Origin of the sequence: Pasteuria penetrans (assembly GCF_900538055.1) — a bacterium.
In the GTDB taxonomy this organism is placed as follows: Bacteria; Bacillota; Bacilli; order Thermoactinomycetales; family Thermoactinomycetaceae; genus Pasteuria; species Pasteuria penetrans.
This window is the reverse complement of the sequence record NZ_UZAC03000001.1, coordinates 1,557,123-1,672,465: the sequence shown is the minus strand read 5'-3', so window position 1 is coordinate 1,672,465 and position 115,343 is coordinate 1,557,123. Positions and strand designations below refer to the sequence as shown.

92 protein-coding genes, 14 tRNA genes and 2 pseudogenes (1 of these 108 only partly in view) are annotated in these 115,343 nt (G+C 45.5%); 79 read left to right on the top strand and 29 right to left on the bottom strand.

Annotated features, from left to right (window positions below; genetic code table 11):
• Positions 1-8: 8 nt before the first annotated feature.
• The 4 genes from PPRES148_RS11575 to PPRES148_RS06840 all read left to right on the top strand — a co-directional run bounded on the left by PPRES148_RS11575 (position 9) and on the right by PPRES148_RS06840 (position 2,502).
• On the top strand, positions 9-182 hold the full coding sequence (locus PPRES148_RS11575; protein ID WP_187820525.1) for a hypothetical protein: 174 nt from the start codon (positions 9-11) through the stop codon (positions 180-182).
• Positions 183-934: 752 nt separating this feature from the next.
• Entirely contained in the window at positions 935-1,111 is a 177-nt protein-coding gene (locus PPRES148_RS11570) for a hypothetical protein (RefSeq protein WP_187820775.1), read from the top strand.
• 179 nt (positions 1,112-1,290) lie between these two features.
• Positions 1,291-1,419 carry a hypothetical protein gene (locus tag PPRES148_RS12940; protein ID WP_281289939.1) on the top strand — a complete coding sequence of 43 codons (129 nt, stop codon included), beginning with the start codon at positions 1,291-1,293 and terminating at the stop codon, positions 1,417-1,419.
• A 183-nt stretch (positions 1,420-1,602) separates the two neighbouring features.
• The gene (locus PPRES148_RS06840) at positions 1,603-2,502 is read left to right on the top strand and encodes a hypothetical protein (RefSeq protein ID WP_149453805.1); all 900 of its coding nucleotides are present in this window, start codon (positions 1,603-1,605) and stop codon (positions 2,500-2,502) included.
• Positions 2,503-2,840: 338 nt separating this feature from the next.
• Here the strand turns inward: PPRES148_RS06840 and PPRES148_RS06835 are convergent, their stop codons facing one another.
• From PPRES148_RS06835 to PPRES148_RS06825, 3 genes are all read right to left on the bottom strand, one after another.
• Positions 2,841-3,026 (bottom strand): hypothetical protein, encoded by a 186-nt coding sequence (locus PPRES148_RS06835; RefSeq protein WP_149453804.1) that lies wholly within the window; start codon positions 3,024-3,026, stop codon positions 2,841-2,843.
• 91 nt (positions 3,027-3,117) lie between these two features.
• Positions 3,118-5,304, bottom strand: a complete 2,187-nt coding sequence (locus PPRES148_RS06830) for a transposase (protein WP_149453803.1) — start codon at positions 5,302-5,304, stop codon at positions 3,118-3,120.
• A gap of 66 nt (positions 5,305-5,370) precedes the next feature.
• Positions 5,371-5,832, bottom strand: coding sequence for a hypothetical protein (locus PPRES148_RS06825; protein ID WP_149453802.1), 462 nt, complete (start codon positions 5,830-5,832; stop codon positions 5,371-5,373).
• A gap of 197 nt (positions 5,833-6,029) precedes the next feature.
• Here PPRES148_RS06825 and PPRES148_RS06820 point away from each other — a divergent pair, with 197 nt between their 5' ends.
• Entirely contained in the window at positions 6,030-6,632 is a 603-nt protein-coding gene (locus PPRES148_RS06820; RefSeq protein WP_149453801.1) for a gluzincin family metallopeptidase, read from the top strand.
• 169 nt (positions 6,633-6,801) lie between these two features.
• Positions 6,802-6,999 carry a hypothetical protein gene (locus PPRES148_RS06815; protein ID WP_149452698.1) on the top strand — a complete coding sequence of 66 codons (198 nt, stop codon included), beginning with the start codon at positions 6,802-6,804 and terminating at the stop codon, positions 6,997-6,999.
• Here PPRES148_RS06815 and PPRES148_RS06810 read toward each other — a convergent pair.
• The gene (locus tag PPRES148_RS06810; RefSeq protein WP_149453800.1) at positions 6,996-9,071 is read right to left on the bottom strand and encodes an IS256 family transposase; all 2,076 of its coding nucleotides are present in this window, start codon (positions 9,069-9,071) and stop codon (positions 6,996-6,998) included. The two genes, PPRES148_RS06815 and PPRES148_RS06810, sit on opposite strands and share 4 nt — an antisense overlap.
• A gap of 574 nt (positions 9,072-9,645) precedes the next feature.
• On the opposite strand from PPRES148_RS06810, the gene PPRES148_RS06805 reads away from it, so the two are divergent.
• Together PPRES148_RS06805 and PPRES148_RS06800 are read left to right on the top strand one after the other, a co-directional pair.
• A complete protein-coding gene (locus PPRES148_RS06805) occupies positions 9,646-10,734 on the top strand; it encodes a hypothetical protein (RefSeq protein ID WP_187820774.1) in 1,089 nt (362 codons plus the stop codon).
• 485 nt (positions 10,735-11,219) lie between these two features.
• Positions 11,220-12,227, top strand: coding sequence for a hypothetical protein (locus PPRES148_RS06800; protein WP_149453798.1), 1,008 nt, complete (start codon positions 11,220-11,222; stop codon positions 12,225-12,227).
• Positions 12,228-12,302: 75 nt separating this feature from the next.
• On the opposite strand, the gene PPRES148_RS12345 is transcribed toward PPRES148_RS06800, so the two are convergent.
• Positions 12,303-12,608 carry a hypothetical protein gene (locus tag PPRES148_RS12345; RefSeq protein WP_149453797.1) on the bottom strand — a complete coding sequence of 102 codons (306 nt, stop codon included), beginning with the start codon at positions 12,606-12,608 and terminating at the stop codon, positions 12,303-12,305.
• Positions 12,609-12,935: 327 nt separating this feature from the next.
• Between PPRES148_RS12345 and PPRES148_RS06790 the strand changes: the two genes are divergently transcribed.
• Together PPRES148_RS06790 and PPRES148_RS06785 are read left to right on the top strand one after the other, a co-directional pair.
• Positions 12,936-13,940, top strand: coding sequence for a hypothetical protein (locus tag PPRES148_RS06790; RefSeq protein ID WP_149453796.1), 1,005 nt, complete (start codon positions 12,936-12,938; stop codon positions 13,938-13,940).
• Complete coding sequence (locus tag PPRES148_RS06785) at positions 13,933-14,187, top strand: hypothetical protein (RefSeq protein ID WP_149453795.1); 255 nt, start codon at positions 13,933-13,935, stop codon at positions 14,185-14,187. The genes PPRES148_RS06790 and PPRES148_RS06785 overlap by 8 nt, the downstream gene beginning before the upstream one ends.
• A 966-nt stretch (positions 14,188-15,153) precedes the next feature.
• On the opposite strand, the gene PPRES148_RS06780 is transcribed toward PPRES148_RS06785, so the two are convergent.
• Positions 15,154-16,410 (bottom strand): IS256 family transposase, encoded by a 1,257-nt coding sequence (locus tag PPRES148_RS06780; RefSeq protein WP_246142962.1) that lies wholly within the window; start codon positions 16,408-16,410, stop codon positions 15,154-15,156.
• A 1,747-nt stretch (positions 16,411-18,157) separates the two neighbouring features.
• Between PPRES148_RS06780 and PPRES148_RS06775 the strand changes: the two genes are divergently transcribed.
• Positions 18,158-19,834 (top strand): transposase, encoded by a 1,677-nt coding sequence (locus PPRES148_RS06775; protein WP_149453793.1) that lies wholly within the window; start codon positions 18,158-18,160, stop codon positions 19,832-19,834.
• Between the two features lie 414 nt (positions 19,835-20,248).
• The gene (locus PPRES148_RS06770) at positions 20,249-21,124 is read left to right on the top strand and encodes a transposase (RefSeq protein ID WP_149453792.1); all 876 of its coding nucleotides are present in this window, start codon (positions 20,249-20,251) and stop codon (positions 21,122-21,124) included.
• A 749-nt stretch (positions 21,125-21,873) separates the two neighbouring features.
• Here PPRES148_RS06770 and PPRES148_RS06765 read toward each other — a convergent pair.
• On the bottom strand, positions 21,874-22,971 hold the full coding sequence (locus tag PPRES148_RS06765; RefSeq protein ID WP_149453791.1) for a transposase: 1,098 nt from the start codon (positions 22,969-22,971) through the stop codon (positions 21,874-21,876).
• A 1,504-nt stretch (positions 22,972-24,475) separates the two neighbouring features.
• On the opposite strand from PPRES148_RS06765, the gene PPRES148_RS06760 reads away from it, so the two are divergent.
• The 10 genes from PPRES148_RS06760 to PPRES148_RS06715 all read left to right on the top strand — a co-directional run bounded on the left by PPRES148_RS06760 (position 24,476) and on the right by PPRES148_RS06715 (position 28,940).
• The gene (locus PPRES148_RS06760; RefSeq protein ID WP_149453790.1) at positions 24,476-24,907 is read left to right on the top strand and encodes a hypothetical protein; all 432 of its coding nucleotides are present in this window, start codon (positions 24,476-24,478) and stop codon (positions 24,905-24,907) included.
• Positions 24,908-26,495: 1,588 nt separating this feature from the next.
• Positions 26,496-26,589 (top strand) — tRNA-Ser (locus PPRES148_RS06755).
• A 50-nt stretch (positions 26,590-26,639) separates the two neighbouring features.
• Positions 26,640-26,712, top strand: a tRNA-Phe gene (locus PPRES148_RS06750).
• A 14-nt stretch (positions 26,713-26,726) separates the two neighbouring features.
• Positions 26,727-26,799, top strand: a tRNA-Thr gene (locus PPRES148_RS06745).
• A 7-nt stretch (positions 26,800-26,806) separates the two neighbouring features.
• A tRNA-Trp gene (locus PPRES148_RS06740) sits at positions 26,807-26,877 on the top strand.
• 95 nt (positions 26,878-26,972) lie between these two features.
• A tRNA-Cys gene (locus PPRES148_RS06735) sits at positions 26,973-27,044 on the top strand.
• Between the two features lie 18 nt (positions 27,045-27,062).
• Positions 27,063-27,148 (top strand) — tRNA-Leu (locus tag PPRES148_RS06730).
• A 23-nt stretch (positions 27,149-27,171) separates the two neighbouring features.
• Positions 27,172-27,245: transfer RNA gene (locus tag PPRES148_RS06725), tRNA-Arg, on the top strand.
• Positions 27,246-27,340: 95 nt separating this feature from the next.
• Entirely contained in the window at positions 27,341-28,315 is a 975-nt protein-coding gene (locus PPRES148_RS06720) for an FAD-dependent thymidylate synthase (RefSeq protein ID WP_187820769.1), read from the top strand.
• 94 nt (positions 28,316-28,409) lie between these two features.
• Positions 28,410-28,940 (top strand): FAD-dependent thymidylate synthase, encoded by a 531-nt coding sequence (locus PPRES148_RS06715; protein WP_223127990.1) that lies wholly within the window; start codon positions 28,410-28,412, stop codon positions 28,938-28,940.
• Between the two features lie 28 nt (positions 28,941-28,968).
• Here PPRES148_RS06715 and PPRES148_RS13330 read toward each other — a convergent pair whose 3' ends face one another.
• The 5 genes from PPRES148_RS13330 to yunB all read right to left on the bottom strand — a co-directional run bounded on the left by PPRES148_RS13330 (position 28,969) and on the right by yunB (position 32,368).
• A complete protein-coding gene (locus tag PPRES148_RS13330) occupies positions 28,969-29,280 on the bottom strand; it encodes a spore coat protein GerQ (protein ID WP_187820767.1) in 312 nt (103 codons plus the stop codon).
• A 109-nt stretch (positions 29,281-29,389) separates the two neighbouring features.
• A complete protein-coding gene (locus tag PPRES148_RS06705; protein ID WP_149453786.1) occupies positions 29,390-29,818 on the bottom strand; it encodes a cell wall hydrolase in 429 nt (142 codons plus the stop codon).
• A 499-nt stretch (positions 29,819-30,317) separates the two neighbouring features.
• Positions 30,318-30,533 carry a hypothetical protein gene (locus PPRES148_RS12555; RefSeq protein WP_246142927.1) on the bottom strand — a complete coding sequence of 72 codons (216 nt, stop codon included), beginning with the start codon at positions 30,531-30,533 and terminating at the stop codon, positions 30,318-30,320.
• A gap of 372 nt (positions 30,534-30,905) precedes the next feature.
• The gene (locus PPRES148_RS13325) at positions 30,906-31,283 is read right to left on the bottom strand and encodes a spore coat protein GerQ (RefSeq protein ID WP_425468245.1); all 378 of its coding nucleotides are present in this window, start codon (positions 31,281-31,283) and stop codon (positions 30,906-30,908) included.
• A gap of 335 nt (positions 31,284-31,618) precedes the next feature.
• Positions 31,619-32,368 carry a sporulation protein YunB gene (gene yunB / locus PPRES148_RS06690; protein WP_187820765.1) on the bottom strand — a complete coding sequence of 250 codons (750 nt, stop codon included), beginning with the start codon at positions 32,366-32,368 and terminating at the stop codon, positions 31,619-31,621.
• A 288-nt stretch (positions 32,369-32,656) separates the two neighbouring features.
• Here yunB and mnmA point away from each other — a divergent pair, with 288 nt between their 5' ends.
• A complete protein-coding gene (mnmA, locus tag PPRES148_RS06685) occupies positions 32,657-33,754 on the top strand; it encodes a tRNA 2-thiouridine(34) synthase MnmA (RefSeq protein WP_149453783.1) in 1,098 nt (365 codons plus the stop codon).
• A 417-nt stretch (positions 33,755-34,171) separates the two neighbouring features.
• Here mnmA and PPRES148_RS11550 read toward each other — a convergent pair whose 3' ends face one another.
• On the bottom strand, positions 34,172-34,720 hold the full coding sequence (locus tag PPRES148_RS11550; RefSeq protein ID WP_187820764.1) for a hypothetical protein: 549 nt from the start codon (positions 34,718-34,720) through the stop codon (positions 34,172-34,174).
• A gap of 578 nt (positions 34,721-35,298) precedes the next feature.
• A pseudogene (locus PPRES148_RS06670) lies at positions 35,299-35,876 on the bottom strand (transposase); the annotation flags it as partial.
• Between the two features lie 485 nt (positions 35,877-36,361).
• Here PPRES148_RS06670 and PPRES148_RS06665 point away from each other — a divergent pair.
• Entirely contained in the window at positions 36,362-36,655 is a 294-nt protein-coding gene (locus PPRES148_RS06665; RefSeq protein WP_149453781.1) for a hypothetical protein, read from the top strand.
• A gap of 419 nt (positions 36,656-37,074) precedes the next feature.
• Positions 37,075-37,239, top strand: coding sequence for a hypothetical protein (locus PPRES148_RS11545; protein ID WP_187820763.1), 165 nt, complete (start codon positions 37,075-37,077; stop codon positions 37,237-37,239).
• Between the two features lie 1,377 nt (positions 37,240-38,616).
• Here PPRES148_RS11545 and PPRES148_RS06660 read toward each other — a convergent pair.
• Positions 38,617-39,762 (bottom strand): cysteine desulfurase family protein, encoded by a 1,146-nt coding sequence (locus PPRES148_RS06660; protein WP_149453780.1) that lies wholly within the window; start codon positions 39,760-39,762, stop codon positions 38,617-38,619.
• A 207-nt stretch (positions 39,763-39,969) separates the two neighbouring features.
• Here PPRES148_RS06660 and nadB point away from each other — a divergent pair, with 207 nt between their 5' ends.
• The 9 genes and pseudogenes from nadB to PPRES148_RS06620 all read left to right on the top strand — a co-directional run bounded on the left by nadB (position 39,970) and on the right by PPRES148_RS06620 (position 53,346).
• The gene (gene nadB / locus PPRES148_RS06655) at positions 39,970-41,502 is read left to right on the top strand and encodes an L-aspartate oxidase (RefSeq protein WP_149453779.1); all 1,533 of its coding nucleotides are present in this window, start codon (positions 39,970-39,972) and stop codon (positions 41,500-41,502) included.
• Positions 41,414-42,319: a carboxylating nicotinate-nucleotide diphosphorylase gene (nadC, locus tag PPRES148_RS06650; RefSeq protein ID WP_149453778.1), complete on the top strand. Its 906-nt coding sequence runs from the start codon at positions 41,414-41,416 to the stop codon at positions 42,317-42,319. Before nadB ends, nadC begins: the two co-directional genes overlap by 89 nt.
• Positions 42,320-42,345: 26 nt before the next feature.
• Positions 42,346-43,455: a quinolinate synthase NadA gene (gene nadA / locus PPRES148_RS06645; protein WP_149453777.1), complete on the top strand. Its 1,110-nt coding sequence runs from the start codon at positions 42,346-42,348 to the stop codon at positions 43,453-43,455.
• 461 nt (positions 43,456-43,916) lie between these two features.
• Entirely contained in the window at positions 43,917-44,528 is a 612-nt protein-coding gene (locus PPRES148_RS06640; protein WP_149453776.1) for a L,D-transpeptidase, read from the top strand.
• Positions 44,529-45,783: 1,255 nt separating this feature from the next.
• Positions 45,784-46,247, top strand: a pseudogene (locus tag PPRES148_RS13320) (IS256 family transposase); the annotation flags it as partial.
• Positions 46,248-47,465: 1,218 nt separating this feature from the next.
• Entirely contained in the window at positions 47,466-49,142 is a 1,677-nt protein-coding gene (locus PPRES148_RS06635) for a transposase (protein ID WP_149453487.1), read from the top strand.
• A 528-nt stretch (positions 49,143-49,670) separates the two neighbouring features.
• Positions 49,671-50,405, top strand: coding sequence for a cytochrome c biogenesis CcdA family protein (locus PPRES148_RS06630; RefSeq protein ID WP_149453775.1), 735 nt, complete (start codon positions 49,671-49,673; stop codon positions 50,403-50,405).
• Between the two features lie 477 nt (positions 50,406-50,882).
• Positions 50,883-51,542: a peroxiredoxin family protein gene (locus tag PPRES148_RS06625; protein ID WP_149453774.1), complete on the top strand. Its 660-nt coding sequence runs from the start codon at positions 50,883-50,885 to the stop codon at positions 51,540-51,542.
• Between the two features lie 790 nt (positions 51,543-52,332).
• A complete protein-coding gene (locus PPRES148_RS06620; RefSeq protein WP_149453773.1) occupies positions 52,333-53,346 on the top strand; it encodes a CPBP family intramembrane glutamic endopeptidase in 1,014 nt (337 codons plus the stop codon).
• 1,257 nt (positions 53,347-54,603) lie between these two features.
• Here PPRES148_RS06620 and mqnE (PPRES148_RS06615) read toward each other — a convergent pair.
• Both mqnE (PPRES148_RS06615) and mqnE (PPRES148_RS06610) read right to left on the bottom strand, forming a co-directional pair.
• The gene (mqnE, locus tag PPRES148_RS06615; RefSeq protein WP_149453772.1) at positions 54,604-55,701 is read right to left on the bottom strand and encodes an aminofutalosine synthase MqnE; all 1,098 of its coding nucleotides are present in this window, start codon (positions 55,699-55,701) and stop codon (positions 54,604-54,606) included.
• A 30-nt stretch (positions 55,702-55,731) separates the two neighbouring features.
• The gene (mqnE, locus tag PPRES148_RS06610) at positions 55,732-56,880 is read right to left on the bottom strand and encodes an aminofutalosine synthase MqnE (RefSeq protein ID WP_149453771.1); all 1,149 of its coding nucleotides are present in this window, start codon (positions 56,878-56,880) and stop codon (positions 55,732-55,734) included.
• A 340-nt stretch (positions 56,881-57,220) separates the two neighbouring features.
• Between mqnE (PPRES148_RS06610) and PPRES148_RS06605 the strand changes: the two genes are divergently transcribed.
• The 4 genes from PPRES148_RS06605 (at position 57,221) to PPRES148_RS06595 (ending at position 59,560) form a co-directional block, all read left to right on the top strand.
• Positions 57,221-57,454, top strand: a complete 234-nt coding sequence (locus PPRES148_RS06605) for a hypothetical protein (protein ID WP_149453770.1) — start codon at positions 57,221-57,223, stop codon at positions 57,452-57,454.
• A gap of 1,131 nt (positions 57,455-58,585) precedes the next feature.
• Entirely contained in the window at positions 58,586-58,876 is a 291-nt protein-coding gene (locus tag PPRES148_RS11530; protein WP_187820759.1) for a hypothetical protein, read from the top strand.
• Positions 58,852-59,175: a Spo0E family sporulation regulatory protein-aspartic acid phosphatase gene (locus PPRES148_RS06600; RefSeq protein ID WP_187820758.1), complete on the top strand. Its 324-nt coding sequence runs from the start codon at positions 58,852-58,854 to the stop codon at positions 59,173-59,175. The genes PPRES148_RS11530 and PPRES148_RS06600 overlap by 25 nt, the downstream gene beginning before the upstream one ends.
• 31 nt (positions 59,176-59,206) lie before the next feature.
• A complete protein-coding gene (locus PPRES148_RS06595) occupies positions 59,207-59,560 on the top strand; it encodes a HesB/IscA family protein (RefSeq protein ID WP_149454275.1) in 354 nt (117 codons plus the stop codon).
• A gap of 274 nt (positions 59,561-59,834) precedes the next feature.
• Here PPRES148_RS06595 and PPRES148_RS06590 read toward each other — a convergent pair whose 3' ends face one another.
• Positions 59,835-60,842: an NAD(P)/FAD-dependent oxidoreductase gene (locus PPRES148_RS06590; RefSeq protein ID WP_281289938.1), complete on the bottom strand. Its 1,008-nt coding sequence runs from the start codon at positions 60,840-60,842 to the stop codon at positions 59,835-59,837.
• A 391-nt stretch (positions 60,843-61,233) separates the two neighbouring features.
• On the opposite strand from PPRES148_RS06590, the gene PPRES148_RS06585 reads away from it, so the two are divergent.
• From PPRES148_RS06585 to PPRES148_RS06580, 4 genes are all read left to right on the top strand, one after another.
• Positions 61,234-62,520 (top strand): NAD(P)/FAD-dependent oxidoreductase, encoded by a 1,287-nt coding sequence (locus PPRES148_RS06585; RefSeq protein ID WP_149453768.1) that lies wholly within the window; start codon positions 61,234-61,236, stop codon positions 62,518-62,520.
• A gap of 120 nt (positions 62,521-62,640) precedes the next feature.
• A complete protein-coding gene (locus PPRES148_RS11525; protein WP_187820757.1) occupies positions 62,641-62,805 on the top strand; it encodes a hypothetical protein in 165 nt (54 codons plus the stop codon).
• Between the two features lie 621 nt (positions 62,806-63,426).
• Positions 63,427-63,561, top strand: a complete 135-nt coding sequence (locus PPRES148_RS12935) for a hypothetical protein (protein ID WP_281289937.1) — start codon at positions 63,427-63,429, stop codon at positions 63,559-63,561.
• Between the two features lie 5 nt (positions 63,562-63,566).
• Positions 63,567-63,764 (top strand): hypothetical protein, encoded by a 198-nt coding sequence (locus PPRES148_RS06580; protein WP_149453767.1) that lies wholly within the window; start codon positions 63,567-63,569, stop codon positions 63,762-63,764.
• 396 nt (positions 63,765-64,160) lie between these two features.
• Here the strand turns inward: PPRES148_RS06580 and PPRES148_RS06575 are convergent, their stop codons facing one another.
• The 3 genes from PPRES148_RS06575 to PPRES148_RS06565 form a co-directional block, all read right to left on the bottom strand.
• Positions 64,161-64,967, bottom strand: coding sequence for a hypothetical protein (locus PPRES148_RS06575; protein WP_149453766.1), 807 nt, complete (start codon positions 64,965-64,967; stop codon positions 64,161-64,163).
• A gap of 171 nt (positions 64,968-65,138) precedes the next feature.
• The gene (locus PPRES148_RS06570; protein ID WP_149453765.1) at positions 65,139-65,399 is read right to left on the bottom strand and encodes a YuiB family protein; all 261 of its coding nucleotides are present in this window, start codon (positions 65,397-65,399) and stop codon (positions 65,139-65,141) included.
• Between the two features lie 27 nt (positions 65,400-65,426).
• A complete protein-coding gene (locus tag PPRES148_RS06565) occupies positions 65,427-65,921 on the bottom strand; it encodes a divergent PAP2 family protein (protein WP_149453764.1) in 495 nt (164 codons plus the stop codon).
• A gap of 533 nt (positions 65,922-66,454) precedes the next feature.
• Here PPRES148_RS06565 and PPRES148_RS06560 point away from each other — a divergent pair.
• Positions 66,455-66,919, top strand: a complete 465-nt coding sequence (locus tag PPRES148_RS06560; protein ID WP_149453763.1) for a hypothetical protein — start codon at positions 66,455-66,457, stop codon at positions 66,917-66,919.
• Positions 66,920-68,667: 1,748 nt separating this feature from the next.
• Positions 68,668-70,005 (top strand): IS256 family transposase, encoded by a 1,338-nt coding sequence (locus tag PPRES148_RS06555; protein WP_149453046.1) that lies wholly within the window; start codon positions 68,668-68,670, stop codon positions 70,003-70,005.
• A gap of 781 nt (positions 70,006-70,786) precedes the next feature.
• On the opposite strand, the gene PPRES148_RS06550 is transcribed toward PPRES148_RS06555, so the two are convergent.
• From PPRES148_RS06550 to PPRES148_RS06540, 3 genes are all read right to left on the bottom strand, one after another.
• Positions 70,787-71,302, bottom strand: a complete 516-nt coding sequence (locus PPRES148_RS06550) for a hypothetical protein (protein WP_149453762.1) — start codon at positions 71,300-71,302, stop codon at positions 70,787-70,789.
• 1,137 nt (positions 71,303-72,439) lie between these two features.
• A complete protein-coding gene (locus PPRES148_RS06545) occupies positions 72,440-73,117 on the bottom strand; it encodes a hypothetical protein (protein ID WP_149453761.1) in 678 nt (225 codons plus the stop codon).
• A 598-nt stretch (positions 73,118-73,715) separates the two neighbouring features.
• On the bottom strand, positions 73,716-74,219 hold the full coding sequence (locus PPRES148_RS06540; RefSeq protein WP_149453760.1) for a hypothetical protein: 504 nt from the start codon (positions 74,217-74,219) through the stop codon (positions 73,716-73,718).
• Between the two features lie 2,222 nt (positions 74,220-76,441).
• Between PPRES148_RS06540 and PPRES148_RS11515 the strand changes: the two genes are divergently transcribed.
• The 14 genes from PPRES148_RS11515 (at position 76,442) to PPRES148_RS06490 (ending at position 91,807) form a co-directional block, all read left to right on the top strand.
• On the top strand, positions 76,442-76,837 hold the full coding sequence (locus PPRES148_RS11515; RefSeq protein WP_187820755.1) for a hypothetical protein: 396 nt from the start codon (positions 76,442-76,444) through the stop codon (positions 76,835-76,837).
• Positions 76,838-78,247: 1,410 nt separating this feature from the next.
• Positions 78,248-79,366: a pyruvate dehydrogenase (acetyl-transferring) E1 component subunit alpha gene (gene pdhA / locus PPRES148_RS06535; protein WP_149453759.1), complete on the top strand. Its 1,119-nt coding sequence runs from the start codon at positions 78,248-78,250 to the stop codon at positions 79,364-79,366.
• A gap of 1 nt (position 79,367) precedes the next feature.
• Positions 79,368-80,342: an alpha-ketoacid dehydrogenase subunit beta gene (locus tag PPRES148_RS06530; protein ID WP_149453758.1), complete on the top strand. Its 975-nt coding sequence runs from the start codon at positions 79,368-79,370 to the stop codon at positions 80,340-80,342.
• 65 nt (positions 80,343-80,407) lie between these two features.
• Positions 80,408-81,745 carry a dihydrolipoamide acetyltransferase family protein gene (locus PPRES148_RS06525; protein WP_149453757.1) on the top strand — a complete coding sequence of 446 codons (1,338 nt, stop codon included), beginning with the start codon at positions 80,408-80,410 and terminating at the stop codon, positions 81,743-81,745.
• 2 nt (positions 81,746-81,747) lie between these two features.
• Positions 81,748-83,175, top strand: a complete 1,428-nt coding sequence (gene lpdA / locus PPRES148_RS06520) for a dihydrolipoyl dehydrogenase (protein WP_149453756.1) — start codon at positions 81,748-81,750, stop codon at positions 83,173-83,175.
• A 418-nt stretch (positions 83,176-83,593) separates the two neighbouring features.
• Entirely contained in the window at positions 83,594-83,821 is a 228-nt protein-coding gene (locus PPRES148_RS12340; protein WP_223127988.1) for a hypothetical protein, read from the top strand.
• Positions 83,822-83,869: 48 nt separating this feature from the next.
• Complete coding sequence (locus PPRES148_RS06515; protein ID WP_149453755.1) at positions 83,870-85,336, top strand: M50 family metallopeptidase; 1,467 nt, start codon at positions 83,870-83,872, stop codon at positions 85,334-85,336.
• Positions 85,321-85,752 (top strand): hypothetical protein, encoded by a 432-nt coding sequence (locus PPRES148_RS11505; RefSeq protein WP_187820753.1) that lies wholly within the window; start codon positions 85,321-85,323, stop codon positions 85,750-85,752. The genes PPRES148_RS06515 and PPRES148_RS11505 overlap by 16 nt, the downstream gene beginning before the upstream one ends.
• Before the next feature lie 29 nt (positions 85,753-85,781).
• Positions 85,782-86,177, top strand: a complete 396-nt coding sequence (locus tag PPRES148_RS06510; protein ID WP_187820752.1) for an acyl-CoA thioesterase — start codon at positions 85,782-85,784, stop codon at positions 86,175-86,177.
• Positions 86,178-86,314: 137 nt separating this feature from the next.
• Entirely contained in the window at positions 86,315-86,713 is a 399-nt protein-coding gene (locus tag PPRES148_RS06505; RefSeq protein ID WP_149453753.1) for a DUF309 domain-containing protein, read from the top strand.
• A gap of 476 nt (positions 86,714-87,189) precedes the next feature.
• Positions 87,190-88,047, top strand: coding sequence for a hypothetical protein (locus PPRES148_RS06500; RefSeq protein WP_149453752.1), 858 nt, complete (start codon positions 87,190-87,192; stop codon positions 88,045-88,047).
• Between the two features lie 282 nt (positions 88,048-88,329).
• Positions 88,330-91,032 carry an aconitate hydratase AcnA gene (acnA, locus tag PPRES148_RS06495; RefSeq protein WP_149453751.1) on the top strand — a complete coding sequence of 901 codons (2,703 nt, stop codon included), beginning with the start codon at positions 88,330-88,332 and terminating at the stop codon, positions 91,030-91,032.
• Positions 91,029-91,160, top strand: a complete 132-nt coding sequence (locus tag PPRES148_RS12930) for a hypothetical protein (protein WP_281289936.1) — start codon at positions 91,029-91,031, stop codon at positions 91,158-91,160. The genes acnA and PPRES148_RS12930 overlap by 4 nt, the downstream gene beginning before the upstream one ends.
• Entirely contained in the window at positions 91,157-91,807 is a 651-nt protein-coding gene (locus PPRES148_RS06490; protein ID WP_149453750.1) for a site-2 protease family protein, read from the top strand. The genes PPRES148_RS12930 and PPRES148_RS06490 overlap by 4 nt, the downstream gene beginning before the upstream one ends.
• A gap of 2,385 nt (positions 91,808-94,192) precedes the next feature.
• Here the strand turns inward: PPRES148_RS06490 and PPRES148_RS06485 are convergent.
• The gene (locus PPRES148_RS06485; RefSeq protein ID WP_187820750.1) at positions 94,193-94,945 is read right to left on the bottom strand and encodes an ATP-binding cassette domain-containing protein; all 753 of its coding nucleotides are present in this window, start codon (positions 94,943-94,945) and stop codon (positions 94,193-94,195) included.
• Positions 94,946-96,105: 1,160 nt separating this feature from the next.
• On the opposite strand from PPRES148_RS06485, the gene PPRES148_RS06480 reads away from it, so the two are divergent.
• The 3 genes from PPRES148_RS06480 to PPRES148_RS06470 all read left to right on the top strand — a co-directional run bounded on the left by PPRES148_RS06480 (position 96,106) and on the right by PPRES148_RS06470 (position 99,287).
• The gene (locus tag PPRES148_RS06480) at positions 96,106-96,402 is read left to right on the top strand and encodes a hypothetical protein (protein WP_149453748.1); all 297 of its coding nucleotides are present in this window, start codon (positions 96,106-96,108) and stop codon (positions 96,400-96,402) included.
• Positions 96,403-96,985: 583 nt separating this feature from the next.
• A complete protein-coding gene (spoVT, locus tag PPRES148_RS06475; RefSeq protein ID WP_149453747.1) occupies positions 96,986-97,528 on the top strand; it encodes a stage V sporulation protein T in 543 nt (180 codons plus the stop codon).
• An 85-nt stretch (positions 97,529-97,613) separates the two neighbouring features.
• Positions 97,614-99,287, top strand: a complete 1,674-nt coding sequence (locus PPRES148_RS06470) for a putative polysaccharide biosynthesis protein (RefSeq protein WP_149453746.1) — start codon at positions 97,614-97,616, stop codon at positions 99,285-99,287.
• 3 nt (positions 99,288-99,290) lie between these two features.
• Here the strand turns inward: PPRES148_RS06470 and PPRES148_RS11495 are convergent, their stop codons facing one another.
• Positions 99,291-100,334 carry an amidase domain-containing protein gene (locus PPRES148_RS11495; RefSeq protein WP_187820748.1) on the bottom strand — a complete coding sequence of 348 codons (1,044 nt, stop codon included), beginning with the start codon at positions 100,332-100,334 and terminating at the stop codon, positions 99,291-99,293.
• Between the two features lie 322 nt (positions 100,335-100,656).
• On the opposite strand from PPRES148_RS11495, the gene PPRES148_RS11490 reads away from it, so the two are divergent.
• From PPRES148_RS11490 to PPRES148_RS06445, 5 genes are all read left to right on the top strand, one after another.
• Positions 100,657-100,896: a hypothetical protein gene (locus PPRES148_RS11490; protein ID WP_187820747.1), complete on the top strand. Its 240-nt coding sequence runs from the start codon at positions 100,657-100,659 to the stop codon at positions 100,894-100,896.
• 70 nt (positions 100,897-100,966) lie between these two features.
• Positions 100,967-101,314 (top strand): S4 domain-containing protein, encoded by a 348-nt coding sequence (locus PPRES148_RS06460; RefSeq protein WP_149453744.1) that lies wholly within the window; start codon positions 100,967-100,969, stop codon positions 101,312-101,314.
• Positions 101,315-101,418: 104 nt separating this feature from the next.
• Positions 101,419-101,751: a YabP/YqfC family sporulation protein gene (locus tag PPRES148_RS06455; RefSeq protein WP_246142925.1), complete on the top strand. Its 333-nt coding sequence runs from the start codon at positions 101,419-101,421 to the stop codon at positions 101,749-101,751.
• A complete protein-coding gene (gene yabQ / locus PPRES148_RS06450) occupies positions 101,748-102,281 on the top strand; it encodes a spore cortex biosynthesis protein YabQ (protein WP_149453743.1) in 534 nt (177 codons plus the stop codon). The genes PPRES148_RS06455 and yabQ overlap by 4 nt, the downstream gene beginning before the upstream one ends.
• Positions 102,282-102,363: 82 nt before the next feature.
• A complete protein-coding gene (locus PPRES148_RS06445; RefSeq protein ID WP_149453742.1) occupies positions 102,364-102,669 on the top strand; it encodes a hypothetical protein in 306 nt (101 codons plus the stop codon).
• 1,738 nt (positions 102,670-104,407) lie between these two features.
• Here PPRES148_RS06445 and PPRES148_RS06440 read toward each other — a convergent pair.
• From PPRES148_RS06440 to PPRES148_RS06430, 3 genes are all read right to left on the bottom strand, one after another.
• Positions 104,408-104,761, bottom strand: a complete 354-nt coding sequence (locus PPRES148_RS06440; protein ID WP_149453741.1) for a hypothetical protein — start codon at positions 104,759-104,761, stop codon at positions 104,408-104,410.
• Entirely contained in the window at positions 104,742-105,419 is a 678-nt protein-coding gene (locus PPRES148_RS06435) for a transposase (RefSeq protein ID WP_281289979.1), read from the bottom strand. Before PPRES148_RS06435 ends, PPRES148_RS06440 begins: the two co-directional genes overlap by 20 nt.
• A 136-nt stretch (positions 105,420-105,555) precedes the next feature.
• A complete protein-coding gene (locus tag PPRES148_RS06430) occupies positions 105,556-105,756 on the bottom strand; it encodes a hypothetical protein (protein WP_149453739.1) in 201 nt (66 codons plus the stop codon).
• Between the two features lie 1,026 nt (positions 105,757-106,782).
• Here PPRES148_RS06430 and PPRES148_RS06425 point away from each other — a divergent pair.
• The 13 genes from PPRES148_RS06425 to tilS form a co-directional block, all read left to right on the top strand.
• Positions 106,783-107,022 carry a hypothetical protein gene (locus PPRES148_RS06425; protein ID WP_149453738.1) on the top strand — a complete coding sequence of 80 codons (240 nt, stop codon included), beginning with the start codon at positions 106,783-106,785 and terminating at the stop codon, positions 107,020-107,022.
• A gap of 2,168 nt (positions 107,023-109,190) precedes the next feature.
• Positions 109,191-109,433: a transposase gene (locus PPRES148_RS06420; protein WP_149453737.1), complete on the top strand. Its 243-nt coding sequence runs from the start codon at positions 109,191-109,193 to the stop codon at positions 109,431-109,433.
• Positions 109,434-110,206: 773 nt separating this feature from the next.
• Positions 110,207-110,404: a hypothetical protein gene (locus tag PPRES148_RS06415; protein WP_149453736.1), complete on the top strand. Its 198-nt coding sequence runs from the start codon at positions 110,207-110,209 to the stop codon at positions 110,402-110,404.
• Positions 110,382-110,458 (top strand) — tRNA-Met (locus PPRES148_RS06410). Before PPRES148_RS06415 ends, PPRES148_RS06410 begins: the two co-directional genes overlap by 23 nt.
• A 40-nt stretch (positions 110,459-110,498) precedes the next feature.
• Positions 110,499-110,575 (top strand) — tRNA-Met (locus PPRES148_RS06405).
• 40 nt (positions 110,576-110,615) lie between these two features.
• A tRNA-Met gene (locus tag PPRES148_RS06400) sits at positions 110,616-110,692 on the top strand.
• Between the two features lie 40 nt (positions 110,693-110,732).
• Positions 110,733-110,809: transfer RNA gene (locus tag PPRES148_RS06395), tRNA-Met, on the top strand.
• Between the two features lie 40 nt (positions 110,810-110,849).
• Positions 110,850-110,926: transfer RNA gene (locus PPRES148_RS06390), tRNA-Met, on the top strand.
• A gap of 40 nt (positions 110,927-110,966) precedes the next feature.
• Positions 110,967-111,043: transfer RNA gene (locus PPRES148_RS06385), tRNA-Met, on the top strand.
• A 21-nt stretch (positions 111,044-111,064) separates the two neighbouring features.
• Positions 111,065-111,139, top strand: a tRNA-Met gene (locus PPRES148_RS06380).
• A 113-nt stretch (positions 111,140-111,252) separates the two neighbouring features.
• Positions 111,253-111,510, top strand: a complete 258-nt coding sequence (locus tag PPRES148_RS06375; RefSeq protein WP_149453735.1) for a hypothetical protein — start codon at positions 111,253-111,255, stop codon at positions 111,508-111,510.
• 44 nt (positions 111,511-111,554) lie between these two features.
• Positions 111,555-113,954 carry a SpoIIE family protein phosphatase gene (locus tag PPRES148_RS06370; protein ID WP_187820743.1) on the top strand — a complete coding sequence of 800 codons (2,400 nt, stop codon included), beginning with the start codon at positions 111,555-111,557 and terminating at the stop codon, positions 113,952-113,954.
• 23 nt (positions 113,955-113,977) lie between these two features.
• A protein-coding gene (tilS, locus tag PPRES148_RS06365) for a tRNA lysidine(34) synthetase TilS (RefSeq protein WP_223127987.1) crosses the window boundary here: on the top strand, positions 113,978-115,343 show its 5' portion. The gene runs 104 nt beyond the window's last position; 1,366 of the gene's 1,470 nt are visible here — the first part of the coding sequence; its start codon is at positions 113,978-113,980; the stop codon falls past the right edge of the window.

The window sequence follows — 115,343 nt, the reverse complement described above, 5'->3', positions numbered from 1 at the left end:
CCTGTCAGGTGGGAATCGGGGAGATCAGCGAAAGCGAACCAGCCGAAGACGCATCGAAAGGTATAGTCCATGTCAAAACCGATGTGGGTCCCGAACGTCGGGATGAACCGTGGGGGATGACCTATCTACTGCCCCGGTGGCATGCGGTGTTCAGGCGGGATGAACCCGATGTAGGCTCTTGATCGGAACTTGAGAGATCGTCGTACGGCGTCTGGCTGTCGCCAGATGTATAAAGACCGAGGACAAACCGAGGTCCCGTGCACGAAGTCGGATCAGCTCATAGTAGTGAGGAAGCTTCTGTAATGGAAGTGGAGCGAAGGGGCTGACTCATCCTGCGGAGGACAGTTAGAAGAGAACTTTAGCGGGAGATCCGCTGGAGGAGATCAAACGACAACTTTAGTGGAGATCCACTATAGGAGGTCACTGGAACCTCGGAGCAACATCCCCATAATCGAAGTAGGACCTAAAGGGTCTGAAGATTGGGATGGGATGAGAAGAGCCGGATGATGGGAGAGTATCATGTCCGGATCTGTGAGGGACTCGGCTGAAATGCCAGGTCTACTCGACGAACCCGATTTAGGCTCTTGATCGGAACTTGAGAGATCGTCGTACGGCGTCTGGCTCCCGCCAGATGGAAAGACCGAGGACAACTGAGGTTCCGTGCACGAAGTCGGATCAGCTCATAGTAGTGAGGAAGCTTCTGTAATGGAAGTGGAGCGAAGGGGCTGACTCATCCTGCGGAGGACAGTTAGATGAGAACTTTAGCGGGAGATCCGCTGGAGGAGATCAAACGACAACTTTAGTGGAAATCCACTGGAGGAGATCACTGGAACTTCGGAGCAACATCCCCATAATCGAAGTAGGACCCAAAGGGTCTGAAGATTGGGATGGGATGGGAAGAGCTGGATGATGCGAGAGTATCACGTCCAGTTCTGTGAGGGACTCGGCTGAAATGCCGGGTCTACTCGACAAACAAGGGCAACGACAGTACGGAGGGCCCACAACCTCCTCCCCAGAGAGGAAGGAGGGAGAAGGGATAAAGGAAGGCCATGCAACAGCGGCCATTCTGGAGCCCCTCACGGTGGGGAAGCCAGGCGCCATTATACAGTAGTGTGGCACAATGGATCAGGCCAACACAAACACAACAGCAATGAGTTGGGTAAGGAGGAAGAGGTCCGAAAAAGGGCCCCCGCGAGGCCCTGACATCAAATTTGGGATGCAACCTAGTTGGTATAGGGATTCCCGGGGGTTATGAATCCATTGCCCTGAAATTTGTGAAAACTATGCGAAGTGGTCTACGTAATCGTACTGCCGATTCTGGCGGCGGCTCACCCATCGGGATTTGAAAATTGGTGGGGGGTAGCACTAATGTTCCCACGTATTACGACGGATGAAGCCCGTCGTTATCCTGACGACTGAGCTATTTGGTTCTTCCTTGTTTTCGTTAGTGTTAGAGATGAATCGGAAATGGACGCGTGAGGGATGAGGAATGAGAACGAATTTCCTATTCAGTAGATTGATAGAAATGTGGAGAGATGTTTTCCCAATGGTTTTAAAGGTAGGACTATGAATTCTCTCTAGAGGAGGGTTAATTTAAAGGTAATGGGAAATCATATGAAAAGACCTGGGATCAGAAACTCAAAATGGGTAGTTTTTTCTTCTTTTGTAATTGCAGGATTATTTTTTCAAATTCTCATGATGTTCCCCATTCATTTATATAGTTGGTTTTCTGCTGGAATGACATTCCATGTATTGTCTTTTTCTGTTCTTTATCTTTGTTTTTCAATAAGATCAACGATTATGCCTCTTCGGGAAGGGCAAACATATCGATGGCATGATCTCTATAACCAACTCCTGAGGATGCAAACTTATAGGCAAGAATGTCGTCGTTTGTATCAAATGCAGGGCTTCTCAAAATGGCGATGGTATTTTCTTTTTTGTGCTGGTCCTTTATGGATGCTCTTGTTTATATTGATATTTATGCGTGTGAACATACAAGAAGGATCCTTTTGGGTATTAGTAGTGGGAATGGCGGGTTGGTGTGGGCTTTTTCGATTACAAATAAGGCGGGAATGTCGGTGGTGTCTTCAAGCGGGTTCTATTGATTTGAGATTTGTCAATACGAGGATATTGCAAGTTTTGACTTTATATACCATAGCTTTATATGTTTTTCATACTTATGGGAACCGTGTTCCTGTTGGGGTACAAGCGATATCTATGATTCCTTTTGTCTTTTTCTATACATCTGTTTTTGTTTTGTGGATGCATCTTTGTTTGGGACAACGTAAAACATCACAAAAAATGACTTTTTGGGATTTATTGTTAAGGGAGGAACCATACGGAAGTTTTGGTGAATTGCTCCCTGTTCCCTCCTTCCCATCCCTATCTGTTTCTCAAAAAAGGTGGTCTGCTTTATTTCGTGTATTATTTATATCTATAGTAATAGTTTTATATATATCATTAATATATTACTATTATTATAAAGAAGGATGGTTAACTTAAATATAAATATTTTTTTCATTCTTTGATCTAGAAGTAATGCTTAATTCGGATAGTGCCTGGGGACCGTGCAATTTCTTGTGGGGAATGCCCTATCTATGAATCTAGTCTCATCTTTTGGTAAAGCAATTGAGTAACATAATAACATTTTGTTATGACACTGTTCCTGTTTTTGTATCCCAGGGGTATTTGGGTCTCCGCTGTTCATAGCGGGTGGATGAACAGAGGCTTTAGGGTATGAAATTATTGCATGAATCAGGCAGGCAGTATTATGGAGTAGCATATGAAGAACGGATGGTAGGCAAACAGATCGTTTGAGTTCACCGGGCTGCCCTATAACCCTAGTTGATAGGCTCTCCCCCCTTTTCATTATGGACAACAGCAGCTGCGACTAAGTACACACCAAATCTAAGGGGTATGGTACCTCGGGAAAAGTCGCGAAAGGAGAGAACCAACAACAGACCTGTCCTATACGTTCGAGCAGCATGCACAGTGTACAAGGGGGATGGGCCCAATGGGACGCTCACTGTGCAACATAGCACCTTAGTTTGGAATGCCGAAACAAACGGGATATCCCCCTCTCCCAACTACCCATGTAGTTCTATATGTAAAAAATGATTATGAGGCCCAGGATCTAACACGGGAATATCGAGGTTTGTACTCGGTTTGGGTGCGAGGACGGTTGGATAACACAATCACTAGATTTTTGTAATTTTTATCATTCTTAATCCCGAAATATCGGCGCATGATGGACTTGACGAAACAATTTCTACCCTCTGCAACGCCATTGGTCATTCTACAGAGGTGGTAATTGGCGATATAATCCTCGCCGGATTCTAAGCTTTTTGCCGCGTTTTGAATGCCCACACACCGGGATTGTAGTCCTGCTTCAATCAGGGCACGCAGGGCGTCCCGAGCCTCCTGGATCGTATGGAACTCATTGTCATACCAATGCCCCAGTGCAGTTACAAACCCATAAGCTTTCTCCAAATGGGACCAAGAGGAAGTATACTCAAAAACCCTTTTTATGAAGGCTCTCACCTGTGAATCCATGGTTTCCCAATAACGGTTCTTCAAGGCCCCGCGGATTGCCTGCTTTATTTTTAAAAAACAATTCTTTTTCTTGTTTTTAGGCATATTTTTGTATTCTGATATTAGGTTTTCATACATATCGATAATATATGATATGCATTCATCAACATCATCCCTAGATAGCTTAGATTGTTCATACTGTTTCCGAAAACGGGAGCGGGTTTTCTCTATTTTCTCGTATTGGAGTTTGAGGTCAGGAAAGTATTTGAGTAGCTCCTGCAGTGCCAGTTCATCCTGGGGTGTAAGTTGCTTATAAAGGCTTTTTTGAAGCAAATCCAGAAGCATTTGATCAACAGAATCAACGAATTTTTTATTTTTGAAAAAGCCCGTTACCATTGGATGCAGGGCATGATCCCTTATGTTCATAACAATATGGAATCTGTCATGGATGATCACCGCATCACAATAGTTTTTTTCTATGAAATTACGATAGGACCTAGCGCGATCAATAATAACGGCAGCTGGTTTCAGCTCAAGCAATTCCGGGTGGAACTCCTTGATATTCTTTTCGAGTTCTTCTTGACTTCTCCCCTTGATCACGGCCAATACAGTCTTATGAATTGGATCATGAAAGAGGGTTACATACTCATTTCCTTTACGTACGGCGGTATCATCGATGCAAACGATACCATATGTACACAGGGCACGGAGCCGTTTCAGTTCCTGAGGGGATAACACTACACCCCTTCCTTCTCCATCGTACATAATGGTATTTTTCTGACTTGGATCCATCAGCGGGAGTTCGTCCGAACAGCGGGAGTTCGTCCGAACAGCGGGAGTTCGTCCGAACAGCGGGAGTTCGTCCGAACTATCAATTTTATCAAGATCTGTTGATTTTACTATATTTTTGTTCCATGTCTCGATAATCCAATGCAAAATCTCCTGCATCTTTTCTGGACTGACCTCCCGGTTTTTGTATCTTTTCAAGGCCTCCGCTTCTAGCTCCTGTCCTTGTTTAGGAAGGGCCCCCTCAAATAACATACCATAAGCCGTCTTCTCTGGAATCCCATGATACCCTGCGGAAGCTTTTGCTGTCGAAACGCTTGCCATATCAGCAACTGATTTTTTACATGCCTTTGTGTACGTGTTCTTAGGTTCAATTATGGAATACACATGGGTAACGTCTTTCCCGCACAACGGGCACTCCCATCTCTGTGTACGCATAATCGATAAACAAACCCAGTCATTGATGATTCCGTGTTTTATAATTCGGGGTTTATCCTGAAAACCGGCTTTGTTTACCCAGTATCCCGTTTTTACCAAGCAACACCCGCAGGCAGCACATTTTGTTTCAGGTGAGGGTTGTTTTGCGCGAGATTCAAGTATGGTCAGCGACACCCTCTCCCCAACAGGTCCGTACTTTTCTGGGAGATGTGCTGCCACCAAGCCTACCACCTTTACTTCGGGTATCCCATGAGCGGGGGGTGAAAGGACGGGTTTTGGCATATTGTGATTGAACTCCCTTATTGCTACCGCATCCTTCAAATTTTTCACATGATCCGGATCTAGAAAAATAGATACAGTAGTCTTTTCCGTTTCTTCGATAGATTGATCCTTAGGCATAGTTATACCATCCAGTACGTCCTGATAACCCTCCGTTTTCAACCAGGCATAGGCGCTTGTCAAGGGCAGATTGTATTGACTGGGGATCCTTTGTATTTTTAGGACAACGACACGGACTGCTTCTGTACAAGGTATTCCCCATAGCTGCATGAGGGACAAGCTTTGTTTCAGATAGTCGATAAAGCCCTCCTCTGTCTTAGGAAGATACCCAAACTGTTATGGAATCCACATCCGGTCCATCAACCACAGGTAGTAGTTCCCAATGACACATCCTTGTGAAGGTTCTGCCTCCTCTAGAGCCTCCTTGAGTGTTCTGGCTATCCACTCAAAAATATCTATATCATTAAAGCCAAGGTTCCGTAACTTCCCAATCACCGCTTCAAGCAATATCTTTGTGGTTATAAAATCCTTGGCCCAATAGGTGGTTTGTAATTTATTTTTGTTAGCAGACAAAAATTGAATGCTCTCTACGACAGACTCGGGATCCAAATCCTTGTTGGGGTTCATGTTCAGAAGAACCTCGGAAAGGTCCCGAACCCTACTCTGGAAAATGCGTCCACAGTGTTTGGGTACGTCCGATAAACCGACTTCAACATAAGATATTACGCTGTCTATACTGCCAAGGGGATTTGTGATAGAGTGGGGGTAGGTCATTAGCTCTAACACCTGCTTTTCCATAGGAATTTGAGGGTTCTCTATGGAGCATTATAGCAGAAGAGGGGCTAATGACCTAATTTTTTTGTTGTTTTCTTAATAACTATCAAACTAGGGGACCATGATCCTTAATTTTACAGTCATCGGATAGGTGCTCCCTAGCAAGCATCTTATTCGTTTTCTAATACGTCACCGCCCACCCGATTCCTATAAAAAAATCCATGCTAAAGAGTCGCCATTCATCTACCCGCTATGAACAGCGGAGACCCGGTATTCTGTTAGATCCCGGATGTTATTTTGATTCCCATGCCTACACAAGTAGGGTTTTTGAAAATAGGGGGGATCATTCTTCTCGTCCGGTGTATCAAATTTCGGCCACTTATTCTCCACAGCAACGTGATGTAACCGGACATATGCGGGTTGAAATCCCGTCGGATCTTCCCGAGGCTAAGGGTGAGGAAGTTTTTTTTCGACTTTATCCTAATGCTTTCCATCACAATTGGGCGGTCGATAAGGAATCACATCCTGAAAAACCGGGTTTTTTGAGCGTCCAAAACGTAAAAGTAAATGGTCAAGAGGTCTCAGCAAAATTGTGGCGAGATGAAACCGTGATGAAGGTGGATTTACCACGGCGTGCCGTGGGTACAGCGCTGACTTTGGACATGGATTACCATCTTCGTATTCCGCAGGGTGGATTGCAGCAGTTGAAGCAGAATGGGAATACAGCTCTGTTAGCTCAATGGTATCCTATGTTGGCGCGACGGGACCGTGCAATTTCTTGTGGGGAATGCCCTATCTATGAATCTAGTCTCACCTTTTCGTAAAGCAATTGAGTAACATAATAACATTTTGTTATGACACTGTTCCTGTTTTGATATCCACGGCGGATTTATCTTATATTTATAAGGTGTTTCCTTTAATCACTAATTTATTGTAAATTCAGAAAATGATGGGCTGGACAGACCGTTGCGAGATTTAGGGGTATAATGGATATTGAGATGGGCGGCGGATACCCAGTCTGATGCTGGAAGGATTGTACCACATAGGTTACCCCCAGAACTAGGCGGTGGGATTCTTGAGAAGGAATATGGTACCTCCGTTCCGTGGAAGAACTCGTCGGATGGAGGGAGTTTCCCGGGGAAAAACCGTCGTGGCGCCTTAGACGGATTTTCCCCGAAAGGTGCTAGCTAGAAATCAAGGGTATGGACATCGTCCATACAACCCTGCCCTTGTTCCGTGCATAAGAGGGGATGAAAGTCATAAGCCGTGGTGGGGAGAGGTTCTCCGTTCGAAATTTCGGACTCGTAGTCAGCAGGGATCGAAAGAAGATCCTCGACAGGCAATGGGTTGGGGTTTTCTTTTTGTTTCCCCACCCAATAGAAAGCGGTAAGCATCAATTCCTTCATCGCTACCTCAAGACCAACGAATCCACCTTTTTTGCTATTCGTTCTCTCACGAAACAAAGCATTCAGAGATTCCGTGTAGTTCGTGGACAGTATATAGGGCAGAAGTATGGGATTTTGGGTTATGGATGCCGCTTGTAAGCTCAGGGAGATTTTTTTAGGACTGAGCCTTTCCCATGCTTCGCACGTCGCCTTATTTCCAAACCGATACTTCCCTGCACACTCAGACCACCGTTCTAGTGCCTGTCCCATATCCCCAGACCGTAAGACGTAAGAAGCATCCTTAGCCATTTCCTTCTTCATACTTTTAGGAGCTGCATTCATGATGTTACGAATCGCGTGAACGTAACATCGTTGGTGAACCGTATGGTGAGGAAAATGCTTGCGTACAACTAAGGGAAAAGCCCTATGCCCATCTGTGGTAACGATACGTATATCGTTGACATTCAGGCCCCGTTCCTTTAGTTTCCCTATATGCTGATCATAGGATTCCACATTCTCATCAGGCGAGGGGGTGATCCCTATTATATCCCGCCTCCCCTCCGCCGTGATACCCGTGCTGACTGCGATCGCCTTCGAAACATAACGACCCTCCTCCCGAATGGGAACAAAGAGGGTATCCATACCTATGGCTGTATATACTGTCGTGCTCAGATCCCTTTCGAAATATTGTATAGCATCGTTGTAATAAGGTTGCAACCACTGCGAAAGCGTTTCAGGGGGCGTCCGAAGGTTGAATCCTTCCTCCAATAGTTTACTAATTTTTCGCAAGGAGAGGCCCGGAAGATAAAGACGATAAACGAAATCTTTGAGGGTATTCTTTGCACTCTGATAACGTGGTAACGAGTACGGTGAAAATTCCCATCTTGTCCTAGGAACCTCTAGATCTAGTTCCCCAAACAGTGTGCTATATCCGCGATGATAGACCCCATTCCCCTCATCCTGGGGATATTTCAGACAATGGAGGGTTCGATCTACACGCATGCGTAAGTTACATAGGTCCTCGACAACGGGTTTCCAATTCTTTGGGTCGGTTAGAGGGTCTATCTCTGGGATCCATGCGTTTTTTAACAATCCAATCAGCGCCCGCACCAAAATACTACCACCGTCGTGATGGAACATGAGGCTAGTAATATCGTCCAGGGGAAGGGAATCCTTCGTCTTTTCCTTGTGGTTCGATGGACAACACAATAATAGCAGTTTCTCAATCAGATGCCTAGATTCCTCCCACTCCTTGGGACCCCATGAGGTAATTCCCTCCTTGAGATCATCGAAAAAACGTTGAGCACGTAAGAATCGATCCCGAGTTTTTGGATCGTGCAATTGATGATATCCATCCCCTTCGGATCGTGCATTCCCTGGACCTTTATCTTTTCCGTCACGCAAAGTTATGGATGGAGAATCCCCGATCAGTGGGTTGGGTTCCGTTTCTTGGGGGGCAGGGGACGGATTCGTACTATGTAATTTCCCAATCTCACCGGCTACCGCAGACCATTTTGTGTCCTTATTCCCTGCTTCCATTGCCGTTGCCTTGTTGGCTAGGGCCAGCTTCTCGTTTGCCATTGCCATTGTCTCGTTGGCTAGGGCCAGCTTCTCGTTTGCCATTGCCATTGTCTCGTTGGCTAGGGCCAGCTTTTCGTTTGCTATTGCCATTATGGTCCTATCGGTTAGAATCAGTTTCTCATCTAGTAAGACATTATGGCTATGACAGAAGGGACACGTACTTTTCAGTGTTTTTCCACAATACGGGGAGTCAATGGACCGGTCGCCTATCTTCATCGAATTTCTAGCTATCCATGACTCTTCTTTTTGGATATTGATTTTTCCTGATAATGTTGTATTATGGGTGTGGATGCTCATGTTTTCCCTCCTCTGAGTTTATTGTTTGTTGATGATCAATATTCTATCAGAGGTAGGGGGCATGAGTCATCCCCTTTTTACATAATAACGCTTCATTCTTTTTCACTGCAGATCGTGCGATCGTGCCCTATTTGTTGATCAGATCGCTTTGTCCATGGTAATGGAACCTTGTTCCATCTTATCCGTAATGTTGACAACATTACGGATTTTTTGTTGTTTTTGTACGTACCATAAACAGGATGGATCTTACTACAACACAATGTTCGTCTTCCGCGCAAGGACCTAGTAAAAATTTTATAAAAATTCATATGAAATAAGATAAATCCGCCGTGGATATCAAAACAGGAACAGTGTCATAACAAAATGTTATTATGTTACTCAATTGCTTTACGAAAAGGTGAGACTAGATTCATAGATAGGGCATTCCCCACAAGAAATTGCACGGTCCCGGAGAAAATGACAGCATATGTTATGTTGCTACTTGTTCCAGATGTTTTCGTTTTTAGTTATCCCAAAAATAATATAAAAAAATCAAAGTAGGAGTTGTTTTAATAATATGGGAAAATTCAAAAAAATGACGAAGTCAGCTATCTACCTGATGTTATCCGGGGTCGTTGTTGCATCACTCCCAGTCCACTCTTCAACAGCGGAAGAGGGGAAAATTAAGAAGGCAGGCTTCTCTAGTGTTGGCGATTCAGAAGGGGGGATAAAATCAGGGGGTATGCTCCCTGAGGAAGTAGGAAAGCAGGTTTCTGGTGTGGGTGATTCAGGGGAGGAAGGAAAATCAGGGGGTATGCTCCCTGGGGAAGTGGGAAAGCAGGCTTCTGGTGTGGGTGATTCAGGGGAGGAAGGAAAATCAGAGGGTATGCTCCCTGGGGAAGTGGGAAAGCAGGCTCCTCTTGGTGCGGGTGATTCAGAGGAGGAAGGAAAATCGGGGGGTGTGCTTCCTGAGGAAGTAGGAAAGCAGGCTTCTGGTGTGGGTAATTCAGGGGAGGAAGGAAAATCAGGGAGTGTGCCATCCACGAACAAAGAGCGGGGATTGTTAAATGAGGCAACGCATCGCAGTAACGACTCATGGGAAGAAAAACTAACGAAATTACAACAGGAGTTGGAGGTGAAGGCGGTAACCCCTGAGGAATTACCATCGCGTTCAGTTGGTTCTTGGGAGGAAAAAGTCGGACGTGAGCCAATGTTAAAGTTAAATGAATTCCTGACTGATAAAGGGATGAAACTAAATAAGAAGAACACACGTTTGCTTCGCTTTCAGATTAAGGAAGGGGCTTCAGCAGAACTATTGAGAAAAATGCCTGGAGATGTTACTTTTGTTTCTGAAACTGAGATCGTGGATACGGGTACAGGTGAGAGGAAGGGGTTACTCTTTACCTCAATGGATTCTTCGGCGCCCCCAATGGTTGAGTTGGAGAAAGGGGGTACTGACGATTTGCACAAATACTCTAGTAAGATTAGTGGGGGACGGTTTAAGCGCTTGGGTGTTTGTGAATATGCCTGCGGCTTTACCACGGGTGCAGGCGGTTACGGGATTGGCGTTCTGGTCTCTCGGATCCATCCCGTGACGAGGCCCTTTGGTCATTTAGTTGGTGTGGGTGTAGCGGGACTTACTGGTGTAGGTAGCACTTATATTTGTGATCGATTTTGTTCGTGAATGATATCCGTAAATAACAATTGTCGAGCTGGGTTGGCTGAAATGCCAATCCAGCTCATGTAACTATAAATAAATACCGTCACATTATGTGACCCCCACTGCCCCATAGGATTTTTCCCTATTCGGGTGCCAGTCTGATGTTGTGGCCTTGCGGCGCAGTACCCCTTTTTGCTGTATCTGTCCGAGTTTCGATCTAATGTTTGGTTCATTTTACGATGATTCTCCGCAATTTGGATTGTGCGTTGGCTGCTGGATCAAGCCGGGTAATTCAAATCCCCTGCTACATCCCTATTACGGGGGTTTCATCACTATTGTGAGTTTGATATTCCTAAATGGATTTTCTCCCTAGTGTTGTGATTTACTTAAAAGCAAATGTCGAAGTAGTCGATCGTGGTGGATAGAAACTGGGAATTGAATGGGAATGGAACCGATTTTGGTCTAAGGGATTTAGGAGCAAGTATTTCTATAGTTTAGGGGGGGCGGGAATGGAGAAATGGCTGTATACTTCAATGCATGGGCCGCCGCCTAGGGATACAGATCTTTGTTACCCTATACGATTCGTTGTGGCGCGTTGGGGTTGGATTAGCTTTCTCTTTCATTTTTTACTCTTCTTCTCTGTGTCACTCTACATGGTAGAAGGGGTACAGGCGTTGCCAAAGTATGGAATGCCATTGATGATAGGTTCCATTGGTTATATATGTTTTTCTATTATGGTTATTTTTTTGTTAAAAAAGGAAATAAAAAAAGAAAAAAATAATGAATTCCTTTCCCGGGCCCAGGTAGCTGCTAGACAGATGATTCAGTGGTCCACAAACCGTAAAAATTATCGGCGTGCTATAGTACAACATAGTTTATGGAGAAGGGGGGCTTGGTACTTGGTTTCATGGGGAGGAGGGGTATGGTTTTTGGTTATGACATGTGTATCCCTATGGACCTTTCCTTCCGTATGGTTGGTGACACTAGGCACAGTAGGATGGATGGCGGCTTTACGAGGGAGAATTTGGCAAGAAGAACACTGGTTGAGGGTGCAAGGCATTCATGTGGGTTTTGTCAATAGACGGATCATTATGTGTCTATTAGGGTATTTGTTATTCCTACATTTGCTTCATTTCGTTTCTCATTTTGGCGCTGGTTCAAACCCTTCTCTTCATTCGGATATGATATTTCGCGCCGGTAGTTCTTTTTCTTGTTTTTCGCTTTACCCTGTTTTACCTTCCTGGGCTCATCTCCTCTTAGGCCAGCGCCGTGCTTTCTTTAGGCCCTTCCTTAGCATTCGTTCTACTTCTGGTTTTTTCAGGCATTTAATTTTCTCACCTCCCTGCAATTATCTAGAAATATTTGATTATTATAATAATACACAGAGGAAGAGAGTGTTACAGTCCCGTAGTGGTACCAAAAATTGCTTACTTTGGGTTATTCTCGGTGTTTTAACGTTGTTTTCACTTTGTGGTCTTATCTGTGAAATTGTTAATATCAAATTGATTCTCTTCTGATCCCCTCTCCTGACTCACCCGAGCTAAAAAATTGTCGTTTGGAATCACGAGAGGCTGTTGCATGGACACCTAGACTTAGCCAGGTGAAAGGGCTAAGACTATACCGAAGCTGCGGTTGTGAACGGAGTCGGATCGCACGCTTTGCAAAGTTGCATGGAAGATGAGGGAGGACCCCGATTGGGGTCTTGTGTCCTTTTCAGAATCGGTCTGGTAGGGGGAAGATTCTAAACCACCTTGCGCTGCTGGTGTAAGAAGCATTGGTAGTGAGTTGGTCAAGGAAAAGGCGGGGAGGCCTGTTGGGTGTGGTGGGTTGTGGAGATCAAGCGTGTGGTTTTGTGAGAGGGTTGGCTGAGATGCTAGCCTTACTGGTGGTATTCCCAAAATGGATTTGCTCCCCTAGTGGTTGTGATTTACCCGCACACTGCCAAGGTCCCATAGCCCCAATTGGAGAATCGGGATGGAGAAGGAAAGTTAGGGGGTTGTTGTCGCTAGGATAGGATCGGAGGGACGAGTTATGGACTACGAATGTGGGAATTATGACACGGAAAATGGAGATTGATCCTACTTCGTGTCACCATAGGGGCAAATGTCGAAATAGTCGACCGTGGTGGATCAGAAACTGGGAGTTGAACGGGAATGGAACCGGTTGTGGTCTAAGGTAAGGGATTGAGAAGGTAGGTATTTCTATAGTTTCAGGGGGAAAAAGGAATGGGGAAACGATTGTGGACTTCAATGATTGGGTCGCCCGGAGATAAAGATCCTTGTTACCCTATACGATTTGTTGTGGCGCGTTGGGGTTGGATTAGTTTTTTCTTTCATTTTTTACTTTTTCTTCATATGTCACTTTACATGGTAGAAAAGGGACGGATCGTGTCAAAGTATGGAACACCATTGATGTTGAGTTCCTTTTGTTATATATATTTCTCTATTATGGTGGTTCTTTGGTTGAAAAAGGAAAGAAAAAAGAATGGTGGATTCCTCCTCCAGGTAGCGGCTAGACAGATGATTCAGTGGTCCACAGCCCGAGAAAATTGTCAGCGTGCTATAGTACAACATAGTTTATGGAGAAGGGGGGGGTGGTACTTGGTTTCATGGGGAGGTGCGTTATGTTTTTTGGTTATGACATGTGTATTCCTATGGATCTTTCCTTCCGTATGGTTGTTGACACTAGGCACAATAGGATGGATGGCGGCCTTACGCGGGAGAATTTGGCAAGAGGAACACTGGTTGGGGGTGCAGGGCATCGATGTGAATTTTGTCAATAGACAAATCATTATGTGCCTATCAGGGTATTTGTCACCCCTGCATTTGTTTCATTTCGTTCCCTATTTTGTTTCTGGTATCAATCCTCTTCACTTGGATATGATACTTCAATGTATTTTTATGTATACCTGGGCTCGATTTTCCCGTGTCCTACCTTCCTGGGCCCATCTTCTTTTAGGTCAGCGCCGTGCTTTCTTGAGACCCTTCCCCAGAATTCATTCTATTTCCGATCTTTTAAAAGATTTATTTTGCGCATCTCCTTGCAATTATCTAGGAATATTCAATTATGATCATGATACGCAGGGGGGGTGTGTGTTACAGTCCCATAGCGATATCAAAAATGGCTTACTTTGGGCTATCCTCTGTGTTTCAACGCTATTGTCGCTTTGTTGTCTTACCTATGATTGGTCCATATCAAACTTTGGATTTTTCGGCACCCCCAATGGTTGAATTGGAGGAAGGGGGTACTGACGATTTTTACAAATACTCTAGTGAGATTAATGGGGGACGGTTTAGACGCGAGGGTTTTTGTGATTATGCCTGCGCCGGTGCCACGGGTGCAGGCAGTTACTGGGTTGACTATGGGGTCTCTCAGATCCATCCCGTGACGAAGCCCTTTGCTTATTACGTTGGTATGGGTGTAGGGGGACTTACTGGTGTAGGTAGCACTTATGTTTGTAATCGATTTTGTTCGTGAATGGTATCCGTAGATAACAATCGTCGGGATGGGTCGGCTGAAATGCCAATCCAGCTCATGGGATTATATATAAATACCCTTGCATTATATGACTCTTACTGCCCTATAGGATTCTTCCTTATTCGGGTGCTAGTTCGATTTAATGTTTGGGGCTCTTGGCCAAACTTCGGACCTGGGGGTTCAGTCTCAGGAGTGAGGGCTGAACCATGGTTCGATAGATCAAATGCATCGTGGTAGGTTTCTGTGTTTATATCTGCCTAGATTCGGATTCTCTCCCACTGTATTCCAAGGTATTCTTGTGGGAACACAGTGGTACATATGCGTTATTTTTATAAAATTTAAGTTTTATATGTTATAATAATTGGCAACTCACCCTCTATCAGGGGGTCTCCGCTGTTCATAGCGGGTAGATGAATGGCGACTCTTTAGCATGGATTTTTTTATAGGAATCGGGTGGGCGGTGACGTATTAGAAAACGAATAAGATGCTTGCTAGGGAGCACCTATCCGATGACTGTAAAATTAAGGATCATGGTCCCCTAGTTTGATAGTTATTAAGAAAACAACAAAAAAATTAGGTCATTAGCCCCTCTTCTGCTATAATGCTCCATAGAGAACCCTCAAATTCCTATGGAAAAGCAGGTGTTAGAGCTAATGACCTACCCCCACTCTATCACAAATCCGGCAGCATCCGGACGGGTGTGTGCATTTTTCGGAGGGGATTTTTAGTCCCACTTTTTTGCCTCTTTGGGTGACCTTTTCTTGTATTTTTTTAAGCATAATTGTCTTATTAATTTGTATAGATAGAAAATTCGTTCCTGTCTTCCAACCTCCTCTCGTCCATTCTTATTATGAATCCTATAGGGATTGGGAAAAAAGACGATTCTTACTTTACCAAATTTTCGATCTAAATCGCAAAAAACACATGATTCCATACTATTTCTGCTTTCTTCCCAATCCCTATGATTCATGCTATCCTCTGGTCCGTTGTTTCCTGCCGTTTTTGGTGATCACGGAGACGGAAGAGGGTGGATATCCGATAAGCAGCCCTGTCATCAGGATAGCAGCGAGCTTTGTTCGTAATGCGTTTTAAATTCCCGTTTAAATTCTCCAGGATGTTTGTACTCCGATTCGACTTCTGATGGGTAAGGTCGTGTCCAAGGTGGATGGTGATATCTCGCAGGCCCTTTCGCAATACTTTTACCGTTTTCGGGGCCACGTCTTTATAATCCTCGCAGATCCTCATGCCAACTGCATAGGCCGTTTCACAATCCGGGGATTCCAGAACCTCTTTGCGCATCCTATCAAAGAGTATCTCTGGGGGAAAAGAGTCCTCCTCAGCGGCATCCCGCAGGTTTCTAAAGAAATGGGCAATACATCGTTGCCAATCCGATGCGGGGTAATGGACACGAACAGCCGTTTTGAGGCCAGGGTGAGCATCGGTAACGATCAAAGGAACCGATGATAAACCCCGCGAACGGAGATTTTTGAAAACCTGGTTCCAGGTGTCCAACGTTTCAGGTGGACCGTATCCAACGTAAAGAATTTCCCATACACCGTCCCACCTACGTCCCATTACTATGTAAATGGCTATTTTTTTCCCTTTGCCCCCCCGGATCCTGAGATAAGTAGCATCGGCCTGAAGAGCGGAATACTGGTTCTGTAGGGAACGGAGATTCCACGCGTCTAGGTGGCTATCATACTGGGAAATAAGACGTTGGGAGAGGGTGGAACGGGGAATCCTCTTGCCGAAGATCCACTTTGTTTGCCCCGCGATGACCTCCAGGGACATACCGCTGATTCGAAGGGAAACGATCTTTTCCAGCAAGTAGGGATCATAACGGAAATAGGGATCGGCTAGAACGGACTGGAACTTGACGTCTCGTAATCGTGGAATGAAAAAGGTAATGGGACCCCTATGGGTATCTAAAACATGTTTTCTATATCCATTTCTGATGATTGTACAGCGTCCTCCGTTGTCTCTTTGATACTTTTTTCGCCCCAGATATTGATCTCTTTCATAGTTGGCCAACCATGTCCAAGCTTTTCCAATGGTGGAATTTCCCCAGTTTTTATCATGCAGAATAGAATGCCCGACAGTTTGAACGGCTTTCTCGTATGATAATCCTGATTTTTGCAAATATTGTACCCGCTCTAGGAGATCGTTCTCCATTTTTTTATCACAAATAGGGGCCGGTAAGGCGGTATAAGTAGTGTGGTTCATCAATCTATATCCCCCTCTATTCCATAAAATTTTCAATTTTTACGGAACAGTATAACAGAAAGATAAACAAAAAGAAAATGGAAATTAATTACCATTTTTAACGAATTAGGATGGGTCAAGTACTATAGTGACATAGGTAAAAAAGGGGGGGAAGAGCTAGAAAACCAAAATATACGTTTTATATTTTAATATAGTAAATTTATTTTATATAGTAGTCCATGGGAGAAGCACCTCAAATGGGGGGAAATCCTCCCCCAAAAGCCCTGTTCAGAAATTCACACCCCCAACGGGATGCTGCCTACAGAAAGATCTGACCGTCCCCGAAAAATCCCCCCTTATTTTCCCATTCAAGGAAGGGGATCTAATCCTTGATGAAGAAATTTCTGATAAGGAAAAATGTTTTGAGTTTAAAATAGGGCGTGTCGAGAAAAACTGTCGGAGTCTTATGGAGATATGTATAAAGGGATGGAAAGGAGATTGCCAAGAATTGGGGAACATCCTTGCCTCGTTGGCAAAACAAACTATTGAATGTTGCAATGGGCTATTATGGATACGGCATAATCAGCTTTTGTTATAGAAAATGGCTACAATGGTTTGATACGTCCTGGTGGTATCCGGCTTACCACCGTACCAGATTCCCCGGTGTCCTCTTAGCCCACATTCCTGATCCCTTCGGGGGAAGAATCTAGGGGATCCCGTAGGTGATATACGGAATTCCTGAATGTAGGTTCGATTAGATTCCGGGGGCGTCACTGTGGGTACCCCTGTTGGTCCCCCGGTTTATCAAAGTCCCATGAGTATACAAGGATCTCCGAAAACAGGTGCCACTGCCTCCCTGGGTTTCGGAATTCCCCGCGCAAGGGCCTGTACAATTTAGGCCCAGTCCTGATCCGGATACCGCAGCTGTTAGCGATTTCCCGCTGGTCTCTCCCTAGGTTCCACAAGGTCTGATACACCACCGGGGTATGATATGGGTGCCAGTGGAACTTCCCAATCCCCTGGGTCTAATGGAAGGGACGGAATCCCTAACACTGCAATGCAAGTGTGCAAGTGTTACCGGGCCTTTGGGAACCCCCAACAAGGTTTTACAGGCCTCACAAGTACACATTATGGGGATCATCATCATCTGAATCTGACACGATAGGGGCAATCCTTGTATCATATTCATAATTATAAAATAAAAATAACAATATAAATGCATTTATGAATATATATTAAATCATACCCAATGAGGCCTGAAAGGTATAGAGAAAGATAGATACAAGGGTTCGGGTTGGATTCCCAATTAACATTTTTAAAAAAATAAAACCCTTCTCCTTACTGGAGCGGGTTTTTTGACGTATGGAGGTTCCGTACAGAAAGATCTGACCGTCCCCACGGAGGGCAACACTGCTAGAGATTTGTCTAGCCCTGGTGCTGGTGCCGTTAAAAAGGTTCACAATTGTTTCCTGAGGTTCGAATAAAAATGGAAAGTGGGCTTTTGCGGATTCATAAAAATAACTACATAAACTTTTATGAAATCATACTATCTATAGAAGCTCGGTTCCCTAATTATGGTTAGGTTACCGATATTATAATAATGTTCCGAATATATAGTCAAAATAGGATATGACCCTACCTTCCTTAACGTACATTCGAAACAACTTTATATGTATTACCTGAAAAATACCCTCAAAGAAACTTGAAGACCATCTGTTATTCCTATACAATCCTCTTTATACCCACTATAAAGGGAGGTTGATAACAGATGGTCTCAGGGTATTGTACCATAGAACAGTCGAACTTGGAAGGGGTAGAGGAATGGATTGAATGCTTCGCGGATAAGTGGCGCTGGTGTTCCACCAAGGAAGAAATTAAACTTGCAACCCTTTGCGAGTATTATGAGAAACATGCTTCATGGTACAAGGAAACATATGCCGATTATCATAATACTATCGGTCAACCCTGCAAGGATATCCTTTTTACCATAATCCTGGAGTCCATTAAAGAAACCTTTGGGTGGACAGACAGGGAATTGATCGAACGTATTCCACGGGAAGGAGTGTTCTTTGAAGCTCTGGGGGGCAAAAAAGGAAAGCCCCTTATAGGTAGGAGAACATTATACGAAGGCAGAAAACGGTTGTTGGCATACGAGGAGAAAACAAAATGCAATGTTACACAGGACTCCTTTCAGCACTTCACCACCTTCCAAAAGTCAATAGTAGGTATGACATCCACCTGCCGTAGAATGGATAGCACGCTAATCAACAGCAACATAAGGAAATTGACCCGTAATGACGTGATCTATCTGGTGGCGAAAAATGTGGTTTGTATCTCGGCTGAACTCCTGATTCCCCTCCCCGCGGAGTGGGGGGTTTTTCTGGAGAAGGGGTGTAAACTAACAGACATCGATAGTCGGCAATCATTGGGCTATCAGCCTCCCCTTCCCCCAAAAAAAGGGGCAACAGCAAGGGATCATAGGACTGCAGAGCTAATTGGGGTTTGCTTGGCTGTAAGGGAACAGGTCTCCCACTATGACAACATCAGATCAACCAAGGAGTATGCATTGCTGGAAAGGGTGATCTGGGAACAAACTGAGGAGGATGAACAAGGAAATCTCAGGATGCTCTCCAAGGTGCGTTCTGGTAGTCTACAAAGCCCTTATGATCCTGATGCTCAGTACAGGAAGAAGAACAAACAGGAATGTTGGGGATATTCCGGACAAATCGTAGAGGATCGTGATGGAGAGAAGGGAGTAAGCCTAATTTCCTTCTTTGATATGAAAGGTTCCCTTCATCCAGATACGGCCTTTGCGAAGGAGTACATAGAAACATGGGTTCCCCATGATGGAATGCGGTTGTGTGCCGATGGGGGGTACTACAGCCATGAGATAAGCGAACTTGCCCAATCAAAGGGTATTTCGCTATGCTTCACCAATATGACGGGCCGAAGGGAGAACCCCGATAAATTGAGGGCAAGCACGTTTGTGCGAGACAAAAGAACAAAGGAAATTACACGGTGCGTGGCAAACAAGGAACCCGAGAACAGCCAGTACAAACCAGGGAGAAAACCAGGGAGCGGGACCAGTGTGGCTTATTTCAAAGGGGAGGATTGCAAGAAGTGCCCCTTTGCGGATCAGTGCATTGGCAAACTCAACAAAACAGGGGGAAGAACCATAAGATTAACCGACCGAACGTACTCGGCGGCGGAGCAAAGAGATCAATTGGAGGAGACAAAATATAGGGAAGCAGGGAACAGTCGTGCGGCCATTGAGGGCGTTTGCTCCGCACTAAAAAATGCTTACGGAGCTCGCCGACTTAAGGTGCGTGGTGAACGAAGAGCTAGGTTGACAATGTTCGCAAAGTGTGTAGCGTATAACACATCTCAAGTCTCCGAATATATAGTAAAATTTATAAGAATAATAAGGAGAGAAGCCATATCGTGATGAGCATATCTCATAATTTCAAAAATTCATAAAATAATCGGCACTATAGGCCGGTCTATTTGGCGTGCCAAGGTGTGCGGAATAGGGCATTCATTTCCGCGATCATGGGTTCAAAAACCGAGTTTCCATGGTTATAGTAGAAATCCAACCATAATCGTTACGTTTCACACATATCCAGTCCAAAACATTCATACTATTCAATTTTTTATTTACATTACAAATTATTCATACATATTATACAGAAGTAATTCATTAACTAATAGCAATCAATATATATCATTTTGAAATATAATTAATATCGGAAAAAACCAAATCAACTGACTTTTAATTCCAGCACCAGCACCAGCCCTCAAACACTTTGGGAACCAGTACAAGGAGTTTCAATCCGCCCCAGTCCATATACTGTTGCAAAGGGTGATAGGAGAGCAGACAGAGGAAGTTGAACAGGAAGGGCAAAAGAGACTCATGGTGCGTTCCACCTCGCCATCAGGCAGTCTGCAAAGCCCCTTTGATCCAGACGTCCAATGTCGTATCAAGGGTAAGCAATTGTGTAGAGGGTATGTTTGTAACCTTGTCGAGGCCCGTGATGAGGTGAAGGGATTGAGTATACTCACCCATGTAAATACCCAAGGGGCACTTCATTCCGATAAGGATTTTGGAGTTGACTATATATCCAACCATGCACCAGAGGACAACAAGACCTTGTATTTCGACGGAGGGTACAACTGCCATGAGGTAAGGGAGGCGGCTAAAGAACGTACTATCGATATACACCCAACTGATATGTTGGGAAGAAAGGAAAATCCCAGTAAAAAAAGGGTAAGCGGGTTCAAGAGGGGAAAGGATGGAAAGATCCATCGGTGTCCTGGTGGCAAGACCCCCGACTCATCCACGTACCAACCCGGAGAGAAGGGCAAGGGTAAGATAGTGGCCCGCTTCCATGAGGGGACTTGCGGGGGATGTAAATTTGCCGAGCAATGTGCAGCCAAACCTCTGAAGAGGGGGGAAAGGGTCCTGCGCACCACAGATCAGTCCTATTCAACGGCGGAACAACGAGACAAAATGGAGCAACCGGGGTACAAAGAGAAGGGTAATCGTCGTGCGGCTGTGGAGGGGGTTTGTTCTTCTATGAAGAACCGTTTTCAGGCGGCCAAAATGAAGGTGCGTGGTAAGACGAGGGTGGCACGGGCCATGATGGCAAAAGGATCTGCTTATAATTTATCCCAGGCCGTTCGTTATCTTCAAAAGAAGATCAGGAAGATAAGGATAAGATCACCCATAACTACATAGGGTTTAATATATAATACTATTTAAATAAAAAATAAAATTCGACTTTATGTCGGTTTCTTTGGTGTGCGCAAAAGGGGCGAGATAGGAACCGGATCCTATGATTCCACGGTGATTTCGGTGGTTCAACAAAAAATAACCGATCGCACGAAATTTTCAGGTGCAATCCCCCTAGAAAGGGGTACCTTTCCATCCCAAAGAACTTACGCCGGAAATACCCAAGCAGACTGTTTTTATATACATTAACAATATAAACATTTACTGAACACATCATTTAATCTACAAAAATATTTTAATAAGTTTGATACCTTTTTCGCGGTAGCACCCCTACTTAATTTTAGGTAATAAATGTTGATGAGATTTGTTTTATTATTTACGATTTGTTTTTTACAACAGGTAATAAATGGGGTCATTGGTTTCGATCAAAAATTAGTGAGGGGTGCGAACAGCCCCCTCCTATTTACGTCTATAAGTATTACTACCCAAAAAAATGTTTATTGATATCGATATTGTGTAATAATATTTATAGAAATAAAATATACATATAGTTTATTAAGATGAACATAACAATCTAAAATCAAGGTACCTTCTTGGTACAACCGTCAATGTAATTGGAAATTGCTGCTCATTGGAATTATCCAGTTCATCCCAGGGTTTTTCTTCCTTATTATGTAAAATATTACCATCATAGTGCGTACCGGGATGTTCTGATAGTTTTTTGAAAATTTTAAATTATTAGATCGGTGCCCCCTTCAGGAAATCTGCTGGTAAAAACGTCTACCCGGGGACTTTCTTATGTTTATGTTATTCTTTTTCTGAATCATACTATCAAAACATATAGTCATCATATATGAGACAATTAGCATGAATGCCTGATTATATGACGTTGGTCTATGTTTATCTAGCCCCATTGTATGCTTTAGTATTGTGAAACAATGCTCTCCTGATGAACGTTTTTTCATTAACTCTTTACATCCCTTTGTTTGTAGTCGATAAAAATTCTCCTTTCGCAGTGGACTGGTGATGGAGTTCGGTGTTTTGGCTCTTCTCTTATTATATCCAGCCAGTAATTTCAAACCGTGTTGTTTACATAATTCGAACAGATCATGTACGTCGTAAGCACTGTCTGCTACTAGGCCCCTACATCCTAAGGTTGATATCTCGGGGATCAGTAAACAGGACGCTTCAACCTCGCCTAAATTTGCGGGGCCCATGGCCAATACCAACGGTATTCTGCCGTCCATGGTTGCCACCACGGTTACTCCTATTCCCCTGTGAAAGCCCTTATAGTTCCGAAGGGTGGCCGTATCTTTCGCCCGTCTGCTTGTCGACACAATCACTTGATCCAAGAAAAGATATTTTTCCTTTATTTCCGACAATATAACCTTCTGATCTTCTTCACTAAGAAGTTCTAATAGGTTAAAAATTATTGTTTCTCCGTTTCTTGCAATACATTTTTTAATGTTTTTATCATATAATGATCGACTAAACCCTTTCGTAATCCCTATAATATCTCTTATCATTTTATTTCCATTTATAATATTTATTAATTCCCTTTCACTTTGTAAATTCCAAATAGCCATAACGAAACAGCACAATATCGACACATGGTGATCGATCACACGGGTACGGCTTGACTTCTCCTCATTCGGGAAACCGTAGACCGTGGTAGCTAATGTCTGCAGCATAAGCAGTCGGCTTTTTTCTTCTGCCCCTATGCCCTCATGATCTTCCCAAGGCTGTTCTGAAAGATTGGGTTTCTTTTTCCTCACCTGTTCTCTTCTCTTTTTTCTTTCTAATTTCCCATGAAGATCTGGAAAATTACTTATATCGTCTATGGGATAGGACATCTATATCTACTCCCTTATTTTCATAGATATATTTTTTCAAATTATAACAAAAGAGTAATCGTATGTATAGGGTAATAAGTAAAAATTTATTATATTACATATATTTTACAATAATGGACACAGCGATCCGCTCGGGGAGATACATCAAGAGGGATTTTTTGCATTTTCCATAACTGAAAATTAGTACTATTTAGTTTCATGGGAAAAAGGCCCCCAATTCGTTTACGCCAACTGTGGGGCCGGAGAGAGCAACATTCTTGACATATAAATTCATATTGCATATATAAAGAAACAATCAATATGAATAAAAATAGAATGATATAATAAAATACTATATAAACTTTATTTAAATAAAAATGTATATCCCTTTCGTTAGCCACCCTCTTAGTGGTTGAATGATAATCCATAAATACAAGTCTGTTTCGTTCCGAAATAGGCTGCTTTTCCCATCGGGGCCGAGGGATGTCCGTTAGGGCATCCCAGGTGAAGGCCCCTCGGGCTTACCTAGCACCTACCCTTTGGATCGCTTTTTTCGGTTTTGGGTGTATCGAAAAGTTGGCTCGGGATGCACTATAAATTACATTTTGCCCACGGTTTCGGGGGGCAATTTCCTACTTTGGATTACTTTCAGAAAACCGGACCTGATGAGAACGAATGGAGCTAGAGTCGGGGGTTATATGAAGCAATATCATAAAAATGGTTTATAAATTCGGGAATCATTACGAAGAAAATGGGGCATCGGCTTGCTTTGTGTCGCACAAGACGGATGGTAGGGCTATTTTGCCATGGTGGGTTGAAAATAGGGGGTTGACCCGGAGCCCTAGAGGATGCAGAATTACGGAATGGGCCTATACGTATTGGTATGGATGATGTATCAACCCGTAAGGGGCAAGAGGTATTTATTTCATAACCCATCCATGATCAGGATTCAAGGGCTTGTATTGGCAGTTATCGAGGGCAGGAGTCAAAAAGAAGTAGAAGAGGGTCTAAATAAAGGATCATGATCCTAATTATTGGTTAAAAAATACCCCCAGGGGAGCGATTCGCGGGCAAGGATAAGGAACCTAAAATCACCTTTTTGGGGGTGATACCAAATTTGGGATGCAACCGACTTGACATCCTTCTTGAGAGGGGTTTTATCTAAAGGTTTATGGAAAATCAGATGAAAAGATCTGGGGTCAGAAGCTCAAAATGGGTAATTATTTCTCCCTTCATAGTTACGGGATTATTATTTCAAATCTTTATGGTATTCCCTATTTATTTATATAGTTGGTTTTCTAAGGAAATAACATTCTATGTATTGTTTTTTTCCATTTTTTGGTTTTATCTTTCTGTAAAATCAACGATTATGCCTCTCCGGGAAGGGCAAAAATATCGATGGCATGATCTTTACAATCAACTCTTGCGGATGCGAACCTATAGGCAAGAATGTCTTCGTTTATATCAAACGCAGGGATTTTCAAGATGGCGATGGTATTCTCTCTTTTGGGTGGGTCCTTTATGGATGCTCTTGTCTATATTCATATTTATGCATATGAGCATACAAGAAAGATCCCTTTGGGTATTGGTGGTGGGAATGGCGGGTTGGTGCGGGTTTCTTCGATTGCAAATAAGGCGAGAATGTCGGTGGTGTCTTCAAGCAGGTCCTATTGATTTGGACTTTATCAATACGAGGATATTGCAGTCTCTGATATTATATACCATTGCTTTGTATGTTTTTCATACTTATGGGAACCGTGTTTCTGTAAGGGTGCAGGTTATATCCGTGATTAGCTTTTTCTTTTTATATACATCTATTTCTGTTTTTTCTAAATGGCTGCACCTTTGTTTGGGACAACGTAAAACACCACAAAAAATGACTTTCTGGGGTTTGTTATGGGAGGAAAATTCATATGGTAGTTTTGGTGAGACGCCCCCTGAGGAACCTATGACATAGATAAAATTGTCTATAGAGGATAGCACTTAAGATTGATGGTTAGGAAGAATAAAAACGAAAATACTTTAATTAATTTTATGATAATTACGAATAAAAATAGGTTGCGTCCGATCGCGTACGTGTGTCAAGAAGTTGTACAAGAGATGAAGTTTTTCTGGCCCTTCGGAACCGGCTGATAGGGACAGGTTTCAAACCGCCTAGCGCTGCTGAGGTAAAGAGCCCTAAGTAGTGAGCGGTCTAGGAAAAGGCAAGGCATGATTTCGATGACGTATCGAAAATCGTAGTCCATGTTAAAACCAATGTCAGCACACTATGTTGGGATAAACCGGGGGGAGTAAACATGAAAACGGTTCAAAAAAATTCTTGTTAGAACTCAAACAAAGGGCGGTTGGTTGAACAAGTCAAGAATGGATAACATGTCGACCAGGTGTCTAGACAGTGCGATGTTGCTAAGAGATGAATAGATGAGTAAAGGAGGACGAGAGGGTGTGTTGGTTGGCTCGTTTTCTCTACCAGAGGTCCGTGTATCAGATGAATTTGCCTTTCCTCCGATCCCTTGCATAGGGAAAGGATGGGGGGGAATGAAAAAAATATCTATACCATGGAACTAAAAAAAATAGCGAAAGGGATTCTGCATAACGGTAATATGTCCAAGGTTGCCCACAAATATGGGCTCATCTTCAGAACACCGTCAGGGGTTGAGTGAGCAGTATAGGGAAAGAAGAATTTTTGGGAAAAACCGGAAATAATATGGATCCTCGTGGATTACTGAGAAGCAATTGCCCCGAAAGCTGTAAAAATTGTGCGAAGGGACCTACGCGATAGTACCCACCCATCTTAGGCGGTGACTGATCCATCTAGCGTTTACGGGTAAAGATCGCGCTGTCATCCTGATGACATGGCTGTCTACAAAAATTTTTCTTAAAAGGTATGGGAGAATGTCCCCCAAGGGGATAAAAATTGGTACCAAAAATTCTTCTGGGGGTATGCATACATCTGTTCGGATTCTGCATACAGGGCTGGTCAAGGTTCATTGATTGAGATCCTTTGCACCTTTTGGATCCCGCATAATGTGTGGCGCCCCATTTGTGTAGAGTTGCTGGTGACACACTTCCCGATTTTGGCATAGATTACAGGTAAGCGCACTTTTTAACCCCTTGGTTTTATACATAATGAGTTGATGGTTTTCCCAAAAAATCATTTGCGGTTGGATCTTGTCGACTCCCAGTCCTTGCTTGGTGCCTCTCAATCCGACTTTCCTTCCTATCATCTGTTCCCGTGTTCCCAATAACAATAACCGGCATCATTCGGGGTAATTTGGGATTTATTCCTTGTGGATCCATTCATTCCAGAGGTTCTCTTTTTCCCGGTATTCATTCCCATTTCTCCCACCGTTACGATTGAGTGATTGGGTATTTTTTATCCATAGGGTTATGATGTTAGGGTCCCCGTTGTTTCTATGGTTCCTTCCTTTTATGATTCCGGGTCCCCGCTATGTTCCCAGCGTGTGGTGCAGGTGTCCAAGAGGATATCGGCAGTTGACTTCCATGGGCCATGGATGATATGATCATGGGTGTGCGGTTCTTGCGGAGAGGTGTCCGAGTTGGCTGAAGGAGCACGACTGGAAATCGTGTAGGCGGGTTGTACCCGTCTCGAGGGTTCGAATCCCTCTCTCTCCGCCAGGGGTTATCGATTTTTATTGGCGGTTCTTTTTAGGATCGTGTGCTCTTTTGGCTCGATAGCTCAGTCGGTAGAGCAGTGGACTGAAAATCCACGTGTCGGCGGTTCGATTCCGTCTCGAGCCACCTTTTTGTGTCCTGCTGGCGTAGCTCAATTGGTAGAGCACCTGATTTGTAATCAGGGGGTTGTGGGTTCGATTCCTATCGCCAGCATCGTTTCGGGGGCGTAGTTTAATGGTAGAACGGAGGTCTCCAAAACCTCTAGCGTGGGTTCGATTCCTGCCGCCCCTGTAGCCGTATGGAGCGGGTGGCGGGGAACCTTGTGTGGTTTTGGTAGGGTGTGTGTGAGGAGAGCCGGTTTCTGACGATTGCGATTTGAATGTTGGGGCGGCATGGCCAAGCGGTTAAGGCAGAGGTCTGCAAAACCTCGATCCCCGGTTCGACTCCGGGTGCCGCCTTGCCCCGTTTTTGTGTGGGCGGACGTGGCGGAATTTGGTAGACGCGCAAGATTCAGGTTCTTGTGGCCGTTACGGCTGTGGGGGTTCGAGTCCCTTCGTCCGCATGGTTTGGTGGTTTGTTTATTCTGCGCCCTTAGCTCAGCTGGATAGAGCGTCTGACTACGGATCAGAAGGTCGGGAGTTCGAATCTTCCAGGGCGCGTTGTTGGTTTTCTTACAAAAGTATGGGGTATGGAGGACCGTCTCCTGATTTAGGGAGGGGGTTTTTGTTTTTTCTATAGTCATCTTCCCTTGGGGGTGTGGGATCCTTCCGAGTTTGGTAGGGATGACCCTCTCTGTTGTTGTGATGAAGATGGGGAAAGGAGCGGGGGTGATCGTATTTCTTCATCTGAGGATTTGTTGAAAAATTTCGTTTCCAACACGGATCGTGATGTTTATGTATTGTTCAATCTGCCGGAGGAAGTCATAGCTGTTGTGTTTGCCTATGTGAGTCGTAGTTCCTTGGGTTTCCGTGAGAATCTAGCTGCTCTACTCCAAGAGGATCAATTGGGACGTTCCGCTGCTGTAGGGGGGGTTCTAACCACTCATTTTTCCCCTAAGGCAGCCTCCTTCCATGAAAAATGGGTCCTTAATTATGGACACAGTAGTGTAGCTGAACATGCCGTAGCCCACATGGGAATTGAAAAAATTAGCAGACTGGCGTCTGCTGAATTGGCCCTCTCCAGTTCGTTCCATAGTCTTACCGAATATAGTCAACGTTATCAGCTCCTGCCCCCCGGGGCTTACTATACCCCAACGGTTCTTTGTACAAAGCCCCGTTTGCTGTCCCTCTATCATGAATTTCAGAAAAGTGTCTATATTTCTTATCATAAATTAAATGAATGCCTGTTTCAACACTTGCAAACTACAGAGCCTATGAAGGAAGGGGAGGGAGAGGGGGCGCGCATACGTCGTTTACGCAAATTGGCATTGGAGGATGCTCGGTATGCGCTCACCCTAGCTTTCCACACTCATCTGGGCATGACAGCCAACGGTCGGAGCCTACGAACCACGCTTGTCCATTTGTTGACTTCTCCTTATGCGGAATGTCAGACATTGGCACGGGTTATGGAAGAGGAGGTCCGTTGTGTCATTCCCACCCTGCTCCGTTACATACAGCCCAGTGATTATCTTCTTTCCAGTCGCCGGGAGTTGGGATTGCTTCTCGATCACCTGGGGGGGGGGGCGAGGCCCACACCCACAACAGGTGGGCAGGGGTGGTTCCCTACCTAGTGGTCCCACCGCGTGTTTTCGCCGGTTGCCTGATTACGACAAGGCATTGTTTACTCTGGCATCCTTGGCGTATATGCGGGGGGCTAATATCCCTTTGGGGGAAGCGGAGTCACGAATTATGGAAACCTGGTCGCAGGAGAATTGTGAGGCGGTTGTCTCCTCCCTGTTGACTTCATTGTGTCCCTTTGATTATCCCGATGGCCTACTTGAGCATTTATACTATCAGGCAGAGCTTATGATTTCAGAGGCCAATTGGCATCAATTGCTGCGGCACAACCGGAAAATTCATTTTGTGACTACTCCACCTAGCCCGTTCTATGGATGGACTCTACCACCACGGATTGAGGCAGCAGGGGGGGCCAATTTGTTGACCGATGTGATTCAGAGAGCTGAGAGAGTATACGAGAAACTCCATGCTTTCGATCCTTCATTAGCTGCCTATAGTCTCACCAATGCCCATCGGAGACAGGTGGTGGCGACCTGTAGCCTATGGGAACTTTATCATTTGATCAATCTCCGTACAGCTGCGGATGCACAATGGGATATTCGGCAGTCCATGTCCCAGTTACACAATATCCTGCTCAAAGAGCAGCCCTTGTTAGCCCGCTACATCCGACGTCGTTGACGATTTTTTTGCTCTCTTGTTGGGTGCATTAGGTTTTTCGTGTAGGTTTTTGGGGGATTGGGGACATGGTTGTTGTTTCCGTGGGGGTATTGATAACCATGTAGTCCAGGTTGACGGTTAGTAGGATGATATTCTTCTTCGTATCGGGTTGGATGATAACAAAATAATCCCTGCCCGACTCTGTTAGGGTACCGGTGAAGATCTTGCCCCTCCATTGGTCATTCTGTGGGAAGGTCATATAGGCAATGATCGGTTTGCCAATATTTCTCCGGATCAGGTCCTCCGAGTAATAATTTTTTTCCTGGGGGACTGGTGGGGGTGCAGCAGTGGTAAACGCCATGTTTCCAGGTATCCCGTGGTTGATAATCGGCATGCCCTGCGTTGAGTAATAGGGATAATTCCAGTACAAATAGGATCCTCCTTTCATATGAAAATTTTTCCTTCCTAATCTATTTTATGTTTGGACACTTGCCGGGCCGGGGTTCATAGAAACAATGGTGTTTATATTGACCGCTAAGGGGTTGGTGGAACCAAAATTCGGGACAGTCTTCATGTAGAGGACGAAAGAACCAAAGGGATTGGTTGGCTGGAGGGATGAGTTTCCCACTGATGGTATCTTTCGCTAGGCGGATGCTTTTAGGTTTGGCTGCCTGGTAAAAAATGGGTTTTAAAACCGATTCAAATCCACCGGGGTTTTGATAGATCATATCTGGTATGGTGCGTATGTTGGTAAAATCAAGACAGTTAGCGCGTACGCGGTTGATACCGACAGCGCCCACCATTCGCATGCCCAGTTCTCCCTCGCCTTCTGCCTCGGCTTGCATGAGGCGGGCCAACAGCTTAACATCCTTATGATTTGCGCGGACAAGGGCTCCCATCGCGTCATCACCTTGTTCTAGATTTATGTGGGATACAAGTTCGTAACGTTACCGTGGGGCTTCTTAGATCACAGGGGATAGTGATTTGTTGGCCAATATTTTTCCGGATGAGGTTCTCCGGGTAATGGATTCTTTCCCTAGGGATTGGGGGGCGGTAGGGGTAAACGTCAGGTTTCTAGGTATCCCGTGTGGGTGATGAACGACGTGCCTTGTATTGGGCAATAGAGATAATTCTGGCATGAATCGCCCTCCCTTTTTTATGAAAATTTTATCTTTCCAATTTATATTAGATTTGGACACATATCGGGCTGGGGTTTATAGAAACAGTGGTGTTTATATTGAGCGGTGTGGGGTTGGTGGAACCAAAATCCGGGACAGATGGTATGTGGGGGACGAAGGAATCAAAGGGCACGGCGAGCTGGATGGATGAATTCCCCATCGATGATATCTTGCGCTAGGCGAATGTTTTTGGGCCCAGCTGCCTGATAAAAACAGGGTTTTAAAACTGATGCAAATCCTCCGGGTTGGGGACAGACCATTTCCGATATGCGCGGATGTTGACAAAATCAAGACAGTTAGAGGCGTACACGATGGACGCCAGCACAACCCACCAGCCGCATACCCAGAGTTCCCCCTCGTTCCTCTGCCTCAACACGCGCATGGGGTGAGCCAACAGCCTAACATCCCCATAACTTGTTCGGATGAGGGTTCCCATCCCCATCGCGTCATCACCTTGTTCTAGATTTGTGTGGGGCACAAATTCGGAACATGATCGTGGGGTTTTCTAAACTACAGGGGGATAGTAATTTCGTGTGTAAGGGTTTCATGATCGTCTTCCAGCGTTAGGTTATATAGGTACATGAATCCCCCTGATGTAGGGTTCACAGATCTTGGCTGAATGTTGGGTCTTGGAACCCGGTCTGGGGAACGGGTTTTACACCATGGTTTGATGAGCTGAATGTTTCGTGATAAGGCTCCTTATTTACATCCGCCCAAATGGCCATTGTATTCCAAATGGCGTTAGTTTGTGATCCATAATGGATATATGAAAATTCATTGTGGAAAGAAAAACAGGCTCTTATCCAATTCATCTTAAAAATACAGAAGAGTTGGTGTCAGAGGTCACCTGATGATGTCCCGAGTCCGAGGTTTGGCCAGGGACTGGTTTCGCATTTGCTTCTACGACCATATAGTCAAGATTTATGGTTAGGAGCATGATATTTTTCTTTGGGGTTCGCTCGGAAATGACAAAATAATTGTTTCCTACTTCCCGAAGGATACCTGAGAAAACTTTCCCAGTTCCCTCTGTTTCACCTTCGTAGGTCATATAGGCAGTGACCTTTTTTCCCACCTTTGTCTGAATGTATTGGACGGCGTAGGTTTTCCTTTTTTTGGATATGGGTACCACGGTGGGTGTTTTCCCGTGGTATTCCGGTATGTTGTGGTAGGGATTATACCAGTACATTTTAGATGTTTTCCCTGCCTTCTGTGGTTTTATTTGGTTTGTCATTGGATCGCTGTGGTTTTCCGTACTTTTATTGGGAATAGGGATCGGGATTCCTATTTCCTTGTTTTCGGGTGGATGTAATTCGGTAGCTCAATAGTATTTCCAGCCGCTGGGGGTGGCTTCAATGTCCCGTAAGTTGATACCCAGGGTCTATCAGCGATAATAGGGGGGGATAGGGCCCTAATATTCCTATGCTCCTATCATGTTGTTTCCGAAGGGGGGTTATCCTGCCCTGTTTTTACGTCTATGTAGGATCTATGGGGGTGAGAACCATTAAAAATGGTGGAGGATCCTCATTCCCCATGGTCTACTGATAATTCCTCCCCGGGGGTTCCTGGCTCGCTTGTCGAAGGAATATGGTGATGGGGTGAATTTTTTTGCATTGGTAAGCGTGGGGGGAAGGGCCTTGTTTCCTTTTGTCCCCCTTGGGTGTGATTGGGTTGATTCCAGGTATAATAGGTCTCAGGGACATCCCCTACAACAAGTGCTTGAGCGAGGGGATAAGAAAACGAAACGGGGAAGTGTTCTTCTGTGAATGGTACTATGACCCCCATTTCTGTATAGACGCGAACTTGCAATGTGACCATAACCATATTGATGCCCTGTGATTCCATATGGGGTATGATAGATACCTTGCTAGCACCTTTGGGCCACATTTGTACGGAGATGCTAGGACCTATATCGGAGAGCAATTGGCTTTGTAGGATTTGGCCAATTTTTATCTCGATTATCTGTTCCCGTAGCCGCCCCAGTTTTTGCTGCACACGTTCTACCATATGTTCATAGATAGAGGCCTGCAATTTGGCATTCACTTGCACAAAAGAAATTCTACCCTTTTGCTCTTTTTCAATTTGCATGACTCCGTTGAGTTCATTTCCTAGATGGGCCTGGATTTCTCGTACGCCTTCCAGCATGGCTTGCTGGGCGATTTTTTTTACCTTTGATTGAGCAATAAGTAGTAGCATTGGTCGCAAGTTCCCCTCCATTTTCCAAATCCCATAGGCGCAGGAGGGTAGAACTAATAGGAGGACTATAGGAATCATAAATCTACCGCGATGTTTTTTTCCTCCCTTGTTGGTTTTGTGGTGGTTTCTCAGAGGGTGATACCTTTTCCGTAATCCCCGTATTCTCCCTATAGAGTGGTTATTTTGCCGGGCCCACCAACGCCTTAGGTGTGACCAGATGCGATGTTTGCGCATCTGTTTCCTCCTGATCGGATGAGTATCGAATATCAAGAGGGTACGCAGCGGGGGGGGATTACAGACCTCGGATGGGTATTTTCTCTATTAGCTGGGGGGAATGGGTGTGTGGTTTTATAAAGGGGGGAGTGTATGAATTTTCCGCGGATTGTGGTGGGCATGTCTGGGGGTGTAGATTCCTCTGTTTCTGCGATCCTCTTGCAGAGGCAGGGATATGAGGTCATTGGTTTGTTTATGAAGAATTGGGAAGATGAGTCAGGATATTGTGAGGCCGCGGTGGATTATCGGGATGTAGAAAGGATTTGCGATGTTCTAAAAATTCCATGCTATGCAATTAATCTCGCGAAGGATTATCGGGAAGGGGTTTTTTCCTCCTTTCTAGAGGATTTACAGCGAGGTTGGACCCCTAATCCTGATTTGTTTTGTAATAAGGTGATCAAGTTTGGTGTTTTCCGTGATCAGGCTAGGGCATTGGGGGCAACACAGATTGCTACTGGGCATTATGCCCGTTGGGTGGAGGATCCAAGATATGGACGTTGTTTGGCCAGGGGTATAGACCAGGATAAGGATCAGACATATTTTCTCGCTATGTCGACGAGGGAGTCACTTCGGGATACGATTTTTCCCGTCGGGGAACTGGAAAAGAGTGAGGTGCGTCATTTGGCCCGCGAGGCGGGCTTTGTAAATGCCGAAAAGAAGGATAGTGTGGGGATTTGTTTCGTTGGCAAGAGACCTTTTGTAGAGTTCTTACAAAATTATCTACCCAGGAAACCAGGGGATATCCGTTGTTTGGATACGGGAGCTGTTTTGGGAACGCACGAGGGGGCCGTATTTGCTACCCTTGGTCAGCGGCGTGGGTTACGGATTGGAGGTCAGGTGGGAAGAACGGGTCCTTGGTACGTAGCTCGCAAGGATGTACAACGTAATCTCCTCTATGTAGTAGAAGGGAGGGATCATCCCGCACTTTTTCAACGGTGTGTTCGGGTGGGATCCATGAATTGGCTTCTCACGGAGTCTCCACGGGGGGAATGGATGGGTACGGCAAAATGTCGTTATCGACAGCGGGATGCTGCCTGTAGGGTAGAGGTGGTAGATTCTTCCTCTATTTTGGTGACTTTTGTAGAACCGCAATGGGCTGTCACAGCGGGACAGGCCCTGGTTCTCTACGATGGCGTGGTATGTCTAGGCGGTGGGATTATTGAAGAGCCGGAGCGGATCCCTACTTCGTAAATCGTGTAGACCACTTTATTTTTTGATCCCAGGAATGGGGGTTATCGAAATAGTATCATGAAGGTATTTCTGAGTTCGTGTGTAAATTTTCTAGGGAGTACCGGGGTAATTTCAGTATCATCAATAGAACCTAGAGTTAGTAGTATAAATGGATCAAAGACAATAGAGTACAATTCTATCTTTATATGTTAAATAAATAGAAGACCTGTCCCTGGGGGCAGGTCTTAATGTTGGAAACCTATGGTAGGATATTTTGTGCGTTCAATGGGTTTCATAAAAAGGGTTTCATAAAAAAACGTCGTCAGGGGAGGTCATTATTGTCGTTTTTTTATGATCCCATCGTCCTCGTAGGGATGGAAAGGAATGAAATGGATCAGTTTTATGGTATTTATTCTGATCGGGGATCATTAGTTTTAGTTAGGATATCTGTATAATGGAAATGCTGATGGGGACGGGATTTATGACTGGGGGTCCTACGGGTGGGTCGAGTATGAAGGAAAGAGTGCTAAAAGGTGGGGCTGGGGGTGTATTGAAGATGAGAGTATTGATAAGGTTTTCAAAGGGTTCCGCCAATCCGGTTACAGTTCGTAGTATAACATCATTCAATGTTATACTTATACTAGAGTCGATAGGGCCTCGTCCTACTAGGGTGACCTCATAGGCTCTTCCTGCTGCTAGGTTAATAAAGAGTGTAGGGGGTGATAGGGTAATCGATGATCCTCCGATGGCATCAATAGAAGAAATAACGAAACCTCCTGGTATGCCACTAAAACTGGCTTGTAGATAATTTTGGGTTGGGGAAATGGATCCTGTTGGTCCCGGGCCTGGTCCTGTTGGTCCTGTTGGTCCTATTGGTCCTGCTGGTCCTGTTGGTCCTGTTGGTCCTGTTGCACACAAGACCCTGCTTCCCCCGCATATGTTGCCGCAACTGGAAGGAGCATGATGACTATCTTGTGAAAAGGACATAGATAACATCCCCTATTTATTTTTATTTTTTAAAATATACTTTTAAATACGCATTTTTATCTAAATTTCATATTATAAAATATATATTATATAATTTTTGAATTTAAATCATAAATAAATTATACAATATATATTTTATAATATATTATTATTTTATAAAAATTGTTACATAAAATTATTATATATTAGATACCATTATTTTTGAGTAGTATTGAGATCAGGGGGAGAAGGGGATTTCCGACTGTTCCCATGGGGATGATGCTATTCTATTCATTTCCCCCATGGCTTTGTCGATGGCAGCATCCGAACGGGTGTGTGCATTTTTCGGGGTGATTTTCAGTCCCACTTTTTTGTCTCCTTGGATGACCTTTTCCTGTACTTTTTAAGCATAATTATCTTATTAATTTGTATAGATAGAAAATTCATTCCTGTCCTCTGGTCCCCTCTCGTCCATTTTTATTATGAATCCTATAGGGATTGGAAAAAAAGACGATTCTTACTTTACCAAATTTTCGATCTAAATCGCAAAAAAACACATGATTCCATACTATTTCTGCTTTCTTCCCAATCCCTATGATTCATGCTATCCTCTGGTCCGTTGTTTCCTGCCGTTTTTGGTGATCACGGAGACAGAAGAGGGTGGATATCCGATAAGCAGCCCTGTCATCAGGATAGCAGCGAGCTTTGTTCGTAATGCGTTTTAAATTCCCGTTTAAATTCTCCAGGATGTTGGTACTCCGATTCGACTTCTGATGGGTAAGGTCGTGTCCGAGGTGGATGGGATATCTCGCAGGCTCTTTCGCAATGCTTTTACCGTTTTCGGGGCCACGTCTTTATAATCCTCGCATATCCTCATGCCAACTGCATAGGCCGTTTCACAATCCGGGGATTCCAGAACCTCTTTGCGCATCCTATCAAAGAGTATCTCTGGGGGAAAAGAGTCCTCCTCAGCGGCATCCCGCAGGTTTTTAAAGAAATGGGCAATACATCGTTGCCAATCCGATGCGGGGTAATGGACACGAACAGCCGTTTCGAGGCCAGGGTGAGCGTCGGTAACGATCAAAGGAACCGATGATAAACCCCGCGAGCGGAGATTTTTGAAAATCTGGTTCCAGGTGTCCAACGTTTCAGGTGGACCGTATCCAACGTAAAGAATTGGATCTTGGCCGCATATCGGACCTGGGGGTTCGATCTCGGGAGTGGGGATAGGCGAATCACCCCCTATCAGGTAATAAGGGGTTGTTGATATGAAAACAGAACTAAATTTCCCGGGGTCCCCCCTTTTTCGGACGAAGTGAAAATCGTGAAAATAGAAAAATTGGGAACCACAAAATCAGATAAAATGAGTTATATCCTAGAGTCCATTGTCAACCGTCCATTTCCGGGAATCAGGTGTTCCTGTGAGGATTCGGGAAACCTGGGGCCCCACCTAACTCATCCTTACAATCCAGAATTAGGAAAAAACCACCTAAGGATATTTCAGGTCCGAAGTTTGGCCAAGAGTCGAAATTCACACCCCCCAACGGGATGCTGCCGGTCACTTGCCATTGAAATAAAAATTTATTAATGATATAATTACACTGTATTTATTTTTTTATATTAGTTTATTTTTTATTATTTTATGAGTAGGGAGGTTGAATTATGAGAATGAAGATGATTCTATCATATCGTCGTTTCTTTACCCACATGTTTCTCGTTGGTATATTTTGTTTTTCTGTAGTGCCCACAACTACCCATGCTGGGGGTCTTTCTGAGTCCATTACGGGAATTGTAAATTCATCTATGGGCATTGGGAAAACAGATCCTATGGGTTCTATTGGTAGCTTAGGGCAGTCTATAAGTGACACCGTGAAGAACTCCATAGATATCCTAGGTGGTAATTCAAAAATTGCTGAGCTTGTGAGGAATATATTTGGTGGGCTCGGTAGGGTGTAGGGTCATAAGTCCCCCGACCCTACACCCTAGCTTTAGATAATATTAAGATATCATTCTTAGAAGTCCGTTTCTATATAATCATTTTCGGGTCTGATGCTACCGCAAAAAGGAACGATTCGACAAGTACCGCCCAGAACACTGTTTTCCAAAATTTGGTTCCCTCCCCGACCTATAATAAAATTTAATAAATATAGTAGGGTTATTTGATAGTACTTTCTCTTTCATTCAATGCATTCCCAGGAAATAGATCAGCACTATATTTCATAATAAACAGTTTATTTATATTATTATATATTAACCCATGGTAATTATATCTTGTTGATTAAAAAACATGGTAATAGATAATGGAAAATCAATCTGTCCTTATTGTATAATCTTCCTTATCATAGACAAAAAAATATAAGAAGACAAGAGAACAGATGGCTTCTCAACATTGTAACACAATACCCAATGACTACAAAACAGAGGAAATAGAACAAAGAGAAACTGGGGATCCTGTGGAAACAATCCCCAGTAGACCTAATATTGATAAGGTTACGATTCTTCTTTCTTTTTCATTGCGTAGATTATCCTTATTATTTTAAATTTATTAAATTTTACATAATCGGTGTTAGCATAAACGATGGTGGTGATTACGGTTATTGTTTGGATGTCAAGTCAAAAGTATGGATAGCACTTGGTCGTTCATATAGGCATACTTATCCCGGTCTCTGTTTTTTCTGTTATTGTATAATTATAAAATGACATTTACTAGTAACTTCATTTGGTATTTATTTTTACTAATAAATAGTTATATTTTATTAAAGATCTAATAATTTTCTTTTTTTAGGAACTATTCTATATATCTTTCGGACCCATACCCTTCCAAAATATGTCATTTTTTATTTTCCATAATGTCCATTTAAAATATATTGAACATGATTTTTTTATAAAAGATGTATTTTGGGGGCTATCAACATATAATCACATTGATTGTATTTATTTCGTTTCCCATATTAATTTCTCCCTTCATTACTAAAATTTATGCAAAATTACTTTAAATCTTTAGTAGTGAAAGGAGAAATCATTACAATAATTAAAAAAATATAGAAAAAATGCATTTAAATTACTGTCGAGTAGGGCTGGCGTCTTAGTCAATCCTTTCACAGAATCACACGTACTACTCTCGCATTATGTGGCTCTTATGGCCCCATAGGATTTTGCCCACTCAGAACCCCGGTCTGGTGTCACATTCTTTGTACCTTCCTTTGCTATATTCTATTCGGGTTTCGATCTGATGTTGCCTAGTCCAACTTTCCGATCATCCCCTTATCTCAGATTGTGCTTCTTCAGGTAGACCCATCGGGTCTACCCCACGATCATCTCCTTGCTCCGGATTGTACATTGGCTGGTCCAGGCGGACCATTCAATTCCTCCGCTCCCCCCCCATTGCAAGGGTTTCTTCACTACTATGAGTTGATCCGACTCTGTTTATGGGGGTTTCGGTGTGGTCTTAGATTTTTTACACCTGGCTAAGGCCAGGTGTCCGTGCGACAGTATTCTGTGGTTCCCTATGAGGACCACCCCTAAATCAGGTTTATTCCATCTGTGTGCCGGATGCCGCCAGGACTAGTAGGTGGTTCGCCCTTCATGGCTTTGTTCCAAGGATAGGATCCGAATACTCTTGTTTCGACATCGACTGAGCCCTTCGATGCTTACCTCCTAGGGTTCGCTCTCGCTGATCTCCCTGATTTCCACCTGACAGGGGTACTACCCCGCCTTTTCCTAGACTGCTCCCATTTATACCCACCTGGACCTATGATGACGGGGGGCCTAATAGATATGGGACACACGCTGTGCACCGTTGATTTGTTTATGTGGAGTGAGAGGGGCCGGATCACACAGGGGTGTTGAGACCGGTCCCCGTTGTCATCCATTTCTGTTCTCCACTATATGGGTTCCCTGATAGTGGGGTATGTCTTTCAGGGGTACTGTTGGCGTAAGTAATTTACTGCATGTTGCAAACGATGGAGTACAGTTTGAATGGTTGGAGTCTCCGTATCCTTTCCCAAACTGAAACGTACACTCTGGTAAGCTTCCTCCTCGGTTCTTCCCATAGCCATCAGTACATGGGAAGGGGCATGTTTTCCGGCAGCGCAGGCCGAGCTGCTAGATACATAGATTTGTTGGCGGTTGAGTTCTAGCATGATAGCTTGGCCCTCGATATTGGTAAAGCTCACATTGAGAAGGTTTGGAAGTACGTTCTCCGGATGTCCATTCCGGATCACCCCATCCCAGGATTGCATTCCCTCCCAGAGTTGATTCCGTAGTGTTTGGAGTCTGTCAGCTTCCCCCTTTACGGATTGGCTCACCCAGGCGGAGGCAGCACCAAAACCAACGATCAGGGGTGTAGGTGGCGTTCCTGGGCGTAGTCCTCGTTCCTGCCCACCACCGTGTAGTATGGGTGTGAGGCGTACACCATTGCGTACGTAGAGAGCACCGATTCCCTTGGGACCATAGATTTTATGGGCACTCAGGGAGGCCATATCCACCCCTAACTCCTCCACATTGATCGGCAATTTTCCGAAATACTGGACGGTGTCCGTATGTAATAGGATATCGTGTGGGCGGAGGAGATTCGCCAGCCCCGCAATGGGTTGTAAGGTCCCCGTTTCATTGTTAGCGGCCATAATGCTTACCAATCGGGTAGAGGGTCGGATGGCATTTTTTACCTCATCAACAGTTAGGAATCCCTCCGAATTGACACCGATGTAGGTTGCCTCATAGCCTTCCTTCTCCAGTGCCCGTACAGCTTCTAAAACAGAGGGATGTTCAATGGTGGAAGTGATCATGTGGCTGCCGCGGGGTTCTCTACGCATGGTGCCAAGAATAGCTATATTGTTTGCCTCCGTTCCTCCGGAGGTGAAAAGGACGCAACGTGGTGTGGTGGCCCCGATAGCTTCAGCAACTTGTTGGCGGGAGTATCGATGTACATCGGCTGTGCGTTGGCCAATATCGTGTAAACTGCTAGAATTGCCAAATTCCTTTTGCCAAAACGGTAGCATGGCCAATAGGGCTTCTTTGTGTAGAGGCCCGGTTGAAGCATAATCCAAATAGATACTTTCCAAATGGTATTCCTCCTTATGTTCATTTCTATACTTTGTCTCTTTCCCCATGAAATCAATGGAGAGTTTTTCTGAGCGGGGGATTAGCGTTGAGGAATGTAGAAAAATGTGAAACTAGCCTTAGGGAATCCAGGTATGGCATACGGTTGACATCATCTATTTTTTCCTGCCACAATGAATAGAGTTAGAGAAGGGAGTTAATGCCTGCCGATGCAATGTTATGGGACTGATGTTCTCATTATAGGCAGTGGGGTTGCTGGATTGGCAGTGGCATTGGATATGGATGCTAGGATTCACGTGACGGTTTTGACAAAGGCACATGTACAGCAGAGTAATTCCTACCGTGCACAGGGGGGAATAGCGGCCGCGGTGGGTGTGGGAGATTCGCCCACTCTGCATAAAGAAGATACCTTGCGAACGGGTGTGCAAATGTGTAATCCCTGTTCCGTTGATGTGCTAGTGAATTCGGCATCGGATGCGATTCGGCGACTTTCCCGTGCAGGGGTACCCTTTGATCGGAACGACAAGGGGTGGTTGCTCGGTATGGAGGGGTCCCATAGTGTGGCGCGTATCCTACATGCGTTTGGGGACGCAACGGGGGCAGCTATGACCCAAACCCTATTACGACGTGTGGTGGGGCGGGAGAATTTTTTTTTGCACACGCATGTTTTTGCTTTTGATCTGTGGGTGAGTAAGGGTAGATGTCAGGGTGTTTGGGCTATAACTCGGGATCGTCGGCTCGTACTCTATCGGGCCCGTTTGGGCGTGGTGTTGGCAACCGGTGGTTGTGGCCAGGTGTACGGACGCACCACCAATGATCCGGTTTCAACAGGGGATGGATTTGCACTTGCCTACCGTGCAGGGGTACCCCTTTTGGATATGGAATTTGTGCAATTTCATCCAACAGCCTTGGATATACGACAGAATCCTATGCCTCTCATTTCAGAGGCCGTGCGTGGGGAAGGGGCTCAAATCGTCGATGAAACAGGGGAACCGCTTTTGGCCCATCTGCATAGTAGGGGGGATCTTGCACCGAGAGATGTTGTGGCTCGTGCCATTCATCTTGCACAATCCCAAGGGCGGCGTATTTTCCTTGACGCCCGTTGTTTGAGGGCAGATTTTACGCAGCGCTTCCCTCATATCGATCGGGCTTGTCGGCAAAGGGGGATCGATCCTGCTACAGAGATGCTCCCGATTACACCGGCGGCGCATTTCATTATGGGAGGGGTTGAGGTGGACTTGGGGGGGGCGACCCCCCTCCCTAATCTCTATGCATGTGGAGAGGTAGCTTGCACGGGAGCACATGGTGCCAATCGTCTGGCTAGCAATTCTTTGCTGGAAGGCGTTGTTTTTGCACAGCGGGTAGCTAAGCGACTCCAGGGAACCACAGTGGTGGATCATGGGGGTGTGCCTCCTACCCGTGGGGTTCCCCCTCTTTCGGAGTCCCAGGTCGTGGCTGTCTTCAAGGATCGGTTGCAGACTCTTATGTGGGATCATGTGGGGATTATGCGCACTTCGGAGGGACTACAATTGGCCCATCAACAACTGCAGTTATGGGGAGATTCCCTTCCCTCAGGTTGTTTTGTTTGTCGCAATTTATGGATTGCGGCCCAGGCGATCGTACGCGCAGCCCTCTGGCGGGAGGAGAGTCGGGGTGGTCATTATCGGGTTGACTATTCCCAAACGTTACCACAATGGTCCACACGACATTATAGGGTGGTGTGTTATGCTCAACAGGGATGAGGAAGTTTTTGTTCAGAGGGCCTTACAGGAGGATGTAGGTATCAGGGACTTCACGACAGAGTCCCTGGTTCCCGAGGAGGCACGTTTTGTTGTTCACATGGTATCACGGGAAGAGGGTGTTGTAGCAGGTTTGTTGTTGGCCCTGCGTATTTTGCAACGGTTGGATCCCTCCATAATCTGTCATCATCATGTTTCTGAGGGGGAACAGGTGGTATCGGGGATGAAGTTATTGACTGTGGAGGGAAGGGCACGTGCAATCCTTACCGGGGAACGGGTGATACTCAATCTCGTACAGCGTTTATCAGGTGTTGCTACTAAAACACGTCAGGTGGTGGAGAAGGTGGCTGCCTGGGATTGTAAAGTTTTGGATACCCGAAAAACGATGCCGGGGATGCGTGCACTAGAGCGTTATGCTGTTCGTATAGGGGGTGGGTATAATCACCGTTTTGATTTAGGTCATGCAGCCATAGTCAAGGATAATCACTGGCCCTTTATTTCTGATTTGAGGGAAGCTTTGCAAAAGATTCAACGGCTTGCGGGTCCTTTTCTGCCCGTGATTGTGGAAGTGGAGACGTTGTCGCAGCTAGATGAGGCCCTTGAGGCGGGTGTGTCCTATATTCTATTGGATAATTTTTCTGTGGGGGAGGTAAGAACGGCTGTGTCCAGGGTGAAAAACAGGGCATTTTTGGAGGCTTCCGGGGGTATTACCTTAGATAATGTGGGTGATATGGCTTCCACAGGGGTTCAAGCGGTTTCCCTCGGATGTTTAACACAGGCCGCGGTAGCATTGGATATAGGGTTTGATGTTCCTACATGAATGAAACTGGCTAGGGGAGGATTAGAATGGCTATCGAACGTGGGAATTTTATGGTCGAACCACTCCCACAGATTTATCGGCAGCTAGCGGGGGATCGATTGGATGAAGGCATACGCAGAGCGAAGTTTACCCTAGGGAAAGATTTGGTTATTCTTGGGCATCATTACCAGAGGGAAGATGTCATTGTTTATGCTGACCATCGTGGTGATTCCCTGTTACTATCGAAAAAGGGTGCTAGACAAAGGACGGCGCGTTTTCTTGTGTTTTGCGGGGTACATTTTATGGCGGAGACGGCGGATATTTTGGCTGCCCCGGGACAACAGGTGATTCTACCGGATCTGCGTGCGGGTTGTTCCATGGCGGATATGGCGGATATAGGGGATCTGGAGGAAGCGTGGGGAATTCTGGAGGAGGTGTGTGGGAGGGATACCATTCTTCCGGTTACGTACGTGAACTCCAGTGCGGCCATCAAGGCGTTTGTTGGCAAACATCATGGGTTGACTTGCACCTCTTCCAATGCTAGGAGGGTTCTTACATGGGCCTGGGAACGGAAAAGAAAAATTCTCTTTTTGCCGGACCTACATCTGGGGAGAAATACGGCTTACGCTATGGGGGTGCCTCTGGAACGGATGGCGATTTGGTCCCCTGGATTGGGTAAGATCATCGATGCAACCGTGCCTGTGGAGCAGTTGCAGCTTATTCTCTGGCAAGGATATTGCTCTGTCCATCAGAAGTTCACCTTGGAGCATGTGGAGAGTTTTAGGAAACGGGAACCGGATTGCAAGATCATTGTTCATCCGGAGTGTTCTTTCGAGGTGGTGCAGGCAGCTGATTATTCTGGATCTACAGAATCTATTATAAAAACGATTGCAGCGGCACCGGCGGGGACCCGGTGGGCCGTAGGTACGGAGGTTAATCTTGTACAGCGATTGGCGAAACAATACCCGGAGAAAAAAATTCGCCTGTTGAGTACTACCATGTGTCCCTGTCTGACCATGAATCGGATCGATCGTCCGCATCTTCTCTGGTCCTTGGATTGCATTCTTGCCAAGGAGCCCGTGAACCGCATCATTGTGGATGAGGTGACAAAGCATTGGGCTAAATTGGCGATTGATCGTATGCTCTCCCTCGCGTAATGGGAGTGTAGAAGAAAAGGGATCTGTCATGATTTGGAATACGGGTGCTTTTGTAGTAGTTTTTTGATTTCATTCATATTGTGATGTGTGGGGGAATGGGCAATGGAATGATATGGGCGGTTTTTGTTGGTGTTTTTATTCGGTTTTCGACTGGTATATAGGGGGGGAGGTTTGATTTGGGAAGGGATTCATTCCACCCCCTATAGGGAACGGGATAGATGAGGATAGGATTTTCGGCCTATATTTGTTTATACCCATGGTTGTATTACTATCTAATATAATATTTTACTATATACATATGCATATTTATATGTTTATATATAAATATAAAATAAATATAAATTAAGTTATTATTAAATGAAAAAATATCAGTTGTTGTATTCCATGGGGTGAAGGAATATAATTAAATTTGAGATTGGTTTCAGGATCCATCTAAGAATGGAATAGGGGGGAATAAACTTATGAATAAATTTTTTGTATGGTTGGTTTCCTTGTCGTGTAGCTTTTTATTTTCATCGATTGCTTCCGCAGAAAGCAATCCCCAACCTAAAGGGACTCATATAGTAGTTAATCTTAAGGAAAATATGTTGAAATTATATGAAGGAAAGGAGCTGCAGAAGAAATTCCCTGTGGTTACAGGAAAGGATAGCACTAAAACACCGGCGGGTGTGTTTAGTATATGGTATAAAGAGCGGTGCCATCCGTTTAGGGACAAGGACACAGGGGAGATTTTGTACGAGGGTTGCGCAAGAGGTAATCCGTTTGGTGCTGTTTTCATGCCCTTAAAAGGTGGAAATGGGGTAGCTATTCACGGAACTAGTAGTCCGGATCTTGTTACGAAGCGTGCTAAGGTTTCTAACGGTTGCATACGTATGTTGGATAGGGATGCGAAGGAATTGTACGGTAGGGTTTCTGAAGGTACATCAGTTCGTATTGTGCGGGGTAGTGAGAAGGATAGTGAGAACATGGAAGATCAGGATGAGGGGGGCAAGGCGAAAGACAATGGAGATGATGAGGGAGGGGACAGCAGTAAGGAGGAACCATCATCTGAGAATGGTGTGGAGGAGTCCTAATAGTGGTGGATATCAGGGGATATCCACTTTTTCTATGGGGGTTCATGCCGGGGGTCTTTTTCTTTGTTTGTTTTAGGTTAAAATTACAATTTTATGATGCTACTCATATATTCATGTATAATTCGAAATGGGCCATAGGGGATGTAGGGTCAGAAGAGGTACCCTGATCCTACATCTTGACTTAGATAATATTAAGGTGGTCGTTTTTAGGAGTTTGCTTCTATATCATCGTCTCTGAGTAGTATTTTTGGGTCCCTTTTTTCTGCGTTTTTCCTTAGCAATGGGATAGAGGGGATAGGGGTGCGTTGAGGCATACTTGTCCCCCTGGGTTCGCTCTGTTCCGGGGATGATGCCGAGAAGCGGGGGATGATGGTTTCGGGAGGAAACAGGAGAGGAGGGGACTATCTATTAGAACCTCTAGTGTCATGGATCCCGGTACAGTAGAGGTATTTTCCTGTAGGGGGTAACCATGAAGACGGTTCGAAAAAAATTCCCGTTGGAACTCAAACAAAAGACGGTTGAGTAAGTCAAGAATGGACAACATAGGGACCAGATATCTAGGTAGTGTAAATAGATGGGTAAAGGAGGACAGGAGAGGGTGTGTCGGCTGGTTCATTTCCTCATCAATCTTATTATATTAGGGTCTATGGAACCCGATCTTTATTGGGAAGACGGGGAGAATAAGGGGCTTGGGGGGTTCAGGAAGGAGCCTCCCACCCCCTTCACCTTCTCTTACAACAAACCCTGGGCGACAGGAAGTTCATTGCAGATATAGATTGTTTTATTCAGGGATGTAGTAGAAGATGATGAGGGACGTCTTACCTACGAAAATAAACTAGCACTTTTAGAAATACTGGGACACAGAAAAAAACTGACGGAACAGTATCGTTAAGATGACTGCTACGCGCTCCTCATATGGGGAACTTGCCGCTTCCCCATTATGAGGATTCTCGGGGGCAGTATTCCGTTGGGGGTGTGAATTTCCGAACAGGGTTTTTGAGGGAGATTTCCCTCCATTCTGGGTGCTTTCCCTATGGATTACTATATAAAATACATTTATTATATTAAAATATAAAAAATATATTTTGTTTTTCTGGCTCTGTCCTCCCCTTTTTTACCTATTCACTATAGTATCTGGACCGTTCTGATTCATTGAAAATGGTAATCAATTTCCATTTTCTTTTTGTTTATCTTTCTGTTATACTGTCCCGTGAAAATAAAAAATTTTATGGAATTACGAGCAGGATATAGATTGATGGGCCACAATACTCATACTGCCTTACCGGCCCCTATTTGTGATAAAAAAATGGAGAACGATCTCCCAGAGCGGGTACAATATTTACAAACAATCAGGATCCTTACCCGAGTAAGCCATCCAAACTGTCGGGTGTTTCGTTCTGCACGATAAAAACTGGGGAAATTCCACCATTGGAAAGGCTTGGATATGGTTGGCTGGCTATGAAAGGGTCCTATATCTGGGGCGGAAAAGCTATCAAAGGGACAATGGAGTACGATGTAAAATTATTAGAATATGAAACGCCAAGTTCCAATCTGTTCTAGCGGATCCCTACTTCCGTTATGATCCCTACTCGTTGAAAAAGCTCGTCTCCCTTCGAACCGACGGTATGTCGCTGGAGGTCACCGCAGGGCAAACAAAGTGGATCCTCGGCAAGAAAGGGAATTCCTCGTTTCACCCTCTCCCAACGCTTTATTTTTCGGTAGGATAGTCACCTAGACGCGTGGAACTTCCGTGTATTTCCTTACAAAAGTGTAATGTTATTTTAATATACAATACATGTTATATGTTGTCTATCCGTTCTATAATGGAGATAGGGGTTTAGTGAGCCCCTGGGGTCGGGTCAAAAGTATGAGATGGTACCAGCCGATCGTTTAGACACGCCTATCCCAGTTTTCGTGCTTGTTATCATACAGTCATAGGATACTATTTACTAAAAAATACATGTGATGGGTACTACATTAATAAATAAATATATTATATTTAAAAATATAAGATAGTTCCCGAAGACTTAGGAGCCCTGCGGGGTACTTTTGACCCCACGCCCCCTGATAAACCCGAACAGGTACCTGGTTATTGAATGGACATCTTTCATAAGGGGTCAACATTGTAGGACGCAAAAATTTCTTACTGGAATTCAAGCAAGAGGTAGTGGGTCAGATTTACAAAATAGACATCGCGTTACCCAGGTTTTTAGACAGTATAATGTGGCGGCCAACGCACGCAATCGGAAGATGGGTGAAAGGAGCAGAAGAGGGTAAGTTGTGGACCCTGCCTCCCTTATTTAGGAAGGCCTTCGCTAAGTCTTGTAGCGTTTCGATCCCTACGGTAGGGAAAATTGATGATTTGAAACAGCCCCTGGAAAGTGAGGAATTTAGAAAGTAGTCGGTTAAAAAATGAATTGGGAGACCATCCACTATGGATTGAGTGCAAAAAATGACATCGATCATCAACTAGAATATTTTTATTTATTTTGAACGTGGTAATACCGCATAGTAGTATGACTTTATCATCCGTAACGTGCCGGGGAGCATCCCTCATCAAATTATGTGGAATGTTGTCAAAATACCCTACGATATCAATACATGGTGCTGGTGCCGTTAAAAAGGTTCACAATTGTTTCCTGAGGTTCGAATAAAAATGGAAAGTGGGCTTTTGCGGATTCATAAAAATAACTACATAAACTTTTATGAAATCATACTATCTATAGAAGCTCGGTTCCCTAATTATGGTTAGGTTACCGATATTATAATAATATTCCGAACATATAGTCAAAATAGGATATGACCCTACCTTCCTTACGTACATTCGAAACAACTTTATATGTATTACCTGAAAAATACCCTCAAAGAAACTTGAAGACCATCTGTTATTCCTATACAATCCTCTTTATACCCACTATAAAGGGAGGTTGATAACAGATGGTCTCAGGGTATTGTACCATAGAACAGTCGAACTTGGAAGGGATAGAGGAATGGATTGAATGCTTCGCGGATAAGTGGCGCTGGTGTTCCACCAAGGAAGAAATTAAACTTGCAACCCTTTGCGAGTATTACGCGAAACATGCTTCATGGTACAAGGAAACATATGCCGATTATCATAATACTATCGGTCAACCCTGCAAGGATATCCTTTTTACCATAATCCTGGAGTCCATTAAAGAAACCTTTGGGTGGACAGACAGGGAATTGATCGAACGTATTCCACGGGAAGGAAGGTTTTTTGAAGCTCTGGGGGGCAAAAAAGGAAAGCCCCTTATAGGTAGGAGAACATTATACGAAGGCAGAAAACGGTTGTTGGCATACGAGGAGAAAACAAAATGCAATGTTACACGGGACTCCTTTCAGCACTTCACCACCTTCCAAAAGTCAATAGTAGGTATGACATCCACCTGCCGTAGAATGGATAGCACGCTAATCAACAGCAACATAAGGAAATTGACCCGTAATGACGTGATCTATCTGGTGGCAAAAAATGTGGTTTGTATCTCGGCTGAACTCCTGATTCCCCTCCCCGCGGAGTGGGGGGTTTTTCTGGAGAAGGGGTGCAAACTAACAGACATCGATAGTCGGCAATCATTGGGCTATCAGCCTCCCCTTCCCCCAAAAAAAGGAGCAACAGCAAGGGATCATAGGACTGCAGAGCTAATTGGGGTTTGCTTGGCTGTAAGGGAACAGGTCTCCCACTATGACAACATCAGATCAACCAAGGAGTATGCATTGCTGGAAAGGGTGATCTGGGAACAAACTGAGGAGGATGAACAAGGAAATCTCAGGATGCTCTCCAAGGTGCGTTCTGGTAGTCTACAAAGCCCTTATGATCCTGATGCTCAGTACAGGAAGAAGAACAAACAGGAATGTTGGGGATATTCCGGACAAATCGTAGAGGATCGTGATGGAGAGAAGGGAGTAAGCCTAATTTCCTTCTTTGATATGAAAGGTTCCCTTCATCCAGATACGGCCTTTGCGAAGGAGTACATAGAAACATGGGTTCCCCATGATGGAATGCGGTTGTGTGCCGATGGGGGGTACTACAGCCATGAGATAAGCGAACTTGCCCAATCAAAGGGTATTTCGCTATGCTTCACCAATATGACGGGCCGAAGGGAGAACCCCGATAAATTGAGGGCAAGCACGTTTGTGCGAGACAAAAGAACAAAGGAAATTACACGGTGCGTGGCAAACAAGGAACCCGAGAACAGCCAGTACAAACCAGGGAGAAAACCAGGGAGCGGGACCAGTGTGGCTTATTTCAACGGGGAGGATTGCAAGAAGTGCCCCTTTGCGGATCAGTGCATTGGCAAACTCAACAAAACAGGGGGAAGAACCATAAGATTAACCGACCGAACGTACTCGGCGGCGGAGCAAAGAGATCAATTGGAGGAGACAAAATATAGGGAAGCAGGGAACAGTCGTGCGGCCATTGAGGGCGTTTGCTCCGCACTAAAAAATGCTTACGGAGCTCGCCGACTTAAGGTGCGTGGTGAACGAAGAGCTAGGTTGACAATGTTCGCAAAGTGTGTAGCGTATAACACATCTCAAGTCTCCGAATATATAGTAAAATTTATAAGAATAAGAAGGAGAGAAGTCATATCGTGATGAGCATATCTAATAATTTAAAAAATTCATAAAATAATCGGAACTATAGGCCGGTCTATTTGGCGTGCCAAGGTGTGCGGAATAGGGCATTCATTTCCGCGCTCATGGGTTCAAAAACCGAGTTTCCATGGTTATAGTAGAAATCCAACCATAATCGTTACGTTTCACACATATCCGGTCCAAAACATTCATACTATTCAATTTTTTATTTACATTACAAATTATCCATACATATTATACAGAAGTAATTCATTAACTAATAGCAATCAATATATATTATTTTGAAATATAATTAATATCGGAAAAAACCAAATCAACTGACTTTTAATTCCAGCACCAGCACCATACATACGAATCGGGGTGAGATCGCGATTCCGGCGTAGGTTCAAGCCAGTTTTTGATCATCGTCTGGGGCCATTCTATAAGTCACTGTGAGAACCCCCAAAGGGAGCCGCCGTCTTCGGTCGTCCGGTTCAGGAATTTCCATCTATTCAACAGAAAATCTTGCATGGGAGGGAGGATACAGATATGGACACTATGGGATTATCTGCGGATGCAGTAGAAAACATTGTGGAATCAATACCCTTTTTGGGGTCGTTCTTAGCAGGTATATTCTTTTTTTTCTCCAGTTGTTTTCTCCCTCTATATCCCACCTATATAGCCTATCTAACGGGTATATCCGCAACCTCTCTACAAGAGGGGGGTAGGACCTGGGCCACCTCACGAACCCTAATTGTACACAGTCTTTGCTTCGTGGCAGGTGTTTCCCTAGTCTTTTATGCCCTTGGATTTGGAATAAGTGCCACCGGTTCTTGGTTTAGCACCTTTTGGTACGACCAAAAGGGCACAATGCGCGTTATAGGTGGTCTCGTTTTGATCCTCATGGGACTCATCATGGCAGGGGTACTCCAACCCACGTGGTTGTTTCGCATGCAACGCCACGTTACTATCACCACCAACAAATCCGTGGGGTATATAAGTTCCTTCCTTATCGGGCTAGGGCTTGTTTCTGGTTTGTCGCCTTGTCTCATAGTCGCGGTAAGTCCCGTTCTCGCCTTCATCACCCAACAACCCGATCAAGCATTCGGCTGCATGACCTTGTTGTCCCTCGGTTTTGGTGCCCCTTTCATACTGTTCGCTTTTTTTCTCAGTTGGATGAAGTTTCTCGTTCGGTGTACACGTATATTGCAGATTATAGGTGGTACCACTATGATATTCTTTGGGGTTCTTCTGATAATCGGTAAATTAAACATTTTGAAGTAGTCCCCTCATATAATTCTAAAACATTGGTTCAGGGCTTAGTGTAGTCAATCCCATAGTAGACTCCCACTCCGCCATGTAGACAGCATTTGTCCGAATGAAGCTATAGCTGTTATCATATATTGTAATAATTTATAAAAAAAATAGATTCAGGGACAGGTGATCAGATGACGTAGGGGGGACGAAAAAGAGATCCCCCTTCGGAGGCTCCGACACCAAACTTGAAATGCAACCATAGGACAATTCCATCTATCCTAACAAGGAACCGTACACCCTAAGTTTTCACCCCAAATTCCCCTGGAAGGGAGGACTATTTTCCCTATCATGCCTTTATTCATACCGGTTCAAGAAAATCCGCTAATGGAGAAAGGAAAACAGTGTAACGAGAAGCCCTCTCGGGAACAGGTTTTCCAACCCGCAAATCCATACTCTATTTCTAATCCCAAAATCCCGTTATGAATTCAGGAGGCATGCCACATTATGAATGTTCTAGACAATGGGGAGAAAAAAACCAGTACCCCATCACCCCGTTCTCCCGTAGGTAAACAAATGGTAACATTAGTTATAATAGGACTTATTGTCATATCCGGAATTATCCTATGGTTTATTAATAGAAAATCACCTCCTCTTGTATCTGCCTCCCCCCGCTGTAATGGGGAAGTAGGCCCCCATAGCGGACAATGTGCCCCTGATTTTACTTTCCCCATTCTGCAAAATGGTCAAAAGGGCAATAAAGTGACCCTATCAAGGTACATGAACAAGCCTGTGGTTCTCTTCTTTTTCTACACTAGTTGTAGGCCTTGTGTGGAAACATTACCCTCCATCAAGAAAATGCAAAGCCAGTATGGGGATCAAATCAACTTTCTATATGTGAACGAATTTCAAAACGAGCCGAACATCCAAACAGTGCAAAAATTTATCGATCAATCCCATGAAAAAACAGGACAATCCCTGTCCCCGCCCTCCCCCGTTCTCCTAGGGGATGAAGACACAAACGTTCTCTACTCAGTCATAGGTTCACCAACAATCATCTTCATTGACGCAACAGGACGGATTGCTCATGCTCAATATGGCCCGAGACCTGATATCGACAAACTACTGGACAATCATCTGAGAAAATTATTAACTTTACGGGGGTAGGACAACAAATCTATGGGTAAGCGAATAGGGGCCTATTAGGACCTTTCAAAAAGAAAAAGGGACATGGGGAGGGGGTTATCATCCTTATTTCGAATGACTACCATCATCCTACTATCTCATCAGGTGGGCCAGCATTTCAGCCGCCCCCCACGCAGTCAGATTTAACACACTCGCATGATCCATTCCTTCCCATCCTAATATAAATATATGATACAAAAAATGCAGTCAATAAGGAATTCTCTCGATATCCCTTTTGGCTTCGACAGGTGTCCCAAGTTGCACAGAAAAGCCTATGTAGGGTTCCGTTTCGCCTATACACTATCGTATGTACTAAGATAGTAGAGTAGATAGGTCTACCTCTGTAGTTTAGTCCTGGGATGGGAATCCATACCCTCCGGTTTCGACATGAACTAAGCATTTCAATGCGTCATCAAAGGATTCGATTGCGCTAATTTTCTCGACATTGACACCTGATAGGACGCTATGCCCCAACTTTTCCCTCTTGGCCGCCAAAAACGACCTATGTTCCCAATGTTAGTCACGCTAGAGCGATTTGGAACCTATTATACCTACAGTCCCAAAGGACCTAACCCTACCTCTATCTTCCCCGCACTTAGCTTGGTACACAGTTTTCCCGATGTAGGAAACTGTCCATAGGGAATCAATATACTCTACAACTGACATTCGTCCACAATGACTATTCTGTCCCGTGTACTCCCCATAGACTGCGACTCCACTGACATTTATAGACCAATGTTTCAATTTTGTATCAAAGGGGAATTTAATATCTATGAACCTAATAAAAATGATGATGCAAGAACTTCTATACTCAACCCTGATGACGATGGTGGTGGTAGGCCTCCTGTGGATCTTAGCAAAATTTGATTTCATTTACCACCAACATACAGTGGTATTGGAACGTAGTCCCCATAGAAAAAGGGTTCAGAATTGGGGTAGAATCATTGATATTCTATTCCTTCCCGCGCTCTTAGGATATTTATGGAGGATTCATGATCTTGGTAGAATGACAAAGAAATATGTTTTCTCCAATCTTTCAATGTTCCAGCAGCTTGTCTTTCTCGGTTTTGTCTTCCTATGCCTATTTACGATAGGGTTTCTTTTATGGCCAGCATTCAGGCATGAAATTATGTGTAAATTTAAATTAAATCCCCAAAAATACCTTCACCGTGCTATAGTCTGTGTATTACTAGCAGTTCTCATTGAAAATGCATTCACCCTATCTATCCATTCCGATGGATATAGCTTAATAGGATTCTCAGGGGGACTATCAGAGACATCCACTCTATCCTCCCCCCTATCCGGCGCTATGGCCCTACTATTCGTGGGATGGGGTACCACCACCTCCTACAATTGGAGGGGGGCGCTCACTCGCCTGGGACTCAACAGAAAACCAGCGTGGGGGACATTTTTCTTTGTGTGTTTACTTCTGGTTGCCTTTGTGGCTATTCAAAAATTTATGATATCTTTCGTCCACTCTGGCGAACCTAAACATACGATCGGGTTCATTCCCCTCCTTTATATGATGGCAACAGTACCGGATATATTGAACGGGATTGGCGACGAGTTACTATTCCGGGGGATACTCCAACCGCGCATAGGGATCTGGCTTTCCAGTATCGTGTTTACCCTAGTGCACATGCCATACGACTGGATTACTCTTCTGTGGACTCTTGCGGCCTCCCTGCTCCTTGGATGGATAGCACGTAGGTATTCCCTATGGTTGTCCATATGGTTCCATGTGATCTACAGTGTTGTTTTCAATACGGTATCAACCTTCCAGTAGGGATATATGTAACACAGCACATAATTAAATACATTTATTTTGATTAAGGGGTGATATTCCTTATAAAAACATGGAACTAACTTAAGAAATTTTATGTAGATATCATAAAATTATTTCCATGCAGATAAAAACATACACCAAGCTCAATAGGAGGGGCTTTCTGATATTCGGATGAATTGGGTTACTGGTATCGGGGTTCCAGATTGGCCCGGTACAGGGAGCCTACAGCCAATGTACAGCCAATGTGAAGGGGATTAGGGGGGGTTGTTCCCAATGAAAAGGGGAACCCCCCTCAAGTACAATTCGTCGACTGAGGAGGTTTTGGAAGAGATATTTGCGTGATAAGAATAATGATGCACAATATGATAAGCATCATAAACGATTGGGCCACCCCAGGTAGTACTATATGTTGGTGTATTTCGAATTATAAGAATTAAATATACAAAATATACAAAATTTTCATTAATTTAATACATAATAAAATGAAAACTAAATTAATTGAAACTCCTTTAGCATTAAGGACCATAATCCTAACTTTCTTATAGTAGAAGTCATGATAACCCCATCTCCCTATTATTTTAATTTTTAAGAAAGGGAGAATCCCCTACCCCATGAATCGCTGTGTGATAGCAGTAGTAGCTTGATCTCCTGAGGATCATAATGAGACGATCGCACTGAATTATATTATGTGCAGAAGGAAGGAGGTATGGAATATTTATCAATCCTATGGTCCCACTGTATCATACAATCGTTGTATTATATAATCGCCGGGCAGCATCCCGTTGTGGGTGTGAATTTATAAACAAGGTTTTCAGGGTAGATTTCCCCTATTTTTGATGATGATAGGGACCCCATCTTTTGTCGGATGGATTCAACCCTCATCGACAGCTGTATCAAAAAACTGAGCCGCAATGTGTTGGTTTTCTTTTTTATCAGGATTGCAGTCCGTCAGATGGCCAAACTTTCCCTCCCTCTTCCTTCCGAATGGGAAATCTTCTTGCAACCGGATTGTAGGATGGGGATCTCCTGATCTCGATGGGTAACAGGGTAGGGGGTCCTAATCATTGAATATTTTTTCATGTAATTTTTGTTATTTAGGATGTGTATATAGCATGACCTGACGTTTGTCCCCGGGACAGATGCATTTTGTATTTCATATTTAAATACATTTATTTAATAGTAGAGGGTTGGCTGAGATGATGCCAACCCTTCTTGATACACATTATTTTATATTATTATAAATTTTTTCCATTTATGTTATGTGTGGACCGTCATGGTCCGATAAAAGGTGTCCCGTTCTACAGGAATACGTTGGGCCCCGCGGATCAACCATATAAGATCCTGGGTGGTAAGGGCTTTTTCGGCGATGGATCCAGCGGCTTGACTGATGCGTTCCTCCATCAGTGTTCCGTGTAGGTCATCAGCACCACAATGGGTTGCCAGTTGTGCCAATTGTGTGCCAATGTTGATGAAGTAGGCTTTGATATGTGGGATGTTGTCCAGCATTAGGCGGCTGATTGCGATCGTTTTGAGATCATCCATAGCTGATGTCCGTTTGCGAATGGAGGCAGTTTTGAGGCGGGGTTGCATGGCAAGGGGTATGAAAACCAGAAAGCCCCCGGTGTCATCCTGTAGATTGCGTATGCGCAACATATGCAGAATTCGTTCCTCATAGCTTTCAATCCCGCCATAGAGCATGGTAGCGTGGGTATACATACCCATACGGTGGGCGGTTCGGTGGACATCCAACCATTCTTCCGTACTTGCCTTGTCCGGACTAGTGATAGACCGATATCGTTCTGTTAGGATTTCTGCCCCGCCGCCGGGTAGGGTTTCAAGGCCGGCGGCCATGAGGGTTTCTAGGATTTTTTCCGTAGGCCATCCCGTTTGTTTGCAAAAGAAGACAATTTCTGCCGCTGTGTATGCCTTCAGGGTAACCTTCGGGTAATGTTTTTTCAGGGTGGTCAGTGTATGGACATAGTAGTCAAATGAAACCTCTGTATTGTGCCCGCCTACTATATGAAATTCTTTTATGCCTTCATGATAATGCGAGTCTGTGTAATGGAGCAGCTCTTCCTCGTTCATTGTGTAGGCACCCTCAGCATCAGCATCGCGGCGGAAGGCACAGAAGGAGCAGCTGGCTTCACAGACATTAGTAGGATTGATGTAAAGATTTTGAATAAAATAAACGTGACGATTGTTGCGTTTTTGGTTGACATGATCAGCTAGCTGGGCAATGGCCATGAGATCTGGACAGGCATATAGATCAAGACCATCTTGTAAACTGAGTCTATTACCGGATAGAATGCGTTCACGGATCGTTTCCAGGTTTTCTGTGGCATAACTGGTTTCCATAGGGGAATCGGTCCTTCCTTTCTCCTTTTCCTAGCCTTTTGTTGGTTCGGTATCCGTAGTGGTTTCTCTGTTATAACGACGTAGGATGCGATACATGGTGTCCCTCTCTACCGGGGTCCGCCCCGCCTCGCGGATCATATGTAGGAAGGAAGCGGGGGGGAGCATCTGCTGTCCCTTTGCACCCGCTGCGCGTACGATTTGTTCTTCCACCACGGTTCCATCAAGATCGTCCACGCCAAAATGAAGGGAAATCTGGGCCAATTTTTTCCCAATCATGATCCAAAAGGCCCGAATGTGGGGAACATTATCCAGTAACAGACGGGCAGTGGCCAGGATCTTGAGATCGTAGACACCCGAGGTGGCCTCTGGGATCGAGGGATACTCCTGCGCTAGGCGTGTATGATCAGGGTGGAAAGCGAAACCAAAAAAAGCGTCAAAGCCCCCCGTTTCATCCTGTAAGGACCGAATTTGCAACAAGTGGTCCACCACGTGTTTGGGTTGCTCAATGTGACCATATAGAATGGAAGCGTTAGAGCGTATACCCAACTTATGGGCCGTGCGATGGATAAAAAACCAACGTTTTGCGTCCGTTTTATGGCCTGCTATGATTCTTCGAATTTCCGGTGCAAATATTTCAGCGCCGCCCCCAAGAATGGACCCCAAACCAGCATACTGTAGTCGTTTTAGGAGTTCCCCTATCTCTACTTGGTGGATACGTGCCAGGTAATCGATTTCTACTGCAGTAAAAGCTTGTATGTGTAAATCTGGCCGATATTCCCTGGCTATTTGGATCATGGATTCATAGTAGGAGAGGGGCAACGCGGGATTAACTCCACCCACAATATGTAATTCGGTGATCTCGGGCGTTACCTTTTTGACAATTTGTGTTCTGATTTCCTCTAGGGGGAGTGTGTAGGCTGTTTCATCATTTCTGGGAACACCAAAAGCACACAACTTACAGCCAAGTGCGCAGACGTTGGTGTAGTTGAGATGCGTGTTGACAATGAAATAGGCCAAATCACCATGAAGCCTCCGTCGGACTTGATCAGCCATCCCCCCTAGACTAAGGAGGTCATGGGAGGTGAGCAATTGCAATCCTTCCTCTGCGGAGAGTCGCTTTCCTTGTTTCACTTTTTCGTGGATCGTTGTGAGATTCGACAGGGTTTCGGTTGGGGACATGATTATGAAAGAACGCTCCCTTCGTCGTTTCGGAGAAAGTAGGGGGGAACCTGGATCATCGTCCCCCCCATTGTAGCCTATTTCAGGGTAGTAGGGCTAATGAGTTCTTCATTCCCAATTTCGAGAACGGTCCATTTTTTCCTCATTTTTCCAGAATGAACCTATGTTTGTGGTTTCATGGAGGATCTTTCCTTGTCTATAATTCCTAATCTTGACTCACTAGTCCCCCGTTTTCTCCCTATATTTCCATTTCTTACCTTATGACCTGATCCAATATACGGATATCAAGGCTAATAGTACTATAGAAACACTGAATGTATAGCGGGTCCATGTATATACCATGATCGGCCAGGCGATTCTATGCTTTTTTCGATACACGGGGCGTAAGATCAATGAAGAGATGCCCGCCACGATGGGTGGTGATAGTAACAAACCTAATCCCAATGGGGTAGTGAATAGGATGGCAAGGGGTATGATTCCTATAGTGGATACTAGTAGCCCTATAGTAGAGGCTCCTGCGTGGGGATTCACCGGGAGGAGAATGAAACCCAAGAAGAGTAACAAGGGTATATAGAATAATAATTGGGTTGTATAGTGCAATCCGCTGAACCGGGCAGCGTATTTTGCCCCTTGTTGGTACTGCAAGGAGAGCCATTCGAGTTTGATCCTAGATAAAAAGATTGCCATTTTTTTATTGAGAAAGAAATCCGCCACAACCATGGAGGATATAACGGTGGTTGTATACATTAGGGGGGCGGTAAGGTTGCTTGTTTTTTCAAAAAGTAGTAGGGACCACCCAGTCCATATGGTGAATAGAAGGGATGAACAGTGAAGAAACAGGAATCGGAAGCGGTTGAGGGGTGGACTTATGAAAAACAGGAATAGGAGAATAAACCATGTCAAAATGAGGAATATATTAGTCCATACCATACCTGTGAGCACCCCCACGGAATTTTCTGTGGTGGATGGGGGAACTTACTCTATCATTCCCCCCCGCTTCTACTCATTGGAAAATATATTGCAAATGCAACCACTGGGTATCTTTCATCCAATCATTTATTCATAATTATTTTTATATATTTATATATAAAATGAATGAGAAAACAGAGTATGGGATCCATGTATGGATATGTGTTTTCAGTGTTCCACCTAGAGTAAGAGGAGGAGTTTGGGTATTTTATTCAAAAGGGAATCTCAATTTCAGGATTGGGGACGCTATTTATATTTCCTTTTTGTTCTTTCCTTTGAATTGCCTCGGATGATTTGTATATAGTTAGATTGTCTACACTTTTGGGGGAGTCCAATCATGTGTTTCCATATCAACCTTACTCATTCGTGATGACCTATAGTATATATATTAACATATTATAATTTAATTATATTATATAAAAAAAGGTAAGATTATAGTATGTGGGGTTGTCGAGACATTGGGCTGTTTCCGGATGTGTAGATCTATGCTTCTATACGACGATCTGGCAGGCACCATAGTTTTTTACCTATGGGTCTACCTATGGGCTTGATACTTGAATGATGGATTCTTTCTCGAATCCCAAATACGGGACCGAGTTTGTTTTTCTGGTCCTGTGGTAGCTTGGTTTTTCTTGGTGTGTAAGGGGCAAGGAAAGTAGACCCATCGGGATTCGGGAAGCAAAGGTGTTCCATAACTATGATTCCATAACACAAGGATCGATAGGATTTTGATTGCATGTGGGGTGTTGAATTCCGGGGAGAAACGGCTTATCATGGTGCAGGAGGGTTGGGGGTCCGTTGTCTTGTGTGGTGGGATGGCGTTCCCCCGATAGAGGTTTTGGTTAATTCTGTAATGTACAGTGCTCTGTTTGGATACCAGCATGGGGGTTTGGAAGCGGCTGTTTCTGTTTGCAGAGGGGCGTATAGAGACCGAGCCATGGATTGTCGATGGGGAATGGGGCTTACTGTCTTGCCGAATCCTTTACGGGGGGTGTTGTGCCGATGCACGGACAGACTACCTTTGTAGGAGGTAGTGGTGTCGGCATGGTGGAAAGAATAGCTGACACAAGGGGGGTTGCTGTGGGTTTGCGTAGGCGGCTGATTGAGGAGCGGATGGAGCGCCTACGCGGTCAGATGGAGCGAACGGCTTCCTACCTTGGAAGGGGCCACCCCATGGTATACGAGTTGAGTTGTGCCCTTGATGCCTTGCACAATGAGTGGGGGAAATTAGGAGGCGTGTGCGGACGCGCGTTGCCATTTGTTCATTGGTCGTCCCCGCTTACGCGGTGTGCGTGTGGGGTTGTCTGTAAGCATGGTGTAGGATAGTTGTAGAAGGAATGGGGGCGAGGAAACAGTGGTGGTTACGCTTACGGATAGGGCCGTCGTGCAGGTTAAGGAGATGTTGGCTGAGGATTCTGACTCCGATCGCCAATGTTTGCGTTTGGGATTGCAGCACGGTGGTTGCAGTGGCTGGTCTTACTCGTTGGGGTTTGATCAGAAACAATCTGGGGATACAGAGATGGTACAGCAGGGAATACGCATCGTTGTGGATAAGGCTGCTGAGCCATTGCTGAAGGGTACGGTGATCGATTACGAGGAGGCTGCCTTAGGTGGTGGTTTCCGTATCCAAAATCCCAATGCCAATGTGACGTGTGGGTGTGGATCCTCTTTTCGAACGCCGGATCATCCCGGTGGTCCACAGGAATGCTGAGATCGTCCCCTGCCATGGGGAATGTAGGGGTATTTTCTGAAAGTTACTATGCAAAAACCCTCTTCTCCCGCTCGGGGCTTATTGGGCGGGGAAGAGGGTTTTCATTGTCTGAATATACAGATGGCGTTGGTGCAAATTATAATGGTGACAGCAGCAAGCCACCGACCCAACCATGTCATTCTTGCTTCCTACTGTCTATTGAAAATTTTTTTCAATAGACAGGTATGGATTGGGGGTGTTTTTATACCGGTGCCACAGATCCATAGATCATTTTTTACACAAAGGATCGCTCACTACTGTGACCTGGTTGCAGACGGGTTTGAGGGTGGATATGCTTCTTAGCATGGCTTACTGCAATGGGTGCTTCGCCGAATCCAGTGGCGATGAGCTTGATTTTACCCGGATAGGTAGTTATATCGCCTGCGGCGTACACCCCGGGGAGGTTTGTCTCCATCTTCTGATTCACGGAGATGCTGTTTCCTTTTAGGGTGAGTCCAAAGTTGGCAATGGGACCCAGGGAACTCTTGAAACCAAAAGCGGCGATGACCGCATCGACAGGTAGAACAGGGGAGGAGTCGTTTTCCTTACAAGAGAGGACGACCTGTTCGATTTCTGTTTCCCCCTGGAGTTTCTTGATTTCATAGGGTGTGAGGATTTGGACGGAGGGGAGGGATCGCAGTTCTTGCACGCTTCGTTCGTGGGCCCGGAACTGGTTCCTGCGGTGTACCAATGTAACCTGCTTAGCTAGGGGGGCAAGCATCAATGTCCAGTCTACCGCGGAATCCCCCCCCCCAGCGATCAACACATGCTTTCCAGTGAAAACAGATGGTTCCAGGACGGAGTAGTACAGGTTTTTCCCTTCAAAACGGGTTGCTTCCATAAGGTGTATCTTTTGCGGTGTAAAAGCCCCGCAGCCGGCGGTAATGATGACGGTTTTGGTGGGGTAGACGTTTCTTTCTGTGCGTAATAGATATAGGGATTCCGAGGGTTTTTCAAGGCCTATTACCGTTTCCTCTAGACAGTATTCGGGCTGAAAACGGTCTGCTTGCTCGATGAGGGACCGGACGAGTTCCTTCGCACGTATCTTTGGCAAACCTGCCACGTCATAAATGTATTTTTCTGGATATAGGGCCGTCAATTGTCCACCGAGTTGTGGTAAGCTCTCGATCAGTCGGGTAGATGCGTCACGCATTCCAGCGTAGAATGAGGTGAACAGACCGGTTGGTCCGCCGCCTATGATTGTGATGTCCTTGCTGGCATGCATGTTTTTCTCTATAGCCAAACCATCCACCTCCTGCAGACCTAGGCGCAGCCGTGAAAGCGGTATTTGTTTTACCGTTTGCTGCTTCTTTTTTATATGTACTTAGGTGTATTATTGGGAAGAGATACTTGCCAAATATCCGAGGGAATCATATCATAAACCTTGTCAAGATTCAAACATTGTTAAGGTTCGAACACTGTCAGGGTCTCAATAGGAACGACTGTATAGAACAGAATTGAATATGCTTTTTCCCCCTGCTTCCCATAAATTGGGGTTGGACAGTGAGGAATGAGATGGGGTCGTAGGGGTGATGTTTCTCGTTTAGGGGTACAATATTACATTTGAAAAAGAAAATTGATCCAATATTTTTATCGGGGTTGGGTTGTTTTTAGTAGAAAGGGTTGAAAAGGATATGCATTTGCCCCATATTGTGGTCCTGGGGGCGGGTTATGGTGGTCTGATGGTTGTTAGGGAACTGATGGGACTTCTGGAGGAAAATGAAGCAAAAGTCACCCTAGTGGATCAGAACCCCTATCACACGCTGACAACGAATTTGCATGAGGCGGCGGCGGGTACGGCCGATCCTGAGCTAACGTGTGTTCCACTGAAGGAGTTTTTGACCCATCCCACAGATCGCCTGTGTTGGCAACAAGGTCGTGTTGTGAAAATCGATACCCAGGGAAAGAAGGTATTTCTTGCCGATTTGGAGGAGCCAATATCCTATGATTATCTTGTTATAGGTATGGGTAGCGTTTCGGAAACCTTCGGTATCCCCGGTTTGCAAGAGAACGCCTTTTTCATTCGCGATTTAGAGGGATCCTGCCTGTTGCGTGATCATATGGAGGAGCGTTTTTCTGGTTATAAAGATGACCCAAGGCCAGCACGAGTGACGATGGTTGTCGGGGGTGCTGGTTTCACGGGGATGGAGTATTTGGGGGAGCTGGTGGATCGTATTCCCGAGCTCTGTTGTATATATGGTGTGCCACAGGCAGCGGTTCGGATTATCAATGTAGAAGCTGCCCCTGGGGCCTTACCAGGTTTTGATGAAGCGTTGGTGGATCATGCGGTGCGTTACCTAAGTAAGAAGGGGATTACCTTTCGTTTCCGGACGGCGATTGCTTCCTGTTCACCCACAGGGGTCACTTTTCGTGACGGAGGGGAGGTGACAGCGGATACGGTAGTTTGGACAGGGGGTGTTCGGGGTCTTTCCTTGCTTTCCGATGCGGGTTTGGAGGTGGAGCGGAGCAGGGTTCCTGTGGATGATTGTTTGCAGACAAAGGACCATAAGGATTTGTTTGTAATTGGTGATTGTTCTCTAGTAGGTGTGCCGAGTAAGGAGGCAGTCTTCTATCCTCCGACGGCGCAGTTGGCCATGCAGCAGGGGAGCAATGTAGGCTATAATCTGGTGGCTCTGTTGCGTGGGCAGGCGATGGTACCCTTCTGTTATGAACATAAAGGTACCATTGCTTCCCTCGGTCGTTATGAGGCTATTGGTATGATTTGCAAGGTTAAGTTGCGTGGTAAACTTGCTACCTTGTTAAAACGTATAGCTCATTACCGATGGTTGTACTTGGCAGGTGGGACGCGTGTTGCTTGGAGGTATGGCTTGCAAGCGGACATGCGGGGCCGAAAACTGGTGGGAGAACCGGGGCCCACGCAAGTTGCCAAGGGGCAAAATGGAGTAGAGGGGGATAAGTAGTTTGATTGTCCAGGGGGTTGAAGGGGATTGTTCCCCCCTATTCAGTTGGAGGGTGTCTAGATGATTTGGAGTCGTTTATTTCAGAGATTCCATAAAAGAGTAGGGGTCACCCATGAATGAATGGGGTTTATAGTCTTGGGATCGACTTGCAGTGGGGCTGTATTTCTCCCCCGATCGTTGTTCTTGTCCCCCCGCGGTGGTGTGGCCAGTGGGGGTGTTTTCTTATTTCGGCATCGTCCCGTTGTGGGTGTGAACTTCTGGGTGAGTTTTTCAGGGGGAGATTGATCCCCCTTTTTAGGGTCTCCCCAATGGATTCATATAGTTATAATATTTTTATTATTTTCTATAGAAAACGTATATTTTATTTTGACATGGGTAGGGGGTTTCTGAAATGTAGCTGATTGTATGTTGTCTGATCCACTTCCGTACGAAAGTCCTTTCTTCGGGTATTGGGTGATAGGGGGCGTACAATAGCCATATCTGGAAACTGAGCCGCAATGTGTTGATTTTCTCGTTTATTAAGATGCAAGCTTGCCATATGCACAAATTTATCTTCCTACTTACAATGGATGACCCAACGAACAAGATGAGATAGAGCTGCTAGGGATTTGCCTGGTTTTCGAACACTTTTGGGAACTAGCACGAGGAGTTTTTCGATCCACCCCAGCCCACATACTGTTGCAAAGGATGATGGATAGGGGGGCCGATAGAAAAAATTGGGCAGGGGGGGCAAGAGAAATTCATGGTGCGTTTTCAACGGCTATTGGGTCGTTCACAGAGTCCCTTTGATCTAAGATGCCCAGGGGTGGTATCAAGGGTGAACTGTTGGGTATGTTTGTGACTTTGTCGAAGCTTGTTGATCAAGGGAAGGAATTGGGTAGGATTGTCCATCGGTAGGGAGGACCTGTGGCGGATGTAAATTTGTTGAGCAATGGCGTTGCTGCCCAATATCTGAAGGGGCCTGCGCGGGCGCCACGGGTGAGTCTTATCCAACAGTCAGAACAACGGAATGGAGCAACTGGGGTACAAAGTGAAAGGTAATCATCGTGCGGGTCGTGGTTTGTTCTTCTGTAAAGAATCGTTTAGGATGCCAGGATGAAGGGGTGCTTGGTACGATAAGGGTGGCACAGGCGAGGATGGAAAGGGGGTCAGCTTATGATGGGATCTCAGGCTGTTCGTTATTTCAAAAAAAGGTCAGGGAGAAGGAGATGATAATTACAGATAATTCATTCAATAAAGAATGAGAATCGACCTTATGTCGGGTTTGTTTGGTGTGCGCAAAGGGGGCCAAATTAGGAACCAGCTATCCTTATCCCAACTATAAATTGCTTATGTTGACAGCGTAGTTTGCTTGTATACTCAATCAATAATGCAAACATTTTTACAATATATTATTTGATTCCCTAAATTATTACAAAAATATTATAACAATTTTTATGTTATTTTCCATGGTAGCCCTATTTCATTGATTCAGATTCAAAGGGGGGCTCCTTTGGACACGGTAAACCCCTCGAAAAATCTACGGAGGAGCTCATCGAAAAATTTACGCACGCGATCGGACGCAATCCCGTTAGGGCACAAATAAGGGAACCCATCCCCGTAGGTAGGGGAATGGGTTTTTTGGATCGTTATGGATTTTGCTATCCTGATAGGGAGGATGACTCCATACTATATATAGGTTTTTTAATTTGTTCTGATAAAAAGGTTCTCCAAAGTGAGGAGATGGAAATAGAACCTAGTAGACCGAGAAATAGAGCCTCGGGATCAGGGTAAACGTATTGTGAGCCCCCCTGGGTGGCGAGAAGCCGTTCATAAATTTTATCCAACAAATTCGGTTCCTTCTTGGTAAGTTGTAAAAGAAAGGCGGTTCGCCAACCTACAGGCGAGGTGGGTAGGGTTTGGGGAATGGGGGAGGCGAGGTGTGTTACGCACATGGCCCATGCTTGCCATAGGGTAGAGAAGGCTTCCCGGTACTCTACTCTGGCAAAGGGGGCAAGGGGGTGGGAGCGTACTAGGCGGATGAGTGTTTTGTACATGAGGAGGGTATGGAGGGACCAACAAAATTCGTTTTCCCGAATGTGTTTGGGATCGGGAAGGGCGGATAGGGGTAGGGTGATGACCATATTAGAGGAACCATTGTCTATGCTCCAACTGGCTGGCCAGCGGGTATGGACGAAGGACGAGGGTGGGAGCCAGCGTATGATCCACGCAGGGGGTGGACTGGATTTTGTTCCCCAGCGTTCCACTAAGCGGGGATAAACATGTTGACGAAAGGCCTGTATTTGTTTTTCGTAAGTGTTAGTTGCATTCGTTGAACCTTTGAGTTGGATCGGCGGGGAGAGTTTAGTGGCTATGGCGGGTCCGTTCGGAAGTAGGAACCAGCTAATTGTTTCCGTAGGTGTGTCCATGGCGAAGGTGTGGGCGGCATGTAACTGTGCAGATGGCATGTGATGTGAACCCCCTTGGCGTCTGCATATGAGTGGTATTTCATGATGAAGTAAGTAGTGAGGGAACCCCCCTGGCAAAAAGGAGGAATGAGTACTGGATCATTGGTATCTAGTAACAAGTTTATTGTTTTATGTAACCTGGATCCGTAATAATTCCCTCATTTCATATTTTTAAAACATTCTGTATCCTTGCGAGCGCAAGGTGCGGATCGTCCATATGCCAGTGACACACCCTGCTAGGCCTGCTATAAAGAAGGATGCATTGACAAGGCTGAGGATATTTTCTTTACCCTTCAGGGCAAGGACAACGCAGGTCAAAAAGACCAGACCGGGAACCCATGTGGTTTTGAGCAGCATATTAATGATGAAGCTAATGCCAAAAAAGAGAACAAAAAGTAAGGGAATAGCTACAGCAAACTGTAGGGTATTCATTCCAACATCCCTCCTCTTGAAGGTTCGTTATGCCTTTGGGGACATCGGTAGAAACCAATAGAGTGTGAGGGCGGTAACAACACCCAAACAAAAACCACCGAGAATTTCGATGGGTTGATGGCCCATAATCTCCCTCAGTTTGAGTTTTTCTAGGAAGGGTGTCTTCGATGGATTGCGGATTTCTTCAAATATACGCACGAGATGTTGGACCATCTCATTGATTACACGCGATTGTATCCCTGACTGGCGACGGACTCCTGCAGCATCATACATTACTATGACAGCAAATACGGAAGCTATAGCAAAAATTGGTGTTTCGAATCCTTGTATCAGACCGATAGATGTGGCCAATGCAACAGTAGCTGCTGTATGACTGCTCGGCATACTACCGGCGTCTAGTAACCAGTTCCATTCCCAGTGTCCCTTTCGGATGAGATTCCAAAGGAACTTCGAGGCCTGGGCCATTACTGTGGCAAGGAGGGTGGACCACAGGTAGATATTTCCGAGGAGTTCGTCCATCATAGATCCGGTATACGTCCCTTCCGAGTGGGGGGTTGAATGGGCATGGGATTTGATCGTAAGTGGAATGACTGACTTTCTGGACTTTTCATCAGTATAATGCAATGGATATTTGATACGCTGCGGTACATCGATCCCGATATCCCCATTTTCATTTCCATATTTATAGGGTGTCTAGACCATACTGTCTCCCCAATTATACCCTATTTTGTTTTAGGGTGCGACCATCTTTTGGATTCTATAACAATGAAATGCGAATTTTCATTGGAAATGGAAAACACAGATTGCGCGAGTAAAAATTTTGTGCTTATCGGTGCCAGTATGCTGTTGTGGTTTTGAATTTTATGAAAGGGAGGCAGATCGTTTTGCCCTCCTCGTACGACTTCCTATCTAAATCCCACGCATGCGATCGGATGCAACCATATATTATATATTTAATTTATCATAATTCATGATATAATGTTTTCATAAGCACTAGTACTAAATTAAAATTCATTTATCATAATTGACTATCTAGGGGGGTATTTTATTCTATCATGGATAAGAAAATAAGGAGTCCATTGCGACGTTTGGGTCTTCTCACCACTTCCCTTCTCGGTATAGGTTCTGGCATTGTAGGGACAACCGCCCCAACCTTGGCACAATCGGTGAGTGTTTCTGTTAGAACTTTTCAAAATACGGGCGTAGATAATTTTAGTCATTGGAATCCTGGATCTTATGATGTTTACTTTCGCCCTTATCGTCGTCCTGTAAGAATAGGTATTTTCAATAATTATGCAGTTGTGCCAGGGGGATATCAAGTACGTTTGGGGGATCCATTCAGAAACTATCTAAGAAGATACCTATATTGCGAAAATGACAATGTATACTATAGAACAGTATACAATACGGGTCCCGCTGTATATAATAACAACTGGTACGGTTCTGGAAACTATTATGGTTATGATGGTTATGATGGTTATGATGGTTATGATGGTTATGATTCCGGTTGGAATTGGTAATTATGCGGTTAGTAACTAATCCACGGAATCTGGTTTTTGAGGGACGATGATCATAATAAAAAATATATAAATTAATATTTTATGAACAGTAAATATGATGACTGGGGGGTACTGTTGTGATATCGACGGGATTGGGCCCTGTAGGGGCCCTTTTTTGTTTTCCCTGCTTCGTCTGCGGACCCGTCTTTGGGTCTGTTTTTTATTGATTATTTCAATGTAATATATTACCTTATGGATCCTTCCTCCCTTTAGGGGGATCTTGGCCGCATATCGGACCTGAGGGTTCAGTATCGGGAGTGGGGATGGGCAACTCACCCTCTATCAGGAAATAAGGGGTTGTGTCGATATGGAAACAGAACTAAATTTCCCGAGGCCCCCTCTTTCGGACGAAGTGAAAATCATGAAAATAGAGAAATTAGGAACCACAAAATTAGATATAAAATGAGTTATATTCAGAGTCCATTGCCAACCGTCCATTCCCGGGAATCAGGTGTTCCTGTGAGGATTCGGAAAACCTGGGACTCCCACCTAACTCATCCTTACAATCCAGAATTAGGAAAAAACTACCCAAGGATATTTCAGGTCCGAAGTTTGGCCAAGATCCAAAAAAGGGTTGCTGCGATCTGACCTTGGGTGTTCTCCTCTCATCCAACCAACGGGAGGCTTTGCGTTCTAAAACACAGCAGGGGGAAACGGGAAAGGGCAATGCGAAGGTTGGGCTGATTATGTTATGACATCATAAATAATAATTTCGTATATCCGTTGTACATCCCCCTTGTCATTGTTATAATATTTTTAATAAATATATAAATGGGAGCTTCTTAGGTGATGCTGGAAATGGGCATTGAGGCCGCCGTCCTAGATCATTTCAAAATATGTACATATTCACCCGATTGGGTCATATCCCACTTTCCGCTGTAAGATTCAAGAGCGGGTAGTCTGTGGTCCCTAAAAATTCCCTATTTGCGTCTTTTCGATTAACAATTGTTTTTATGTTTTTAATAAATAGATAGAAATTTATTGTTAAATCATATTGTAAATAGCACAAAAGGCGTTATAGGGGTGCTTTTTCTCGGAATCGTGGTTAGATATATCTTCAGAATAATTTTATTTTAATCAGGGGGTTCCCTCTGGAGGAATCCATAGGTCAGCAAAACGTCCCTCCTACACGAAACGGGAATCTCAGTAGAACCTAAAGCTCTCCCTCCCCCTGTTTTTGGTCTCTGTTTTTGCCTTTAGTCCCTTGATCTTTTGTTTTGATTCCCTTGTGTTTTTGTTCTTTTCCCCTTGCCCCCTGGCCTAGGCCAGGGGGTTTTCGCGCCCCTACCCCTCCTCCCCCCAACTCACCATTGTTGTTTGTGTTGGCCTGGCCCATTGTGTAATGGCGCCTGGCTTCTCCATCGTGGGGGCTCCAGAATGGCGCTGCTGCATGGCCTTCCTTTATCCCTCTCCCTTGTGGGGAAGGGGGGTTCTTCTATGACTGTCGTTGCCCTTATGTAGCCCTATGCGACCCTATAGTCCTTCTCACTTTTACATACGCAATTCCCGCTATTGCCCTTGGGAAACAGTCGATCCTCTACTCAAAAACTCTGTTCCATGATCCCTTCTGGATCCTCCGCGATATGCATGATGATCAACAGGGTTAGGTGAGATAAAAAAGGGAAATACAAGACAAGAGTGGGGAAATGTATAGAGGACAACCGCTTGGTTTCTGAAATGAAAAACTTAATATAGGAAAGGTTGGTTTTATGATTCCAATTGACTTGGATATAGACAGAATGGAAAAAAGGATAGAAGAACGTATACAACATTACGAACAGAAAGGATTATCGCTTCAGGAATCCATCCCCCATGTAGTGGAAGAGATCGAGGAAGATTCTGAATGGGCTCCTGGTCCCATGGGGAGGGCTTATACTTTTATAGCCAATTATCAGTTTAAAAAACAAATTTTAGGTGGCCGGGAGAAACACCAAAGGGGTCCCGATTTCCCAAAAGTAGACCGAAATGGTTATAAAAAACGTAAAAAACGCACCAGCAAAGGAATTGTGGTTTACTATGACCCCCAGCCAAGGAAAGGGCATTTCCGATCTGCGGTTACTAAACCCTACAAAAAATATACGAAGTCGTGTATAGATATTCTTTCCTCCTTACGTAAGGCCGGTATGTCCATAAAAAAAATATCCGAATTGTCGAATGATATTCTGCGATCAAAAATCTCACGCTCCACTGTGTCAAGATTACTTATGGGACATCTAAAGGAAGAGAATAGAGGATTCAATGAGGAACCCATAAGAAACCCGCATGAAATTAGGACCGTAAAGGTGGATGCTTACTACAAACCCGTTCGTGGATTCGGGAAAGTAGCTGTCTATGTCATAAAAGCGAGTAGGAAAAATACATCAGGGATAAAAACAGATGAGGTTTTATCAAGTTTGGTAAATCCCCCCGAAACAGCTGAAACTTGGTATGAAGCCCTCCAAAATGTTTACGACCGTGGTTTACGGATGGGTCCTGATACCCTTTTCATTGCTGATGGTCATAAGGGAATCAGAAAGGCGCTAAGCCAAGTATATCCCGAAGCAGGTTTTCAAGGGTGTCAATTCCACAAAATGGTGAATCTTTACCAGGCCTTCAGAAAGGATAGACCGAGAAAAAAAGGAGTGAAGTGGGAACCCATCCGAAGCCGGATTTATCAAGACATTTTTCATGTTCTTGACAAAAAAGAAGCCCTTCATGGCTTGATACGCTTTAGTGATGACTATCAATCCAAGTTGCCCAAGCTCGTTGAAGGTCTATGGGCTTCCTTTGATGATGTGACAACGTATCTCGATTACGACCTAGCGGATGCTGTTCAAAATCGTACAACGGGTTCCTTAGAGAGAAATCACAGAGAGGCCAGACGTTATACGAATGGAGTGAGCTGTTATCCTACCCTTGATTCATTCCAAAGGGTGATTGATTCCGTGTATAAAAATTTCAACTTAGAGCAGGCAAAGAAACTTAGTGGGATGGATAATCACTCTGTGTCCGCATGGGGACTGGGAGAATTCGCTATCCCTGCCATGTATCCCCTATCTTCACACTAAAAAAAGAATATTCTTACATTTATTTTCAGGAAAACCAACCTACCCTGAGTATGGGTATGGCTTCCATTTTTTTACATAATTGCCATTTACAGTAATTTTTTATGTTTTATTATAATTTTTAAATTATTGTGTAATTTTAACTTTTATTATGTATGTCAATAGTTGTAATTCACTACGATGATATGATTTCTGAAGGATGGGGAACCCAAGAAAATCAACCAGGGGGAGATTACAACCGAAAAAGGGATATCACCCCCGATTGTATGGAAACATAGTATATATAAATTGTAAAATTTATATATACTATGATAAAATAGTATTGATCTGAAAATACCTCCCGGGGAACGATCCACGGGCAAAGATAAGGGATCTAAAATCACCCATTTTTGGGGGATGCCATATTTAGGATGCGGATCATTTCTATATAAATTAATAAAAAAATTATATTTTTAAAATACGAGAGAACATTCCCGGGGGGACCAAAAGTAGGAAACCCCCCTTAGGAACATGCATATACCCGTTCGTATAGCTTGCTGAATTGGTTCTGACGCATTAGGGATTGATGGTTATTGAAGAAAGGAATTAAAAATATATTATAAATTTATTAAGAATAAAAGCAGGGAATCAACCTGTTTTATTTCGCACAGACGAGTGGTAGGGTTATTTTGCCATGGCGGGAAATAATAGGGGGTTGACCCAAGGGATCCGTCCCCCGGGGAACAGGTCCCAAATGTTCTGGGGATGTGTCGTACGGAAAAACTGTGATGCTCTCTTCCCGTTATCAATACGAGTAGTAACCATCCTCGTATGCGATTGGTGGTGGTGGAATCTGCCATAGCATCTGCCGGGCGTAGGGATCCAAAATCCCATTATAGTACCTATAACGGATCAATCCGCTTCCATCTTGGGCATAGGATCTCAGGAAGGAGTCCAGACTGTAGAACGTAATCTCCCCACGGAATTGTGGGGAATATAGTTTCCCATAGCCGGTGTAAATTTTAATTACTCTGTCCGGGTAGCCAGTGAAAATTTCATAAGTTGTTCCTTGGGTGGAATTTGTTCGACTGAAAATTGTTTGCACAAGGTTCTCGATGCTCGTGGTTCTGATATGACCACCTCTGGTATAACCAGCATAAGAATTATCATAGCCACCCGTATCAACATTAACTTCTACGTTTGTATTTGTCGCATTCACTGAACTTGAACCCACAACTCCTATCAGGCTGAGCGCTGCTACAGAGGAGATAGTTAGTAAGGGGCCTAGGGATGGGGTTATCTTTCTTGTCTTTTTATTCATAATAGAATAGAGAACCTCCTCGATTCATAATTAGGAAAGGACAATAGATCCTTACTAAAAAAATTGTATCATGATTACATTAATAAATAAAGCGCATAATATACTATAAATACACAATTTATTTATAATTATACAAATTATAGAGGGATAGGGTCTATATAGTATAACTATGACGATCACCGTGGATACGATCGTTTTGAATAAAAAAAATTTCTTTGATAGTAGTCAGATGCGCCCGTGCTCGTAAGCCGCTATAGCTGGGTTAGTGGATGTTAGGACCCCCGAATAGTAGGGAGAAAGCAGATGAAGGCCAATCCCTTCCAGGGGGACCGATGATTTTTTTGTATCATGACTTTCTCCCATAGGCATGGTAGATAAGCAAGGTGGATGAATAGGAAAAACAAACGGAAAATGGGCAGGGGGTATAAATACAAAAATCGTAGACCTGGGTTCCCCCCGACACATCAAATTATATCATTATAACGTAAAATATTCAATATTTCAAAATATAAAAAATATTCCATGTGATGAGGGAATGACAAGCAAGATACCCTGCCCCAATTTCTGGGGGAAAACGGCAGCCTCCCTTTGGGGGTGTGAATTCCTGAACAAGGTCTTCAGGGATTCCGTTTTTAGAATTTCCCTTCATAGATTCATATGTACGATTTTTTATTATATTTTAATAGAAAAAAAGCATATTTGGACCTTGATCCTATTCTTCCTTTTTATAGATATAGGTGCTACCGCGGAAAAAGGTATCAAACTTATTAGAATATTTTTGTATTTTTTGTATATTAAATAATGTGTTTGGAAAATGTTTATATTGTTAATTAGTATAAAAACAGTCTGATAGAGTATTCCCGGCGTAAGTGCTTTGGGGTGGAAAGGTACCCCTTTCTGGGGGATTGTACCTGAAAATTTCGTACGATCGGTTATTTTTTGTTGAACTACCGAAATCACCGTGGGATCATAGGAACCGGTTCCTATTTCGTTCCTTTTGCGCACACCAAAGAAACCGACATAAAGCCGAATTTTATTTTTTATTTAAATAGTATTATATATTAAATTCTATGTAGTTATGGGTGATCTTATCCTTCTCTTCCTGATCTTCTTTTGAAGATAACGAACGGCCTGGGATCAATGATAAGCAGATCCTTTTGCCATCATGGCCCGTGCCACCCTCGTCTTACCATGCACCTTCATTTTGGCCGCCTGAAAACGGTTCTTCATAGAAGAACAAACCCCCTCCACAGCCGCACGACGATTGCCCTTCTCTTTGTACCCCGGTTGCTCCATTTTGTCTCGTTGTTCCGCCGTTGAATAGGACTGATCTGTGGTGCGCAGGACCCTTTTCCTGATAAAGCTGTCAATAAGGGTTGAATCCATCCGATAAAAACTGGGGTCCATATTCATGATCCCCATCAAAAATTGAGTGAAGTCGGAGTAGAATTGTTCCTTCACCTTATAGCCTTCGGTTTCCTCATAGACATCGGGGCGATTTCGACTCTCATATAGTGTCCTTTCACCCATAAGTGGTCTACCTTTTGTACCACCCAATGCCTCAAAGAGAGGGCCTTCGCGTGGAATTTGAATGATCAGCATACGGTTGCTACATCGTAAAAACTCCTTGATTATGTCAAAAATCAATGGTATGAGTATATGTATGCATGGCCTTCCAATGGTATTGTGGTAACCACTGTATCTCTTCCTATATAAGGATGCATATTCGGTGAAGAATAGGCCGAGAAGGATGAAAACCAATTCTACATCGGAAGGTTGATTCGTACCCACCGTGGATAATAGACGATCCTGCAAGTAAGTTTCCCTTTGCTCTATTTCCTCGGGTTAATACATAATAATCTAAATAAACTGTTTATTATGAAATATCGTGTTGATCTATTTCCTGGTGATGCATTGAATGAAAGAGCAAGTACTATCAAATAACCTTACTATATTTATTAAATTTTATTATAGATCGGGGAGGGAACCAAATTTTGGAAAAGATGTTCTGGGCGGTACTTGTCGGATCGTTCCTTTTTGCGGTAGCACCATTAATAATAAAATTATATTCCGCAAATGCAGAGGAATGTTTCCCGGGGGGCCAAAAATTAGGATCAAAAACCCCCTCAGGAAAATGACTACACCCGTTCGTATAGCTGCTAAATGGGCCCTAACGCATTGGGATTGGTGGTCACCGAATAAGGAAGTTGAAAGATATATTATAAATTTAGGATAATTACAAATAAAAGCGGGGAATCAATCCGTTTTGTTTCGCATAAACGGATGGAGGGCTATTTTCCCATGGCGGGATAAAAACAGGAGGTTGATCCGAGGGACCTAGCTCCCAGGGAATAGGTCCTAAATGTTCCGGCGATGTTCCGTACGGAAAAATTATAATTCTCCCTTCCTGTTATCAATATAAGGAATAACCATCCTCGTATGCGGTTGGCAGACCCTGCAATAGCATCTGCCGGGCGTAGGGATCCGAAATTCCATTATGGGCCCTATAACGGACCAATCCGTTCCCATCTGAGGCATAAAAGGATCTCAGGAAAGAGTCCAGATTTTGGGGTGTAGTTTCTCCACGGAACTGTGGGGCGTATACTCTCCCATAGCTGGTGTAAATTCTGATGATTCTGTTTGTAGCATAGAAAACTTCATAAGTTGTTTCTTGGTTCGCTCGACTAAAAATGTTTTGCACAAGGTTCTCGATGCTCGTGGTTCTGGCGGAACTAACTCTGGTATAACCACCATAGGAATTATCATAGCCACCAGTGTCAACATTAACTTCTACATTTGTATTTGTTGCATTCACTGAACTTGAACCCACAACTCCTATCAGGCTGAGCGCTGCTACAGAGGAGATAGTTAGTAAGGGGCCTAGGGATGGGGTTATCTTTCTTATCTTTTTATTCATAATAGAATAGAACCTCCTCGATTCATAATTAGGAAAAGACAACAGATCCCTACTAAAAAAATTGTATCATGATTACATTAATAAATAAAGTGTATAATATACTATAAATACACAATTTATGTATAATTATACAAATTATAGAGGGATAGGGTCTATATGGTGGATAGATCATACGCGACTATATTGTGTGATGCTTATAGAATGTACGGGCCCATCTATAGAGGGGAAGAAATCTATAGAAACCATTGGGATGGATACGGAGGATCTACTATCATAGATGGTTTTGAGGAAATAAATTTCCCTATATTGCATTTCCTCTTGGATTATGATGCAATGAAAGGTAAAATGGTTTTTCTTTATAGGGGTCTAATCGGATGGAAACAGGGATATGGGAAGAAAAGATTACATCCTAGACCCCCTAGAGGCTATACGGATGGGTTTAGGGGCAATCCATCGATCCCTTTCCCCCGAAAGGGGTGCCTTTTGGGGGGGGAGAGACAAGCGTTTCTGTTCTGGTACACATACTGCAAACGAAGAGTCCTGGGATTGATTCTTTTTATACCAACCAGTTGCTGATAACACTTGGAGCCTCATGTGAGAAATAGTATAACTATGACGATCACCGTGGATATGATCGTTTTGAATAAAATATTTATTTGATAGTAGTCAAACGCGCCCGTGTTCGTAAGCTGCTATAGCTGGGTTAGTGGATGTTAGGACCCCCGAATAGTAGGGAGAAAGCAGATGGAGGCCAATCCCTTTCAGGGGGACCGATGATTTTTTTGTATCATGACTTTCTCCCATAGGCATGGTAGATAAGCAAGGTGGATGAATAGGAAAAACAAACGGAAAATGGGCAGGGGGGTATAAATACAAAAATCGTAGACCCGGGTTTCCCCCGACACATCAAATTATATCATTATAACGTAAAATATTCAATATCTCAAAATATAAAAAATATTTTCATGTGATGAGGGAATGACGAGCAAGGTACCCTGCCCCAATTTCTGGGGGAAACGGCAGCCTCCCTTTGGGGGTGTGAATTCCTGAATAAGGTCTTCAGGGATGCCGTTTTTGGAATTTCCCTTCATAGATTCATATATACGATTTTTTATTATATTTTAATAGAAAAAAGCGTATTTGGACTCCGGTTCTATTCTTCCTTTTTATGGATATAGAGAAGGATATAGACCCATGCCCTGCGGATACTTGGTACTGTTTTACCATCTCCTATTTGCGGAAAAGAATGGAGAATGATCTTCTAGATTGCTTGCCCTATGTACGAAAATTGGGGATATCAATGGAGTAGGCTGTCCGAATTATTGGGTATCTTTCCTGTATGACAAAAACTGAGAGAATTTCAGGGGGTTTGGACGTGGTTGGTTAGCTTAGGGGGTCCCCAGATTTAAAGGAGTAAGGGGTGGGAAGAGCCTAATCTTTCAATATTTTTTCGTAATTTTTGTTATTTGATACGTATATATCACATAGCCTAATGCTCGCCTCACCCATTGTGAATATATTCTGTATTTAATAGTTAAATACATTTATTATAAAATAAAATGTGATGCCCCAAGGGAATCCCCTACAAGAACATGGAACTGATTACCCTTATTTTACAAATATGTTCATAAAAATAATTTTTAACGTATGACATAAACATGCACCAAGCTGAGTTATGAGTGGGCTTTTCGGATCCTGGTTCCGGATGAGCTTAAGTATGGGTGTCTACAGCCATGAGAAGGGGATTTAGGATTATGATTTTGGTTGGGGGTGAGGTCTCAGGTTCCCAAGTAAGGGGCAGTTTATTTCATCGAGTAGGACTGGCATCTCAGCCAACCCTCTCATAGAATCACACGTACTACTTTCGCATTTATGTGGCTCTTATGGTCCCATAGGATTTTGCTCATTCGGAACCCCCAGTCTGGTGTCACGTTCTCCGTATTTTCCTCTGCTGTGTTCTATCCTGATTTCGATTCAATGTTGCCTGGTCCAACCCACGATCATCTCCTTACCTCAGATTGTGCGTCCAGTTAGACCCATCGGGTTTAGTCCACGATCATCTCCTTGCTTTGGATTGTACGTCGTTTGGTCCAGGCAGACCATTCAACCCCTTCGCTCCACCCTCATCACAAGGGTTTCTTCACTACTATGAGTTGATCCCCCGACTCTGTTTACAGAAGCCTCGGTATACCCCTGGCCCCTTTACACTGGGCCAAGGCTAGGTGTCCGTGCGACAGTCTCCTGTGGTTCCCTATGAGGGCCTACGTCAAGTTCATTCCCTCTGTGCACCGGATGCCGCCAGGACAGTAGGTGGTTCGCCCTCCATGGCCTTTTTTTCTCCAGGAATAGGTTCCTTGTTTCGACATCGACTGCGCCTTTCGGTGTTTTCCCCCAATGATTCGCTTTACTCATCTTCCCGATTCACACCTGACAGGATTCTTTCGTCCTGCCTTTTCCCAGAACGCTCACCACCCTTGCTCTTTACAACAGCAGCACTGGATGGTTTGAAACCTACCGGCCGATTTCGGGGGACCCTTCCCCCATCCCCCATAGAGTACGATGCGACACACAAAACCAGACGGGATCCTAAGCTATGGAGGAAGGTGTATAGAACATAGGCTTTTCCGTGAAATCTGGGAACCTGTCGTTTAGTGGGTTGATCGTCTCCAGGTCGTAAAAACCAAGAGATAGGGGCCCTGCACACTGGAGTGGACTGGTTCATAATAGCTACTGTAATGGGAGAGTGGTGAAGCAAAGGGGCCAGCTCATCTGACTTCTGGAAAGATTAAAACTATAGTGGGGTAAGAAGAGTCATAGGACACGAGAGTATTCGGTTCTGTGAGGGGCTTGGTTGAAATACTGGGTCTACCTCGACGGGGGGTTTGTGAAGAGAATTTATTACATTTTATTACTTTTACGCTCACAGTACTTACATTTCCACCGTTGCGGTTCTAGTTTTGACTCCTGAATCCATGGACCGCATCTTGGGTGAAGAAAGGTCCGGGAGCTACCAGAACCTATTTTGACGAACTTTTGCTCTTTTTCGCGGGATTTTTCACAGGAACACTGGGTTTCGGACGAGGGTTTTTCGACCAATGATTTAAGTACAGATCGGATGGTTCTTATACCTTCATACTCGGATTCTATTTCCTCCAGGCTTTATCAGTTCCACTTCATTGGTTAGAGGGGGGCGTGGTACATTAGGATCAATCTTCTTATCCTTTTTGGTTATCATAGATGTCCCTCCTACAGAAATATTTAGCATATCCATAGTAGGGTATTACCATAAAAATTTCAACGCTGTGTCTACACACTATTAATTTTACCTGAAGAGTACAACTAGAACTCTGGATCCATATTCAGAACGGAACATATTCAATTTGAAATTCATTTATATTGAGCAAAACATTGCAGTATGGGTATGCTGATTCAGTTTTCTTTGTTGTCTTTTTTATTATGAATCATAAAAACATAGGAACCTCCTGGGTCCTCCTGACTCCGTAACCATTTAGAGTTTGGAGACCCGGGAAATGTACACACCCCCGTTCGTATTCTGCCTGGGGATTGTAGCTGGGTTGTCCAATCCAGTGTGGGCAGGATGGATCAACCTACTATGGCTAGTCATCTGGGGCTATAGGATTCCTATAATTATTTTCCTATTCAGAGTTATCAGTTGATTTATCCCCATAGTACACTCAAACCAAGTCCCGTGGATTGCGGCCTACATTGCATGTTAGGGGCAAAAGGTCTACAATGTCGGGGTGGCAGTGGTAGACTGGTTCCTAATGTTGGTGTTCTCTACAGGAAAAGTTCGGTTTTGTATGATTTCGTTATGTTGGGTTTTATGACTTTGTGTTTTTGATGGAATAGGGGTGCTGGATTGGGGTGGGTGTGCTATGGAACAATGTATGCTACGTCAAATTCGATTTCATTTCCATTTAGTACTCGGTAATTATACAATATGAAGATATTTTCCAAAATAACTAACGGTACCCCGTTGGGATCGTAACTACGAGGTGAGGCGCGCAATGGGCGAACAAGAGCGGGGTGTCAACGGGGGTGCACAAGCGGCTGCTTACGTGCATCTTGCACCTATCCAACCGTGGGCCATACTGGACCGGGAAGGACAGATAGCCAAGAGTGCTTCCCTTCCTCCCGACCTTTCGAGGGAGGACCTAAGGGCCTTGATGTATCGTATGGTATTTGTGCGTGTTTGGGACGACCGTGCGGTTGCCCTAGCACGACAGGGTAGGTTGGGATTTTATGCACCCGTGGCCGGTCAGGAGGCTACTATGGTGGCTAGCCAATATGCTCTTCAGAAACAGGATTGGATTTTACCAGGGTATCGGGATCTTCCCCAGATGTATTTTCATGGATATCCTATGTATCAGCTTTTTCTGTGGTCGCGTGGTCATCAGCACGGGGGTGAGGTTTGCGAGGATGTCTCTGTCATGATGCCACAGATTATCATTGGTGCACAGTACGTACAGGCCGTTGGTGTCGCTATGGGTATCAAAAAACACAAGGAAACGGATCGAGTAGTGGTTACCTACACGGGTGATGGTGGAACGTCGCAGGGCGATTTTTATGAGGCGCTCAATTTTGCTGGTGTTTACTGTCTACCGATCATTTTCGTTGTACAAAACAACCGTTATGCCATATCGACCCCTGTTGCCAAGCAAACGGCCGCGCAAACATTGGCACAAAAGGGGATAGCGGCTGGAATTGCTTGTATGCAAGTGGATGGGATGGATGCCCTAGCCGTTTATCAGGTGGTTCAGGATGCGCGAAACCGGGCGCTGGCGGGGCAGGGTCCTACACTAATTGAGGCACTCAATTACCGACTTGGTCCCCACTCCATGTCGGGGGATGATCCGGGGCGTTATCGGTTGGAGGAGGAACAAACATCCTATGCGGCATCGGAACCCCTGGAGAGGCTTCGCAAGTATCTGATAGCGGGCAATCTGTGGTCCCAGGCGGATGAGGAGAGGGTGGTTTCGCACGCGCAGCAGGTATTGGAGGATGCGGTTCGCGAGGCAGATTCCTACCCAGCTATGGAGATGAAACAATTGTTTGAGACTATGTATAGTGGTCCGCGTGATTCCCTGTTGCAACAACTAGACTGGTTCGATAGGGGGGGAGGGTGATATGGCACAACTGACTATGGTTAAGGCACTCAATGATGCTCTTCGTATAGCGTTGGCTACAGATCCTTCTGTTTTGCTTTTGGGGGAGGATGTAGGTAAAAACGGAGGGGTTTTTCGTGTCAGTGAAAATTTGCAGGGGGAATTTGGTGAGGAACGGGTTTTCGACACCCCATTAGCGGAGTCGGGAATTGGTGGTATGGCTGTGGGTTTGGGTGTACAAGGTTTTCGTGCGGTGGCGGAAATTCAATTCATTGGATTCATTTTTGAGGCGATGGATTCCATTATGGTTCAAGCACCACGGATGCGGTATCGCTCCGGGGGGAGGTATTCGTGTCCCATAGTGTTTCGTGCCCCCTTTGGTGCAGGTGTGAAGCCGCCCGAACTACACGGGGATAGTTTAGAGGGTCTTCTGGTCCAATCCCCTGGTCTTAAGGTTGTTTGTCCCTCTAATCCTTATGATGCCAAGGGCCTTCTCTTGGCTGCCATTCGTGATCCTGACCCTGTTTTCTTTTTAGAGCACTTGAAACTTTATTTTTCCAAATCGGAAGTCAAAGAGGGTGACTATACGATTCCTTTGGGCCAAGCGGCCGTGGTTCGTGAAGGGGTGGATGTTACGCTCATTTCCTACGGTGCCATGGTACGTACTGCGATGGCAGCGGCCGAAAAGCTGGCGGAGGGGGGTACGGAGGCGGAGGTTATTGATTTACGGACATTGGCTCCCCTAGACCTGGAAACGATCCTAGCATCTGTAGAGAAGACGGGTCGGGCGGTAGTCGTCCAAGAAGCCCAACGCCAGGCGGGTGTGGCGGCCTCCATTGTCGCGGAGATTCAGGAGAGTGCCATTCTCTCTCTACGTGCTCCTGTGTTGCGTGTTACCTCCCCTGATACCGTGCTCGCTTTTCCTTTGATTGAGGAACAGTGGTTGCCTTCTGTGGGACGGGTGATTCAAGCCGTGGAACAATCGATAAATTTTTAGATTTATTTATATTCATGCAGAGGTGTTATTACGATAGAAAAACTAGTAGGTAGGGGGTGGTAGGTATGGCTTATGAGTTTAAGCTCCCCGATGTTGGTGAGGGGATGCAGGAATGTGAAGTGATTCGATTGCATGTGAAGGAGGGGCAGAGGGTTGAGGCATATGCACCCTTCATCGATGTGCAAACCGATAAGGCTTCAGTAGAAATACCTTCCCCTGTAACAGGAATAGTGACTTCCTTGTTCGTTAAGGAGGGGAAAGTTGCTTTTGTGGATAGTACGATCGCATGGATAGAGGAGGCAGGAACAGAGGGGAGGGATGAGCAGGCTCCTCCCCAAGATCCGGGGTTGGAAGGAGGTGAAACAGGGGCTTCCCAAAAACGACAGACGGGGGTGAAGGAGCCTACCCCGGAAAGGGTTGCAGCCGGGGGTCGGCGGCTTGTCTTAGCATTGCCCTCCGTTCGGCGCCTGGCGAGGGAGTTAGGGGTAGATTTATCTGAGGTGCGAGGGACAGGTAAGCAGGGCAGGATCCTGGCAGGCGACGTAGAGAGGGCAAGGGAACAGGGAGCGTCGCCCGTTAGGGATATAGGTGAGAAGGAATCTACTACGACGGGGTCTACCCCTGTTTCCCCTCCTCCTTCGTCTGCTCCTCCCTTGTCTGCTAGGGGGCACGGGAAGTTGGGTCAACAGATGGAAGAGGGCATCGAGGTAGTAGAGGAGATAGAGCCCTTACGCGGTATTCGCAAGGTGATTGCTCAGCGTATGGTGGAGAGCGTAAAGGTGATTCCGCATGTGACCCTGATGGATGAGTGGGACGCGGTGGAATTGGTTTCCCTGCGCCGTGAAGTTCAGGATTTGACGGGGTCTAAAATTACCTACCTGCCATTTTTTATCAAGGCAGTCTTGTCAGCTTTACGGTCCTATCCCCATGTCAATGCCTGTTTGGATATGGAAAGGGAAGAGATCATCGTAAAGAAAAAATATCATATGGGGATAGCAGTGGCCACGGAGGCGGGTCTGATGGTTCCTGTGATCCGTGACGTGGATCGCAAAACCTTGCTAGAGCTGGCTGCGGAGGTGAGTGAAAAGGCGATAAAGGGGCGCGAGTTGAAATTGGAATCATCGGATTTGCGCGATGGTACCTTTACTATTACAAGTTTGGGGAGTATGGGTGGTAGTTTCTTCACCCCCATCATCGCACATCCGCAGGTGGCCATTCTGGGTGTAGGTGCTATGAAGGAGAAACCTGTTGCTCGGGATGGGCAGGTAGTCATCCGCCGGCAGGTACCCATTTCACTCAGTTTTGACCATCGGTTAGTGGATGGGGATGTAGCTGCACGTTTTCTGTCCCATATGCGCGAACGCATCGAACAACCGAAACATCTGCTGATGGAGATGAGATAACGATGGTAGTGGGGGATTTTGCACAAGACGTTGATGTGTGTGTGATTGGTGCAGGACCGGGTGGATATGTGGCCGCTATTCGTGCAGCACAGTTGGGTCGCAAGGTGATCCTCGTTGAGCGCGATCAACTCGGAGGCGTTTGTCTCAATCGCGGCTGTATCCCCTCCAAAGCGCTCATCAGTGCGGCCGATCGTTACGATAGTTTCAGGGGGGCAGCTCAGCTGGGATTCCGGCTTCCCGAGAAAATAGACATCGATTGGGATCGTTTGATGGCGTGGAAGAGGGGTGTTATTCAGCAGCTTCGCGTGGGGATTACGAAATTGTTGTCCGCTAATGAGATTGAGGTTGTGTTTGGTGAGGCCCGTTTTATCGGTCCTTCCTCAGTTCGTGTGGTTACGAAGGAAGCTGGTCAGACCTATAATTTCAAACAGGCTATTGTGGCAACCGGTTCGCGGCCGTATAGATTACCAGGTTTGCCCATGGACGGGGGGAGGATTCTCTCTTCTACAGAGGCATTGGAGTTGCCATCCCTGCCCGAGCGTATGTTGATCGTTGGTGGGGGGTACATTGGTCTTGAGTTAGGAACTGCCTATGCCAAATTGGGTACACAGGTGACGATCCTAGAGGGGTCAGGATCCCTGTTACCGGGTGTGGAGCCCCGTTTGGTGCAGATTGTACAGAATCGTTTTCGTAGAATTGGTGGGGAAATTGTCACCCATGCCCGCGTTCAGCAGGGGCAATCCACGTCTACTGCTGTACATGTTATGGCTGTGGTAGACGGGAAGGCGCAGCAGTATACGGCAGATTATTGTTTGGTGGCTGTAGGTAGGGTTCCCAATACGGAGGACCTGGGGTTGGCAGTGGCGGGTGTGCATTGTGATGATAAGGGTTTCATCAGAACCTCCTCCTCTTGTTGCACGAGTCGATCGACTATTTATGCAATTGGTGATTGTGCGGGCGGCGATTTGCTAGCCCACAAGGCTAGCTTTGAGGCCAGAGTGGCTGCTGAAGCAGCCTGTGGACGTTTTAGTGTCGTTGATGTTCAGGCGATGCCCTATGTAATCTTTAGCGACCCTGAGATTGCTTATGCGGGTTTTACCGTGGAGGCTGCGAGAAAGGCTGGTTATGATCCTGTGGTGGGTCGTTGCGCATTCCAGGCGAACGGACGTGCCTTATCTCTCCAACAGGGGGAGGGTTTTATTCAGGTGGTAGTCGATTCCGAAACGGAGCAGATTGTAGGGGTTCAGATGGTCGGTCATGAGGCCTCTAGTTTGTTGGCCACGGCCGTGTTGGCAATTGAAACGGGTGTTTCTGCAGAGGATATTGGCCTCATTGTACATGCTCACCCTACACTTTCAGAAGCTTTTGCGGAGGCAGCGGAGAATGCTGTGGGTCGATCGATTCATGGTGTGAATAGAAAAAGAGGGTAGGAAAAGGAAGGTGCTTGATGTTTTTTTCCCTGGGGCGCATCTATAACAGAGGATGTCCTCTTTTTACGCAGGGGTATGCGGAGGGGCGGGTCGTTTTTTGTTGTTTGCGTCCATTGAACACCCCTCCTCAAGGATTTGCGAACACTAGTTCCCTGTACTAGTGTTTATGTAAATAAAATATATATATAATTTATGGTGTTGGTGCAAATCATGGTGGTAGCAACAGTTCCAACCCCATCATTTTTTACCCCCTACTATCTATAGAAACTTTTTATAAATAATTTTATTTATAAGTAGATATGGATTAGGGGGTTTTTTGTACTAAACATCCTTAATATGAATAAAAAACAAGGAAAATAGAATCTATAGTAAAAAAATTTAATTAAAAATTCCTACAGAAAGGGAGAATTTCGTCTGAATGGGAAAACAGGGTCTGGCTCTGAAAAACGGAAGGGAAATGTTGTATGAGTTGTGTCCACCACGTAAGGAGCTTGGGTTCAAAGAACCTCCCAATGGAGTTCCTAATTCGATCCTTGGCTCCATTTCCGGTTTGGGATATTGTTTGGGTTCCCATTCCGTTCTAGATTTTCAGGATCCCTGCCTTTTTCGGTTTTGCTTTTCTTCCAGGGCCTTTCTGGGTTCATAATTTCCCTATATCTTGGATTTTGGGATTGTTGTGAAGGATACTTCAAAGATGGGTGGGGATGAAGGATCGGGATATGGCATGGGTTGGTTGCGACGGAGGGGATCGATGATGATGGAAGGTTCTCTGGTGTGGCCGTTGTTGGTTGTAGTGGGTCTTGTCATGTTCGGTGTTTTGATATTCGTACATGAACTCGGCCATTATATATTCGCCCGCTATTGCGGTATTTTTGTGAGTGAATTTGCTGTTGGTTTTGGTCCAAGGGCGTGGTCCAAAAAATGGGGGGATACGATTTATAGTGTTCGTTGGATCCCTATCGGTGGGTTTGTTCGTATGGCTGGAATGTTGGGAGCGGAGGAAACGAAACCCGATATCCCATTGGGCCATAGGGTATATGTACGGTTGAACGGTGATGGGGGGGCGGAGGAACTTTACTTATATGATCCTGGGGATTCTGTAAAAAAGGGATCGGATGGTAATGTTGGTGTGGCCCCTCATTTCTGGATTACGGGTTGGGTAAGGGGGATTGATACGGATCGTTTGGTGATTTCCTTGGCCGAATCACAGGGGGAAGAGGCATCATCCACAATGTATCCCTTGGTTATGGGGGCGTTAGTGCATAGGGATTCCGAACGATCGCCTATCGAAGTCGTACCTAAGTCGTGTCGTTATGATTCTAAGACCCTGGGTCAGAGGGTTCTGACAATCTTTGGGGGTCCACTGGCCAACCTCCTGTTTACTATACCGTTGTTTGCACTGTTCACAGCGATTTCCGATAAGGACCAATGGATAATCACCCATGTGGCCCCCGGGAGTATAGCCATGGATCAGGGTTTGCAGTCTGGGGACATCCTGGTTTCTGTCGATGAATTTGAGGTGCTTGGGAGGGAATTTCTCAGAAATGTAATGGTAAGGGGGTTTGATTCTTCCCAATCCCTGAAGTTGACAGTGAAGAGGGGGGATCGTTTGGAGGATGTGACCTTCCCCCATCAGGAAATGGCAGGTTCTATGCAGGGGAGAGTTGTATCCACGGGGGAGGAGGTGGGGGACAGACTGGGTGCGTTGGGGATACAAGGGACCTATGTTCCCGGTGAACAGGGTTGGTTGGATGTTCCCAAAATGAGTTTAGTTCAAATGGGCTGGGTAACATCGTGGACCGTCAAGAGTATAAAGGATATTCTCCAGAGAGGTATTCCGTTGCAGGGACCGGATCGTAAGGTGAGTGGGATGTTGGGGATCCTTTTCAGTGTATTACCCCGAGCCATATTGTCTGGTGGTGTACCCACCCTAGTTTTTATCATGGCCGTTCTCAGTATCAATCTTGCCATCCTCAATCTCATCCCCTTCATACCTATGTTGGATGGAGGGAGATTGTTTCTTCTATTCATTGAAATGTTGATCGGTCGTCCTATCGATGAACGTATACAGATGGGTTTATATTATGCTAGTTTTGTTTTTCTCATGTTGTTTCTTATCTACTTGAGTCTTGGCGATGTGCTCCAATGGATTCAGACTTAGGATCTTCCCGTTTGCTTTTCCTATTGCGACATCTGTGGCTGATTGTACTGGGGAACCCAGGATTTTCCTTCGGATGGGTTTCTGGAAACCCATCCATCGTTCTAAAGGAATTTGGATCGATGGGGGGAAGGGTGCAGGGATGGTTGTGTGAACTTTCCTTTTTTTCTTTCCTCAACATTTATGGAATTCTTCGTCACTCCCTGTTTTTGATTCATTATCAACCTTTTTATATAATTTTTATACTATTTTATTTTTTATTGCATATACTTCTGTTCTACAGGGATGATTCCCCCAACTTCGGGGGGACTGATGTACCCACCGGACCTGGCTTGCCTGCGGAATCTGCGGCAGATGGTCCTGGATGGTCTTTTGCGTTTTCCGAGCATGGAGTGGCTGTGTTACAATATGTAGCATGAGGGGGGTGTATCCTGTGGGGGCATCCATTGTGGTAAAAGTTCGCTCAACGGAAATCGATAGAATGGGCCATCTGAATCATGCAAAGTATTTGGAGTATATGGAATGGTCCCGTGGGGAGTGGCTCTCCGATTGTCACTTGTCTCCAAGGGTGTTGGATGCCAAGGGGTTGGGTGTAGCTGTTGTCCATGTTCGTATCGATTACCACCGTGAAATTCATGTTGATCAGCGTCTGCAGGTGACGACCCATCCTCTCAGGACAGGACGCACCAGTTTCACAGTGAAGAACGAGATATTGGATGTACAGGGGGAATGTATGTCCGTCGCCGAGGTGGTTAGTGTGCTCCTCGATCTCAAAATGCGATGCGCGGTACCCTTGTTGCCGGAGTTGCGTGCTGCTTTCGGGAGTTCCGATCGCGTTCCATAGGTGTTGTTGCGTTGTCCCCTGGGGATTCCCATTGCATCGTGGGAGGTGGATCGATGGGAGTAGGTGTGGGCTGTTTTCCTTATTTGAAAGAATATTTATCTTTGTATGGTCGATAAAGGGAATAAGGGGGATGAACCATGTCCTATTCTCCGTTGTATGTGGAATTTTTTCATCATTTTAATGTAACAGAGGATTATTTTGAGTGTCATGAGGTATTAGAAGCACTCTGGCTTGAAACAGCTCGGGATCCTTTTTATCAGGGGTTGTTACAAGTGGCTGTTTGTTTGTATCATCATCGGAACTGTAATTTAGGGGGGGCGCGGAAGTTAATGGAGGCGGCCTTAACGAAATTGGCGCCTTATGGGGAGCCAGTGTATAGGGGTATTCATCTAGGATCCCTGAAAACCCTAGCTCGTCAATATTATGATAAGCTGCATAGTGAGGGTCACGACTTTACGTTTTCCCCCTTTCGCATTCAGGTCATAGATCCGGAGTTGCGGCGCTTGGTTCAGGAATTTGGTGTTCTCAAAAAATGAGAACTTCTGGGGTAGTGGGAGCATTGTATTGGTTGGCTAGGGGGATACCAGTACGGCTTCGTTGTTTTTTCACGGATCAGGTAGAGGTGTTGTCCCCCGGACGGGTTTGTATGGGAGTGATACATAGAAAATAGCATGGGGGGTTGTTGGTCGTGTTCTGGGCATAGGGTCTGTGCTGTGGTCCGGGATACTGCGGTTGATAGATTTGTTGCTATGGGGGATGTGTCCAGGATGAGGGCAATAACAAGGGGAGCAGAACGGACCCCGCATTTTCCTGGTCTCTCCTATGACTTCTTAAAACAGTGAGCCCTATGGGCGTGTTGGTAGGGGGTTCCCCTTTACGTTGTTTTCCTACATAACATCGAATATTCTCTAAAATGAAAATATATAAAATAGCAGTTATTTTTAGAAAATAACATCTAATAATCCTTTTGTGTAATGTGGAACAAGGGATTTCATTATTCGGGAGGGGTGTTTTGGTTATGTTTGCGGGGTGTAGTAGGTGCTCACCACTAAATTTTCTTTGTCGATCCCTTCGGCGTTATGGTTGTGTTTTTGTTTTGTGGTTCATTTCCATTGGAATATGGAAAAATAGTGCATTTGCCCTTCTCTTTTGGGATCGGGATGAGAGCAATCCGGTTCTATGGGAGCCCCCCAGTGTTCTGAGTACGATGGGTTACGATCCCGCTGATGGGCGGCGTGAGACACCTCGTTCGCCAGGGGGGGTAGTGGTTCCCCTCCTCATCGCAGGGGGACGGCTACGGAGGGCTCGTGAATGGTTGGTTTGTTGTGAGCCCAATTTGGAAGTGCGTGGGGCCCTTCGTTCGATGTACGAAGAGCTGGAGGCAAATTTAGGGGCTTGTCTCAAGGCAAGAGGGGATTTCCTTGAGGCACTCAACCAGATCGCGAGGCGTTGGGTAGGCCGGTTCGTTCGCAGGCCGGGTGAGGGATTGCGTTTTCGTGTCCTTGATTTTTACGTGGTGTATTGGCATACACAACTTTTGAATGACACAAATTATCGTATGTTGTGGCGTTATTTGCGTCGTTCTCTTCTCCGCGAGGGAAGCTGTGGCGGTGGTCCCAAATGCATAGAACAGAGGGCTATTTTCCGGTCCGTTTTTCTATATGAAATTCAGCTACCGGTTTTGGAGGAAAAGAGTTGGGAATGGCTTTCTGAGTATGCTGTTGATTATCTGGCCACCTGTTTTTTTGGCACCAATTACAAAAGGCTATCGGTTGGTTTGCGTACGCAAGTGGATCATTACGTTTGGGTTCTAGAGAGACATTGGCGTTGTTATGCGGCTGAAGTAAAACTAGCGGTTGCTGTCCCCTAAAGTGGGAGTACTATGGGAATTTTTGTTTTTGTACGTGATTTGCGCAACATACTATGGGATTGGGGGGATTATTTATTATGCTTTGTCGTCTCCTTATCCCCCATGGGAGAAAGTGATTTCCGAACGATAGGGAGATTGGAGTGAGATGAAGGGATTGGAGTTCCTTTCGGTAGGCTGTTACAATAGATATAGATCTTTTCCGCGAACGTAATGGTTCAGGAGTGTGGGGCGGGGTTTGTGGATGGTGTCCCCCTTACATGGAAAGAAGATGGGGGTTGTAGAATGGATGATTATTCTTTTGCTCGTTCCACCCTTTCTATAGGGAAAACAACGTATACTTATTATGATTTGCCGCGGGTAGCGACCCAGCTAGGTGTGGATTTGGGGAGTATTCCTTTCTCCTTGCGGATCGTTTTGGAAGCCATGGTCCGCCAGTACGATGGTAAAGTCATTACGGAGGCACACATAACCAACCTGTTGAATTGGCAGCGGGACGAGACAGATCCGGGTGAAGTGGCCTTTAGGCCATCGCGAATTGTATTACAGGACTTTACCGGTGTCCCGGCGGTTGTAGATCTCGCTGCTCTGCGCTCGGCCGTGGCCAGGAGGGGGGGGGACCCGGCCCGAATCAGTCCTGCTGTTTCTGTGGATCTTGTGATCGATCACTCTGTGATTGTGGATCGGGCGGGGACCGCCGATGCCTTGAATTTCAATGTAGAGAGGGAGTTTGCCCGTAACGAGGAGCGCTATCGTTTGTTGCGTTGGGCTTCGGAATCCTTTGCCAATTTTCGTGTGGTTCCTCCCTCCACGGGAATCGTTCACCAGGTGAATCTGGAGTATTTGGCCCGGGTGGTTTCCGTGCTTGAGGGGGAGGATGGGCCCGTACTAGTCCCGGACACTTTGGTAGGTACGGATTCCCACACGACGATGATCAATGGACTGGGTGTGTTGGGTTGGGGTGTAGGTGGTATTGAGGCGGAGGCCTGTATGTTGGGTCATCCACTCTTTTTCGCGGCACCCAAGGTCATAGGTGTACGGCTGCAGGGCTCTTTATCCCCGGGGGCAACGGCCACAGATTTAGCGTTGACGGTGACGGAGATGTTGCGTGCGCATGGTGTAGTGGGAAAATTTGTGGAATTTTTTGGACCCGGTTTCGCGTCGCTTAGTTTAGCTGATCGGGCTACTGTGGCTAACATGGCTCCTGAGTATGGGGCAACCACTGGTTTTTTCCCTGTAGATCAGGAGACATTGCGGTATCTTCGTGATACGGGTCGTTCCGACCAGGTTATCGAGATGGTACAACGATACTGCGAGGCACAAGGTCTGTTTTGGAGGGCCGAGGAACCCGACCCGAAGTATTCCACACAGTTGGAGTTGGATTTGGGTGAGGTGGTACCCAGTCTTTCGGGCCCCAAGAGGCCGCAGGATCGTGTAGCCCTGGCCGATATGAAAAAGTCATGGTGCAAGGTGTTGACCCAATCGGTTTCCGAGAGGGGTTTTGGTATCGGCAAGGGGGATTTGAACCGGTCTGTTCCCCTTTCCTTGCACGGGCAGAGCGAGGAACTTAGGCATGGTTCCGTGGTGATTGCTGCGATTACCAGTTGTACCAATACCAGCAATCCCTCCGTTATGTTGGGGGCGGGTCTCCTGGCTAAAAAGGCGGTGGAAAGGGGCCTCCGTGTACCGGCTTACGTAAAGTGCAGTCTCACTCCCGGCTCCAAAGTGGTAACGGCTTATCTGGAAAAGGCGGGTTTGTTATCCCCTCTGCAACGGTTGGGTTTTTACTTGGCCGGCTACGGGTGTGCAACCTGTATCGGTAATAGTGGGCCACTGGAGCCAGAGGTGGAGGAGGCGATACATACGAGGGAGTTGACGGTAGCTGCGGTGTTATCGGGCAATCGGAATTTTGAAGGGCGTATCCACTCGTTGGTGAAGGCTAATTACCTTGCCTCTCCCCCTCTGGTAGTGGCCTACGCGCTGGCGGGTACGGTGGATATCGACTTGTTGAACGATCCTATTGGTGAGGATGCGGCGGGTCACCCTATTTATTTTTTGGATCTGTGGCCAAGCGGGGAAGAGGTGGAGGCGGCTGCGGTTTCTGCGATGAACAGGGAGCAGTTTCAACAACAGTACTCCGAGACGTTCACTGCCAATGAAAAGTGGAATGAACTTCCCACTCCCCATGGATTACTTTATGCTTGGGATCCCGGTTCCACCTACATCCAGGAACCGCCCTTCTTCACCGATAAGGTAACTGTGGGGGATAGACTTGCTGCTATTCACAGGGCCCATATTTTAGTGTTTTTGGGTGACTCTGTTACGACGGATCACATCTCGCCAGCAGGTGCGATTTCTTCCACAAGCCCGGCTGGGAAATACTTACAAGATGAGGGAGTTTCCATCGCTCAGTTCAACTCCTATGGATCGCGGCGTGGGAATGATCGTGTGATGACAAGAGGAACATTCGCTAATTTGCGTATTCGCAATCTCATGGTACCGGAAAAGGAGGGGGGGTATACTCGACACTTTCCCAGTGGAGAGGTCCTATCGATCTATGATGCAGCTATGCGATATCGTACCGAGAAGAGGCCTCTGGTTATCCTGGCTGGTACAGAGTATGGTACGGGAAGTTCACGGGATTGGGCTGCTAAGGGAACGTTCTTGCTGGGTGTGCGGGCAGTGATAGCACAGAGTTTTGAAAGGATCCACCGGAGCAATTTGGTAGGTATGGGTGTTTTACCCTTGGAATTTTTGCCTGGGGATAGCGCGCAGTCGTATGGGTTCACGGGGGAGGAATGCATCGACATACCGGCCGTTCCGGAGGAGTTTCAGTCCCGATCACAACTTCAGGTTACGGTGGAAAAAACGGATGGATCCCATTTTCTGGTCCCCCTGCTGATGCGGCTGGATAGCGCTATCGAGTTATCCTACTATCGTGCGGGTGGTATTTTACCTACAGTTCTCGGAAATATTTTGCAGAAGTGAGCAAGAGTGGAGCGACAGGGTCTCTGCAGTTTCTGGGCCCTTGTTTTTCTTTGTTTGTTTTTGGTATTTTGGCATACATAGATGGTGTGTACCGTTCCATCATTGGACAGGAAAGGGGTGTAGTATGAATATTTTCGAGGGCCTTGTTGGAAAATTGGCAAACATTCATATATGGTTACCCGCCTTTATCATAGGCCTCACGGTTCATGAATGGGCGCATGGATGGGTAGCGTATCGTTTGGGTGATCCGACGGCCTATGAGAGGGGACGCGTGACTCTCAATCCACTTCGTCATATAGATCCCATGGGCTTTTTGTTTATTCTACTTGCCGGTATAGGGTACGCTCGTCCTGTTCCTATCGATGATTCACGTCTCCATCATCCGAACTTGGGGTATATGGCTGCTATACTCGCTGGGCCCATGAGTAATTTTCTGTTGTCCCTTGTGGGTGCCTGCGTACTTCAAGAGGTTTACGGTGGGATGCCGGATGATTCCTATGTCTACCAGTTCACCCACGCTTTTTTCGGTGCGAATGTGATTCTATTTACCTTCAATCTCATCCCTCTTCCCCCCCTGGACGGATATCGGATTCTAACATCCTTCCTCCCTCGTTCCCTCAGAGTTGCTTTGTATCCCTTCGAAATGGTTGGTGTAGCTGTATTTCTGGTTCTTTTTTTGTTTGTCCCGGAATTTAGGAAACTGTTCCACGACATCGTTGAATATGTAAGTGATGCAATAACACAATCGGTCCGTGATTTTTTTCACTCTCATTGAGCAGAGGATGAAATGTGGGTTTTCTTAGATCCGAAATTTTGGCTTAGCCCCCCGGAACCCTACGTGTGATGCTTTCGTAATTATGTGGCCTCCGCCTCGTCTGCCCCAGCCGGATGGATACTCGAACTGTGTTTTGATTTGACTTTGCCCAGCCTCGCTATACCATCCCCTTACCTTCACTGTTGCTTGTGAAATGATCCGGGCAGTCCGGATCATTTGCCTCATGGATAGGTTCGCTGGGCTTTGATTCCTTGGTCTTGGTATCAGTGAGCTTACCATCTTAACAGGAATTTTTCGTTTCTTCTTTTCCTTTGAGATTGGGATGTTCCACCGCTAATACCCCCTGTATGGTAGCCATTTCTCTGGGGGAGTGTTTGCATGTCATCCCCCCGACTTCAGGGATCCTCCCTTCCTTTACCTGAAGTGAGTTTGCTGGTTTCGAATACAGAAATTTGCATTCTTGACTTGCTCCCTATACCCAACGGATGTGGGATTGTGCTAAATAATCTGACTCAAGTGTTTTTTCTGAAACTTAAAATCCTGCCAAAACCGGGTGCGCTGTATGATCCAGGGCGTAGGACTCCCGACTTTTTTAGAGAAAATTTTTGCTGTAATTTGATTCTTGGTATATTTTTTTACATCAATATCGAGTTACATCAGACACAACTACAAGGATAACAACGATCATAAATACCCTTACTTAGCCTATTTGTTATGTGAACCCAGCGGTGCGACCCCTTTCCCCCTATCCTTTACTGTTGGGGGCCCATCCAATATAGGATCCCCAGCCATGGAGTCCGATATTCGGATACTATATTCAGACTACCCCGAGAAAAAACCCCCTCAATACGTAATGAGTTTATCGATGGATTGAAGGGTAAGTGAGGATTTCATCGTAGTAGATTCTAGCGCAGATATGTCAGTAATGCAAGGGAGATGGGAAAAATGATATGAGATTTCTCCTCAGGAGGGATTTGAGGCTTTCGTTTTCTGGGATAAATGTCCTGCGATCGGTGGGAAACAATGATCTAACAAGGGGGAGTATTCGCATTATAAAAATTTCCATCAAGATATTCATCGCGATCGAGAGGGTAATTTCTCCCTAGTTTCTGGAGGAAAGGAGGAAATTTATCAAGTAGTATCCAAATATTTTACAAATAGACAAATATTAATAAATATATATAAAATAACATATATTGAGTGAAAACATTTAGGTAAAATCAATATCATAATATAATACTAATGTTTTATATTGGAAAAAATTAAATATATAATATGTTATAAGAGCAATGGTGAAGGAAGCAATAAGAGGCGGTATTTTTGTGGTCCCCCCGGTTCTTGCTTTGGGGTATTTAGGAATTCCGGCGGGATTGGATGCCACAGCGGACCATAATATCCCGAGGGAACTGCACGACTCTTCCCACTCATCAAGTTTAGCCCCAGATAGAGGGGCACCCTATGGATAGGGGGCTGGTAGCGACAAAGGGGATGGTTTGCATTTCTTCATGGGGGTGAACGGGGAAGCTAAGGCGGTTGCTGTCTTACTCATCAGGTGGTTCAGACCCAGAGGTGTTCCGTTCGAGGGATGGTTTAGGGGAATACACTACCGTAGTTTCTCATGGGGCCAAGGCGCCCCTTTGCAATCCCTCGATTCATCAACTGGTGTCCATCATGACCTTCGCAGGGTGTTAGGGGTAAGACACACAGCATCAGCGGGGCAACCACCCCTATCGGGAATATCGGGGGGTTGTTCTCAAAGGGGCTGTTTTGTTCTTGTTTCTCCCCCTTATCCTTGCCACCCATTCCCAAACACAGTCCACTGCCTCGGGGGCTATCAACAAGTGGACAACCATCGGGTGTAGGGTATAAAGTTCCCAGCAGAGTTTTCTAAATCCCTGGAAACTGATCGGGATTTTTCCATTGAGTATATATATCCGCGTTTTGGCCTACCTACCAGGCCAAAATGAGGTATAAGAAGCTCAATAGCATGCGAAAGGCCCATAAGGTGGATTCAGTATATACGGAGGGAGGTACGGGAACCTATTCCGCTCATTGGCTATCCATTATACTAAGATAGGGGCTTATAAGATCCGCGCATAATGCGAGGGTAGTATGTGTTATGGTTCTGTGTGGGGGTTGTTGGCTAAGATGCTAGCCCTATTCGGCGTTGTGCGGAACTTTTCCCCTAGCCTAGCATCCCATGGCAAATACACAAGGCATGCGAATAGGGTGTCATTTTTCCGCAGCACCTTGTGTTTTTACTCTTTTCTCTATTAATATACCCTTTTTTATGGATATTTTGTAGTTCATTTAGGATATCAAATCCTTAAGAATTGGAATTTTTTGTTGGGAATTGCTTCTGTTGAGTTTGCTGTTCGGTTATGGTTACGGGTGTGGCGGTGGATGAATTTGCCCTGGGAGAGAGGGACGATGGGAGTTGAAACAAGTTGTATGCATATTTTTATACCATGCGGTGACCGTTTTTTCGGGGATAGAGGCAATGAGGAGATTTTTTTTTCCATGTTGTTTGCAGATACCATTGTCTAGGAGGATGAGGTGGTCGGCCCGCTCTGCCAATTTTAGATCGTACGTGGTGGAGAGAACGGTTACACTGTTTTTAGGACGTTCTTGCAAAGCCCTTTCCAGTAGCTGTTTCCCTAGGGGATCCAGGCCATATGTGGGCTCGTCCAGAAGCCAGAAGACGGGTTGCAATAGTCTGGAACGGATGATCATGAATTTTTTCCAAGTTGAACCCATTAGGGTACAAGCGGGTCTATGGCGGTAGCGGGCGAGTCCCCCTTGCATAATTTCACGCCGACAAAGGAGTCGCGGTTGGGGCCATTTTTTGGACTGGGCTGCCTGTAGGAGGATGTTTTCTACGGTTTGCATAGTAGCGATTCGTCCACGAATAGGTAGATAATGGAGATGATGGCGTAATCCAGTCGCCTGGCTTATTTTGCGGTGGGCGTTGCCTAATTTCCATAGGAAGGGCTCATCGTAGATACCGGTATAAGCAATATGTCCATCATCAGGGACTTGTTCCAGGGCAGTCATACGTATCAGGATGGACTTTCCTGCACCCGGATTTCCTAGAATAGCAGTGATTCCCTCCGGTGCTTTTGCCGACAGTTGGAGCAATCCGTACCCCAGGCAGCGGATATTTCTCTCCCAGTAAGTCCTTTTCTTTGTACGGGAGGTCCTTTTGGTAATACAGGACCAGGTGATGGAATGCATTAGGTTAGTTCAATCCCTTCTTACCCTTCACCACAGTTTGGGGTCAGGAGGAATAAAGCATTCCCCCGATATGCTTCCAAATAGTATAGTGATTATAATAATTATTATCGTTGGAACAAATTTTGGATTCGTTATGTAACAAGGGGAGACAACCCTGCCCATCTTTCCCATGGTGCGGGTTCCCTTTTCCTAGTTGCTATGGAAAGAGGATACCCGGTTGGGGTGGAATGGGGAAATTACGAACCCATTGTGTAAAAGGTAGGGGGGGTTGTTTTTGGGGATAGGGGATACATTCTGTAACGTTGGATTTTGTATGAACGGTTTTGGTATGGGGACTAGACCTTGCGTCTTGATCCACATCTGTCCATTGATAAACGATTTCATTTACGAAAGATTTGTTTGGGTAGGTATTAGCAAAGTAAAAAGTGATAGGATGGGGGCGGGGGTCATTTCTGTCGCCATTATTTTCACCAACACCATGAATTCATTTTCTGATCCATTTTCGATCAGTGTTTGAAGTTGATCGGTTGTTGTAGTTAGGTTGGACGGGGTTATGTTTGGGGTGTGTGATCTTCCGTGGGGTAGTTGTAAAGGTTTTTTTTACAATGAATTGTAATTTAGTATTATTTTGAGATCCCATTGTATGGGGATATTATGTTGTAATAATCATATTTTATAGATAGTAAATCAATCTAGAAAAGCGGATTTTTTTAAGAAAAAAGATTGGGGGGCAGGGAAACAGGGGGTATTCATTCCATATGTTTAAATTTCTAAAAATTAAAATAAATAATAATTTTCAAAACATCACATGGGAATAATAATGCGTTTTTGTTGGTTATCTAGTAAGGGAACCGGATGGTATGCTGGTAACTCCTAAAAATGGTTCTCAATTGTTAGTACGGTTGCGAAAAACGAAGGACTGGCTATAGAAGATCACAATTATGGTTCATTTCCATTTTTCGGATGTTTCACTGAAAAAATTTTATTGGGACCCAGACATGTTCCGACATGGAGTTTGTTGCGTTCGTTATTTTCTTGCGGTTTCCCCGGAATGACCCATGTTTTTGTTTCAAACAGGATCTCTTCTACCCATTCCAGGGGATTTTATAGAATGGGGTGTTGTTTCAGCACCACGGAAATCATGCATTTTGAAACCTGTGTGTACAATGGATCCTTGTGAGAGGGATGTAGTATGGGAACATGGGTCGACATGGGATTGTGTGGGGGTTCTAGTACCATGGGGATCCATGGTTTGCTTGTCTCGGTTGGGAAGTCCCGCATGGATACTGCAAATTTTCTTCTCTTTCTTCAGGGTGACAAACGATGATAATCCCACCATGGAGGGTTTAGCAAAATTGTGATGGGAAGGCTAGGAGGGATTCGATCTTTCCTGATTTCCTCCCAGCCTTCCCCATCGGGCGTGTAGTTTGGCTAATGGGTGGGATGTTATGGAATATGGATGATGGGTGGTAGGAAGGGCGATATTGGGAGGGTTTCTGGACTTAGGAAAGGTTTTACTGTTGTCTCGGAATCACCGTTTCCAAGACAGGGGGATGATATTGTGGTTTGGACGTGGGATGGAGGGGACCACCGTCCCAAGGTATTTTTCACCCTACCGTTTGATTCGTGTTTGTATCCATGTTCGTTTGGGACGATAGTCATCGATCGTTGGGTAGGATGGTAATTCATGGGTAACACTGGGAAGAAATGATCCCTCGGATGCCCCGGTCTATTTTGTCCTTTTTCGCGTTTCGGGGGCAAGTAGAGTGGAAGCCGCATGCCTTTCTAACTATTATAATGTGGGTAAAGATTTTGTACGGAAATACATACAAGGAGGAGTTCGCATAATCCTGCGTCTTCCATCTCATACTACAGCCATGGTTTCCATTGCATAACTGATTTCGAATTAAAACCTTTATCAATGGAAGTGGGGGAACGCACGTTATGAAGGCAACGGGCATTGTGCGCCGAATCGATGATTTGGGGCGTGTGGTAATTCCTAAGGAAATCCGTCGAACCCTTCGTATCCGGGAGGGCGATCCCCTCGAGATTTTTGTAGATCGGGATGGGGAGGTTATCCTAAAAAAATATTCCCCTATCGGGGAACTAGGGGATTTCGCTCAGGAATATGCAGAGGCACTTTATGAGAGTTTACATCATGCTACATTGATCTGTGACAGGGATACTGTCATATCGGTGGCGGGTGTCCTCAAGAAGGATTATGTGGACAAACCCGTGAGTGAACTTCTGGAGAATTGTATGGATCAACGGCGTACCCACCTCGAGGCCCAAGGGGGTAGGGCTGAGATCGTACGAAATCAGGGTGAGGAGTATCAGTCCTATGTGATCGTACCCATTATTTCTGGTGGTGACCCGATCGGTGCTGTTGTCCTTTTTTCCAAACAGGAGGGTACCGTTATGGGGGATACGGAAACGAAGTTGGCCAGTACAGCTGCAGTTTTCTTAGGAAAACAAATGGAACATTGAGAAGGGGTCTCTTGGTTGGGCGCACTGTTTTTTCTGCGGTCCATTTGTGACCTTGGTTTGCCCCGTTACCGGGGCGGGGGGTACAATGGGGGTTGAACAAGAGTGGACAGAAGGGGTAGAGGGATTAGTGCGTCTTTTCCGTGGGGCGATGATCCTCATTGTTGCATCTATCGTCAGTAAGGTACTGGGGTCAGTATATCGTTTCATTTATCAGCAAGAGGTTGGGAACGTGGGTTTCTTCATTTATCATCAGGTTTCCGTTGTTTACCATAGCCTGATCGTTTTTGCTGTGGTGGGTTTTCCCCTGGCCGTTTCCAAGTTAGTCGCTGAGTGCCGTGCTCGCTACGATGAAGCGGGGGCCTTGCGGGTCCTACGTTCCTCCCTAGGGTTACTCATGATTATAGGTGGGGTTTGCTTTTTGTGTTTCTTTTTTGGTGCGCCTATCATTGCTGGTTTGATGCAGAGTCCGGATTTGATGACCCTGCCTATCCAATCCATATCCTTCTCCTTTCTCGTCATTCCCGCTATTTCCGCATTGCGGGGCTTTTTTCAAGGCCATGAGGTTATGTTTCCCACTGCGGGTTCTGAGGTAGCGGAGCAACTGGTGAAGGTGTGTACGGTTATCGGTGCTGCTGTTTTCCTTACAGGGGAGGCTATTCCTCTTCCGATGTCGGAGGCGGTTCGGGCAGGGGCTGGTGCCCTGTTTGGTTATTTCACAGGGGGGTGTTCGGCCTTACTGTTGTTGATCGGTTGTTACTTTTTTACGAAGCGCTGGATGCGTCCTTTCCCCTCCTCTTCCTCCCCTTTACCTATTCCAGTAGATCGTCGTCGCCCCGATTCTTCCTATTCCCTTTTTGGGACTTGGTGGTCCTTGTTGGGGGTGGCTTTCCCCATGTGTATCGTAGCGTTTTTCCAGTCCCTACACACCTCATTGGGATCATTCATCATTCCTAACGTTCTGATCTCCTGGGGGGTGGAGGACTGGGTTGGTAGCGGTAGAAGGGCTATGGCTATTTTCAATAAGCCTCAGCCTTTGCTCCACGGGGGTTCCACAATTTTTACAGCCCTCAATATGGCAGCTCTTCCTAGTGTAGTAGCTTCCCTACAGTTATCCGATCGTACATTGGCCAGAGAGCAAGTGGAACGTGTCTTGAGGTTTACCTGGGTGGTGGGTTTGCTTGCTTCAATTGGATTGGCAATGCTTTCTAGGCCATTGAATATGTTTTTGTATGCCAATGACGAGGCAACGGGGTATCTTGTTTTGTTGAGCTTCACAACATTGTTCTCTGGTCTTACATCTATAGCAGCGACTCTTTTGCAGGCGGAGGGTAATCTGTACAGGCCCGTTCTTTACCTGGTTCCGGGTCTAGTGGTACGCGTGCTTGGGTATTTCCTCTTCATTCCTGATTTCGGATTGTATGGGGCCGCTGCGGCAGGTCTCCTGGCCTATATGGTATCGGCCTACGTCAGTGTGCGCGGTCTCGTAAGGAAGTTTTCTCTGCGGGGGAGGATATGGGGGTGGTTACCCGCCAGTCTTTCTGCCAGTTTCTTAGCAATTGGTGTAGGTATGGCCCTGTATCGGGTTCTGGAATCCCTTGGGTTAGGGGTTTCCCGTTTTGGTGCAACTGTGGAGGTTTTAGTTGTGGGTATGGCGATCCTCTTGGCGTTTGCCTGGCCCTGTCATAAAATGAATCTTTTTACATGGGGGGAGTTTCGATCCTTCTGGAGGAGACCCGCCGCGGGGAATCAAGTGCCATGAGGGTTATTCCTGGGGTAGAAAATGCTGTGCAGAGAGGCTACTGATGGAGTATCCCTTCAGGCGTGCTTGGTGGTTTCCTGCAAACCAGACGGTAATGGGATGGTCCTTACGGTTTGGGGTGTGTTGGGTTACATAGAGCATATGGGGATATGGTTGTCCTCCTTCCCCGTTCGAAAGAGGTCCTCTTTTGCTGATGATGGCAACATGATCAAAGTCCCCATCCCCTGCCCAGTCGCCGAAAAGGGGATCCCCAATTTCCAAGTGGGTGTACAGGGTTTTATAGGCAGCTAGGGAGAGGGATTTTTCCCCCATCGTAGGGGTAGTTTGTATGGATTTTGCTCCCCGTTGTGCGAGATGGCGTTGCAGAGAATCGGCTATGCTCCAGGTGATGGAGGGTGGGGTGGTCCTTTGTACTTCCTCCCTATTCCATTCAATTTTAGCAGGATACCATGATGAAGTTGCATAATGATCCCCATAGTGTGGGGCCAGGCCCCCTGCGTGAAGGGTTTGTGAAACAAAGTTGGTGCAGTCCCTCCAACAGTTCTTGCATTGAAGTAGGCGGGAGAAATATCGGTAGTTGGGTTCCTCATTGCGGGCAAAGGCCCACCTGTGGGCATAGGAAATAGCCACATTGGGCCGGTAGAAGCGTTTTGTTATGTGGGTTGGAGGAGGGATATTTCCTTCCCCGTTGTCGTTGGGTAGTAGAGTGTGGATGACCGTATCGAGATTCTCTTGTGCCCTTTTTCCTTGTTCGGTGTGGGGTTGTAGTTCGCGCAGTGCAATCAGGTCTTCTGGTGTGGCTGCGTTATGGGCAATTTTTTGTGTCAATTCAGTAATTTGATAATTTTTTTCCTCATTCTCTTGCCAATCTAAGGCGGTGGCCAATGCGCGGATAGGATGAAGAGCGTCTGTTTTTTGTGGAGGCCCTTCACGGGATGGTGTATTTCCGTTCCCCTTTGATACCATTGGGTTATCCGTTGGGCTGTCATGTATATCGTTGAAAACCGTGCTGAAGAGTAATGAGAGCTGGTGTGGATGTTGCACCATTCTTTTGAGTCCCTGTATCGTACGCGGTAGTTGATCCAGAAGAGGGAATTTGTGCCGGAGAGTTTGGATCGATACCAGGGCTTTTTTCCATAGTCCATGATCGTGGTTCAGGTTGGTAGGTGGACGGATGGGATAGTGGGCTATGTTTTGTAATATTCCCTTTTGATCACTAGGATTCAGGGGTACTGGAGTGTTTATTTTTTGGGGGTGGGTATCCCCGCTGTTCCCCTGTTCGGGTGGACGTAAGGATGGATTATGAGGGATCTGGGGGAGAGATTTTCGTACGGTTGGGTTTGGGATATGGCGGTTAGAGAGGAAGGGCATGGGTTTGCTGACCCGGTTGGATGTAGTAGGTAGTGAGGTTCTGCTTGATAATTCGGATGGAATAGGTTTTTTGGGGGGGAGGAGATGGTATCCGGAAACGATACTGATGCTCAGGGAAATTAGACTTATACCTATGAGCCATTGTTTTCGCAAGTTTGCTATCAACTCCTGTGGTAGGTTTGGATTGGGTATAGGGAATTGGAATATGTGTCGGTGGGGGCGGGGTTTGCCCTTATGAGGTAGTAGGTGATCATGAGAATAATTTTTTTTCATTTTTCCAACGGATAGTACAGAATGGGGTGAATTCCTTGCGTGTTGATTTATTTCTTAAGGTTTCTCGCTTGATCAAGAGACGGGGGGTGGCCAAAGAAGCTTGTGAACAGAAGCGCGTGTGGGTCAACGGCCGTCCCGTTAAGCCGGGGGCGGAACTTTCCCTCGGGGATACCATCGAGTTGCATTTGGGGAGAAGACGTGTGACTGTCAAGGTTGTGCGGTTCTCTAAAGTGGTTCGAAAGGAGGAGGCATCTTCCTTGTATCAATTAGTAGCAGAGGAGTATTCCTCAGCCGTGGGGGGGAAAACGGGGGATTTTGGGGTACAGAATTCCCCTATCGGTAATGATGATGGATGGATGGAAGGTGGGGGTCGGCGTCGTTAGATCCGTTTTCCCCCGCCCCGTATTTTCCACGGCTTGTCCGGTTCTATGTCACCTGAGGATTTCATAGATTGTACAAGTACCAACCATGGGTGTGAGGTGGATCTGTGGTTGTCTATGGTTCATACAGGGAAGGGGTTGGTGTAGAGGTGGAGGATACACGGGCGCGTAAACCCCATGAAATTGTGATTACCAATCGGGGTATTGCTCGCGTTACAGGTGTGGTAGGTGTGGAAAGTTTCGATAGCGAGGGTTTCCTATTACAGACGGATTATGGCTATCTTGGGATCCGGGGTCAGGACCTGCAGCTGCGGGGCTTGGACTTGGAACAAGGAATGGTAGAGATGGAGGGCCGTTTACTTGATGTTAGCTACTTGGATGATGCGCCTGGCGTTGTAGGGCGTGGTCAGAGGGGCTTGTGGGGACGGTTGTTTGCGTGAGTTTGTTCACCCAATTCCGTTCGTTGGGGTTGCTGGTAGTGACGGGGATGGGCTTAGGTTTATTACTTGATCTCCAGCGGGCTTGGATCCAGGTATTACGTTTACGAGGTATTCTTCTAGTGTTTGCGGATATCCTGTATTGGGTATGGGTTACAGGGGTAATTTTTTGTGCTTTTTTTCTTGCCAATCGAGGTGAGGTTCGTTTTGTGCTATTAGTGGCTCTTTTGTTGGGTTTTTGTGGATACCAAGGTATGTTGCATCATACCTTTTCGTCTTGGTGTGTGTGTTGGGTGCGATGGGTGAGTTTCATAGTAAAAATTATAGCTAATTGTATTAAATTTACTATAATCCTGTTATTAGTAGTTCTGCAGTGGTTGCTATATACCTTGGCCCGTCCCTTTGTATTGCTTTGGAAATTTTTGTGTTGGATGTGGAAACCTCTTCGTCGCTTTTTTCCTTCCTTTCCTTCATCCCCTAGAAATTCTGAATTATCCGATGAAATCGAGGATTCCAAAGAGGAGGATTTGTGATGGTTTGCTTTCCTTATCTTATTGGCTATTATTGAGGGTGTTATAGGATTAGATTGTAGAACTAGGATTGGGGGGGATGTGAGTGGGGCTTCCGCTGGCAGTCCAACGTCGTCGCGGGTTATGGCTTGTTTTTATGTCTCTAGTGGGTTTATGGTCCATTCTGCAGGTAGTTGCACAGAGGATGCATATTTACGAGAGGGAACAGGGGATGAAGCTTTTACAGCAAAGATGGGTGCAGGTTCAAACGTTAAGAGGGCAACTAAGGGCTCATTTGGAGGCAGAGCAAACGGAGGAAAAGTGGGAGGGGCGTCTGCACAGGTACGGGTATAAGCGTCCAGGTGAGTCCAACTTTGTGGTGGGACCCGGAGGGGTAGACAAATCGACCTGATTCATTTCTATAGATGTCCCTTGGGATCGTGTAATGCTTGCGTTGGACCACGTGCGTAAATTTTTCGAGGAAGGTTTCCCCGGGGATTCTTTAAAGGGTTTACCGCACCCCAAGTGGGCCTCCTTTGAACCTGAATTCATGAAATATATTCATTTTTTGTAAATGGTGACCCTGCGGAAAATAATATAAAACTTATTATAATATTTTTATAGTATTTATTAAAACAGAAAAATATATTTTTAAAAGTTTTAATTATTTATAAGTATAAAAAAATATATGTAAATGTTTCTGGTATTGGGTACTTTATATAGTTGAAATTTACCACCTTCTGGGAGATCACACGTGAAAATTTAGTATTATTCGGTTATTTTTTGTTGCCCCCAAGATTGCCGAGGGGTAAGGGTAGTTGGTTCCCGTTTTGCTCCTTTTGCATACATCAAATAAGCGGACATAAAGCCGAATTTTTATTATTTGTTAAATTTTATTATATTGTATGCAGTTATTTCAGATCCCATCTGAATATCGGGACTGGGAATTTGGTCCTGTGAACGATCGTTGTTTGATAGATCGAATGGTTCGCGATAGGGTTTCGTGCTTACATCCTCATATATTTTAATTTACCCAATTGTATTTAAATATATGAAAGGAAGTAAATATTATTACATGTTACATTTTTATAAAAATTTAATTATGTCGAGTAGACCTGGCATTTCAGCCGAGCCTCTCACGTCGAGTAGGGCTGGCATCTCAGCCAACCCTCTCACAGAACCACACGTACTACTCTCGCATTATGTGGCTCTTATGATCCCATAGGATTTTCCCCATTATAAAACACCAGTCTGGTGTCACGTTCTTTGTACCTTCCTCTGCTGTGTTCTATACGGGTTTCGATCCCATGTTGCCTGGTCCAACTTGCGATCATCTCCTTATCGCAGATTGTGCGTCCAGTTAGACCCATCCCATCGGGCCTAACCCACGATCATCTCCTTGCTTCGGATTGTACGTTGGCTGGTCAGGCAGACCATTCAACCCCTTCGCTCCACCCTCATTACAAGGGTTTCTTCACTACTATGAGTTGATCCGACTCTGTTCACGGAAGCTTCGGTATACCCTTAGCCCTTTACACCTGGCCTTAACCAGGTGTTCGTGCGACAGTCTCTCGTGGTTCCCTATGAGGCCTACATCAGGTTCATTGGATAGGTTCCGATACCCTTGTTTCGACATCAACTGCGCCTTTCGATGCTTTCCTCCGATGGTTCGTTTTACTAATCTCCCTGATTCACACCTGACAGGATTCTTTCGTCCTGCCTTTTCCCAGAACGCTCACCACCATTGCTCTTTACAACAGCAGCACCGGGTGGTTTGAAACCTGCTTACCACCTGCCGGTTTCGGGGGGCCCCTCCCCCATCCCTCATAGAGCACGACACGACACACAGATCCGGACATGATACCCTCGCATTATCCGGCTCCTCCGGAAATCAGGGTGATATCCCTTTTTCGGTTGTAATCTCCCCCTGGTTGATTTTCTTGGGTTCCTCATCCTTCGGAAATCATATCATGGTAGCGAATTACAACTATTGACATACATAATAAAAGTTAAAAATTACACAATGATTTAAAAATTATAATAAAACATAAAAAGTTACTGTAAATGGAAATTATGTAAAAAAATGGAATCCATACCCATACTCAGGGTAGGTTTGTTTTCCTGAAAATAAATATAAGAATATTATTTTTTTAGTGTGAAGATAGGGGATACATGGCAGGGATAGTGAATTCTCCCAGCCCCCATGCGGACACAGAGTGATCATCCATCCCACTAAGTTTCTTTGTCTGCTCTAAGCTGAAATTTTTATACATGGAATCAATCACCCTTTGGAATAAATCAAGGGTAGGATAACAGCTCACTCCATTCGTATAACGTCTGGCCTCTCTGTGATTTCTCTCTAAGGAACCCGTTGTACGATTCTGAATAGCATCCGCTAGGTCGTAATCGAGATACGTTGTCACATCATCAAAGGAAGCCCATAGACCTTCAACGAGCTTGGGCAACTTGGATTGATGGTCATCACTAAAGCATATCAAAGCCATGAAGGGCTTCTTTTTTGTCAAGAACATGAAAAATGTCTTGATAAATCCAGCTTCGGATGGGTTCCCACTTCACTCCTTTTTTTCTCGGTCTATCCTTTCTGAAGGCCTGGTAAAGATTCATCATTTTGTGGAATTGACACCCTTGAAAACCTGCTTGGGGATATACTTGGCTCAGCGCCTTTCTAATTCCCTTATGACCATCAGCAATAAAAAGGGTATCAGGATCCATTCGTAAACCGCGGTCGTAAACATTTTGGAGGGCTTCATACCAAGTTTCAGCTGTTTCGGGGAGATTTACCAAACTTGATAAAACCTCATCTGTTTTTATCCCTGATGTATTTTTCCTACTCGCTTTTATGACATAGACAGCTACTTTCCCGAATCCACGAACGGGTTTGTAGTAAGCATCCACCTTTACGGTCCTAATCTCATGCGGGTTTCTTATGGGTTCCTCATTGAATCCCCTATTCTCTTCATTCAGATGTACCATAAGTAATTTTGACACAGTGGAGCATGAGATTTTTGATCGCAGAATATCATTCGACAATTTGGATATTTTTTTTACGGACATACCAGCCTTACGTAAGGAGGAAAGAATATCTGTACACGACTTCGTAACACGACTTCGTACATTTTTTGTAGGGTTTAGTAACCGCAGATCGGAAATGTCCTTTTCTTGGCTGGGGGGTTATAGTAAACCACAATTCCTTTGCTGGTGCGTTTTTTACGTTTTTTATAACCATTTCGGGCTACTTTTGAGAAATCGGAACCCCTTTGGTGTTTCCCCCGGCCACCTAAATTTTTTTAAACTGATAATTGGCTATAAAAGTATAAGCTCTCCCCATGGAATCAGGGTCCCATTCAGAATCTTCCTCGATATCTTCCACTACATGGGGGATGGATTCCTGTAGCGATAATCCCTCCTGTTCGTAATGTTGTATACGTTCTTCCATCCTTTTTTCCATTCTGTCTATATCCAAGTCAATTGGAATCATAAAACCAACCTTTCTTATATTAATTTTTTCATTTCAGAAACCAAGCGGTTGTCCTCTATACATTTCCCCACTCTTGTCTTGTATTTCCCTTTTCTATCTCACCTAACCCCGTTGATCATCATGCATATCGTGGAGGATCCAGAAGGGATCATGGAACAGAGTTTTTGAGTAAAGGATTGACTGTTTCCGAAGGGCAATAGCGGAATTGCGTATGTAAAAGTGAGAAGGACTATAGGGTCGCATAGGGCTACATAAGGGCAACGACAATCATAGAAGAACCCCCCTCCCCACAGGGAGGGATAAAGGAAAGCCATGCAGCAGCGCCATTCTGGAGCCCCCACGATGGGGAAGCCAGGCGCCATTACATAATGGGCCGGGCCAACACAAACAACAACGGTGAGTTGGGGGGGGAGGAGGGGTAGGGGGAAAGGAACAAAAACACAAGGGAATCAAAACAAAAGATCAAGGGACTAAAGGCAAAAACAGAGACCAAAAACAGGGGGAGGGAGAGCTTAGATTCTACTGAGATTCCCGTTTCGTGTAGGAGGGACGTTTTGCTGACCTATGGATTCCTCCAGAGGGAACCCCCTGATTTTTATAAAATAGAATTATTCTTAAAATAGTATCTAACCACGATTCCGTGAAAAAGCACCCCTATAACGCCTTTTGTACTATTTACAATTCAATTTAGTAATAAATTTCTATCTATTTATTAATAATATAAAAACAATTGTTCATAGAAAAGGAACAAGCAGAGGATTTTTAGGGATTACAAACTACCCGCTCTTGAATCTTACGGCGGAAAATAGGGATTACGATGGGAATGGGTGTTGGGTCAAAAGTATGAGATAGTACCGGCCGACCGTTTAGACACGTCCACTCCAGTCTTCGTGCCTGTTATCATACAATCATAGCATACTATTTACTAACAAATACATGTGTTGGGTATTCCCATTAATAAATAAATATATTATATTTTAAAACATAGGATAGTTCCCAAAGACTTAGGGGCCCTGCGGAGGACTTTTGACCTTACGCCCAATGGTTAGTACGGGTGGTACGGAGCCGGTGGTGGGGATGGAGGGTGGTGGTACGGAGCCGGTGGTGGGGATGGAGGGTGGTACGGAGCTGGTGGTGGGGATGGAGGATGGTGCGGAGCCGGTGGCGGGGATGGGGGATGGTGCGGAGCCACTGGCATCTGTGGGAGGGGCATTGTATCCACTAGTGGATAGGGGAGGTTCGAAGTCGTTGGCGTCTGTGGATTGAGAGGGATTGCAGCATTTCCGATTCCGCTGAAGATGGGAGAAAGAGCTAGGGAAAGAGTTCCTACAATGGTTGCTGTTTTTATTTTTTTTCTAATCAAGATGAAAATATCCCCTTTATTCATTATTATTAAATATAATATTTGATTACATGTTCATTATAACATATTGTTTTCAATGTAGGGAATATCATAATTTATGGTTTTTAATAGAAAATATTACAAAACTTATTTTATAGTATAGCATTTATAATATAATTAAACAATGTATTGCAAAAATATTTACGTTATAAAATAAGTATAAAAACTGTGTAAATATTCCTGGCATAAGTAATTTGTAGTTGAAAGTTACCACTTTCCGAGGGACAACACGTGAAAATTTAGTGCTATTGTTTTTTGTTGAACCCCCAAAGATTGCTGAATAGTACCCGAAAATGATTCTTTATAGAAGAGGTGCTACCGCAAAAAGGAACGATCCGACAAGTACCACCCAGAACATCTTTTCCAAAATTTGGTTCCTTCCCCGACCTATAATAAAATTCAATAAATATAGTAGTGTTATTTGATAGTACTTGCTCCTTCATTCAATGCATCATCGGGGAATAGATCAGCACGATATCTCATAATAAACAGTTTATTTAGATTATTATGTATCAAACCATGGTAATTAAATCTTGTTAGTTAAAAAACATGGTAAGAGATAATGGAAAAGCTATCTGTCCTTGTTGTATAATCTTCCTTATCACGTATAAAAATATAAGGATACTAGAGGACAAATGGCTTCCTAGCATTGTAACACAATACCCAGTGACTACGAAACAAAGGAAATAGAACAAAGGGAAACTTGTTTGCAGAACCGTCTATTATCCATGGTGGGTATGAATCAACCTTCTGATATAGAATTAGTTTTCATCCTTCTCGGCCTATTCTTCACCGAATATGCATCCTTATATAGGAAGAGATACAGTGGTTACCACAATACCATTGGAAGGCCATGCATACACATACTCATACCATTGATTTTTGACATAATCAAGGAGTTTTTACGATATAGCGACCGTATGCTGATCATTCAAATTCCACGCGAAGGCCCTCTCTTTGAGGCATTGGGTGGTACAAAAGGTAGACCACTTATGGGTGAAAGGACACTATATGAGAGTCGAAATCGCCTCGATGTCTATGAGGAAACCGAAGGCTATAAGGTGAAGGAACAATTCTACTCCGACTTCACCCAATTTTTGATGGGGATCATGGATATGGACCCCAGTTTTTATCGGATGGATTCAACCCTTATTGACAGCTTTATCAGGAAATTGAGCCGCAATATATTGATTTTCTTGGTGATTAGGATTGCAATCCGTACAATGGCCAAACTTGCTCTCCCTCTTCCTTCCGAATGGGAGATCTTCTTGCAACCTGATGGCAGGATGGCCAATGTAAACGGATCTCAGGCCCGTTCTTGTGGGTCTCTCCTCCTTCTGCCAGCGGATCACCTAACGGACAAGGTGAAACGGAGAGCAACACTGCTAGAGATTTGCCTAGCCCTCGAGCACTTTGGAAACCAGTACAAGGAGTTTCAATCCACCCCGGTCCATATACTGTTGCAAAGGGTGATAGGAGAACAAGTAGAGTGGGTTGAACAGGAAGGGCAAAAGAGACTCATGGTGCGTTCCACCTCGCCATCAGGCAGTCTGCAAAGCCCCTTTGATCCAGACGCCCCATGTCGTATCAAGGGTAAGCCATTGTGTAGAGGATATGTTTGTAACCTTGTCGAGGCCCGTGATGAGGAGAAGGAATTGAGTTTAGTCGCCCATGTAAATACCCAAGGGGCACTTCATTCCGATAAGGATTTTGGAGTTGACTATAGATCCAACCATGCACCAGAGGACGACAAGACCTTGTATTTTGACGGAGGGTACAACTGCCACGAGGTAAGGGAGGCGGCTAAAGAACGTACTATCAATATACACCCAACCGATATGTTGGGGAGAAAGGAAAATCCCAGTAAAAAGAGGGTAAGTGGGTTCAAGAGGGGGAAGGATGGAAAGATCCATCGGTGTCCTGGTGGCAAGACCCCCGACTCATCCACGTACCAACCCGGAGAGAAGGGCAAGGGTAAGATAGTGGCCCACTTGCATGAGGGGACCTGCGGAGAATGTAAATTTGCCGATCAATGTGCCGCCAAACCTCTGAAGAGGGGGGAAGGGTCCTGCGCACCACAGATCAGTCCTATTCAACGGCGGAACAACGAGACAAAATGGAGCAACCGGGGTACAAAGAGAAGGGGAATCGTCGTGCAGCTGTGGAGGGGGTTTGTTCTTCCATGAAGAACCGTTTTCAGGCCGCCAAAATGAAGGTGCGTGGTAAGATGAGGGTGGCACGGGCCATGATGGCAAAAGGATCTGCTTATCATTGATCCCAGGCCGTTCGTTATCTTCAAAAGGAGATCAGGAAGAGAAGGATAAGATCAACCATAACTACATAGAGTTTAATATATAATACTATTTAAATAAAAAATAAAATTCGACTTTATGTCGGTTTCTTTGGTGTGCGCAAAAGGGGCGAGATAGGAACCGGTTTCTATGATCCCACGGTGATTTCGGTGGTTCAAAAAAAATAACCGATCGTACGAAATTTTCAGGTGCAATTCCCCAGAAAAGGGTACCTTTCCACCCCCAAGCACTTACGCTGGGAATACTCGAACAGACTATTTCTATACTCATTAACAATATAAACATTTCCCAAACACATCATTTAATATACAAAAATATTCTAATAAGTTTGATATCTTTTTTCGCGGTAGCACCCTTTCTTTTTTATACCCCGGCTGTTCCCTTTTGTTCCGTTGTTCTGCCGTTGAAGTGAGTTACCATCTTACCCTTGCTATTTTCCTCATCAGGTTGGTGCGTGGATGAGTCGGAGGTCTTGCTTGCCATGTTCGCATCCCTCCATGTTCGCATCCCTCATAGATGGCAACGGCGAACGAGGAGATGGTCCTAGCGGAGTAATACTTCGATGAGTGTGCAACGGGGGGATTGTTTGCATCCTGTGAGTATTTGGGGGAAGCACACCGTTTTTTTGTGTTCGGGGTGGCGTAAGGTGTATGTTGGGGGTAGGGGCACAGATGATAGTGATATTTGCCCATTGACGTAGTTTACGATTTGCCCTACAATGGTCTCCTGGGGGTTTTTGAGTGGTATCTTTTGGTTGTGTTCCCATGAGTCTGTTTTCCTCTTCCGTTGGACTCCTTCCGGTAGGGGTGCTGGGAGCCTGTGGGGGGAATCGTCTCATTGTGTTGTTTCGATCCTGTCCTTGTGTTCGTTGGTGGTCTTGCATGGTGTTTTCGGTGGGGAAAGTGATACGACGCGGGGTGGAGCAGTTCGGTAGCTCGTCGGGCTCATAACCCGAAGGTCGCAGGTTCAAATCCTGCCCCCGCAACCAATGGTTTTGTGTGATGTTTTCGGTGGGGAAAGTGATACGACGCGGGGTGGAGCAGTTCGGTAGCTCGTCGGGCTCATAACCCGAAGGTCGCAGGTTCAAATCCTGCCCCCGCAACCAGTGGTTTTGCGTGATGTTTTCAGTGGAGAGAGTGATATGGCGCGGGGTGGAGCAGTTCGGTAGCTCGTCGGGCTCATAACCCGAAGGTCGCAGGTTCAAATCCTGCCCCCGCAACCAGTGGTTTTGCGTGATGTTTTCGGTGGGGAAAGTGATACGGCGCGGGGTGGAGCAGTTCGGTAGCTCGTCGGGCTCATAACCCGAAGGTCGCAGGTTCAAATCCTGCCCCCGCAACCAGTGGTTTTGCGTGATGTTTTCAGTGGAGAGAGTGATACGGCGCGGGGTGGAGCAGTTCGGTAGCTCGTCGGGCTCATAACCCGAAGGTCGCAGGTTCAAATCCTGCCCCCGCAACCAGTGGTTTTGCGTGATGTTTTCAGTGGAGAGAGTGATACGGCGCGGGGTGGAGCAGTTCGGTAGCTCGTCGGGCTCATAACCCGAAGGTCGCAGGTTCAAATCCTGCCCCCGCAACCAGTGGTTTTGTGTAGTGTTTTGGGCGGTGTAGCTCAGCTGGTTTAGAGCGTACGGTTCATACCCGTAAGGTCGGGGGTTCGAGACCCTCCACCGCTATTTTGAGAGTGTGGGTAGGAGAAGGATTCGCGGCGATCCCCCATTGGGTCGCCTTTTTTTTATGCAATTATAGGGGGTAGTATTTTGGAGGATCAGGTGGTCCCGTGGGGTGAATGGGGACCACCCGTCCGTACCCATTGCGTATTGTGGTGTTTTTGCCGCGGGAACGGATTACGTTGTTACGACGAAGATCCTCCGCTAAGGGATTTGTCCTTATCTCCTTGCAAAAGAGGACAAGTAGGGTCGGGCTGCGCCGTATTGGGCCAAATGCCCGTATGTTTCGTCGGAATTTGTTCACCCCATGCCCTCGTCCCTTTGACAAACTTTCCGTGTTTCTCCTGTTACAATGGGGCTGCGATGGCATTCATTAGGGAGTCTTTCTATGCTGTTCAGCGGTTGGAGGGGGCGGGTTTGCATGGGATTGGTATGGTCGCGGTTGGGGCTAGGGCACGGGCGGTTGCGCGGGTCGTGGACTGTGTTGGGGATTTTCCTGGCCGGTGTGAGTCTGGGACGCGCGGAGCTGTTAGGCACCCTTTCGCCGTTTGCATTACCCTATGCAATGGCGGTTTTTGGGGTGGCAAGAACTTTCTATTGGCCCACGGTGTTGGGCTCTGTATTGGGTGCTTTGTTGGGTTCTCCATTACAAGGTAAGCAATGGTTATCACTCGGATTGCTAGTGTTGATTGGTTTAGGTTGGGAGCGTTGTACCCATGGTCCTCTGCGGTTTCCCATGGTATGGGTAGGATTTGCCTCCATTTTTTCCTATGGTGTTCTTTGGCTGGTTGAGGGGGGTGTGCGCGGTCAGGATCTGGCATTGGCCTTGGTTGACAGCATGCTGTCTGCCCTCCTTGTGCCCGTTTTTATGCGTGCGATTCCTCTCTTTACGGCGGGTCGAAGACGGCTTCTCATCCGCCCCGAGATGACCCTTGCTTGTTTGTTTTTCCTAGCTGCTGTGGTATCCGGAGCGGCCCACTGGGGATTTTGGGGTGTTCGTGTTTCAGACTGGCTAGCCCACGGATTGACGGCTATGGTTGCTTGGGGTGGGGGTGGTTTGTGGGGCAGTGCTTTTGGAACCTTGGTGGTATCCTTTCTTTATTTGGTGGGGGGTCCCACATCCTTCTTTTTTCCCTCCCTACCCCTGGCTGGTCTTTTAGCGGGTTTATTGTGGACAGGGAGTAGGCGGCGTGGTGTCCTTTGTTGTTTTGGGTTGAGTGCGCTTTGGGATGTATTTTTGCATGCAGAAACAGTGCCCTTGCTTCCCATGCTGCTTACGGTTGGCCTGGCGCTATTTTTCCTCCTTCTCGTTCCCGCACGCTGGCCCGATCAGTTGGCTTCTATTATACCGGGTACTGTGGTACAGGAATCCGTACAGCAGGACTATTTGCGGCGTTTGCGTGACGTTACGGCGGAACGCGTGGAAAAATTCGTGCAGGTATTCCAAGAGTTGGCTCATAGTTTTGGGGGGGGTAAGGAGAGAATCACCAAAACCGGGGGCCAGGGTCAACCTTTGCTGGCCGATCTTGCTTCCTCCATTGCGGAGGGGGTATGTCCTGGCTGTCCTAAGCAGGCTGTCTGCTGGGATAGTCATGTGGAAACAACCTGTAATGAATTAGGAAAGATGATCCCCTTGTTATCCAGAAGTGGGGGGAATGCTATGCCCACTGTGGCTTGGAGAAAATATTGTGTACGTCCCCAGCCAACGGCCAATGTTTTGCGTGATGTTTATACGCACCGTGTGGTTCGGGAACGTAGTGATGCCCGAGAAATGGCAGTCCGTCAGTTGGTTCGTGATCAGTTGAGTGGGATGGCCGAGGTGATGGATAATTTGGCGAAAGAAATTCGGGGGGGTGTTTGTGCAGCCGAGGCGTGCGAGGAGAAGTTATCGGGGGCTTTGATAGCGGGTGGAATTCCCATGGAACGTCTTGATGTGATCAATCTTCAGCCCGGAAGAATTGAGTTGGAAATTACCTTATTGCAACAGGGGGCGAAGGGTGTAGGAAAGCGTTGGATTGCCCCCTTGCTTAGCCAAGTTCTTGGTGAACCTGTTCATCTATTACGTCATGCAAGTTGTGGGGATGGGCGGGGTGCATTGCTCAGTTTTGGTTCGGCACAGCGGTATCGCCTACGGATAGGTCATGCTATGGTGGTCAAGGAAGGAAAGACTGTTTCCGGGGATAGTTCCTGTGCCCTAGATTTGGGAACAGGCAAATTTGCTCTTGCTGTGAGTGACGGAATGGGGCATGGTGAAAAGGCTCGGGAGGAGAGTCAATCGGCCCTCCGTCTCCTACGCCGGTTGTTACGGGTGGGGATTGCTCCGCTGGTGGCTGTACAGACCGTCAATACGGTGTTGCGTTTGCGTGCTAGTGATGAAGAGATGTTTACTACCGTTGATCTTGTGCTCGTTGATCTCTACACGGCCAGTGGACAGTTTTTGAAAATTGGTTCCGCCCCCGGTTTCGTCAAGCGGGATCAAGAGGTTCATCGTTTGCGTGCCTCCCACCCGCCCATTGGTATTTTGCCGACATTGGATATAGAGCCCCTTCATGTGGAGTTAGAATCAGGTGATCTGGTTATTTTGATGACAGATGGTGTGTATGATGCTATGGAGGATGCTGCTTGGTTGCATTGTCTACGGAATGCGGCTATTCCGGATCCGCAGAATTTTGCTGATTCATTGTTAGAAGCCGCCTGGGATCGGCGGGGTCATGAGGCCAAGGATGACATGACAGTTGTTGTGGCGAAAGTGGAGCGGTGTGTAGGGGAGTGGTCTACGGTCCGCTTTCCTGGTGTTGCTTCCGTACGGCGTTCTGTATAGCATTAGAATTCGGGGGGATTTTGGTGCTGTCACGTTTGCAGTATTTACTACGTCATCATAATTGGCTGCCCCATGGATCCAAATTATTGATTGCTGTATCCGGAGGTACGGATTCCGTTGCACTCCTGCATGTGTTGTATACGTTGCAGAGGGAATATGCTTGGGGATTGGTAGTAGCCTATATTCAGCATGGTTTGCGTGGTGCAGAGAGTGAGGCGGAGGAGCAATATGTGAATTCTCTCGCTAGGGATTGGAAAATTCCTTATGTAAGGGAGCACTTGCATTTGAATTCTCGCCCTGGGGGGACAAGACCTGCTGGAGCCCGTCAAGCTCGTTATGATGCCTTGTATCGGCTGGCGAGGACTTTGGGGACGGATCGGATCGTTCTGGCGCACCATGCCGATGATCAGGTGGAGACGATGTTGTTGCATCTTCTGCGCGGTACGGGGGTTGCCGGTTTAGCGGGCATGCGTTCTGTTGGTCAATGGAGGGATGCAACCCTTGTTAGGCCCCTGTTGACTATCAGCCGGTCCGTTATTGAAACTTATATCCAACAGGTTGGTCTGCGTCCCTGTTTTGACTCTAGTAATGCAAGACGTGATCAGGCTCGCAATCGTTTACGTCACGATCTATTACCACAATTTCCCGCCTACAACCCCCGTTATCGTGATGCTTTCCTACGACTAGCTGCTATGGTACAAGCAGAGGAGGAAATGTGGGAGGGTATGGTGGAGGCGGTTAGTCGTTGGGTTCTACGGGAATGTACCCACGTGCGATGGTCCTTGGATCAACAGGGTTTTGTGTGTTTGCCTGTAGCCTTACAGCGTAGACTTGTTCGTTATGTTTTGGGGGGATTTCTTTCTGTTACTAGCGAATTGTCTTGGCGTTTGGTGGAGCCGATTCGGAGAATAGCGGTAGGTCGTTCCCCTTCACGACGTATTGATTTACCCTGTGATGCTTGGTTTGAGCGTAGTTATACAACGCTCCGCTTCGTTCGTGGTTGTTCCATCGTCCCACCCCATAGAAATGACTCACAAAACCCCATTGAGGTTGTAGCAAGGGAGGTTATCCTTCCCGTGCCAGGTGAGGTGGATGAGGTTGGATGGGCTGGTACGATCGAGGCGCGTACGATGGCGAGGGAGGAGGCGATTCATTTCCCTGTTCCCCCATCCGATGTGGAGGTTGCGGTTTTTGATAAGGATCGGTTACCGGATGTACTGCGGGTTCGTACACGTCGACCCGGGGATCGTGTGCAATGTGTTGGAATGCAGGGTACGAAGAAACTGAAAAAAATACTGATGGAGGCCCGGGTTCCTTCTAGGATGAGGGATCATTTGCCCTTGGTCGTGGCCGGTGGACGAATTCTTTGGGTTCCCGGGATTCGGTATG

What these genes read in the sequence shown, in the direction of transcription:
- PPRES148_RS06840 (WP_149453805.1), top strand. Translation starts at nt 1,603, where the DNA reads ATGGGAAATCATATGAAAAGACCTGGGATCAGAAACTCAAAATGGGTA.
- PPRES148_RS06830 (WP_149453803.1), bottom strand. Translation starts at nt 5,304, where the DNA reads ATGCAGCTATGGGGAATACCTTGTACAGAAGCAGTCCGTGTCGTTGTC.
- PPRES148_RS06825 (WP_149453802.1), bottom strand. Translation starts at nt 5,832, where the DNA reads ATGGAAAAGCAGGTGTTAGAGCTAATGACCTACCCCCACTCTATCACA.
- PPRES148_RS06820 (WP_149453801.1), top strand. Translation starts at nt 6,030, where the DNA reads ATGCTAAAGAGTCGCCATTCATCTACCCGCTATGAACAGCGGAGACCC.
- PPRES148_RS06810 (WP_149453800.1), bottom strand. Translation starts at nt 9,071, where the DNA reads ATGAGCATCCACACCCATAATACAACATTATCAGGAAAAATCAATATC.
- PPRES148_RS06805 (WP_187820774.1), top strand. Translation starts at nt 9,646, where the DNA reads ATGACGAAGTCAGCTATCTACCTGATGTTATCCGGGGTCGTTGTTGCA.
- PPRES148_RS06800 (WP_149453798.1), top strand. Translation starts at nt 11,220, where the DNA reads ATGGAGAAATGGCTGTATACTTCAATGCATGGGCCGCCGCCTAGGGAT.
- PPRES148_RS06790 (WP_149453796.1), top strand. Translation starts at nt 12,936, where the DNA reads ATGGGGAAACGATTGTGGACTTCAATGATTGGGTCGCCCGGAGATAAA.
- PPRES148_RS06785 (WP_149453795.1), top strand. Translation starts at nt 13,933, where the DNA reads ATGGTTGAATTGGAGGAAGGGGGTACTGACGATTTTTACAAATACTCT.
- PPRES148_RS06780 (WP_246142962.1), bottom strand. Translation starts at nt 16,410, where the DNA reads ATGAACCACACTACTTATACCGCCTTACCGGCCCCTATTTGTGATAAA.
- PPRES148_RS06775 (WP_149453793.1), top strand. Translation starts at nt 18,158, where the DNA reads ATGGTCTCAGGGTATTGTACCATAGAACAGTCGAACTTGGAAGGGGTA.
- PPRES148_RS06765 (WP_149453791.1), bottom strand. Translation starts at nt 22,971, where the DNA reads ATGTCCTATCCCATAGACGATATAAGTAATTTTCCAGATCTTCATGGG.
- PPRES148_RS06760 (WP_149453790.1), top strand. Translation starts at nt 24,476, where the DNA reads ATGCTCTTGTCTATATTCATATTTATGCATATGAGCATACAAGAAAGA.
- PPRES148_RS13330 (WP_187820767.1), bottom strand. Translation starts at nt 29,280, where the DNA reads ATGGCGTTTACCACTGCTGCACCCCCACCAGTCCCCCAGGAAAAAAAT.
- PPRES148_RS06705 (WP_149453786.1), bottom strand. Translation starts at nt 29,818, where the DNA reads ATGGGAGCCCTTGTCCGCGCAAATCATAAGGATGTTAAGCTGTTGGCC.
- PPRES148_RS12555 (WP_246142927.1), bottom strand. Translation starts at nt 30,533, where the DNA reads ATGGGAACCCTCATCCGAACAAGTTATGGGGATGTTAGGCTGTTGGCT.
- PPRES148_RS13325 (WP_425468245.1), bottom strand. Translation starts at nt 31,283, where the DNA reads ATGTACTGGTATAATCCCTACCACAACATACCGGAATACCACGGGAAA.
- yunB (WP_187820765.1), bottom strand. Translation starts at nt 32,368, where the DNA reads ATGATTCCTATAGTCCTCCTATTAGTTCTACCCTCCTGCGCCTATGGG.
- mnmA (WP_149453783.1), top strand. Translation starts at nt 32,657, where the DNA reads ATGAATTTTCCGCGGATTGTGGTGGGCATGTCTGGGGGTGTAGATTCC.
- PPRES148_RS11550 (WP_187820764.1), bottom strand. Translation starts at nt 34,720, where the DNA reads ATGTCCTTTTCACAAGATAGTCATCATGCTCCTTCCAGTTGCGGCAAC.
- PPRES148_RS06665 (WP_149453781.1), top strand. Translation starts at nt 36,362, where the DNA reads ATGAGAATGAAGATGATTCTATCATATCGTCGTTTCTTTACCCACATG.
- PPRES148_RS11545 (WP_187820763.1), top strand. Translation starts at nt 37,075, where the DNA reads ATGGCTTCTCAACATTGTAACACAATACCCAATGACTACAAAACAGAG.
- nadB (WP_149453779.1), top strand. Translation starts at nt 39,970, where the DNA reads ATGCAATGTTATGGGACTGATGTTCTCATTATAGGCAGTGGGGTTGCT.
- nadA (WP_149453777.1), top strand. Translation starts at nt 42,346, where the DNA reads ATGGCTATCGAACGTGGGAATTTTATGGTCGAACCACTCCCACAGATT.
- PPRES148_RS06640 (WP_149453776.1), top strand. Translation starts at nt 43,917, where the DNA reads ATGAATAAATTTTTTGTATGGTTGGTTTCCTTGTCGTGTAGCTTTTTA.
- PPRES148_RS06635 (WP_149453487.1), top strand. Translation starts at nt 47,466, where the DNA reads ATGGTCTCAGGGTATTGTACCATAGAACAGTCGAACTTGGAAGGGATA.
- PPRES148_RS06630 (WP_149453775.1), top strand. Translation starts at nt 49,671, where the DNA reads ATGGACACTATGGGATTATCTGCGGATGCAGTAGAAAACATTGTGGAA.
- PPRES148_RS06625 (WP_149453774.1), top strand. Translation starts at nt 50,883, where the DNA reads ATGAATGTTCTAGACAATGGGGAGAAAAAAACCAGTACCCCATCACCC.
- PPRES148_RS06620 (WP_149453773.1), top strand. Translation starts at nt 52,333, where the DNA reads ATGAACCTAATAAAAATGATGATGCAAGAACTTCTATACTCAACCCTG.
- mqnE (WP_149453772.1), bottom strand. Translation starts at nt 55,701, where the DNA reads ATGGAAACCAGTTATGCCACAGAAAACCTGGAAACGATCCGTGAACGC.
- mqnE (WP_149453771.1), bottom strand. Translation starts at nt 56,880, where the DNA reads ATGTCCCCAACCGAAACCCTGTCGAATCTCACAACGATCCACGAAAAA.
- PPRES148_RS06605 (WP_149453770.1), top strand. Translation starts at nt 57,221, where the DNA reads ATGATCGGCCAGGCGATTCTATGCTTTTTTCGATACACGGGGCGTAAG.
- PPRES148_RS11530 (WP_187820759.1), top strand. Translation starts at nt 58,586, where the DNA reads ATGTGGGGTGTTGAATTCCGGGGAGAAACGGCTTATCATGGTGCAGGA.
- PPRES148_RS06600 (WP_187820758.1), top strand. Translation starts at nt 58,852, where the DNA reads ATGCACGGACAGACTACCTTTGTAGGAGGTAGTGGTGTCGGCATGGTG.
- PPRES148_RS06585 (WP_149453768.1), top strand. Translation starts at nt 61,234, where the DNA reads ATGCATTTGCCCCATATTGTGGTCCTGGGGGCGGGTTATGGTGGTCTG.
- PPRES148_RS11525 (WP_187820757.1), top strand. Translation starts at nt 62,641, where the DNA reads ATGGGGTTTATAGTCTTGGGATCGACTTGCAGTGGGGCTGTATTTCTC.
- PPRES148_RS06575 (WP_149453766.1), bottom strand. Translation starts at nt 64,967, where the DNA reads ATGCCATCTGCACAGTTACATGCCGCCCACACCTTCGCCATGGACACA.
- PPRES148_RS06570 (WP_149453765.1), bottom strand. Translation starts at nt 65,399, where the DNA reads ATGAATACCCTACAGTTTGCTGTAGCTATTCCCTTACTTTTTGTTCTC.
- PPRES148_RS06565 (WP_149453764.1), bottom strand. Translation starts at nt 65,921, where the DNA reads ATGATGGACGAACTCCTCGGAAATATCTACCTGTGGTCCACCCTCCTT.
- PPRES148_RS06560 (WP_149453763.1), top strand. Translation starts at nt 66,455, where the DNA reads ATGGATAAGAAAATAAGGAGTCCATTGCGACGTTTGGGTCTTCTCACC.
- PPRES148_RS06555 (WP_149453046.1), top strand. Translation starts at nt 68,668, where the DNA reads ATGATTCCAATTGACTTGGATATAGACAGAATGGAAAAAAGGATAGAA.
- PPRES148_RS06550 (WP_149453762.1), bottom strand. Translation starts at nt 71,302, where the DNA reads ATGAATAAAAAGACAAGAAAGATAACCCCATCCCTAGGCCCCTTACTA.
- PPRES148_RS06540 (WP_149453760.1), bottom strand. Translation starts at nt 74,219, where the DNA reads ATGAATAAAAAGATAAGAAAGATAACCCCATCCCTAGGCCCCTTACTA.
- pdhA (WP_149453759.1), top strand. Translation starts at nt 78,248, where the DNA reads ATGGGCGAACAAGAGCGGGGTGTCAACGGGGGTGCACAAGCGGCTGCT.
- PPRES148_RS06530 (WP_149453758.1), top strand. Translation starts at nt 79,368, where the DNA reads ATGGCACAACTGACTATGGTTAAGGCACTCAATGATGCTCTTCGTATA.
- PPRES148_RS06525 (WP_149453757.1), top strand. Translation starts at nt 80,408, where the DNA reads ATGGCTTATGAGTTTAAGCTCCCCGATGTTGGTGAGGGGATGCAGGAA.
- lpdA (WP_149453756.1), top strand. Translation starts at nt 81,748, where the DNA reads ATGGTAGTGGGGGATTTTGCACAAGACGTTGATGTGTGTGTGATTGGT.
- PPRES148_RS12340 (WP_223127988.1), top strand. Translation starts at nt 83,594, where the DNA reads ATGGGAAAACAGGGTCTGGCTCTGAAAAACGGAAGGGAAATGTTGTAT.
- PPRES148_RS06515 (WP_149453755.1), top strand. Translation starts at nt 83,870, where the DNA reads ATGGGTGGGGATGAAGGATCGGGATATGGCATGGGTTGGTTGCGACGG.
- PPRES148_RS11505 (WP_187820753.1), top strand. Translation starts at nt 85,321, where the DNA reads ATGGATTCAGACTTAGGATCTTCCCGTTTGCTTTTCCTATTGCGACAT.
- PPRES148_RS06505 (WP_149453753.1), top strand. Translation starts at nt 86,315, where the DNA reads ATGTCCTATTCTCCGTTGTATGTGGAATTTTTTCATCATTTTAATGTA.
- acnA (WP_149453751.1), top strand. Translation starts at nt 88,330, where the DNA reads ATGGATGATTATTCTTTTGCTCGTTCCACCCTTTCTATAGGGAAAACA.
- PPRES148_RS06490 (WP_149453750.1), top strand. Translation starts at nt 91,157, where the DNA reads ATGAATATTTTCGAGGGCCTTGTTGGAAAATTGGCAAACATTCATATA.
- spoVT (WP_149453747.1), top strand. Translation starts at nt 96,986, where the DNA reads ATGAAGGCAACGGGCATTGTGCGCCGAATCGATGATTTGGGGCGTGTG.
- PPRES148_RS06470 (WP_149453746.1), top strand. Translation starts at nt 97,614, where the DNA reads ATGGGGGTTGAACAAGAGTGGACAGAAGGGGTAGAGGGATTAGTGCGT.
- PPRES148_RS11495 (WP_187820748.1), bottom strand. Translation starts at nt 100,334, where the DNA reads ATGGTGCAACATCCACACCAGCTCTCATTACTCTTCAGCACGGTTTTC.
- PPRES148_RS11490 (WP_187820747.1), top strand. Translation starts at nt 100,657, where the DNA reads ATGGGTTTGCTGACCCGGTTGGATGTAGTAGGTAGTGAGGTTCTGCTT.
- PPRES148_RS06440 (WP_149453741.1), bottom strand. Translation starts at nt 104,761, where the DNA reads ATGGCTTTGATATGCTTTAGTGATGACCATCAATCCAAGTTGCCCAAG.
- PPRES148_RS06430 (WP_149453739.1), bottom strand. Translation starts at nt 105,756, where the DNA reads ATGATTCCAATTGACTTGGATATAGACAGAATGGAAAAAAGGATGGAA.
- PPRES148_RS06420 (WP_149453737.1), top strand. Translation starts at nt 109,191, where the DNA reads ATGTGCCGCCAAACCTCTGAAGAGGGGGGAAGGGTCCTGCGCACCACA.
- PPRES148_RS06375 (WP_149453735.1), top strand. Translation starts at nt 111,253, where the DNA reads ATGGGGACCACCCGTCCGTACCCATTGCGTATTGTGGTGTTTTTGCCG.
- PPRES148_RS06370 (WP_187820743.1), top strand. Translation starts at nt 111,555, where the DNA reads ATGGGATTGGTATGGTCGCGGTTGGGGCTAGGGCACGGGCGGTTGCGC.